Annotated in this window: 106 protein-coding genes and 1 other RNA gene (2 of these 107 running past the window's edge); 66 read left to right on the top strand and 41 right to left on the bottom strand. The window is 68.7% G+C overall.

Annotated features, from left to right (window positions below; all coding sequences use genetic code 11):
- The 10 genes from ACQW02_RS22010 to ffs form a co-directional block, all read right to left on the bottom strand.
- Nucleotides 1-218: the 5' portion of a hypothetical protein gene (locus tag ACQW02_RS22010; protein ID WP_431282051.1), read on the bottom strand. Its footprint begins 430 nt before the window's first position; only the first 218 of its 648 coding nucleotides appear in the window; the start codon lies at nt 216-218; its stop codon lies beyond the left edge, outside the window.
- A gap of 60 nt (nt 219-278) precedes the next feature.
- Nucleotides 279-1,085 carry an aldo/keto reductase gene (locus ACQW02_RS22005; RefSeq protein WP_431282050.1) on the bottom strand — a complete coding sequence of 269 codons (807 nt, stop codon included), beginning with the start codon at nt 1,083-1,085 and terminating at the stop codon, nt 279-281.
- A gap of 3 nt (nt 1,086-1,088) precedes the next feature.
- A complete protein-coding gene (locus ACQW02_RS22000; protein WP_431282049.1) occupies nt 1,089-2,129 on the bottom strand; it encodes a WD40 repeat domain-containing protein in 1,041 nt (346 codons plus the stop codon).
- On the bottom strand, nt 2,129-3,097 hold the full coding sequence (locus ACQW02_RS21995; RefSeq protein ID WP_431282048.1) for a CobW family GTP-binding protein: 969 nt from the start codon (nt 3,095-3,097) through the stop codon (nt 2,129-2,131). Before ACQW02_RS21995 ends, ACQW02_RS22000 begins: the two co-directional genes overlap by 1 nt.
- A 65-nt stretch (nt 3,098-3,162) precedes the next feature.
- Complete coding sequence (locus ACQW02_RS21990) at nt 3,163-3,486, bottom strand: type II toxin-antitoxin system RelE/ParE family toxin (protein ID WP_431282047.1); 324 nt, start codon at nt 3,484-3,486, stop codon at nt 3,163-3,165.
- Nucleotides 3,483-3,767 (bottom strand): type II toxin-antitoxin system ParD family antitoxin, encoded by a 285-nt coding sequence (locus tag ACQW02_RS21985; protein WP_431282046.1) that lies wholly within the window; start codon nt 3,765-3,767, stop codon nt 3,483-3,485. Before ACQW02_RS21985 ends, ACQW02_RS21990 begins: the two co-directional genes overlap by 4 nt.
- Before the next feature lie 50 nt (nt 3,768-3,817).
- Nucleotides 3,818-5,149 carry an aspartate aminotransferase family protein gene (locus tag ACQW02_RS21980; protein WP_431282045.1) on the bottom strand — a complete coding sequence of 444 codons (1,332 nt, stop codon included), beginning with the start codon at nt 5,147-5,149 and terminating at the stop codon, nt 3,818-3,820.
- A gap of 16 nt (nt 5,150-5,165) precedes the next feature.
- A complete protein-coding gene (locus ACQW02_RS21975) occupies nt 5,166-5,483 on the bottom strand; it encodes a YbaB/EbfC family nucleoid-associated protein (protein ID WP_431282044.1) in 318 nt (105 codons plus the stop codon).
- Nucleotides 5,484-5,495: 12 nt separating this feature from the next.
- Entirely contained in the window at nt 5,496-7,397 is a 1,902-nt protein-coding gene (locus ACQW02_RS21970; RefSeq protein ID WP_431282043.1) for a DNA polymerase III subunit gamma/tau, read from the bottom strand.
- A gap of 122 nt (nt 7,398-7,519) precedes the next feature.
- Nucleotides 7,520-7,616: signal recognition particle sRNA small type (gene ffs, locus ACQW02_RS21965), an RNA gene on the bottom strand.
- Between the two features lie 191 nt (nt 7,617-7,807).
- Between ffs and ACQW02_RS21960 the strand changes: the two genes are divergently transcribed.
- The gene (locus ACQW02_RS21960; RefSeq protein WP_431282042.1) at nt 7,808-8,764 is read left to right on the top strand and encodes an acetyl-CoA carboxylase carboxyltransferase subunit alpha; all 957 of its coding nucleotides are present in this window, start codon (nt 7,808-7,810) and stop codon (nt 8,762-8,764) included.
- Nucleotides 8,765-8,772: 8 nt separating this feature from the next.
- Here ACQW02_RS21960 and ACQW02_RS21955 read toward each other — a convergent pair whose 3' ends face one another.
- Nucleotides 8,773-9,576: an N-acetylmuramoyl-L-alanine amidase family protein gene (locus tag ACQW02_RS21955; protein ID WP_431282041.1), complete on the bottom strand. Its 804-nt coding sequence runs from the start codon at nt 9,574-9,576 to the stop codon at nt 8,773-8,775.
- Between the two features lie 690 nt (nt 9,577-10,266).
- Here ACQW02_RS21955 and ACQW02_RS21950 point away from each other — a divergent pair.
- Nucleotides 10,267-13,407, top strand: a complete 3,141-nt coding sequence (locus ACQW02_RS21950; RefSeq protein WP_431282040.1) for an Rne/Rng family ribonuclease — start codon at nt 10,267-10,269, stop codon at nt 13,405-13,407.
- A 100-nt stretch (nt 13,408-13,507) separates the two neighbouring features.
- The gene (locus tag ACQW02_RS21945; protein WP_431282039.1) at nt 13,508-13,852 is read left to right on the top strand and encodes a hypothetical protein; all 345 of its coding nucleotides are present in this window, start codon (nt 13,508-13,510) and stop codon (nt 13,850-13,852) included.
- A gap of 7 nt (nt 13,853-13,859) precedes the next feature.
- Here the strand turns inward: ACQW02_RS21945 and ACQW02_RS21940 are convergent, their stop codons facing one another.
- Entirely contained in the window at nt 13,860-16,238 is a 2,379-nt protein-coding gene (locus ACQW02_RS21940; RefSeq protein ID WP_431282038.1) for a heavy metal translocating P-type ATPase, read from the bottom strand.
- 168 nt (nt 16,239-16,406) lie between these two features.
- Here ACQW02_RS21940 and ACQW02_RS21935 point away from each other — a divergent pair, with 168 nt between their 5' ends.
- On the top strand, nt 16,407-17,162 hold the full coding sequence (locus ACQW02_RS21935; protein ID WP_431282037.1) for an SDR family oxidoreductase: 756 nt from the start codon (nt 16,407-16,409) through the stop codon (nt 17,160-17,162).
- 12 nt (nt 17,163-17,174) lie between these two features.
- Nucleotides 17,175-18,152 carry a Bug family tripartite tricarboxylate transporter substrate binding protein gene (locus ACQW02_RS21930; RefSeq protein WP_431282036.1) on the top strand — a complete coding sequence of 326 codons (978 nt, stop codon included), beginning with the start codon at nt 17,175-17,177 and terminating at the stop codon, nt 18,150-18,152.
- A gap of 16 nt (nt 18,153-18,168) precedes the next feature.
- Here ACQW02_RS21930 and ACQW02_RS21925 read toward each other — a convergent pair whose 3' ends face one another.
- Entirely contained in the window at nt 18,169-18,924 is a 756-nt protein-coding gene (locus ACQW02_RS21925; RefSeq protein ID WP_431282035.1) for a DsbA family protein, read from the bottom strand.
- On the bottom strand, nt 18,921-19,310 hold the full coding sequence (locus ACQW02_RS21920; RefSeq protein WP_431282034.1) for a hypothetical protein: 390 nt from the start codon (nt 19,308-19,310) through the stop codon (nt 18,921-18,923). Before ACQW02_RS21920 ends, ACQW02_RS21925 begins: the two co-directional genes overlap by 4 nt.
- On the opposite strand from ACQW02_RS21920, the gene ACQW02_RS21915 reads away from it, so the two are divergent.
- The 3 genes from ACQW02_RS21915 (at nt 19,309) to ACQW02_RS21905 (ending at nt 23,795) form a co-directional block, all read left to right on the top strand.
- Complete coding sequence (locus tag ACQW02_RS21915; RefSeq protein WP_431282033.1) at nt 19,309-20,781, top strand: gamma-glutamyltransferase; 1,473 nt, start codon at nt 19,309-19,311, stop codon at nt 20,779-20,781. The two genes, ACQW02_RS21920 and ACQW02_RS21915, sit on opposite strands and share 2 nt — an antisense overlap.
- A 12-nt stretch (nt 20,782-20,793) precedes the next feature.
- The gene (locus tag ACQW02_RS21910) at nt 20,794-21,963 is read left to right on the top strand and encodes a pyridoxal phosphate-dependent aminotransferase (RefSeq protein WP_431282032.1); all 1,170 of its coding nucleotides are present in this window, start codon (nt 20,794-20,796) and stop codon (nt 21,961-21,963) included.
- Nucleotides 21,964-22,193: 230 nt separating this feature from the next.
- Nucleotides 22,194-23,795, top strand: a complete 1,602-nt coding sequence (locus ACQW02_RS21905; protein ID WP_431282031.1) for a glycoside hydrolase — start codon at nt 22,194-22,196, stop codon at nt 23,793-23,795.
- Here ACQW02_RS21905 and ACQW02_RS21900 read toward each other — a convergent pair.
- Entirely contained in the window at nt 23,749-24,495 is a 747-nt protein-coding gene (locus tag ACQW02_RS21900) for a maleate cis-trans isomerase family protein (protein WP_431282030.1), read from the bottom strand. The genes ACQW02_RS21905 and ACQW02_RS21900 overlap by 47 nt on opposite strands.
- A 171-nt stretch (nt 24,496-24,666) precedes the next feature.
- On the opposite strand from ACQW02_RS21900, the gene ACQW02_RS21895 reads away from it, so the two are divergent.
- On the top strand, nt 24,667-25,650 hold the full coding sequence (locus tag ACQW02_RS21895) for a Bug family tripartite tricarboxylate transporter substrate binding protein (RefSeq protein ID WP_431282029.1): 984 nt from the start codon (nt 24,667-24,669) through the stop codon (nt 25,648-25,650).
- Here the strand turns inward: ACQW02_RS21895 and ACQW02_RS21890 are convergent, their stop codons facing one another.
- The 3 genes from ACQW02_RS21890 to ACQW02_RS21880 are packed head-to-tail and all read right to left on the bottom strand — an operon-like array spanning nt 25,651 to nt 27,862.
- Complete coding sequence (locus ACQW02_RS21890; RefSeq protein WP_431282028.1) at nt 25,651-26,274, bottom strand: isochorismatase family protein; 624 nt, start codon at nt 26,272-26,274, stop codon at nt 25,651-25,653.
- Nucleotides 26,271-27,467, bottom strand: coding sequence for an FAD-dependent oxidoreductase (locus tag ACQW02_RS21885; RefSeq protein ID WP_431282027.1), 1,197 nt, complete (start codon nt 27,465-27,467; stop codon nt 26,271-26,273). Before ACQW02_RS21885 ends, ACQW02_RS21890 begins: the two co-directional genes overlap by 4 nt.
- 26 nt (nt 27,468-27,493) lie before the next feature.
- Nucleotides 27,494-27,862 (bottom strand): hypothetical protein, encoded by a 369-nt coding sequence (locus ACQW02_RS21880; RefSeq protein ID WP_431282026.1) that lies wholly within the window; start codon nt 27,860-27,862, stop codon nt 27,494-27,496.
- Nucleotides 27,863-27,916: 54 nt separating this feature from the next.
- Between ACQW02_RS21880 and ACQW02_RS21875 the strand changes: the two genes are divergently transcribed.
- The 8 genes from ACQW02_RS21875 (at nt 27,917) to ACQW02_RS21840 (ending at nt 37,129) form a co-directional block, all read left to right on the top strand.
- Nucleotides 27,917-28,744, top strand: a complete 828-nt coding sequence (locus tag ACQW02_RS21875) for a S49 family peptidase (protein WP_431282025.1) — start codon at nt 27,917-27,919, stop codon at nt 28,742-28,744.
- A 70-nt stretch (nt 28,745-28,814) separates the two neighbouring features.
- Nucleotides 28,815-29,678 (top strand): glycine--tRNA ligase subunit alpha, encoded by an 864-nt coding sequence (locus tag ACQW02_RS21870; RefSeq protein WP_431282024.1) that lies wholly within the window; start codon nt 28,815-28,817, stop codon nt 29,676-29,678.
- 39 nt (nt 29,679-29,717) lie between these two features.
- Complete coding sequence (locus ACQW02_RS21865; protein WP_431282023.1) at nt 29,718-29,966, top strand: type II toxin-antitoxin system VapB family antitoxin; 249 nt, start codon at nt 29,718-29,720, stop codon at nt 29,964-29,966.
- Nucleotides 29,963-30,352, top strand: coding sequence for a type II toxin-antitoxin system VapC family toxin (locus ACQW02_RS21860; protein WP_431282022.1), 390 nt, complete (start codon nt 29,963-29,965; stop codon nt 30,350-30,352). The genes ACQW02_RS21865 and ACQW02_RS21860 overlap by 4 nt, the downstream gene beginning before the upstream one ends.
- The gene (gene glyS / locus ACQW02_RS21855; protein ID WP_431282021.1) at nt 30,352-32,577 is read left to right on the top strand and encodes a glycine--tRNA ligase subunit beta; all 2,226 of its coding nucleotides are present in this window, start codon (nt 30,352-30,354) and stop codon (nt 32,575-32,577) included. Before ACQW02_RS21860 ends, glyS begins: the two co-directional genes overlap by 1 nt.
- Nucleotides 32,578-32,582: 5 nt before the next feature.
- On the top strand, nt 32,583-35,258 hold the full coding sequence (gene ppdK, locus ACQW02_RS21850; RefSeq protein WP_431282020.1) for a pyruvate, phosphate dikinase: 2,676 nt from the start codon (nt 32,583-32,585) through the stop codon (nt 35,256-35,258).
- A 271-nt stretch (nt 35,259-35,529) separates the two neighbouring features.
- Complete coding sequence (hemA, locus tag ACQW02_RS21845) at nt 35,530-36,741, top strand: 5-aminolevulinate synthase (RefSeq protein ID WP_431282019.1); 1,212 nt, start codon at nt 35,530-35,532, stop codon at nt 36,739-36,741.
- Nucleotides 36,742-36,871: 130 nt separating this feature from the next.
- Nucleotides 36,872-37,129 carry a high-potential iron-sulfur protein gene (locus tag ACQW02_RS21840; protein ID WP_431282018.1) on the top strand — a complete coding sequence of 86 codons (258 nt, stop codon included), beginning with the start codon at nt 36,872-36,874 and terminating at the stop codon, nt 37,127-37,129.
- 88 nt (nt 37,130-37,217) lie between these two features.
- Here ACQW02_RS21840 and ACQW02_RS21835 read toward each other — a convergent pair whose 3' ends face one another.
- Nucleotides 37,218-37,655, bottom strand: coding sequence for a MarR family winged helix-turn-helix transcriptional regulator (locus tag ACQW02_RS21835; protein WP_431282017.1), 438 nt, complete (start codon nt 37,653-37,655; stop codon nt 37,218-37,220).
- A 48-nt stretch (nt 37,656-37,703) separates the two neighbouring features.
- Here ACQW02_RS21835 and ACQW02_RS21830 point away from each other — a divergent pair, with 48 nt between their 5' ends.
- The 8 genes from ACQW02_RS21830 to gyrB all read left to right on the top strand — a co-directional run bounded on the left by ACQW02_RS21830 (nt 37,704) and on the right by gyrB (nt 48,227).
- A complete protein-coding gene (locus ACQW02_RS21830; protein WP_431282016.1) occupies nt 37,704-38,768 on the top strand; it encodes a 2,5-dihydroxypyridine 5,6-dioxygenase in 1,065 nt (354 codons plus the stop codon).
- On the top strand, nt 38,765-39,523 hold the full coding sequence (locus tag ACQW02_RS21825) for an alpha/beta fold hydrolase (RefSeq protein WP_431282015.1): 759 nt from the start codon (nt 38,765-38,767) through the stop codon (nt 39,521-39,523). Before ACQW02_RS21830 ends, ACQW02_RS21825 begins: the two co-directional genes overlap by 4 nt.
- Nucleotides 39,520-40,761 carry an acyl-CoA dehydrogenase family protein gene (locus ACQW02_RS21820; protein ID WP_431282014.1) on the top strand — a complete coding sequence of 414 codons (1,242 nt, stop codon included), beginning with the start codon at nt 39,520-39,522 and terminating at the stop codon, nt 40,759-40,761. Before ACQW02_RS21825 ends, ACQW02_RS21820 begins: the two co-directional genes overlap by 4 nt.
- On the top strand, nt 40,758-42,194 hold the full coding sequence (locus tag ACQW02_RS21815; RefSeq protein WP_431282013.1) for a class I adenylate-forming enzyme family protein: 1,437 nt from the start codon (nt 40,758-40,760) through the stop codon (nt 42,192-42,194). Before ACQW02_RS21820 ends, ACQW02_RS21815 begins: the two co-directional genes overlap by 4 nt.
- A gap of 32 nt (nt 42,195-42,226) precedes the next feature.
- A complete protein-coding gene (locus ACQW02_RS21810; protein ID WP_431282012.1) occupies nt 42,227-43,234 on the top strand; it encodes an SAM-dependent methyltransferase in 1,008 nt (335 codons plus the stop codon).
- 151 nt (nt 43,235-43,385) lie between these two features.
- Nucleotides 43,386-44,513, top strand: coding sequence for a DNA polymerase III subunit beta (gene dnaN / locus ACQW02_RS21805; protein WP_431282011.1), 1,128 nt, complete (start codon nt 43,386-43,388; stop codon nt 44,511-44,513).
- 53 nt (nt 44,514-44,566) lie between these two features.
- Nucleotides 44,567-45,715, top strand: coding sequence for a DNA replication/repair protein RecF (recF, locus tag ACQW02_RS21800; protein WP_431282010.1), 1,149 nt, complete (start codon nt 44,567-44,569; stop codon nt 45,713-45,715).
- Nucleotides 45,716-45,800: 85 nt separating this feature from the next.
- The gene (gene gyrB, locus ACQW02_RS21795) at nt 45,801-48,227 is read left to right on the top strand and encodes a DNA topoisomerase (ATP-hydrolyzing) subunit B (protein WP_431282009.1); all 2,427 of its coding nucleotides are present in this window, start codon (nt 45,801-45,803) and stop codon (nt 48,225-48,227) included.
- Nucleotides 48,228-48,266: 39 nt separating this feature from the next.
- Here the strand turns inward: gyrB and ACQW02_RS21790 are convergent, their stop codons facing one another.
- Together ACQW02_RS21790 and ACQW02_RS21785 are read right to left on the bottom strand one after the other, a co-directional pair.
- Nucleotides 48,267-48,755, bottom strand: a complete 489-nt coding sequence (locus tag ACQW02_RS21790; protein WP_431282008.1) for a TspO/MBR family protein — start codon at nt 48,753-48,755, stop codon at nt 48,267-48,269.
- A gap of 35 nt (nt 48,756-48,790) precedes the next feature.
- Nucleotides 48,791-49,186 (bottom strand): c-type cytochrome, encoded by a 396-nt coding sequence (locus ACQW02_RS21785; protein ID WP_431282007.1) that lies wholly within the window; start codon nt 49,184-49,186, stop codon nt 48,791-48,793.
- Between the two features lie 54 nt (nt 49,187-49,240).
- Between ACQW02_RS21785 and ACQW02_RS21780 the strand changes: the two genes are divergently transcribed.
- Complete coding sequence (locus ACQW02_RS21780) at nt 49,241-49,543, top strand: hypothetical protein (protein ID WP_431282006.1); 303 nt, start codon at nt 49,241-49,243, stop codon at nt 49,541-49,543.
- Nucleotides 49,544-49,696: 153 nt separating this feature from the next.
- Entirely contained in the window at nt 49,697-50,092 is a 396-nt protein-coding gene (locus ACQW02_RS21775) for a hypothetical protein (protein WP_431282005.1), read from the top strand.
- A gap of 41 nt (nt 50,093-50,133) precedes the next feature.
- Here ACQW02_RS21775 and hemC read toward each other — a convergent pair whose 3' ends face one another.
- The 6 genes from hemC to ACQW02_RS21745 form a co-directional block, all read right to left on the bottom strand.
- Complete coding sequence (hemC, locus tag ACQW02_RS21770) at nt 50,134-51,180, bottom strand: hydroxymethylbilane synthase (RefSeq protein WP_431282004.1); 1,047 nt, start codon at nt 51,178-51,180, stop codon at nt 50,134-50,136.
- Nucleotides 51,181-51,212: 32 nt separating this feature from the next.
- The gene (locus tag ACQW02_RS21765; protein ID WP_431282003.1) at nt 51,213-52,418 is read right to left on the bottom strand and encodes a geranylgeranyl diphosphate reductase; all 1,206 of its coding nucleotides are present in this window, start codon (nt 52,416-52,418) and stop codon (nt 51,213-51,215) included.
- A gap of 11 nt (nt 52,419-52,429) precedes the next feature.
- Nucleotides 52,430-53,761 carry a BCD family MFS transporter gene (locus ACQW02_RS21760; RefSeq protein ID WP_431282002.1) on the bottom strand — a complete coding sequence of 444 codons (1,332 nt, stop codon included), beginning with the start codon at nt 53,759-53,761 and terminating at the stop codon, nt 52,430-52,432.
- Complete coding sequence (gene chlG / locus ACQW02_RS21755; protein WP_431282001.1) at nt 53,758-54,675, bottom strand: chlorophyll synthase ChlG; 918 nt, start codon at nt 54,673-54,675, stop codon at nt 53,758-53,760. Before chlG ends, ACQW02_RS21760 begins: the two co-directional genes overlap by 4 nt.
- Nucleotides 54,676-54,682: 7 nt before the next feature.
- Entirely contained in the window at nt 54,683-56,113 is a 1,431-nt protein-coding gene (gene ppsR, locus ACQW02_RS21750; protein WP_431282000.1) for a transcriptional regulator PpsR, read from the bottom strand.
- A gap of 95 nt (nt 56,114-56,208) precedes the next feature.
- Nucleotides 56,209-57,144 (bottom strand): cobalamin B12-binding domain-containing protein, encoded by a 936-nt coding sequence (locus ACQW02_RS21745; protein ID WP_431281999.1) that lies wholly within the window; start codon nt 57,142-57,144, stop codon nt 56,209-56,211.
- Nucleotides 57,145-57,564: 420 nt separating this feature from the next.
- Here ACQW02_RS21745 and bchF point away from each other — a divergent pair, with 420 nt between their 5' ends.
- The 20 genes from bchF to ACQW02_RS21645 are packed head-to-tail and all read left to right on the top strand — an operon-like array spanning nt 57,565 to nt 79,183.
- Complete coding sequence (bchF, locus tag ACQW02_RS21740; RefSeq protein ID WP_431281998.1) at nt 57,565-57,984, top strand: 2-vinyl bacteriochlorophyllide hydratase; 420 nt, start codon at nt 57,565-57,567, stop codon at nt 57,982-57,984.
- The gene (locus ACQW02_RS21735; protein ID WP_431281997.1) at nt 57,981-59,270 is read left to right on the top strand and encodes a ferredoxin:protochlorophyllide reductase (ATP-dependent) subunit N; all 1,290 of its coding nucleotides are present in this window, start codon (nt 57,981-57,983) and stop codon (nt 59,268-59,270) included. The genes bchF and ACQW02_RS21735 overlap by 4 nt, the downstream gene beginning before the upstream one ends.
- Nucleotides 59,271-59,322: 52 nt before the next feature.
- Nucleotides 59,323-60,777 carry a ferredoxin:protochlorophyllide reductase (ATP-dependent) subunit B gene (bchB, locus tag ACQW02_RS21730; RefSeq protein ID WP_431285954.1) on the top strand — a complete coding sequence of 485 codons (1,455 nt, stop codon included), beginning with the start codon at nt 59,323-59,325 and terminating at the stop codon, nt 60,775-60,777.
- Nucleotides 60,752-64,348 (top strand): magnesium chelatase subunit H, encoded by a 3,597-nt coding sequence (locus tag ACQW02_RS21725; protein ID WP_431281996.1) that lies wholly within the window; start codon nt 60,752-60,754, stop codon nt 64,346-64,348. Before bchB ends, ACQW02_RS21725 begins: the two co-directional genes overlap by 26 nt.
- Nucleotides 64,345-65,244 carry a ferredoxin:protochlorophyllide reductase (ATP-dependent) iron-sulfur ATP-binding protein gene (gene bchL, locus ACQW02_RS21720; RefSeq protein WP_431281995.1) on the top strand — a complete coding sequence of 300 codons (900 nt, stop codon included), beginning with the start codon at nt 64,345-64,347 and terminating at the stop codon, nt 65,242-65,244. Before ACQW02_RS21725 ends, bchL begins: the two co-directional genes overlap by 4 nt.
- Entirely contained in the window at nt 65,244-65,936 is a 693-nt protein-coding gene (gene bchM / locus ACQW02_RS21715; RefSeq protein WP_431281994.1) for a magnesium protoporphyrin IX methyltransferase, read from the top strand. The genes bchL and bchM overlap by 1 nt, the downstream gene beginning before the upstream one ends.
- Nucleotides 65,933-67,372, top strand: a complete 1,440-nt coding sequence (locus tag ACQW02_RS21710) for an MFS transporter (RefSeq protein WP_431281993.1) — start codon at nt 65,933-65,935, stop codon at nt 67,370-67,372. Before bchM ends, ACQW02_RS21710 begins: the two co-directional genes overlap by 4 nt.
- A 16-nt stretch (nt 67,373-67,388) precedes the next feature.
- Nucleotides 67,389-68,159, top strand: a complete 771-nt coding sequence (gene puhA / locus ACQW02_RS21705; RefSeq protein WP_431281992.1) for a photosynthetic reaction center subunit H — start codon at nt 67,389-67,391, stop codon at nt 68,157-68,159.
- The gene (gene puhB, locus ACQW02_RS21700) at nt 68,156-68,806 is read left to right on the top strand and encodes a photosynthetic complex putative assembly protein PuhB (RefSeq protein ID WP_431281991.1); all 651 of its coding nucleotides are present in this window, start codon (nt 68,156-68,158) and stop codon (nt 68,804-68,806) included. The genes puhA and puhB overlap by 4 nt, the downstream gene beginning before the upstream one ends.
- Nucleotides 68,807-68,819: 13 nt before the next feature.
- Entirely contained in the window at nt 68,820-69,263 is a 444-nt protein-coding gene (puhC, locus tag ACQW02_RS21695) for a photosynthetic complex assembly protein PuhC (RefSeq protein ID WP_431281990.1), read from the top strand.
- Entirely contained in the window at nt 69,260-69,580 is a 321-nt protein-coding gene (locus ACQW02_RS21690; RefSeq protein ID WP_431281989.1) for a hypothetical protein, read from the top strand. The genes puhC and ACQW02_RS21690 overlap by 4 nt, the downstream gene beginning before the upstream one ends.
- A complete protein-coding gene (gene acsF / locus ACQW02_RS21685; RefSeq protein ID WP_431281988.1) occupies nt 69,577-70,650 on the top strand; it encodes a magnesium-protoporphyrin IX monomethyl ester (oxidative) cyclase in 1,074 nt (357 codons plus the stop codon). The genes ACQW02_RS21690 and acsF overlap by 4 nt, the downstream gene beginning before the upstream one ends.
- Before the next feature lie 6 nt (nt 70,651-70,656).
- A complete protein-coding gene (gene puhE, locus ACQW02_RS21680) occupies nt 70,657-71,508 on the top strand; it encodes a putative photosynthetic complex assembly protein PuhE (RefSeq protein WP_431281987.1) in 852 nt (283 codons plus the stop codon).
- On the top strand, nt 71,505-72,716 hold the full coding sequence (hemA, locus tag ACQW02_RS21675; RefSeq protein ID WP_431281986.1) for a 5-aminolevulinate synthase: 1,212 nt from the start codon (nt 71,505-71,507) through the stop codon (nt 72,714-72,716). The genes puhE and hemA (ACQW02_RS21675) overlap by 4 nt, the downstream gene beginning before the upstream one ends.
- A gap of 2 nt (nt 72,717-72,718) precedes the next feature.
- Nucleotides 72,719-73,840 (top strand): magnesium chelatase ATPase subunit I, encoded by a 1,122-nt coding sequence (gene bchI / locus ACQW02_RS21670; RefSeq protein WP_431281985.1) that lies wholly within the window; start codon nt 72,719-72,721, stop codon nt 73,838-73,840.
- Complete coding sequence (locus ACQW02_RS21665; protein ID WP_431281984.1) at nt 73,837-75,558, top strand: magnesium chelatase subunit D; 1,722 nt, start codon at nt 73,837-73,839, stop codon at nt 75,556-75,558. Before bchI ends, ACQW02_RS21665 begins: the two co-directional genes overlap by 4 nt.
- A gap of 1 nt (nt 75,559) precedes the next feature.
- Nucleotides 75,560-76,504: an alpha/beta fold hydrolase BchO gene (gene bchO / locus ACQW02_RS21660; protein ID WP_431281983.1), complete on the top strand. Its 945-nt coding sequence runs from the start codon at nt 75,560-75,562 to the stop codon at nt 76,502-76,504.
- Nucleotides 76,501-78,006 (top strand): phytoene desaturase, encoded by a 1,506-nt coding sequence (locus ACQW02_RS21655; RefSeq protein WP_431281982.1) that lies wholly within the window; start codon nt 76,501-76,503, stop codon nt 78,004-78,006. Before bchO ends, ACQW02_RS21655 begins: the two co-directional genes overlap by 4 nt.
- Nucleotides 77,987-79,042 (top strand): phytoene/squalene synthase family protein, encoded by a 1,056-nt coding sequence (locus ACQW02_RS21650; RefSeq protein WP_431281981.1) that lies wholly within the window; start codon nt 77,987-77,989, stop codon nt 79,040-79,042. Before ACQW02_RS21655 ends, ACQW02_RS21650 begins: the two co-directional genes overlap by 20 nt.
- Before the next feature lie 9 nt (nt 79,043-79,051).
- Entirely contained in the window at nt 79,052-79,183 is a 132-nt protein-coding gene (locus ACQW02_RS21645; protein ID WP_431281980.1) for a hypothetical protein, read from the top strand.
- On the opposite strand, the gene ACQW02_RS21640 is transcribed toward ACQW02_RS21645, so the two are convergent.
- Nucleotides 79,172-79,882: a carotenoid 1,2-hydratase gene (locus tag ACQW02_RS21640; protein ID WP_431281979.1), complete on the bottom strand. Its 711-nt coding sequence runs from the start codon at nt 79,880-79,882 to the stop codon at nt 79,172-79,174. The genes ACQW02_RS21645 and ACQW02_RS21640 overlap by 12 nt on opposite strands.
- Before the next feature lie 155 nt (nt 79,883-80,037).
- Nucleotides 80,038-81,567 carry a 1-hydroxycarotenoid 3,4-desaturase CrtD gene (gene crtD, locus ACQW02_RS21635; protein WP_431281978.1) on the bottom strand — a complete coding sequence of 510 codons (1,530 nt, stop codon included), beginning with the start codon at nt 81,565-81,567 and terminating at the stop codon, nt 80,038-80,040.
- An 87-nt stretch (nt 81,568-81,654) separates the two neighbouring features.
- Between crtD and ACQW02_RS21630 the strand changes: the two genes are divergently transcribed.
- The 14 genes from ACQW02_RS21630 (at nt 81,655) to ACQW02_RS21565 (ending at nt 96,520) form a co-directional block, all read left to right on the top strand.
- Nucleotides 81,655-82,524, top strand: coding sequence for a polyprenyl synthetase family protein (locus ACQW02_RS21630; RefSeq protein WP_431281977.1), 870 nt, complete (start codon nt 81,655-81,657; stop codon nt 82,522-82,524).
- Nucleotides 82,524-83,681 (top strand): methyltransferase, encoded by a 1,158-nt coding sequence (locus tag ACQW02_RS21625; protein ID WP_431281976.1) that lies wholly within the window; start codon nt 82,524-82,526, stop codon nt 83,679-83,681. Before ACQW02_RS21630 ends, ACQW02_RS21625 begins: the two co-directional genes overlap by 1 nt.
- 88 nt (nt 83,682-83,769) lie before the next feature.
- Nucleotides 83,770-84,726 carry a chlorophyll synthesis pathway protein BchC gene (bchC, locus tag ACQW02_RS21620; RefSeq protein WP_431281975.1) on the top strand — a complete coding sequence of 319 codons (957 nt, stop codon included), beginning with the start codon at nt 83,770-83,772 and terminating at the stop codon, nt 84,724-84,726.
- The gene (locus ACQW02_RS21615) at nt 84,723-85,742 is read left to right on the top strand and encodes a chlorophyllide a reductase iron protein subunit X (protein ID WP_431281974.1); all 1,020 of its coding nucleotides are present in this window, start codon (nt 84,723-84,725) and stop codon (nt 85,740-85,742) included. The genes bchC and ACQW02_RS21615 overlap by 4 nt, the downstream gene beginning before the upstream one ends.
- An 85-nt stretch (nt 85,743-85,827) precedes the next feature.
- Nucleotides 85,828-87,231 (top strand): chlorophyllide a reductase subunit Y, encoded by a 1,404-nt coding sequence (bchY, locus tag ACQW02_RS21610; protein WP_431281973.1) that lies wholly within the window; start codon nt 85,828-85,830, stop codon nt 87,229-87,231.
- A gap of 5 nt (nt 87,232-87,236) precedes the next feature.
- Nucleotides 87,237-88,691 (top strand): chlorophyllide a reductase subunit Z, encoded by a 1,455-nt coding sequence (gene bchZ, locus ACQW02_RS21605; RefSeq protein ID WP_431281972.1) that lies wholly within the window; start codon nt 87,237-87,239, stop codon nt 88,689-88,691.
- A 196-nt stretch (nt 88,692-88,887) separates the two neighbouring features.
- A complete protein-coding gene (pufB, locus tag ACQW02_RS21600) occupies nt 88,888-89,097 on the top strand; it encodes a light-harvesting antenna LH1, beta subunit (RefSeq protein WP_431281971.1) in 210 nt (69 codons plus the stop codon).
- 14 nt (nt 89,098-89,111) lie between these two features.
- On the top strand, nt 89,112-89,276 hold the full coding sequence (gene pufA / locus ACQW02_RS21595) for a light-harvesting antenna LH1, alpha subunit (protein WP_431281970.1): 165 nt from the start codon (nt 89,112-89,114) through the stop codon (nt 89,274-89,276).
- Between the two features lie 109 nt (nt 89,277-89,385).
- Nucleotides 89,386-90,213 (top strand): photosynthetic reaction center subunit L, encoded by an 828-nt coding sequence (pufL, locus tag ACQW02_RS21590; protein WP_431281969.1) that lies wholly within the window; start codon nt 89,386-89,388, stop codon nt 90,211-90,213.
- A gap of 14 nt (nt 90,214-90,227) precedes the next feature.
- The gene (gene pufM / locus ACQW02_RS21585) at nt 90,228-91,205 is read left to right on the top strand and encodes a photosynthetic reaction center subunit M (protein WP_431281968.1); all 978 of its coding nucleotides are present in this window, start codon (nt 90,228-90,230) and stop codon (nt 91,203-91,205) included.
- Complete coding sequence (pufC, locus tag ACQW02_RS21580; protein WP_431281967.1) at nt 91,202-92,224, top strand: photosynthetic reaction center cytochrome PufC; 1,023 nt, start codon at nt 91,202-91,204, stop codon at nt 92,222-92,224. Before pufM ends, pufC begins: the two co-directional genes overlap by 4 nt.
- A 119-nt stretch (nt 92,225-92,343) precedes the next feature.
- Nucleotides 92,344-93,696 carry a transcriptional regulator PpsR gene (gene ppsR, locus ACQW02_RS21575; protein ID WP_431281966.1) on the top strand — a complete coding sequence of 451 codons (1,353 nt, stop codon included), beginning with the start codon at nt 92,344-92,346 and terminating at the stop codon, nt 93,694-93,696.
- On the top strand, nt 93,693-95,876 hold the full coding sequence (locus ACQW02_RS21570) for a GAF domain-containing protein (protein ID WP_431281965.1): 2,184 nt from the start codon (nt 93,693-93,695) through the stop codon (nt 95,874-95,876). Before ppsR (ACQW02_RS21575) ends, ACQW02_RS21570 begins: the two co-directional genes overlap by 4 nt.
- A 14-nt stretch (nt 95,877-95,890) precedes the next feature.
- On the top strand, nt 95,891-96,520 hold the full coding sequence (locus tag ACQW02_RS21565) for a biliverdin-producing heme oxygenase (RefSeq protein ID WP_431281964.1): 630 nt from the start codon (nt 95,891-95,893) through the stop codon (nt 96,518-96,520).
- Nucleotides 96,521-96,561: 41 nt separating this feature from the next.
- Here the strand turns inward: ACQW02_RS21565 and ACQW02_RS21560 are convergent, their stop codons facing one another.
- The 7 genes from ACQW02_RS21560 to ACQW02_RS21530 all read right to left on the bottom strand — a co-directional run bounded on the left by ACQW02_RS21560 (nt 96,562) and on the right by ACQW02_RS21530 (nt 104,169).
- A complete protein-coding gene (locus ACQW02_RS21560; RefSeq protein ID WP_431281963.1) occupies nt 96,562-98,148 on the bottom strand; it encodes an ABC transporter substrate-binding protein in 1,587 nt (528 codons plus the stop codon).
- 41 nt (nt 98,149-98,189) lie between these two features.
- On the bottom strand, nt 98,190-100,061 hold the full coding sequence (locus tag ACQW02_RS21555) for an alpha/beta hydrolase domain-containing protein (RefSeq protein WP_431281962.1): 1,872 nt from the start codon (nt 100,059-100,061) through the stop codon (nt 98,190-98,192).
- A 43-nt stretch (nt 100,062-100,104) separates the two neighbouring features.
- Nucleotides 100,105-101,265 (bottom strand): 4-hydroxybenzoate 3-monooxygenase, encoded by a 1,161-nt coding sequence (pobA, locus tag ACQW02_RS21550; RefSeq protein WP_431281961.1) that lies wholly within the window; start codon nt 101,263-101,265, stop codon nt 100,105-100,107.
- Between the two features lie 7 nt (nt 101,266-101,272).
- Nucleotides 101,273-101,548 carry a cell division topological specificity factor MinE gene (gene minE / locus ACQW02_RS21545; protein ID WP_431281960.1) on the bottom strand — a complete coding sequence of 92 codons (276 nt, stop codon included), beginning with the start codon at nt 101,546-101,548 and terminating at the stop codon, nt 101,273-101,275.
- The gene (gene minD / locus ACQW02_RS21540; protein ID WP_431281959.1) at nt 101,545-102,363 is read right to left on the bottom strand and encodes a septum site-determining protein MinD; all 819 of its coding nucleotides are present in this window, start codon (nt 102,361-102,363) and stop codon (nt 101,545-101,547) included. The genes minE and minD overlap by 4 nt, the downstream gene beginning before the upstream one ends.
- Before the next feature lie 30 nt (nt 102,364-102,393).
- On the bottom strand, nt 102,394-103,137 hold the full coding sequence (gene minC / locus ACQW02_RS21535) for a septum site-determining protein MinC (protein WP_431281958.1): 744 nt from the start codon (nt 103,135-103,137) through the stop codon (nt 102,394-102,396).
- A 72-nt stretch (nt 103,138-103,209) separates the two neighbouring features.
- A complete protein-coding gene (locus ACQW02_RS21530) occupies nt 103,210-104,169 on the bottom strand; it encodes a Bug family tripartite tricarboxylate transporter substrate binding protein (protein WP_431281957.1) in 960 nt (319 codons plus the stop codon).
- A 73-nt stretch (nt 104,170-104,242) separates the two neighbouring features.
- Between ACQW02_RS21530 and ACQW02_RS21525 the strand changes: the two genes are divergently transcribed.
- From ACQW02_RS21525 to atzF, 4 genes are all read left to right on the top strand, one after another.
- Complete coding sequence (locus tag ACQW02_RS21525) at nt 104,243-105,145, top strand: ABC transporter substrate-binding protein (protein ID WP_431281956.1); 903 nt, start codon at nt 104,243-104,245, stop codon at nt 105,143-105,145.
- 13 nt (nt 105,146-105,158) lie between these two features.
- On the top strand, nt 105,159-105,605 hold the full coding sequence (locus ACQW02_RS21520) for an acyl-CoA thioesterase (RefSeq protein WP_431281955.1): 447 nt from the start codon (nt 105,159-105,161) through the stop codon (nt 105,603-105,605).
- Between the two features lie 70 nt (nt 105,606-105,675).
- Nucleotides 105,676-106,620: a D-2-hydroxyacid dehydrogenase family protein gene (locus tag ACQW02_RS21515; protein WP_431281954.1), complete on the top strand. Its 945-nt coding sequence runs from the start codon at nt 105,676-105,678 to the stop codon at nt 106,618-106,620.
- Between the two features lie 31 nt (nt 106,621-106,651).
- Nucleotides 106,652-108,385, top strand: a complete 1,734-nt coding sequence (gene atzF / locus ACQW02_RS21510; RefSeq protein WP_431281953.1) for an allophanate hydrolase — start codon at nt 106,652-106,654, stop codon at nt 108,383-108,385.
- A gap of 7 nt (nt 108,386-108,392) precedes the next feature.
- Here the strand turns inward: atzF and ACQW02_RS21505 are convergent, their stop codons facing one another.
- From ACQW02_RS21505 to ACQW02_RS21495, 3 genes are all read right to left on the bottom strand, one after another.
- Nucleotides 108,393-108,812, bottom strand: coding sequence for a VOC family protein (locus ACQW02_RS21505; RefSeq protein ID WP_431281952.1), 420 nt, complete (start codon nt 108,810-108,812; stop codon nt 108,393-108,395).
- Between the two features lie 22 nt (nt 108,813-108,834).
- Nucleotides 108,835-109,224, bottom strand: coding sequence for a DoxX family protein (locus tag ACQW02_RS21500; RefSeq protein ID WP_431281951.1), 390 nt, complete (start codon nt 109,222-109,224; stop codon nt 108,835-108,837).
- Nucleotides 109,225-109,297: 73 nt separating this feature from the next.
- Nucleotides 109,298-110,500, bottom strand: coding sequence for a Zn-dependent hydrolase (locus ACQW02_RS21495; protein ID WP_431281950.1), 1,203 nt, complete (start codon nt 110,498-110,500; stop codon nt 109,298-109,300).
- 130 nt (nt 110,501-110,630) lie between these two features.
- Here ACQW02_RS21495 and ACQW02_RS21490 point away from each other — a divergent pair, with 130 nt between their 5' ends.
- Nucleotides 110,631-111,035, top strand: coding sequence for a RidA family protein (locus tag ACQW02_RS21490; protein WP_431281949.1), 405 nt, complete (start codon nt 110,631-110,633; stop codon nt 111,033-111,035).
- A gap of 100 nt (nt 111,036-111,135) precedes the next feature.
- Here ACQW02_RS21490 and ACQW02_RS21485 read toward each other — a convergent pair whose 3' ends face one another.
- Complete coding sequence (locus tag ACQW02_RS21485; protein WP_431281948.1) at nt 111,136-111,894, bottom strand: SDR family NAD(P)-dependent oxidoreductase; 759 nt, start codon at nt 111,892-111,894, stop codon at nt 111,136-111,138.
- Nucleotides 111,891-112,156 carry the end of a 3-hydroxyacyl-CoA dehydrogenase family protein gene (locus ACQW02_RS21480; protein WP_431281947.1) on the bottom strand. It continues 685 nt past the right edge of the window, so 266 of the gene's 951 nt are visible here — the last part of the coding sequence; the start codon falls outside the window, past its right edge — the gene reads right to left on this strand; the stop codon is at nt 111,891-111,893. Before ACQW02_RS21480 ends, ACQW02_RS21485 begins: the two co-directional genes overlap by 4 nt.

The following is a 112,156-nucleotide window of genomic DNA, read 5'->3' as shown; positions in this document are numbered from 1 at the left end:
TTGGCGAGTTGGGGTTTCCCTTGGCCAAGGTCTGGCCACTGGTCGCGCCGGATCATGACCCAGCGGGCGAAATGGATGATCGACAGGCCCAACAGCCCGCCCAACTGCTGTGGCTGGGTGCGGGCCACCATGAAGATGAAGCGATTGATCCACGTCTTCCACGGCCGCATGGGCGTGACGACGTTCATCCCATAGGCCTTGCCGGCGACGTTCGACATGCGGGCCCCTCCCCGAAGGGAGCCTAGACCGCCCGCATGCCGAAATGGAACAGATGAAAGTCAGGCGTTCCAGTCGGGTGCGAAAACCGGGTTCACGGCGCGCTTGTCCTTGGGCAGGGCGGCGATGGCGGCCAGATCCGCCTCGGTCAGCAAGGGGGCGATATCCAGGGCGGCCAGGTTCGCCGCCAGGTTTTCCCGCCGTGACGCCTTGGGGATGGGCACCACCCCGTCCTGCCGCATCAGCCAGGCCAGGGCGACCTGGCCGGGGGTGACGCCCAGCCGGGTCGCGATGGCGCCCAGGGTCGGGTCCGCGGCCAGCCGCCCCTGCGCCAGCGGCGAATAGGCGGTCAGCACCATGTCATGCGCGCGGGTGATGGCCAGCAGCCGGTCCTGGCCGAGCATGGCGTGATACTCAACCTGCAACGCCGCCAAGGGCGCGCCGGTCGCCAAGGCGGCCTCCAGCAGCGCGGGCGGGAAGTTGGCGACGCCGATGGCCTTGGTCAGCCCCTCGGCCTGCAGCGTCTGCAGGGTGTCCAGCGCCTGGTTCAGATCCATGCCCTTCGCCGGCCAATGGATCAGGTACAGGTCCAGTTGCGCCAGCCCCAGGCGCCGCAGCGACATCCCCATGCAGGTGCGCATCGCGTCCGGCGACAGGTTGGTCCACCAGACCTTGCTGGTGACAAAGACATCGTCGCGCGGCACGCCGGAGGCCGCCAGCGCCATGCCGACCATCTCCTCATTGCCATACATCTCGGCGGTGTCGAGATGGCGGTAGCCGAGTTCGAGCGCGGTTTCGACCGATGCCTGGCCGGAAGCGCCAAGCAGGCGCCAGGTGCCGAGACCAATGCGGGGAATGTTCAGGGTCATTGCCTACTGCTTCGCGAGGTTCACCAAGCCACAAAAGCCTGTTTCGGTACCAAAAGCGAGATGCGCGCCGCTGCGGCTCCAGGCCAGGGCGGAGACGGCGCCGCGGCCGGGGGCCGCGACCGGCACGATCTTGCCGCTGCTGACCTCGACCATCAGCACCAGCCCATCGCCGAACCCGGCGGCCACGACCTCATGCTGCGGATGGCAGGCGATGCGGGTGCAGAGCACGTCGTCGCCACCGGCCAATTCGGTCGGCGCCTTGCCCATCGGCCCGCCGCCGAAGAAGGGCCAGAGCACGACGCTCTCGGCCCCGGCCGTCGCCAGCCAGCGGCCGGATTTGGTGAAGCCCATGGACTTGGTCTTGCCCGGGTAGCCGGACATCCGCATGTGCTGCCCATCCTCAAGCCGCCAGCCGTGCAGCGAGGCTTCCTGCATCGCCGTCACGACATGCGTGCCATCGGGGTGCATGACGACGCCGGTGTGGCTGCCCTTCCATTCCAGGAAGCGCGGGCTGTCCACCTTGGCCGCGACATACCAAAGGCTGGCGCCATTGTAGTGCGATGCGACGATGCGCTTGCCCTTGCCGTCCAGCGCGATGCCGGTAACGGACGAAGGATGCGCCAGGGTCTTCAGCAACTTGCCCTTGGCATCGAAGACCTGGACCTGCTTGCCGACGGCGGCGGCGCGTACGCCGGCCGGGTGGGCGGCGACATGCTCGACCCATTTCATCGCGCCAAGGGACGCGACCTGGGTGACGCTGCCATCGGGTGCCACGCGGCACAGGCGGCCGTCATCGCCGCCGGTCAGGAAGCCATCGGCGCAATCGGGGACGACGGTGCGGGTGGCGCCGTCATGGGCCGCGATCTCGCGCCATGGGGCCGCGAAATCATCCGGATCGGCCAGGCGCAGGCTGCCATCGCCCAGGGCAAAACCGACGGTCTTGCCCTCCTGCCCAAAGGCCACGCCCATGACCCAGGCGTCCAGGCTGTGGGAGATGCCGCGCCTGGCGAGCAGCGCGTCGGCATCGTCGATGGTGGTGCTCATCAGGCGACGCAGGCCTCGAACCCACGGCGCAACTGCGGGCGGTTCAGGTCGCGGCCGATGAAGACGATCTTGCTTCGGCGTTCGGCCCCGTCCTTCCACGGCCCGATGAAATCGCCATCGGCGATCATATGGACGGCCTGGAAGGCGAAGCGCCGATCCTCGCCGGCATAGGCCAGGATGCCCTTGGTCCGCAGCAGGTCCTGGCCCTTGGTCGCCAGCAGGTCCTGGATCCAGACGTTGAATTTTTCCGGGTCGATCGGCTTCTGGGTTTCGAAGGACAGCGACATAATGTCGCCATCATGCGTGTGGTGGTCCTCGCCCGAGAGGAAGTCCGGCTCGCGTTCCAGGATACGGGCCAGGTTGAAGGCGTCGCGGCCGACGACCTGATCCAGCGGCACATTGGATTTTTCCGAGCGGACCAACTGCGCCCAGGGGTTGATGGCGCGGATGCGCGCCTCGACCGCATCGGCCTCGGCCGGGGTTACGAGGTCCATCTTGTTCAGCACGATGAGGTCGGCAAAAGCGATCTGCTCCTCGGCCTCCTTGCTGTCCGCCAGGCGGGCGAGCAGGTGCTTGGCATCCACCACGGTCACGATGGCGTCGAGCTTGGTCGCGCGCTTCACATCCTCGTCGACGAAGAAGGTTTGTGCGACGGGGGCGGGATCGGCAAGGCCGGTGGTCTCGACGATAATGCCGTCAAACCTTTCGCGGCGCTGCATCAGGCCCGACAGAATGCGGATCAGGTCGCCGCGCACGGTGCAGCAGATGCAGCCGTTGTTCATCTCGAACACTTCCTCGTCGGCATCCACCACGAGGTCGTTGTCCACGCCAAGCTCACCGAACTCGTTGATGACCACGGCGAATTTCTTGCCGTGGTTCTCGGTCAGGATGCGGTTCAGCAGCGTGGTCTTGCCGGCGCCGAGATAGCCGGTGAGCACGGTGACGGGGACGGGGGGACGGTCGCTCATGAGGGGTCTTCTTGCAAGGTTGGCCGCAATATGGTGCGGCGGGTGGGCTTCGACAAACGGGGCGGTCAGGGGTCGGCCTGATGGCGTTGCGGGTCCATCGCGTCGTGCAGGACGCGCAGCACGACGACCTCACCAGGTGCCCTCTCGCGGAACATCACCACGTGGCGACTGCGCCCGCGCAGGGCAAGCACGCGGAACTCGGGGCGATCCCCATGGGCGGGGCGGCTTCCCGGCACGCCTGGCCCTTGCTGCAGCAGGACCAGGGCCTGTTCGATGGCACGGCGATACAGATCTCGCTGGGCCGGGCCGAAATGTCGCGCTGTCCAGGCAAGGATGCCGCCTATGTTGGAGATCGCTTTCTGGGTCAGCGTGACCCGCCACAAGCTCACCCGGCCGCCGCATCCTGTTCACGGACCAACCCATCGAGGAAGGCTGAGATATCCTCGGGGCTTCCCAGCGTGACGGCCCGGCCGGCCGCGAGGTCGGCCTCACCCTCCGCCATCAGTCCCAGCAAGTGCTGCAGCCGTGCGGCATGGTCGGCCTCCTGCACCTCCACCAGCCGCAACCCGCTGCGCAGCACCTCGCTGGCATTCTGGTAGCGGCCGGAGGCGACCAGCCGGTCGATCAGCACAGCCTGGTGTTCGGTGACGACGACGTTGCGGGTGGGCATGGGGTGGCTCCTGACGATTGGCAGATTATGCCAATCTGCCTGCCCTGTCGCTACGAAATCGCCCCCACAGCCTCGCGCACCGTCTCGACGATACGGTCGACGTGGCTGTTTTCGATGATCAGCGGCGGCGACAGCGCGATGATGTCGCCGGTGACCCGCACCAGCACGCCCTTGTCGAAGCAGCGATGGAAGACCTCCATCGCCCGCTTGCCCGGCGCGCCGGGGCGCGGCGCCAGTTCGACTGCACCGACCAGACCGAAGTCGCGGATATCGACCACGCCCGGCGCATCGGCCAGGGCGTGCATCCCGGACTGCCAATAGGGTTCCATGGCGGCAGCGCGGCCGGGTAGGTCCTCGGACCGGTGCAGGTCGAGCGTCGCGATCGCCGCGGCCGAGGCCAGCGGATGCCCCGAATATGTATAGCCGTGGAACAACTCGATCCCGGCCGGCGAACCATCCACGATCGCATCATAGACGGCGTTGGAGGTCGCCACGGCGCCCATCGGCACCGCCGCGTTGGTCAGGCCCTTGGCCATGGTCATGATGTCCGGCACGACGCCCAGCCGGTCGGCGGCGAAGGCGGTGCCCAGCCGCCCAAAACCGGTGATCACTTCATCATAGATCAGCAGGATGCCGTATTTGTCGCAGATCGCGCGCAGCCGCTCCAGGTAACCCTTGGGCGGCACCAGGACGCCGGTCGAACCCGACATCGGCTCCACCATCACCGCCGCGATGGTGTCGGCGCCATGCAGCGCCACCAGGTCTTCCAGCTTGTCGGCCAGGGCCGCGCCATGCTCCGGCTGCCCGCGCACAAAGCGGTTCTGGTGCGGCAAATGCGTATGGGGCAGATGGTCGGTGTAGGGCAGCATCGCACCGAACTGCTTGCGGTTGCCGCCGATGCCGCCGACCGACATGCCGCCAAAACCAACGCCGTGATAGCCGCGTTCCCGCCCGATCAGCCGCACCCGCTGCGCCTGGCCGCGCGCGCGGTGGTAGGCCAGCGCGATCTTCAGCGCGGTATCGGCGCTCTCGCTGCCGGAATTGGTGAAGAAGACGCGGTCCATGCCCGCCGGCGTCATCTCCGCCACCCGCGCCGCGGCCTCGAAGGCCAGGGGATGGCCCATGTTGAAGGTTGGCGCGAAGTCAAGGATTCCGGCCTGACGCTGGATCGCCTCGGTGATCTCCCGCCGCCCATGGCCCGCGTTGCAGCACCACAGCCCGGCCGTGGCATCCAGCACTTCGCGGCCTTCGGGCGTGAAATACGACATGCCCTCCGCCCGCGCGAGCAGGCGCGGGTTCGCCTTGAAGTACCGGTTGTCCGAATAGGGCATCCAGAAGGCTTCAAGGTTGTTCGGTCGCGAGACGCGGATGTCATCGGGCATGGCGGCGATCCTTGGTTCAGAACGGCAGTTTGAGCCCGGCGGGCAGGTTCATGCCAGCGGTGGCGTTTTGCATTTCGCTCGCCATCGCCGCTTCGACCTTCTGCTTGGCGTCGGCGTGGGCGGCGATGATCAGGTCTTCCAGGACCTCGCGGTCATCCATCAGGCTGGGGTCGATCGCGACGCGCTTGAGGTCGGATTTGCCCGATAGCGTGACCTTCACCATGCCGCCGCCAGCCTGGCCTTCGACCACCATGGCGTCGAGCTTGGCCTGCATTTCCTGCATCTTGCCCTGCATCTGCTGGGCCTGCTTCATCATGTTGGCGAGGTTCTTCATGGAGAGTCTCCGTTAATCCTCATCGGGGAATTCACCATCCCAGGCGCCGGAGGCGTCGGGCGGGGCGAAATCGGGGAAATCGGGTTCCGGCGTTTCTTCGGCGATCAGGCCATAGGCGTCCAGCCGCTCGTCGCGCACCGGGCCGATGGTGGCCGTCGGGAAGACGGCCAGGATCGCCTGCACCAGCGGATGCGCCCGGGCCGCTTCGTGGCGGTCGGAGGCGAGGGCCGCGCTCTGTTCCGCCAAGGTCGCCTCGCCCGCGTCGTTGGACAGGGTGATGGTCCAGCGCCGACCGGTCGTCTCCAGCAGCATCGCCGCCAGTTGGGAGGCGAAATCGCGCGGGGCCTCCGGCCGCGGGCGCAATTCGATGCGGCCTTCGGCAAAACCGACCAGATGCACCGACTGCACCAGCATCGCATGCAGCAGCGGCGCCCGGCCGGATGCCAGGGCGACCACGTCGCGGAAGGCACGGGGGGCGGCCATCGCCGGCACATCCAGTGGCACCGCCACGGCCAGGGCCGCGCCGCCACCACCTTGCATGGCCCGCAGCGGCGGCGGGCCGCCGCCGCCGCCGGACGGTGCCGGCGCGCCACGGCCCGAGGCGGCGCCGTTCGGATCCAGCCGGCGCAAGACCTCACCCGGCGGCGGCAGGGCGGCGGCATAGGCGAGGCGGATCACCACCATTTCGGCCGTGGCGCGGCGGTCCACCGCATCGGCGAATTCGCCCAGGCCCTTCAGCAGCATCTGCCACAGCCGGGTCAGCGACGGGATGTCCAGTTGTGCGGCCAGCGCCGCGCCCCGCGTGCGCTCGGCTTCCGGCAGCGAGGCATCGTCCCGTAGGGCCGGCACCGCCACCATGCGGGTCAGCGTGTGGGTCAGGTCGGCCAGATCGGCCAGCACGACGGCCGGATCGGCGCCGCGTTCATGCGCTGCCCCCAGCACCGTCAGCGCGGTCGCGACGTCGCCGGCGACCAGTGCTTCCATCAGGTCGAACACGAGGTCGCGGCCCGCCAGGCCCAACATGTCGCGCACCGTTTCGGTAGCGACCGCCTGGCCGGGGCCGGCCAGCGCGATGGCCTGGTCCAGAAGCGACAACCCGTCGCGCACGCTGCCATCGGCCGCGCGGGCGATCATCGCCAGGGCCTCTGGCTCCAGGCTGGCGCCCTCCAGCCCCGCGATGCGGGTGAAATGCGTCGCCAACGACGTTTGCGGCACGCGCTTGAGGTGGAAGGTCTGGCAGCGCGACAGGATGGTCGCCGGAACCTTGCGCAACTCGGTCGTCGCGAAGAGGAATTTTACCGCTGGCGGCGGTTCCTCAAGCGTCTTGAGCAGGGCGTTGAACGCCGGCCCCGACAGCATGTGGACTTCGTCGAGGATGTAGATCTTGAAGCGCGCGCGGCTTGGGCGGAAGCGCACCTGTTCGCGGATTTCGCGGACATTCTCCACGCCGTTGTTGCTAGCGGCGTCCAGTTCGATCACGTCGGGGTGGCGGTCGGCCAGGATGTCGCGGCATTCGGCGCAGACCCCGCAGGGTTCGACCGTCGGGCCACCCGTGCCATCGGCGCCGATGCAGTTCAGCGCGCGGGCCACGATTCGGGCCGTGGTGGTTTTGCCCACCCCGCGCACCCCGGTCAGCATGAAGGCATGCGCCACGCGGTCTTGCGCAAAGGCATTGCGCAGGGTGCGGACCATGGCTTCCTGGCCAATCAGGTCGGCAAAGGTCTGCGGGCGGTATTTGCGGGCCAGCACGCGGTAGGGGGTATTGGCGGGGGCGGCGATGACCGGGGCAGGTGGTGGGGCTGCGGCCGGTGGCGGCGGCGTCGGCTCGCCGAACAGCCCCATGCCCTCGGGCGCAGGCGGTTCGGGCAGCGATTCGACCGCTGCCTCATCCGATCCAAAGAAATCCGACGGCATGGGCGGCGGGGCATCCTGCGTCAGGCGCCAGGCGATCCGCCGGGCGACGTTGGCGGCCGAACCCCGCCCGATAAAGACCCTTCCAGGCTGGGGCCCAGATTGGGGCCCAGATTGGGGAAAGGGTGGAAGACCGACAAGCGACCCAGGCGAGAACCCGTTGCGGCTGCTTCCTTCCGGACCTGACCGGGTTGGCGAGGGGCCCGTCCGCCGCCGGCCTTCCGTTGCGGTATATCGCGCGCCGGGGCCGCCGCGGCAAGTCCGCGCCTGAAGGATTGCCTTTTCGGGCTGTCTCTGGCCCTCGCGGCAAGGGGGCGCTATGGGGGGCACCCTGGCTTGAACCGCCTGGCGCCCGCGCGCCACGGCCCCGCCCGCGGCACACCCCCCGTGCCGTCGGCCCTGATGGACCCCCGATGCGCCACTTCCTCGACTTCGAAAAGCCGATCGCCGAGTTGGAAGGCAAGATCGACGAACTGCGCCGCGCGACCGACGCCGACGGGCTGGACCTGGCGGATGAGGTCGGGCGCCTGCAGGACAAGGCCGAGAAACTGCTGGCCGCGACCTATTCCAAACTGACGCCCTGGCAGAAGGCCCAGGTCGCCCGCCATCCCGACCGCCCCAAGGCGTTGCAGACGATCCAGGCGCTGATCCAGGACTTCACCCCGCTGGCCGGGGACCGCGCCTTTGCCGATGATCCGGCGATCATCGGCGGCATGGGCCGGTTTCGCGGCCGCGCCGTGGTGGTGCTGGGCACCGAGAAGGGCACCGATACCGACAGTCGCGTGCACCGCAACTTCGGCATGGCGCGGCCCGAGGGCTATCGCAAGGCACGGCGCCTGATGGAACTCGCCGGGCGCTTCAACCTGCCGATCCTGTCCTTCGTCGATACCGCTGGCGCCTTCCCGGGCATTGAGGCCGAGGCGCGTGGCCAGGCCGAGGCCATCGCCCGCGCGATCGAAGCCGGGCTCGACGCCCCCGTCCCCTTCGTCGCGACCATCATTGGAGAGGGCGGGTCAGGCGGCGCCATCGCCCTTGCCGCGGCCGACCGCGTGCTGATGCTGGAACACGCGATCTATTCGGTGATCTCGCCGGAAGGCTGTGCCTCCATCCTGTGGCGCGACGCCGCCATGGCGCCGACGGCGGCCGAGGCGCTGCGCCTGACGGCCGAGGATCTGAAGCGGCTGGAACTGGTCGATGCGGTGATCGGCGAACCGCTGGGCGGTGCGCATCGGGACCCGGCGGCGGCGCTGACGGCGGTCGGGGATGCGGTCTGGGCGGCGCTGACGCCGCTGCTGGGCCAGGATGGCGCGACCTTGAAGGCCCGGCGGCGGGAGAAATTCCTGGAGATGGGCCGCAACGCGGTCGTCTGACGGGCGCCTTAGCCCGTCGCGGTCGGGGTCGCCGCCAGATAGGCCTGGACCCCGCGCGACAACGCCGCCGCCACCCGCGCCCGATGGTCCGGCCGTCGCAGCGCCGCCTCGTCCCGCGGGTCCGACAAGAACCCCATCTCGACCAGGACCGAGGGGATGTCCGGCGCCTTCAGCACGGCGAACCCCGCCTGGCGATGCGTGTTGGGCAGCAGCGGCACGGTCTCGCCCAGCGATGTCACGGCCATGCGCGCCAGGCGGTCGGAGCCTTCCCGCGTTTCGGCCTGCACCAGGCTGATCAGGATGCGCGCGACCTCCGGGCTGACGGGCGGCAGGTTGAGGCCGCCGGCACGATCGGCGTTGTTTTCGCGGCGGGCGAGCGCGGCCGACATCGCGTCCGTCGCATTGCCGTTCAAGGTATAGACGCTGGCGCCGCGCGCGCCGGGCGCACTGTCGGCATGGAGCGAAATGAACAGCGCGGCCTGACGCCGCCGGGCGATGGCGACGCGTTCGTCCAAGGGGATGAAGATGTCGCGGTTGCGCGTCAGCAGCACGCGGCAGCGCCCGCTGCCTTCCAACTGGCGGCGCAGTTCCTGTGCGGCGGCCAGGGTGATGACCTTCTCATGCACGCCGGTTCTGGCGCCGATCGTGCCGGGGTCGCGCCCGCCGTGCCCGGGGTCGAGCACGACCAGCGGCAAGGGGGGGCGGCGGGCCGGCCGCGTCGGCCTCGACTGCGCCAAGGCAGGCGACGCCAGGCCGCCCGCCGTCCCGAGGCTGGCGAAAAGGGCGTAGAGGCGTCGGCGGGAAAACGGCAAATTCGGCAACCTGCGGTGGCAGGGCGCAGCATATAGCCTGGATCGCCTCCGGGTTTAATCGAGAAAAACGCCGCAAGCGCCTGTGTTACTTCGGGTCGTTCGGTCCGATCCGCGATGCCCATTTTGTCGGCAACCAGACGGTTGCGGTTGTAGCCTCCCGCTCCTATGGTGCGGTGCCCCGGCGGCACGCGCCGCTGGCGGCGCATTCGGGGCTGGCTGCCCCGTCGGTGTCGGCACGCCGCCCGTTCCCCTTAACAGGGCCGGTGCGGCATTCGCCAGCGCCGCGCCCGTTCGATCGGGCAGGGCGGCCAATTCTTGCAGGCATGGAGCGGCCGCTTTGCCGCCGCCCGTTCGCCGGCATCCCCTTAAGCGTCGCCGCACGCGACCGGGTGCGCGCGGGCTTGGCTCACCTCGATGTCTTCGGGGCCGCCTGGCCCATCGCGCGCCTGCCGCTGGCCCGACCGTGCCCGTGGCCCCTCCGGCCGCGGGGCCATTCCGGGGCATGACCCAGCACGTCGCATCGCCACCGGGCCGCCGCATCCTGCGCGGCCCGCCGAGGGAAAGGATGAGACACCCCACCATGCGCCGCATGCAGCGCCAGGTCGTGTCTCAGCGTCCCGCACTCGGGCCCGCCACCCCATGCCGCCCCGCAGCACCCCAAGCGTGCCGGGGCAGGGAGTATTCCGCGCCATGACCAAGCGCATGTTGATCGACGCATCCCACCCCGAAGAAACACGGGTGGTCGTCCTGGACGGCAACCGCCTGGATGATTTCGACATCGAGGCCGCCGACCGCCTGCCCCTGAAGGGCAATATCTATCTGGCCAAGGTGGTCCGGGTGGAACCCAGCCTGCAGGCCGCCTTTGTCGAATACGGCGGCAACCGCCACGGCTTCCTCGCCTTTGGCGAAATCCACCCCGATTACTACCAGATCCCGGTCGCCGACCGGCAGCGCCTGCTGGCGGCCCAGGCCGCCGAAGCCGCTGAGGACGCGGCCCAGGACGAAATCGACGCGGCGCATGAGGCAGCCCTGGCCGCCGCCCTGACCGAAGCCGCGGCCAATGGCGACACCCTGGCCGCCGAAGTGCTGGCCGAGGCGGGTGTGACCGCCGCGTTCGAGCCGGATGCCGTGGCCGAACCGATCGAGGCCGGTCTTCCTGGCGCCGAGGCCCCCGAAGCCGCGGCCCCCGAAGTCGGGACCGCCGAAGCCGTGGTTGCAGAGGCCGCTGTCGTGGACGCCGTCGTCGAGGAGGCGCCGGTCGCCGAGGCGACCGCGCCGGAAGACGCCGCCCCCCCCGAGGCTGTCGCCGTCGCCCCTGACGCCGAACCGACCCCCGATGCGCCGCCCCGCGCCCAGCCGATGTCGATGAACGAGGAGGTCCGCCACGGCGAGGCCGCCCCGCCCGCCGAGGCCGATGTGGCCGAGGTCGAGCCCGAAGCCGACCTCACCGCCGCCGCCGCGCCCCTGGCCGACCTGCCCGAGCCCAACGCCAATGACGGCCCCGGCCCGATCGAGGTCGAGACCGGCGCCGAGGACACCCCCCCGCCGGAGACCCTCGGCGGCGAGGACGAGGAAGAAGAAACCCAGGACGAACAGGCCCGCGAACGCCGCGTGCCGAACCGCTACCTGCGTCACTACAAGATCCAGGAAGTCATCCGCCGCCGGCAGATCATGCTGGTGCAGGTCGTCAAGGAAGAGCGCGGCGGCAAGGGCGCGGCCCTGACCACCTATATCTCCCTCGCCGGCCGTTATTCGGTGCTGATGCCGAACTCGCCCCGTGGCGGCGGTGTCTCCCGGAAGATCACCTCGGCGACCGATCGCCGCCGCCTGCGTGAGATTGTCGAGGAAGTGAACCTGCCCGAGGGCATGTCGCTGATCGTCCGCACGGCCGGCGCCGCCCGTCCCAAGCCGGAGATCAAGCGCGACTGCGAATACCTGGTCCAGCTCTGGGACCACATCCGCGAACGTACCCTGGCTTCTGCCGCGCCGGCGCTGATCTATGAAGAAGCCGACCTGCTGAAGCGCTCGGTCCGCGACGTCTACAACCGCGACTTCGAGGAGATTGTCGTCGCCGGCGAGGATGCCTGGAAGGAAGCCCGCGACTTCATGCGGATGCTGATGCCGGGTCAGGAACGCAAGATCCGCCTGTATCAGGATCCCTTGGTTCCCCTCTTCGCCAAGAACGGTGTCGAACAGATCCTCGACGCGATGATGTCGCCCACCGTCCAGCTCAAGTCGGGCGGCTACATCGTCATCAACCAGACCGAGGCGCTGGTCGCCATCGACGTGAACTCCGGCCGCGCCACCCGCGACCGGCACATCGAGGACACGGCCCTTCGCACCAACCTGGAAGCGGCCGAGGAAGTCGCGCGCCAGGTTCGCCTGCGCGACCTCGCCGGCCTGATCGTGATCGATTTCATCGACATGGAATCGGCCCGCAACGATGGCATGGTCGAGCGCAAGCTGAAGGAATCGCTGCGCCACGACCGCGCGCGCATCCAGGTCGGCCGCATCAGCCACTTCGGCCTGCTGGAAATGTCGCGCCAGCGGCTGCGCCCGTCGCTGACGGAACATGCCTTCGTCACCTGCGCGCATTGCCAGGGCCTCGGCATCGTCCGCAGCCCGGACAGCGCCGCCCTGCAGGTGCTGCGCGGGATCGAGGAAGAGGGCGCCCGTCGCCGCGCTTCCGAAATCCGCGTCTTCCTGGCGGCGCCGCTCGCGATCCACATGCTGAACCGCAAGCGCGATCGCCTGATGTCGATCGAAGCACGGACCGGCATGTGCGTGCTGTTCGAAGCCGATCCCACGGCGCTGGGTGCGGCCTTCCGCATCGAACGCACCAAGGCGGCCAACCCGAACGCACCGCTGCCCACGGCGGCGACCTCGGCGTTGAAGATGGACTACACCGCCGCGACCGAGGCGGTTGAGGCGACCGAGGCCGAGGAACTGACCTTCGCCGACGACGCCCTGGCCGAGGATCTGGCCGATGAGACCAGCCCGCGGAGCCGCGACGACGCCAACGCGCGCAGCCGCGACGATGCCGGCGCGCGCAGCCGCGACGATGCCGGTGCGCGCAGCCGCGACGATGCCGGTGCGCGCAGCCGCGACGACGCAGCCCGCCGCCGTGGCGGCCGCCGCCGCCGTGGCGGTCGCCGCGAGGAAGGCGAGCGCGCGCCCGAACTGCCCGGCGCCGAAGCCGAGCCCGTGGCCGACCTGCCCGAGGTCGAGGTCCCGGAGGCAGTGCTGAACGACCTGGTGGGTGACAGCGAAGCCGAGGCCGATGCCGCCAACCCCGACAGCGAGGAGGCGCAGCGCCGCCGCCGCCGCCGCCGTGGTGGGCGTCGCCGGCGTGAGGAAGTGGCCGGCCGCGAAGGCGCCGAACCGGCAGCGACGGAGGAAGCCGAGCCTGAAGCCGCCCCGGCCCCCTTCACGCCGCCCGCCGCCGCTGCCCCGCGCTATGTCGGCCCGACCCCGGCCGATCCCTTCGCCGGCACGATGGACGACATCTTTGACGTGATGGCCGCGGCCGAAGCTGCGGCCGAGGCAGAGGCGACCCGTCGCGTCGCCACGCCGGCGGAGGCCGCCACCGTGGACTCCGCGCCGCTGGAAGCCGCGCCGATCGAAGCGGTGCCGGCTGAGGCTGCCCCGGTTGAGACTGCCCCGGTCGAAGCGGTCGCGCCGGTCCCGGCCGAACCTGCCGTGGTCGCTGCCCGGGCCGCGCCGGAGCCCGCCCCCGAACCGGCGCAGGGCCCGGCGATCAAGCCGATCGTGATCGGCGCCGAACCCGACGCCGCCGCCGCCCCGCGCAAGCAAGGGTGGTGGAAGCGCTGACAGCATAACCACCCATCCGGGGCATGACCCCGGATGGGTGATGCAACCCTCGGCATGGCTCGCGCGCTTCCTGACGGAGACAACCGTCCGGAGACGCAACATGACCAAGATCCTGATCGCCCGTCACAGCAGCCTCGGTGCCGCCTTCGTGGCACTGGTGGCTCTGTCCGCCTGCGCGCCCCAGCCCATGGACCGCGCAACCCTGTCCGAGGTCCGCGTGACGACCCCGGCCCCCGCGACCTGCGTCGTCACGCGCAACGGCGCGGTCACCTATCGCCTGACCTCGACCCCCGCGACGATCCCGGCCGGCTCGTTGAGCGAAGCCTCCGTCATCGCCTGTTCCTGGACCAATACGGCCGGGGCGGTGATGAACGGCACCTCGGTCATCGGCAACCACGGCTTCCACGTGGGCGGGCCTGGCGAGATCGTCTTCCCGCCGAGCTGAAGGGCGATCAGCGCCGCGGCGTCCATCGCCGCAACGCCAGCGCATTCAGCACCACGCTGACCGAACTGGCCGCCATCGCCGCCCCTGCGACCACCGGGCTCAACAGCCCGAAGGCCGCCAGCGGCAGGCCAAGCACGTTGTAGGCAAAGGCCCAGAACAGGCCCTGCCTGATCTTGCCGGCGGTGCGGCGGGCGATGTCCAGCGCCGCCGAGACCATCATCGGATCGCTGCGCATCAGCGTGATGCCGGCGGTATGCAGCGCCACGTCCGTGCCGGACCCCATGGCGATGCCGATATCTGCCGCCGCCAGGGCGGGGGCGTCGTTGATCCCGTCGCCGACCATGGCGACCACCGCGCCCGCGTCGCGCATCGCCGCGATCCGCGCGGATTTCTGGCCGGGCAGCAACCCGCCCTCGGCCTCGTCCAGCCCCAGCGACGCGGCCATGGCGGCCGCACTCGCGGGCGTGTCGCCCGACAGCAGCACGGTCCGCACGCCATCACGGCGCAAGGCCGCGACGGCGACCGCCGCCCCGGCGCGGGCGGCATCGCCGAAGGCCAGCAGCCCAAGCACGCGCGGCTCGGGCGAGGTCTCGGCCAGGAAGGCCAGGCTGCGCCCCTCCGCGCCAAGCCGCGCCGCGGCCGCGTCCAGGACCCCGGGCGCGAGCCCATGCGCGGCCAGAAACCCGGTATTGCCCAGGACCAGGCGCCGTCCCTCGACCACCGCCTCGACCCCCTGGCCCGGCAGAGCGCGGGATTCGGTGGCGGCAGCGATGGCCAGGTCGCGGCGCCCCGCCTCGATCGTCACGGCGCGGGCCAGCGGGTGCAAGCTGCCGGCCTGGACCGCGGCGGCCAGGCGCAGCAGGTCGTCGGCGTCGATGCCGGCCGGTTCGATGGCGACCACGGCTGGGTGGCCTTCGGTCAAGGTTCCGGTCTTGTCGAAGACGACGGTGGTGACCGCCTTGGCCCGTTCCAGGGTCGCCGCGTCGCGGATCAGGATGCCATGTCGTGCCGCGACCCCGGTGCCGGCCATCATCGCGGCCGGCGTCGCCAGGCCCAGCGCGCAGGGGCAGGCGATGACCAGCACCGCCACGGCATGTAGCACGGCGGCATCCGCCCCGCCGCCGGCGATCAGCCAGGCGATCGCGGTGATCGCCGCCAGCCCCACGACCACCGGCACAAAGATGGCGCTGACCTGGTCCACCAGGCGCTGCACCGGGGCGCGGCCGGCCTGGGCGTCCTCCACCAGGCGGATGATCTGGGCCAGCATGGTGCCGGCGCCGACGGCGGTGGTGCGGATCAGCAGCAGCCCGTCGCCGTTCACGCCGCCGGCGGCGACGCTGGCACCGGGCGCCTTGGCGACGGGCAGGCCCTCGCCGGTCAGCAGGGCTTCATCGACCTGGCTCTGGCCTTCTTCCACGACGCCGTCGACGGCGATGGATTCGCCGGGGCGCACCACGACCAGGTCGCCGATGGTCACCAGCGCCAGCGGGGTGTCGGCCTCCACCCCATCGCGGCGCACGCGGGCGGTATCGGGGCGCAGGGCGGCCAGGGCGCGGATCGCATCGCCGGTGCGGCGGCGGGCGATCGCCTCCATGTGCTTGCCCAGCAGAACCAGGGCGATGACGACGGCCGAAGCCTCGAAATACAATGCGCCACCCTGGCCTTGGGTCATGTTCCACAGGCTGAGCCCGAACGCCGCCGAGGTGCCGAGCGCCACCAGCAGATCCATGTTGCCGGTCCCGGCCCGCAGCGCCGCATACCCGGCCCGGTAGAACCGCGCGCCCAGCCAAAGTTGCACGGGCGCCGCCAGTGCCAGTTGCAACCAGGCGGGCGGCATGAGGTGAACGCCAAAGGGCATCAGCAGCATCGGCAGCACCAACGGGGCCGCCAGCACCAGGGCCGCGACCACGCGCAGCCGTTCGGCATGGTCGCGGGCCATGTCGTCCGGCCGCGTGCTGGTCTCGACCGGCGCCGCGTCATACCCGGCCCGCCGCACCGCCGCGATCAGCGTGGCCACATCGGCCGGGGCGGTCGCGGTCACCCGCGCCGTCTCGGCGGCCAGGTTCACCGTCGCGTCCAGCACGCCCGCCACGCCGCGCAACGCTTTTTCGACGCGCGCGGTGCAGGATGCGCAGGTCATGCCGATGATGCGCAGCGACAGGGTTTCGGTGACGGCGTCATAGCCCGCCGCCCGGATAGCCTCCGCCACGTCGCCCGCCGCGACTGCCCCGGTCACGCGTAGCCGCTCTGACGCCAGGTTGACCGAAGCCCCGGTCACGCCAGGCAACGCCCGCACGCGGCGCTCCACCCGCCCGGCGCAGGCCGTGCAGGTCATGCCGGCGATGCCGATGTCGAGCGAGGGCAGCGAAGTCGCGCTGTCGGGCATGGCGTCATCCTGTGCTTCACGTCACGGCGTCAGATGGGGTCGCACCGCGTCAAAACCCCTGTCCCGGACGCAGGGCAGGGCAGCACGGCGACGCCACCGGTCAAGGGCGCACCTTGCCCGCCGGCCGCCGCGCCCCGAGGATGCCCGAAGACGGGAGAAACACATCCAATGGATCTGAACATCGGTGCACGCTGCGCCCTGGTCACCGGCGGCAGCCAGGGCATCGGCCGTGCGGTCGCACGCGCCCTGGCCATGGAAGGTGTCCGCGTCGCCGCCGCCGCACGCCGGACCGAGCTGGTGCAGGCGCTGGCCGCCGAGGTCGCGGCGGCGGGCGGGGCCGAGATCATCCCCCTGGCGATCGACCTGACCGAGGCGGATTCGGCCCAGCGCCTGGCGGATGCCGCAGCGCGGGCGCTGGGGGCGGTCGATATCCTGGTCAATGCCGCCGGCGGCAGCCGCCCGCTGCAATTCGATGCCTCGCGCGCCGAATGGGACGAAGGCATGGAGGTGAATTTTCATCGCCTGCGCGAACTGACCCATGCCGTGGTGCCGGGCATGCGCGCGCGCGGCTGGGGCCGGATCGTGAATTTCACCGGCACCTCCGAACCCCGCATCATCAACGCCGCCTTCGCCGCCAAGGCCGCCGTCCACATCTGGGCCAAGGGCCTGTCGCGCGACATCGCGGCCGATGGCGTCACGATCAACTGCCTGCAGCCCGGCCGCATCCGCAGCGAGCAGATCAGCAAGCGCTACCCGACGCCCGAGGCCGAACAGGAATTCGCCGACGCGGAAATCCCCGCCCGCCGCTTCGGCGATGCCGCGGAGATCGCCGATGTCTGCGTCTTCCTCGCCTCGGACCGCGCGGCTTATGTGACCGGCACGGTCATCCCCGTCGATGGCGGCATGAGCCGGTTCGCGTTTTAGCAGGAGGACAAGATGGAAAAACCACGCCTCACACGCCGACCATTCCTGGCCGCGGCCCTTGCCGCCCCTTTTGCGGCGCATGCGCAGGCCGCCTGGCCCGATCGCCCGATCCGGCTGATCGTGCCCTTCGCCCCGGGCGGCACGACCGACATCGTGGCGCGGGTCCTGGCACCCAGGTTGACGACCTCGCTTGGCGTTTCGGTCGTGGTGGAGAACCGTGGCGGTGCCGGTGGCACGGTGGGCATGGAAATCGTCGCCCGCGCCCCGCCCGACGGATATACGCTGATGCTGGGCCATATCGGCACGCTCGGCGTGAACCCGACGCTCTATCCGCGCCTGTCCTTCGATCCGGTGGGTGGCTTCGCGCCGATTTCGATGCTGGCGCTGGTGCCCAATGTCCTGGCGGTGCACCCGGCTGTGCCGGCGCAGAACCTGCAGGAATTGCTGGCGCTGGCGAAACGCCGGCCCGGTGAACTGACCTATGGCTCCGCCGGCAATGGCAGTGCGGCGCATATCGCTGGCGCGGCCCTGGCGCATGCGGCCGGGGTGGAGTTCACCCATGTGCCCTATCGCGGCACCGGCCCGATGGCCAACGACCTGGTCGCGGGCACCATCAGCTTCACCATGAGCGGGGGCACCGCGGTGATGCCGCTGGTGCGTGACGGGCGGCTACGGGCGCTCGGCGTCTCCTCGGCGCAGAGGATGCAGGCCTATCCCGAAATCCCGACCATCGCCGAACAGGGCGTGCCGGGATTCGAGACGACGCAATGGTATTGCCTGGTCACCACGGCCGGCGTCCCCGCGCCGATCATCGCCCGGCTGAACGCGGAGGTGCATCGCGCGATGAACGATCCGGACGTCCAGGCCCGCCTGGCCGCCGAGGGCGCCGAATCCGCCCCCGGCACGCCGGAGGCGCTCGGCACCTTCATCCGCGCCGAGGTTGCCCGCTGGGCGGAGGTGATCCGCCTGACCGGGATGCGCGCCGATTGAATCAGCGCCCCCTGATTTAGCGGATGGCGCGGACCTGGGCGACCATCCGCTCCAGCGCCGGCGCGTCCACCGCCCCCGGCACCAGCATATGGGCGCCGGAGAAGACCAGCGCCGGCGTGCCCTCGATCCCGAGTTGCCGCGCCAGCGCCAGGTTCACGTCCAGGCGCCGCTGGATGGCCGGGTCGTCCATGTCCCGCCGCAGGCGGGCCCAGTCCAGGCCGACCCGCTCCGCCTGGCCGCGCATCACCGCCTCGGTCGGTTCGCCATTGACGCGCATCAGCGCATCGTAGAACGCCGGGTAGCGCCCCTGGCGATGGGCGGCCAGCAGCGCCCGGCTGGCCTGCACGCTGCCCGGGCCGAGGATCGGCAGGTCCTTCATCACGACGCGGACGTTCCGGTCGCGCGCCAAAAGCGCCTCCATGGCCGGGTGCAGTTGCTTGCAGTAGCCGCAGCGGGCGTCGAAGAACTCGACGATGGTGACATCGCCGGTGGCATTGCCCTTGATCGGGTCGGCGCTGTCGCGGAACAGCGCCTCGGCGCTGGCGATGATGGCGTCGCGCTGGCGGGTTTCGGCCTGGGCCGCCTCGGCCGCCTGGATCGCCGCCATGGCGTCGCGCAGGATCGAGGGGTCTTCGCGCAGCGCCCGGCGCAGGATGTCGACCACTTCGGCCCGTTGGGCGTCGGTCAGCGCCTGGGCCCAGGCGGGCAAGGTCACCGGCAGGGCCAATGCGGCGCCGAGCAGGCCGCGGCGGGCGAGGACGGTACTGGTCATCGGCGGGGCAATCCTTGTTGGCGCCGGGTGGCGTGGTGGAGGACCATGTTAGCGCGGCTGACGGGGTTGCGCAGGTCTGCCTGCGCCGCCGCGCGAAGGGGGTCCATGGCCCCCTCCGCCGGCTGGATCGGCCCGGTGGGGATGAACATGCGGTTGCCGGTTACGACGAAGGCGTTTATCGCGCTGTCCTGAATCAGCGTGATCCGCGCCGCGCAGGGCGAAACGCCCGCGGCACGGAACAGCGGATCGGCGTAGGCGCGGGGCAGGTTCTCCGTTTCCGCGTCCCGGATCATGACGATGCGCGGCGTGCTCTGGCCCGCTGCCGCATGGGGGAACATCGCCAGCATGACGACCAGGGCGGACACACAGGCAGCCAGCCGTTTCATGGCGGCGACACCCCCCCGCGAGGCGCGGCGGCCAGGGTTGCGGCTAATGGCCGGCGTGACGGCCGTGGGGCTGCTGGCGGGGTGCAGCAGCGTGTCCTCCGGCGTCAATTCGGTGCTGGGCCTCGGCGGTTCCACCGGCCCGACGCAGGGCCAGGCGGGCTTCGTGCGCGGCTTCCTGGGCCAGGTCGTGACGGATGAGCCACGGGCGGCCGTGGTCGCGCGCGAAATCCTGTCGGCCGGCGGCAGCGCGCAGGATGCGGCGGTGGCCGCGTCCTTCACCCTGGCCGTCACCTTGCCATCCCGCGCCGGGCTTGGCGGCGGCGGTGCCTGCCTGGTCTATGACCAGCGCCGGCGAGAGGCGGAGGCCGTGATCTTCCCCGCCGGCGCCCGCACCGACGTGGCCCCCGGCGCCGACCGGCCCGCGGCCATCCCGATGTATGCGCGCGGGCTGTTCGCCGTGCATGTGCGCGGCGGGCGGCTGCCTTTCGAACAATTGATCGCGCCGGCCGAGCAATCCGCCCGCTTCGGGACGGAGGTGTCGCGCGCCCTGGCCGCCGACCTGGCCGTCGCCGGCACCCCGCTGGTCGCCGACCCCTGGTCGCGCCAGTCCTTTGGCACGCCGGACGGGCGGCCCCTGGCCGAGGGCGCCAGGATGCAGCAGCCCGATCTCGCCTCCACCCTGGCCGCGCTGCGGACCGCCGGGGTTGGCGACATGTACCAGGGCGGGCTGGCGCGACGGATCGAGGATGTCTCCCCCGTCGCCGGCGCCGGGCTGACCGCGGCCGAGATGCGGGCGGGGCTGCCCCGTATCGTGCCGTCGCTGGACACGCCGGGCATTGCCTCGGGCGACCGCATCCACTGGCTGCCGACCGATGGCGGGCTGGCGGCCGCGGCGACCTTCCGCGCGCTGCAAGGCGGCGCCACGCCGCAGGCGGCGGCCGAGACCGGCCTGCGCGCCGCCCGCGCCCTGCGCATCGGCGGCGGCGATCCGGCCGCGATCCTGGCCAGCACCCCGGCCGGGGATGGCGCGTTTCCGTCACTGCCGGCCTCGACCTCACTGGTCGTGATGGACCGTGAGGGGGGCGCCGTCGCCTGTGCCTTCAGCCTGAACAACCTGTTCGGCACCGGGCGGGTGGCGCAGGGGCTGGGCTTCCTGTTCGGCGCCGCGCCGGGCATCGGCAGCATCGAGCCGCCGCTCTTGCCGGCCGCCATCGTCACCAGCAGCACCTTGCGGGCGTTCCGCGCGGCGGCGGCGGGTTCGGGGCAGTTCGCCGCACCGCTGGCGGTGGCCGGCCCGCTGCGGGAGGCGCTGCGTGGCGTCAGCGTGCCCGATGCCGTGGCGAATGGCGTGTCCGATCCGGGCCGTGCCAGCCTGGCCGGCTGCAGCAGGTATCTGCCGGGCGCGCCGGAAACCTGCCGGGCGGCGAGCGATCCGCGCGGCTTTGGCGTGGCGCTCGGCACGCTTGAATAGGGCGGGCGCGTCGTGGCGCTGAAAATCGGCCGGGGCGCGATGGCCCCGCCGTTCCTGGTCATGGATGTCATCGCGGCGGCGAATGCCCGGGCGGCCGCCTTGCCCCCCGGAGCGCCCGGTGTGATCCGCATGGAGGTCGGCCAGCCCGGCACCGGCGCCCCGCGCGGCGCGGCCGAGGCCGCGATCCGCGCGCTGCAGGCCGGCGCGCCGATGGGCTACACCGAAGCCTTCGGGAACCATTCGCTGCGCGCCCGCATTGCCGGGCATTATACGGCAAAATACGGCCATCCCGCCGATCCGGGCCGGATCGCGGTGACGGTCGGGGCCTCGGGCGCCTTTCCGCTGGCCTTCCTGGCCGGTTTCGACCGGGGCGACCGGGTGGCCATGGCGGCCCCCTTCTACCCGCCCTATGCCAATATCCTGGTGGCCCTGGGCATGGAGCCGCAATTGCTGCCGGCCGATGCCGCGACGAATTTCCAGCCGACGCTGGCGATGCTGGAGGCGCTGGACCCGCGCCCGGCAGGGCTGATCGTCGCCAGCCCCTGCAACCCGGCCGGCACCATGCTGCCGCCCGACGAATTGGCCGCCATCGCCCGCTGGTGCCACGCCAATGGCGTGCGGCTGGTGTCGGATGAAATCTACCACGGGCTGGCCTGGGGCCGGACGCCGGAGGCGACGGCGGCGGCGTATTCGCCCTCGGCCATCGTGGTGAATTCCTTCAGCAAGTATTTTTCCATGACCGGCTGGCGCATCGGCTGGCTGGTCTTGCCGGAAGACCTCGTCCGCCCGGTCGAATGCCTGGCCCAGAACATGTTCATCAGCGCCCCGCATATCGCCCAGGTCGCCGCCGAAGCCGCCTTCGACTGCATCGAGGAATGCGAGGCGAACCGCGCCCGCTATGCCCGCAGCCGTGCCGCCCTGCTGGAGGCGATGCCGCGCGCCGGGTTCGAGCGGCTGGCGCCCGCCGATGGGGCTTTCTACCTCTGGGCCGATGTCGGGCACCTGACCAATGACAGCGTCGCCTTCTGTGCGCGCATGCTGGATGAGGCTGGGATCGCGGCGACGCCGGGGGTCGATTTCGACCGCGAACGCGGGTCACGCTTCGTGCGGTTTTCCTACTGCGGGCCGGAGGCTGACATGGCGGAAGCCCCCACGCGCCTGGCGCGCTGGCTGCACCGCTGAGAACAAGAAAGCCCCACCGCCCCTTTCGGGACGATGGGGGAGGTGCCGGGTCGGCCTTGGGGAGAGGAGTGCCCCGTGGTTGCTGCCGACCGCGGTTTGGGGGGAGAGGGCCACCACGGGGTATGCGATGATGATGAAACGCGGAGATTGACGGGCGGTTTCCGGCGCATCGAAAAATTCTTCGCGTCGCCGCGCTTCGGCCGCAAACCACCCTGCCTATAGGCTTCGTGATGAAGCCCCCCCGCGCCGCGATCCTTGCCTGCCTGCTGCTGACGCTTGGCCTGTGGTGGTGGCCGAACCGGCCGCAGGGCGCCGATGTGCCGATGCCGACGGAACGCTTCAACAGCGTCTCCTTCGCGCCCTTCCGCGATGGCCAGTCGCCGCTGCGTGAACGCTTCCCGACCGCGGCCGAGGTCGATGCGGATATGCGCCTGGTCGCCCCCCGCGTCCGCGCCATCCGCACCTATGCCAATGCCGAGGCCCCTTACGACACCGCCGAGATCGCCGCCCGCCACGGCTTGCGCGTCTGGCAGGGCGCCTGGCTCGGCCGCGACCCGGCGCGCAACGAGATCGAGGTCGCGGGGCTGATCGCCAGCGCCAACCGCCACCCGGAGACCATCGAGCGCGTCGTCGTCGGCAACGAGGTTTTGTTGCGCCGGGACCTTCCGGTAACGGCCCTGGCGCAGGCGCTGGACCGGGTGCGCGCCGCAGTGCGCCAGCCCGTGACCTATGCCGATGTGTGGGAATTCTGGGAACGGAACCCCAGCCTCGCCGCACATGTCGACATCGTGACCATCCACATCCTGCCCTATTGGGAAGACGACCCGACCAATATCGACACCGCCATCGCCCATGTCGCCCAGGTGGTCCGCGACATGCGCCGGCTGTTCCCCGACAAGCCGATCGCGATCGGTGAGGTCGGCTGGCCATCGCGCGGCCGCTGGCGGGAGGATGCGGCGCCATCCCGGGTCAACCAGGCGCTGTTCCTGCGCCGTTTCGCCGCCTTGGCCGCGGCGGAAAACCTTGATTACAACATCATCGAGGCCTTCGATCAGGGCTGGAAATACAAGCTGGAAGGCACCGTCGGCGCCGCCTGGGGGCTATGGACGGCCGACCGCGCGCCGAAATTTCCGCTGACCGGTGGCGTGTCGGAAAATCCCGCCTGGGGGTTCTACGCCGGGGCGGCGATGTTGCTGTCGCTGGCTTTCTGGCGCGGCGCGCGCGATGCGCGGATGGTGGCGTTGAGTTTCGCCCTGGGCAACGCGCTGGCCTTCGCCTGGTGCGGCGGGGTGCCCTACGCCTTCGATGAACACCTGCAACTGGCCGTGGCGGTGAACCTCGCGGCCCAGGGCGGGCTTGCCTGGCTGATGCTGCGGCGGGCGGGGTTAGTCCTGGCGGGGGCCGTGGTGCCGCCGCCGCGCAATGCCGCCGATACCTTGACCTTGTTCCGCGGCCGCTGGCGCGACCTGGGGTTGGATGACGTGGCCTTCTTGTTTCTCGGCACCGCGCTGGTGTTGCAGGTGCTGCTGCTGATCGACCCGCGCTACCGCGACCCGCCGCTCGCGACCTTTGCCGTGCCGGTGGTGGTCGTGCTGGCGCGTTGGCTGATCGGGGATTTGCCGCGCGACGGCGGCGGGCGGGCCGAGTTGCTGGCCGGGGGCGGCTTGCTACTGACGGCCCTGGCCTGGGCGCTGACCGAGCATCCGGTGAATCGCGAGGCGATGCTCTGGACGCTCTGCGCCGTGGTGCTGGCCGCACCCGCACTGGCGCGGATGCGGCAGGGGGTCAAAACTCCGCCAGAAGCCGGCCAAAACCTTCCATCTGGTCGGTGATGCCATTGGCGCGCAGCGCGTGCCACCAGGTCGCGGTGTTGATCGCGATCACCGGCTTGCCCAGCCACATTTCCGCGGCGGCCGCGAAGCGGACCATGGACAGGTTGGTGCCGACCTGGACGATGGCATCGATATCATCGCCATCCAGGTCGTGCAGGACTTCACGCATCGTGGCCGGGGTGACTTCGGCGATGGCGGTCCAGGACAGGCATTGCAGGGCGCGGTCGCGCACGACCTCATAGCCCATGTCACCGAAATAGCGCGCGACCTCGGTGTTCATGCTGGGCCAGTAGGGCGAGACGACCGCCAGGCGCTTCACCCCGCCATAGGCCTTCAGCGCCGCGGCGCAGGCGTGGGAGCCGACGCTGATCTTCACGCCGCTTTCATCCTCGACGCTCTTGATGAAGCGATCCGCGCCGACGGCGCCATCGAAGAAGGTGACCGCGCTCATGCCCATCACCAGGTAGTCGGGCTTGCAGGTCATGACGCTGCGCACGGCATCCAGCGTATTGCCGGCAATGACTTCGGCGCCGGCGCGGAAGGTTTCGTTGCTGATCGCACTCGCATTCGGCGTGTAGATGCGGCTGTAGTGGGCCGTGACGCCGATCGGCCGCATCATGTCGAAATCCGGCTGAACGACGGTATTGGTGGAGGGGCCGAGGACGCCGAACTTGCGCCGCCAACCAAGGACATCAGACATCGTATTCGCCTCTCTGCGCGTTGCCGGGGCGCAGGTTGCCACAGACCGCGGCAGGAGGAACCACCGCCCAGCCCATTTTTGCCCCGGTGGTGCTTGTGGCCGGGCGCGATGCGGCGATAACAACCAGGCAATGTCGCGGTGCCCTTGCCCGCCGATGGAGAGCCAGCCCCGATGTTCAACATCCCGACGAACCGCCGCAGCCTGTTCGGGGCAGCCCTGCTGCCGCTGGCCCCCGGCGTCGCCTCGGCCCAGGAGGCCTGGCCCGCGCGGTCGCCGCGCTTCATCGTGCCGGGACCGGCGGGCGGCGCCGGCGACGTGATCGCGCGCATCGTGATGGAGCGGGTTGGCGCCCGCATCGGCCAACCGATCGTGATCGAGAACCGGGCCGGTGCCGGAACCAACATCGGCATGACGGTGCTCGCCCGCTCCCCCGCCGATGGCTACACCATTGGCCTCGCGAGCATCGCGAGCCATGCGGTGAACATCACCCTCTACAAGAACATGCCCTTCGATCCGGTGCGCGATTTCGCCCCCGTGACGCTGATGGCGCTGGTGCCGAACCTGATGGTCGTGCCGGCGTCCCTGCCGATACAGACGGTGGCGGATTTCATCGCCTATGCCCGCACCCGGCCGGGGCAGATCAATTTCGGCTCGGTCGGCGCGGGGTCGTCGCAGCACCTGGCGGGGGCCCAGTTCTCCCAGGCGACAGGGATCGAGATGCAGCACATCCCCTATACGAACGGGGGGCAGATGAACACGGACCTGATCGAGAACCGCGTGCAGGTGCTGTTCCAGTCGGTCAGCGCAGTGACGGAACTGGCCAAGGCCGGTCGCATGCGCCCGTTGGCGGTCACCGGCATGGAACGCGCGCCGGCTTTCCCGGAGGTCCCGACCCTGCGTGAGGCCGGGGTGGATATCGTGTCCACCGGCTGGTTCGGCGTGCTCGCCCCGGCCGGGACGCCGGAGCCGATCCTGGAGCGGCTGTTCCAGGAAACCACTGCCGTGTTGCGGGAGCCCGAGATCGCGGCGCGGATCATCGCCGGTGGCAGCGTGCCGCAGCCTTCGGCCAGCCGCGCCGCCTTCGCCGCCTTCATGGCGGCGGAAACCGCCCGCTGGCGCCCGGTGGTGGTCGCGACCGGGGCCAGCGTGGACTGATCAGGCGGCGGCGGCTTCGACCTCCGCCCTGGTCATCAGGTCGGCGTATTTCTGGCCCATGTCGAACAGGTTCGCGTCATGCGGTCCGATCGCGCGGTCGCCGACGCAATCCGTCGCGACGATGCAGCGGAAGTCATGCTGCATCGCGTCCACCACCGTCGCCCGCACGCAGCCGGAGGTCGTGCAGCCCGCGACGACGACGGTATCGACGTGGCGGAAGGTCAGCCAACCGGCCAGGGGCGTGTTGAAGAAGCCCGAGGCGCCGCGCTTGCGGACGATCAACTCACCCGGCACGGGCGTCAGTTCCGGCACGATCTGCGACAGCGCCGCCGTTTCGGTCAGCTTCAGCAGCGACGGCGCCTTCAGCGTGAAGACGCCCGCATCGCTGCCGTCATCGGCATAGACCACGCGGGTATGCGCGATGGGCCAGCCATGGCTGCGGGCAAAGGCCAGCAGCCGCACGGTTTCCGCGATGGCCGGCCCGATGTTGCCGCCGCCGAAATGCGCGGGGTCGGCAAAGCCCTCGACATAATCCACGATGACCAGCGCCGGCGTCTTGCCGATGCCGGACCGGTTTCCCATGCCCTGGCGGGCATAGATCTCGGCGTCGCTCTCGTTGCTCATGCCACCGCCTCCAGGTCCCGCAGGCTTTGGATCATGCTGGTGCGCAGCAGGTAGGCGCGGTGGCGAACCGGGTCGGCCACCGTGGCGCGCAGATCGTCCAAAAAGGCTTTGCGCGCCTCCGGGTCCTTCTGGTTCAGGATGCTGCGGTTGCGCAACGCCTGCTGCTGCACGACTTCCTTCGCCACCTTCTGGCGCTGGCGTTCGTAGCGCCCCATGCTTTCGATCGGCGCACCCTTCCAGACCGCGGCCAGTTTCTCGGTCAGGTTCAGCGCATCATGGATGCCGCCGTTCATGCCCATGCCGCCGAGCGGATTGTTCACATGCGCCGCATCGCCCGCCAGGAAGGCGCGGCCGGCGATGTAGCTGTCGGCCACACGTTCGTGCACGCGATAGGCCGTCTTGTGGCGGATCGTGTAGGGCGCCGCGTTCGGCAGGACCTGCTGCATCCGCGCCTCGATCCGGGCTTCGGACAGCATGACGTCTTCCGGTTCATTCGCATCGGTCGGCAGCAGCAGGCGCCACAGGCTCGCGGTCCGCAGCAGAACGAACCATTCGTCGGGGTCGCTGATATAGGCGATGTTGGTCAGGTCCGGGATCGCGTCGTGATAGGCGAAGGGCGTGGACAGGGTCAGGTAGAGTTCCGGGATCGTCTGGCCCTCGAAGCCGATGTCGAGGCTCTTGCGCACGGCACTGCGTGCCCCATCGGCGCCGATCAGGTAGCGGCCGCGAAGGCTGTCCAGGCTGCCATCGGGGCGTTCGATCGTCAGGGTCACGCCCGTCGCGTCCTGCGCGACCTCCGCCCCACGGGCGTCATAGATGAATTCGACGGCCGGGTTCGTCGCCAGCACGTCGCGCAGCATGCGCGTCAGGCGCCATTGTTCGCATTGCAGGCGGAAGGGGTGGCGGGTGTCGCCGGCGATCATCGCGTGGTCGAAGGTGGCGATGGGGCCATCCTTGCGGTCGCGGAACTGCCAGGTGGGGCAGATCAGCCCCTGTTCCACCATGGCCGGGACCACGCCGAAACGTTCCAGCATGTCGAGCGTCGGCGGGTGGAAGGTGCTGGCGCGCAAGCCATCCGGCAGGTCGCGTTCGGCTTCGGCGATCGCGACGGGAATGCCCTCGGCGGCGAGGGATGCCGCCGCGACCAGCCCGACCGGGCCGGCGCCGACGATGATGACGCGATCTTCCTGCATGCGAACTCCTGACTGCCAAACGGGGCCTACATGGCACGAATCGGCGCGGGGGAAGACCCCTCAGACAGCCAAACCCATGCGCCCAATGCAGCGCCGGCCACGCCCCAGGTCATGTTGAAGTTGACCACCGCGACGGCCCCCATGGCGACGGCGGCAACACGTACGGGAAAGGGCGCACCGCGCAGCGCCCAAAGCCCGAGCACCAGCGCCGCGCCGCCAAAGACCTGCCAGTGCTGCAACCACAGCAACACCGCGCGCGGTTCGCAGGCCAGCATCCGTGGCTGCTGCGCGCAGGCGGAAAACGCCGCGGGTTCGACACCCAGCGCGCGATAGAGCGCCATCAGCCCATAGGCCGCCACCACAACCAAAACGCCGGCCGCATCGTATCGTTTCATGTCGCAACCCATGCCGTGGGTTGATGGCGGCTTGATGGCGCGCATCTATGACGCATGGATATCCCCTTTCTGCGCCGCCGTCCCAATGTCGCCGTCATCCGGCTGGACGGCGTCATCGCGCCGCAGCCGGGGGGTTTCGGTGCGCCGACCTTGTCGGCACAACGGCTGAACCCGGTCATCGAGCGCGCCTTCAAGCTGCCGCGTCTGGCGGGGGTGATGCTGGCGGTGAATTCGCCCGGCGGGTCGGCCGCGCAATCCAGCCTGATCGCCGCCCGCATCCGCGCCATGGCGGAGGAGAAGGCGGTGCCAGTCGTCGCGGTGGTGGAGGATGCGGCGGCCTCCGGCGGCTATTGGCTGGCCTGTGCGGCGGATGAGATCATCGTGGACCCGACCAGCATCCTCGGTTCCATCGGCGTGATCTCGGCCGGCTTCGGGTTTGCCGATGCCATCGCCCGGATCGGGGTGGAACGGCGCGTGACCACGGCGGGCACGGAAAAATCCCTGATGGATCCCTTTCGGGCCGCGACCCCGGCGCAGCAGGCACGGCTGGAGGAATTGCTCGCCACCCTGCACGAAGAATTCAAGACCTGGGTCCGCGGCCGCCGCGCCGGCAAGCTCAAGGCCGAGGAAGACGCCCTATTCACCGGCCGCTTCTGGACCGGGCGGGAGGCGGTGGCGCTGGGCCTGGCCGATGGCTTCGGCACCCTGCATGGCGAGGCAAAACGCCGCTTTGGCGACAAGGCCAGGCTGGTCCCGATCGGCCAGCCCCGGCGCAGCCTGCCCTGGCGCTTGCTGGGCGGGACGGGCATGGCGACGGAGGCGGTGGAGGCCGCTTTCACCGCCGCGGAACACCGCGCGGCCTGGTCCAGGATCGGGTTGTAACACCCCTTCCTTGCCGGCACTTCGGGGCCGCGCCTATGTTGCGGCCGACCAGAGACCCGAATTGCGCGAGATGACCGGAAAACCTCCATCTTTTCAAGAGATCATCCTGCGCCTGTCCGCCTTCTGGGCGGCCCAGGGCTGCGTGATCCTGCAGCCCTACGACATGGAAATGGGGGCGGGCACCTTCCACCCGGCGACGACCCTGCGCGCGTTGGGGCCAAAACCCTGGCGCGCCGCCTATGTGCAGCCAAGCCGCCGCCCAGCCGATGGCCGCTATGGCGAGAACCCCAACCGGCTGCAGCATTATTACCAATACCAGGTCATCCTGAAGCCGAGCCCGGCCGATCCGCAGGCGCTGCTGCTGGACAGCTACCGCGCGCTCGGCATCGACCCGCTGCTGCACGACATCCGCTTTGTCGAGGATGACTGGGAAAGCCCGACCCTGGGCGCCTGGGGCCTGGGCTGGGAGGTCTGGTGCGATGGGATGGAGGTGACGCAATTCACCTACTTCCAGCAGGTCGGCGGCCTGGCCGTGGACCTGCCGAGCGCCGAACTGACCTATGGGCTCGAACGGCTGGCGATGTATGTGCAGGGGGTCGAGAACGTCTACGACCTCGACTACAACGGCCAGGGCGTGACCTACGGCGACGTGTTCCTGCGGGCGGAGCAGGAGTTCTCCGCGCATAATTTCGAGGCCGCGGACGTGGCGATGTTGTTCCGCCATTTTGCCGATGCCGAGGCGGAATGCACGGCGTTGCTGGACCAAAAACTGGCGCTGCCGGCCTATGACCAGTGCATCAAGGCGTCGCATCGCTTCAACCTGCTGGATGCGCGCGGCGCGATCAGCGTCACCGAACGCGCCGCCTACATCGGCCGCGTGCGCACGCTGGCGAAGGCGTGTTGCGATGCCTGGGTGGCGGGTACGCCGGCGTGATGGTAGAATAAGATAGGTTGGTTCTACCGCGAGGACGCCATGGGGCAACTCAATATCAAGGACGAGGCGTTGATCGCCGATGCGCGCCGGCTGGCCGAGCGCCGCGGCACCAGCATCACCGCCGCCTTGCGGGAGGCGGTGGCCGCTGCCCTGGCACAGGATGCCGCGGCGCGGGAGGCACGGGTGCAGGCGATCCTGGAGATCGGGCGCGCCGCCGGGAAGCTGGTGCCGCCGGGTGTGACCAGCGATCATTCGGACATGTATGACGAAAACGGCCTGCCGAAATGATCCTCGACAGCTCCGTACTAATCGCCATCCTTTTCGATGAGCCGGAGGCCGATGGATTGGCCGCGACCATCGCTGGCGCGGATCGCCTGGCGATGGCGGCGCCAACGCTTGTCGAGGCCACCATGGTGACGGAAGGCCGTGCAAGCCCGGGGATGCGCGAGAAGCTCGAAGCCCTGATGGCGACCATCGACCCCGAGGTGGTACCCTTCACCGCCGAACACGCCGGGTTGGCGATCGACGGCTGGCGCCGCTTCGGCAAAGGGCGCCACCCGGCCGGGCTTAACCTCGGCGACTGCTTCGCCTATGCGCTGGCCAAGGCGCGGGGCGAGCCCTTGCTGTTCAAGGGCGATGATTTTGCCCGGACCGATGTGAAGGTGGCGATCTAGTGCCTGAACTGCTGCTCGAATTGTTTTCGGAGGAGATCCCGGCGCGGATGCAGGCGCGGGCGGCCGACGACCTGCTTCGGTTCTTGGCCGATGCCTTGGCGCCGGCCGGGCTGGTGCCGAGCGCGCCGCGCGTGTTCCACGGCCCGCGCCGTATCGCGCTGTCTTGCGTGCTGCCTTCCGCCACCGCCGCTGAAACGCGAGAGGAACGCGGCCCCCGGCAGGGCGCCCCGATCGCCGCCATCGAGGCGTTTTGTCGCGGCAAGGCACGCCTTGCGCCGGAGGCCGCGGCCGAAGCCGCGGCTTTGCTGGCGACGGGTGGGACCTTTGCGGCCGAGGGCGTTTCCATCGCGCTGAGCGACACCGGCAAAGGCGTTTTCGTCCTGGCGCGGCTGGACCGCCCGGGCCGCGCCACCGCCGATGTGCTGGCCGAGGTGATCCCGGCCATCCTGCGCCGCTTTCCCTGGCCGAAATCCATGCGCTGGGGCGGCACATCCGCCTTCACCTGGGTGCGGCCGCTGAAGCGCATCCTGTGCCTGTTCGATGGCGCGGTGGTGCCCTTCGGCCTGCGGCATGGCGATGATGACGGGCACGGGCTGGCGTCGGGCGACCTGACCGAGGGGCATCGTCTGATGTCCCCCGGCGCCTTCGCCGTGACGAATGCCGCCGAGTGGGAAGCCGGGCTGCGGGCGCGGCACGTGGTCGCGGATGGCGGCGAACGACTGCGCTTCCTGCGCGACGGCATCACGGCCCTGGCCGAGGCCGAAGGGCTTGAGGTGGTGCCCGACGAAGCCCTGATGGCGGAAATCGCCGGGCTGGTGGAATGGCCCGTGCCGCTGCTGGCGCGCATCGACGACGCCTTCATGGACCTGCCGCCCGAGGCGATGCGCACGACCATGCGCGCTAATCAGAAATACGTGTCGCTGCGCCATCCCGATGGCCGGGCGGCTCCGCGTTTCGCGCTGGTTGCGAATATCGCGGCATCGGATGGCGGGGCGGCGATCATCGCGGGCAATGAGCGCGTGCTGCGCGCGCGCCTGTCGGATGCACGTTTTTTCTGGGACCAGGACCGCAAGCAGAGGCTCGAAGCCTGGCTGCCGAAGCTCGACAGCGTGGTGTTCCACCAGAAACTCGGCACGCAGGGCCAGCGTGTGGCGCGGCTGGAGAAATTGGCGACCTGGCTGGCCCCGCGCCTCGGCGCCGATCCCGTGCAGGCGGGTCGGGCTGCCCGCCTGGCCAAGGCCGATCTCGCGACCGGCATGGTCGGCGAATTCCCGGAATTGCAGGGCATCATGGGGCGCTACTACGCCCAGCATGATGGCGAGGCGCCCGAGGTCGCCGCGGCCATTGGCGAACACTATCGCCCCGCCGGCCCCGGTGACCTGGTGCCCGCCGCCCCGGTCAGCGTCGCGGTGGCCCTGGCCGACAAGCTGGACCAACTGGCCGGGTTCTTCGCCCTGGACGAACGCCCGACCGGCAGCGGCGATCCCTATGCGTTGCGCCGCGCGGCCCTCGGCGTCATCCGCATCATCCGCGAGAATGCGCTGCGGCTTGGCCTGTCCGACGCGATCGGCGAAGCCTTCTTCGGCTTCCCCCAGGCGGTCGGCGCGACGGCCTCGCCCGAATTCGGCATGGCGGTGGCGACCGAGGTCATGGCGACCGGCTGGTCGGCCCCCGCCAATGCCGCGCATCCGCCGATGGTGGCGGCCTTTGCCCAGGGATTGTTGCAGTTCATCGGCGAACGCCTGCGCGTGCAATTGCGGGTCGAGGGCGAACGCCACGACATCGTCGCCGCGGCTTTTGGTGCCGGCGGCGAGGATGACCTGGTGCGCCTGCTCGCCCGCGCCGATGCGGTGCGCGAAATGCTGGAACACGCCGATGGCGCCGACCTGCTGGCCGCCTATCGCCGCGCCGCGAATATCCTGCGCATCGAATCCAAGAAAGACGGTGCCGGTTTCGCCGACCCGGTCGATCAAGCGTTGCTGGGCCTGCCGGCCGAAAGCGAATTGGCATCGGGGCTGGCCACCGGGGGCGCCGATCTGGCGCAGGAGGATTTCCACGCCGCCTGCACCTGGCTGATGCGACTCAGCCCAAAGATCAACGAATTCTTCGCTGCCGCCATGATCAACGACCCCGATCGCGCCATCCGCGCGAACCGGCTCCGCTTGCTGCAAAAATTCGTCGATGCCGTGAACCGCGTCGCCGACCTGTCAAAGATCGAAGGATAACCGCCATGAGCCACCAATGGGTCTATTCCTTCGGCGCCAGCCTGAACGAGGGCGGCACCGGGATGCGCAACCTGCTCGGCGGCAAGGGTGCGAACCTGGCCGAAATGGCGGGCATCGGCCTGCCCGTGCCCCCCGGCTTCACCATCACGACCGAGGTCTGCACGGCCTATTACGAAAACGGCCGGACATACCCGGCCGAGTTGGAAGCCCAGGTCGAAGCCGGGCTGAAGCGCATCGAAGACGCCACCGGCATGGTGTTTGGCGACAATCACAAGCCGCTGCTCGTCTCCGTCCGCTCCGGCGCCCGCGTGTCGATGCCGGGCATGATGGACACGGTGCTGAACCTTGGCCTGAACGATGCGACGGTGGAAGGCCTGGCGGCCGCCTCGGGCGATGCGCGCTTTGCCTGGGACAGCTATCGCCGCTTCATCCAGATGTATGGCTCGGTCGTGCTGAACGTGGACCACCATCGGTTCGAGGAGATCATCGAATCGGTGAAGCTGGACACCGGCGCTATCGAGGACACGCAGCTTTCCGCGCAGGACTGGCACCGCGTGGTCCATGGCTACAAGGAAATGGTCGCCGAGGAGACGGGGCGTCCGTTCCCGCAGGCACCGCATGAACAGCTTTGGGGCGCGATCGGCGCCGTCTTCGGGTCATGGATGAACCCGCGCGCCAATACCTACCGCCGCCTGAACGATATCCCCGCGACCTGGGGCACGGCCGTCAACGTGCAGGCCATGGTCTTTGGCAACATGGGCGAGGATTGCGCGACGGGCGTCTGCTTCACCCGCGACCCCAGCACCGGCGAGAACATCTTCTACGGCGAATACCTGATCAATGCGCAGGGCGAGGATGTCGTCGCCGGCATCCGCACGCCGCAGCCGATGGCCCAGCTCAAGGCCAAGCCCAACGAGGTCAGCATGGAAATCGCCATGCCGAAGGCCTACGCCGAGCTCGTCGCGGTGCGCGAAAAGCTTGAGAAGCACTACACCGACATGCAGGACATCGAATTCACCGTCCAGCAGAACAAGCTCTACATGCTGCAGACCCGCAACGGAAAGCGCACCGCCGCGGCCAGCCTGAAGATCGCGGTCGACATGGCCGAGGAAGGCCTGATCGACCGCACCGAGGCCGTGCGCCGCGTGAACCCGGGCGCGCTGGACCAGTTGCTGCACCCGACCTTGGACCCCAAGGCCCCGCGCAAGCTGCTCTCCAAGGGCCTGCCCGCCAGCCCCGGCGCTGCCTCCGGCGTCGTCGTGTTCAATTCGGATGAGGCGGAGACCCGTGCCGCCAAGGGCGAGGCGGTCATCCTGGTCCGCATCGAAACCAGCCCCGAGGATATCCACGGGATGCACGCCGCACGCGGCATCCTGACCACGCGCGGCGGCATGACCAGCCACGCGGCCGTGGTCGCACGCGGCATGGGCCGGCCCTGCGTCGCCGGCGCCGGCGGCGTGCAGGTCGACTACCATGCCCAGGCCCTGGCGGCCGGCGGCCACATCATCCGCGGTGGTGAGACCATCACCCTGGATGGCGCCACCGGCGAGATCTTCATCGGGCATGTCGCGATGATCGAACCGCAACTCTCGGGCGACTTCGCGACCCTGATGAGCTGGGCCGACGGCGTGCGCCGCCTGAAGGTGCGCGCCAACGCGGAAACCCCTCTCGACGCCGATACCGCCCGCCGCTTCGGCGCCGAGGGCATCGGCTTGTGCCGCACCGAACACATGTTCTTCGACCCCGCCCGCATCGGCGCGGTGCGCCAGATGATCATGAGCGAGACCGAGGGCGGGCGCCGCGATGCGCTGTCCAAGCTGCTGCCGTTCCAGCGCGAGGATTTCGCCGAACTCTTCCGCATCATGGCGGGGCTGCCCGTCACCATCCGCCTGCTCGACCCGCCGCTGCATGAATTCCTGCCGCATAAGGACGAGGAGATGGCGGAGGTCGCCGTCAGCCTGGGGGCCGACCTCGCCACCATGCAGCGCCGCGCCGCCGACCTGGCGGAAGCCAACCCGATGCTCGGCCACCGCGGCTGCCGCCTCGGCATCACCTACCCCGAGATCTACGCGATGCAGTCGCGCGCGATCTTTGAGGCCGCGATCATCGTCGCCAAGGAAACCGGCAAGCCGGTGGTGCCCGAGATCATGATCCCGCTGGTCGGCATCAAGCGCGAACTCGACATCACCCGCGCCCAGGTCATCCAGATCGCCGAAGAGGTCTTTGCCGAGGCGGGGTCGCGGGTCGACTACATGGTCGGCACCATGATCGAACTGCCGCGCGCGGCGCTGACGGCGGATAAGATCGCCGATGCCGCTGACTTCTTCTCCTTCGGCACGAACGACCTGACCCAGACGGTGTTCGGCCTGTCGCGCGACGATGCCGGCAAGTTCCTGCCCTACTACGTCGACCACGACATCCTGCCGAAGGACCCATTCGTGTCCATCGACGTCGAGGGCGTTGGCGCGCTGATCGCCATCGCGGCGGAGAAGGGGCGGTCCGTGAAACCCGACCTGAAGCTGGGGATCTGCGGCGAGCATGGCGGCGATCCGGCCAGCATCCAGTTCTGTGAGTCGATCGGGCTGGATTACGTGTCCTGCTCGCCCTACCGCGTGCCGGTCGCGCGGCTGGCGGCGGCGCAGGCGGCCCTGGCCGTGTTTGGGATCGACCGCACGGCGTAGCGGGAAGGGGGCGCGCCTGGCGCCCCCGCGCCCCTGGCGGCGTGGCATGGAAAACATCGACCGGCCACGAAATGGCACTGGTCGCAGCGGCCGTCGCCGTGGTCACGTGATCTGGCGGCCCCGATGACCTTGGCCATGCCGTGGCCGTTTTCGCGCGATGCTGCCCTGTCGGTTGCCGCGCTTGTCCCGGTTGCCTACCTGCCTGTACGCAACCGTTTTGGCGTAGATCAACCTGCGTACCCGGCCCAACTGCACGAAGGGAGGCGTCGTCATGGACTACCAGGGTTTTTTCCGTAAGCAGCTCGACGGCCTTCGGCAGGAAGGCCGCTATCGCGTTTTTGCTGACCTGGAACGTCATGCGGGGGATTTTCCGCGCGCCACGCGCCACCAGGGCGGCAAGACCGATCAGGTCACCGTCTGGTGTGCGAACGACTACCTTGGCATGGGGCAGCATCCGGCGGTGCTGGCCGCGATGCATGAGGGGATCGACCGCTGCGGCGCCGGCGCCGGCGGCACGCGCAACATCGCCGGCACCAACCACTACCATGTGATCCTGGAACAGGAACTGGCCGACCTGCATGGCGCCGAGGCGGCGCTGCTGTTCAACTCCGGCTACATGTCCAACTGGGCGTCGCTGGAAACCCTGGCCTCCCGCCTCCCGGGCTGCATGGTCCTGTCCGATGAATTGAACCACGCCTCGATGATCGAGGGCATTCGCCACAGCCGCGCCGAACGCCGCATCTGGGCGCACAATGACGTCGCGGATTTGCGCCGCAAGCTGGCCGACCTCGACCCCGACCGGCCGAAGCTGATCGCCTTCGAATCCGTCTATTCGATGGATGGCGACATCGCGCCGATCAAGGAGATCTGCGACGTCGCGGATGAGTTCGGGGCGATGACCTACCTCGATGAGGTGCATGCGGTCGGGCTCTATGGCCCGCGCGGCGGCGGCATCGCCGAACGGGAGGGCCTGTCGGCGCGGCTGACGGTCATCGAGGGCACGCTGGCCAAGGGCTTTGGCGTCGTGGGCGGCTATATCGCGGGGTCTGCCGCGATGTGCGACTTCATCCGCAGCTTTGCCTCGGGCTTCATCTTCACGACGTCGATGGCGCCCGCCTGCGCCGCCGCCGCGATCGCCAGTATCAAGCATTTGAAGGTCAGCGCGGTGGAGCGTGACCGGATGCACAACCGCGTCGCCCTGCTGCGGGCCAGGCTGACCGCCATGGGCGTGCCGCACCTGGACAACCCCAGCCACATCGTCCCGGTCATGGTCGGCGACCCGGTGCAGTGCAAGCGCATCAGCGATCGTCTGCTGGATCATTACGGAATCTATGTGCAGCCGATCAACTATCCGACCGTGCCGCGCGGCACGGAACGGCTGCGCATTACGCCGTCGCCTTTGCATACCGATGCCGATATTGATCTTCTGGTCGGCGCGCTGTCGACGATCTGGTCTGAACTCAGCCTGAAACGCGCGGCTTGACCCGGATTTGGCAGTAACCACGAGTAATTCGTAATCGCGCCTTGTCGCGATTATTGTCAAACGCAGTTGCAACCTTTCGGGTCGCTGCCACGTTCACGATGCTGGCAAGCCGGAAGGGGAGATGCTTCGTATGCAATACGATATAGGCCGGCGTTCCGCGTATCGCGCGGTCCTGGGGGCGGGCCTTGGTGCCGTCGCGGGTGTCGTCGCGCCTGCCCGCGCCCAGGAAAAGATGGCGCAATCCATGGTCATGTACCAGGCGACCCCCCAGGGTGCGCAGCGCTGCGACAATTGCCTGCACTGGCAGGCGCCGGCGGCCTGCGCCATCGTCGCCGGCACCATCGCGCCGGCCGGCTGGTGCGGTGTATGGGCCGCCAAGCCGTCTTAACGCGAGATAATCACCAGGATTTGCACGATCGCGGCGACGACCATCAGGACCAGTACGATTCGTCGCAACGTTGCCATGGGCGGCATGTTCATCCTCCGTGTCGTGCCAAAAGTCCGTGTAGCAGCGCTTTCACGGTCGCGGCCTCTCCCGGCCTCATCCGGGCGATGACTGTCGCTTCATGCGCGCGGGCGGCGTCGACCAGGCCCGCCGCGGCGACGGCCCCCTGCTCGGTCAGGCGTACCCGGACGATGCGGCCATCGCCGGCATCGACGCCGCGTTCCACCAGGCCCTCCCGCGCCATGCGGTCCAGCGTCTTGGTCATGGTGGGTTGTTGCATCAGGCAGGCATCGGCCAGGACCCCCACCGATTCCCCGCCGCTGCCATGCAGGGTTGCCAGCACGCGCCATTCGGCGACGCCGACATCCTGGGTGCGCAACACCTTGTGGAACTCGGCCGACACGGTGTGGCTGGCGCGCGCCAGCAGATAGAGCAGATACTCGTCGATGAAGCGGGGTTCGCGGGCCACAGGGGGAAGCTAGCGCAGTATGAAGCCCGCGTCATTTCATGCCTATTCATGGATCTCGCCCCGTGCTGCGATGCGCCCATGCTGACCGACCGGATCGAAGCCCCCTGGCTGGATGCTTTTGCCGCCGTCTTCCGCCTCTGCAAGGTGACGCCGGGTGAGGTTGTCTGCCTGCTGGCCGAAAGCCAGTCGCGGGCGCTGAACATCGACCTGGCCGAATTCGCCCTGCTGCGGCTGGGCTGCCGGCCCTTCCGCTGCGTGGTGCCGACCCCGGCGAGTTCCGCCCCGGTGCCGGTGCGATCGACCGGGGCCAGCCGGGCGCTGGGGCAGCATCCGGCGGTGATGGCAGCGCTGGCCGCTTCCTCCCTGGTGGTGGACCTGACGCTTGAGGGCTTGCTGCATGCCCCCGAATTGCCCGCGATCCTAAAATCCGGCGCACGGGTGTTGATGGTCAGCAACGAACACCCCGAGGCGCTGGCCCGGCTAATCCCCGTCCCCGACGACATGGCGCCGGTCAAGGCCGGCATCGCGCGCGCCCGCGCCGCCCGGCGCATGAACGTGACCAGCGCCGCAGGCACCGACCTGGTCGTGGACATGACGGGGGCCGCCGTCGCCGGCGTCTGGGGCTGGACGGACCGCCCCGGCACGGTCGCGCATTGGCCGGGCGGCGTGGTCGTCGCCTTCCCGCGCGCCGGCACGGTGAATGGCACGCTGGTGCTGGCGCCAGGCGACGTGAACCTGACCTTCAAGCGCTATCTGGCGGATGCGGTGCGGCTGAACATCGTCGACGACCACATCGTGGAGATCGAAGGCAGCGGCACCGATGCCGAACTCATGCGGCGCTATCTTGCGGCCTGGGGCGATCGCGCGGCCTATGCCGTGTCCCACGTCGGCTGGGGCACCAATCCGCGAGCGCGGTATGAGGCGCTGGCCATGTACGACCAGCGCGACACCAATGGCACGGAATTGCGCGCGGTCGCGGGGAACTTCCTGTTCTCGACCGGCGCGAATGAATTCGCGGGGCGGTATACGGAGGGGCATTTCGACATCCCCTGTTTCGGCACCACCATCGCGCTGGATGGAGAGGTCGTGGTGCGCGAAGGTGTCTTGCTGTGATCGAAGCCGGGCAGGGGCGGGCCGTGCTGTTGCTGCACGGGATCGGCGGGCGGGCCTGTCTCTGGCAACCCACATTGGACGCGCTGGCACCGCGGGCGCGGGCCGTGGCCTGGGACATGCCGGGCTATGACGGCGGTGCTGTGCTGGACCCGATGAGTTTCGGCACCTTGGCCGCGGCCGCCGTCACGCTGCTGGACCGCCTGGGCATCGCGCGCGCCGATGTGGTCGGGCATTCCATGGGCGGGATGGTGGCGATCGAGATGGGCATCGCGCATCCGGACCGCGTGCGGTCCTTGTGCCTTGCCGCGACCTCGGCCGCGTTTGGCGGCAAGGATGCCGCCTTCCGCGACGCCTTCCTGGCCGCGCGCCAAAAACCGCTGGAGGAAGGGCGCGGCATGGCCGGGGTCGCGGCCGATCTGGTCCCCGGCATGGCCGGCCCCGCCGCCGACCCCGCCGCGGTGCCCGCCGCGCAGGCGGCGATGGCCACGGTGCCGGAGCCCGCCTATCGCGCCGCCCTGGCCTGCCTCACCGGCTTCGACCGTCGCGCCGACCTGTCGCGCATCACCGCCCCCACCCTGGTGCTGGCGGGCGAGGCCGATGCCACCGCCCCCCCGCGTGGCATGGCCCGCCTGGCCGAAGCCATTTTGGGCGCGCGCTTTGCGGTGATCCCTGGCGCGGGCCATCTGCTGCCGCTTGAGGCGCCCGACGCCTTCCATGCGGCCCTGCTGCGGTTCCTCGACAGCGTGCCGGCATGACCGCGTCGCCGATCTTCGACCCGGCCGCCTGGCGCCTGACGCCGTTTGAAGCGGGCCTCGTCCAGCGCGCCCAGGAATTTTCCGCGCGCGTCCTGGCCCCGCGTGCGGCGCGCTGGGACCGGGACGCCGCCTTTCCCGCCGAAAACTACGCCGATATGCACCGCGAAGGCTGGCTCGGAATCTGCGTCCCCCAAGCCGAGGGCGGCATGGGTGCGGGGTTCCGGGCCTATTGCCTGGCGGCGGCCGAATTCGGCCGGCATTGCGGCGCCACGGCGCTGACCTGGAACATGCATGTGTGCAGCACGCTCTGGACCGGGATGCTGACCGACGACCTGGACATGGAACCCGCCACGCGTGCGACGCATCTCGCGCGGCGCCAGAAACACTACGCGGGCATCCTGAACGATGGGCTGATCTATTCGCAGCCGTTTTCCGAAGGCGGCGCGGCGGCGGCGGGCGGGGTCGCCTTCGGCACCACGGCGCGGCGCGTCGATGGCGGCTTTGTCGTGAACGGCAAGAAGATCTTTGCCAGCCTGTCCGGCCATGCCCATCGCTACGGCATCCTGGCGACCGAGGACCACGGCGAACGCCTGTCGCGCCGCGACACGCTGTATCTGGCCGTGCCGGCCGACGCGCCGGGGGTCAGCGTCACCGGCGATTGGGACCCCTTGGGGATGCGCGGCACGGTCAGCCGCACCCTGCTGTTCAAGGACGTGTTCGTCGCCGGGGATGCGGCGCTGATGCCGGACGGGCTGTATTTCCAGGCGGCATCGCGCTGGCCGCACATGTTCCTGACCTTGTCGCCGACCTACATGGGCCTGGCCCAGGCCGCCTATGATTTCTGCGTGCGCTATCTGCGCGGCGAAATACCCGGCACGCCCCCGGTCAAGCGCCGCATGTACCCGACCAAGCAGATCGCCGTCGCGCAGATGAACATCATGCTGGAACAGACCAAGGCGCTGTGGTTCCAGTCGATCACCGAAGCCGGCCCCGATCCGACGAAGGAACAGGTGCTGCGCGCCTATGCCGCGCAGCACAGCGTGATGGAAAACGCCAATGCCATCGCCACCCTGGCCATCCGCACCTGCGGTGGCCAGGCGATGCTGAAATCGCTGCCGCTGGAACGCATCTACCGCGACAGCCGCTGCGGCGGGTTGATGCTGCCCTGGACCGCCGAACTCTGCGTCGACCGCCTCGGACGCGAGGCTCTGTACGAACGCGGCGAAACCGACGCGTGAGCACGCTGCCCGACTGGTTCCGCCACGCCCGCCCCGTGATCACCGCGGGGGATGCGGTCTGGGATCATGAGGATCTGGTCGGCGCCGCGCTGGAGGTCGCCGACCGCCTGCGCGCCGAGGGTATCGCCCCCGGCGACCGCATCGGCTGGTTTGGCCACAACGACCCCTGGATGCTGGCGACCCTGCTGGCCTGCGCCCGGCACGGCGTGATCCTGACGCCGCTGAACTGGCGCCTGGCCTCCGAGGAACTCCGCTGGATCGCCGAGGATGCGGGGCTGCGCCTGGTGTTTCGCGGCCCCGGCGTCGCGTCGCCTCGCGCCTGGCTGCCGCAGGGCGCGGTGTCGGTGCCGTCCGACTTGTCGGATGTCGCGTTGGATGCGCTGGGCGGACCGCAGATCGGCGCCGGCGAGGAGCAGGCCGATGCGCCGCTGCTGCTGGTCTATACCAGCGGCACCTCCGGCCGCCCGAAGGGCGTGGTGCTGACCCAGGCGGCGATCGAGGCCAATGCCCGCCATGCCGTCGCCCTCTTCGGGCTGACCGCCGAAGATCATGTGCTGACCGTCCTGCCGATGTTCCATGTCGGCGGCTTGTGCATCCAGACCCTGCCGGCCCTGCGTGCGGGGGCGCGGGTCACGCTGCATCCGCGCTTCGACCCCGATGCCTTCTTCGACACCGTGGCGCGGGAGCGCCCGACCGTGACCCTGCTGGTTCCGACGGTGATGCGGGCACTGGTGAGCCATCCGCGCTGGGCCTCGGCCGACCTGACCAGCCTGCGCACGATCGGGGCCGGGTCGTCGGAGGTGCCGCGTGACCTGATCGACGCCTTTCATGCCCGGAATATCCCTGTCCAGCAGGTCTATGGCACGACCGAAACCGGCCCCATCGCCATCGCGCAGACGGAAGAGGAGGCTTGGGCAGCGCCCGGCTCTCTCGGCCGCCCGGTGGCCGAGGCGCGGGTCGGGGCCGACGGGCAGATCCACGTTCGCGGCCCCAACCTGTTTTCCGGCTATTGGCAGGCTGGCGCCCTGGCACCCCGGGGAGATGAGTGGTTCGCCACCGGCGACATCGGCCATGCCGATGCCGAGGGTCGCTGGTGGTTCACCGACCGTCTCGGCAACCTGATCATCTCCGGCGGCGAGAATATCGTGCCGGCCGAGGTCGAGCGCGTCCTCGCCACCGCCCCCGGTGTCGCGGAGGGCGCGGTCTGCGGCCGCCCCGACCCCCGATGGGGTGAGGTGCCGGTCGCGGTGGTCGTGCCCGGACCTGACTTCGACCGGGCCGCAGTGCTTGCGCATTTCGAAGGCAGGCTCGCTCGCTTCAAGCATCCACAGGCAGTGGTGGTAGTGCCGGCATTGCCGCGCACGGCCTTGGGAAAGGTCGCGATGCCGGCGCTCCGGGTGTTGGCGGCCAGGGACGAAAACGGGGCGGGGTAGCCCTGGCGTCGGTCTTTCGCCATAAGCCGGCAGTGTTCAGCCGCCTGTCGCTCCTCCCCCGCTACGCCGCCTCTGCCCTGCACAAGCTGGGGGCGCCCCGGCGTGCCGCGCGTTGGCAGGCCTGGAACACCAAGGTGTTCGGCACGGAACTGGCGCGGCAATACTACATCATGGGCCTTGCCGGCCCTAACGTGGCGCTGCCGACCGTGCCGGTGCTGCAGGGCCTTGGCGGCCAGATCTGCCGCCAGGCCGATATCGAAAGCGAATGGCTGCGGTTCTGGTGCGGCCAGTTGCACTGCATGCCGCTGTATCACCGCAAGCTCTGGGAAGACTGTTTTGCTGTCCAGGCGTTGTGGGAGGCGGAGATGCTGCAGCCGGGGCGGCGCGGCCTTGGCTTTGCCGTCGGTGTCGAACACCTGCCCGCCTACCTGGCCAGCCAGGGCGTGGAGGTGGTGGCGACCGACCTCGACATCGGCGATGTGCGGGCCGCGAAATGGGTCGATACCGACCAGCATGGCAATGCCCCGGACCGGCTGTTCCAGCCCGATCTCGTTGCCCGGGCCGATTTTGACCGCTTGGTGACCTTGCGCGCCGCCGACATGGTCAACATCCCGCCCGACCTGGCGCAGGGCGGTTTCGACTTCGTCTGGTCGGTCTGCGCGCTGGAACACCTGGGCACGATCGAGGCTGGGCTGCGCTTCATCGAAAAGGCGATGGACAGCCTGAAGCCGGGCGGTGTCGCGGTGCACACGACCGAATTCAACATCGACCCGGACGGGCCGACCATCTCACGCGGCACCACCGTGCTGTTCCAGCGCCGGCATATCGAGGAGTTGGGCCGCCGCCTGGCCGCCAAGGGCCATACGTTGCTGCCGGTCGATTTCGACCCCGGCCAGGGGGTGCTGGACGGCTTCATCGACCTGCCCCCCTATCCTTATGAGGGTGGACCGCTGCGCGTGCCGGACGCGCCGCACCTGAAGCTATCGGTGCTGGGCTATGCCGCGACCTCGATCGGGCTGATTGTGCGAAAGGCGGCGTAGCGGTGCTGTTTGCTGGCACGGCACCGACTGTTAGATTGTTTGCCACGATTCGCCGGCCGTCAGGCCGGCACACACATCTCCTGGGCCGTTGCCCGGGCCGCCGCGACCCATCGGGGGATAGCGCGGATCAGGGCATTTTGGGGGTAGGGCGATGAAGATCTCGGTGGACCGGACGGTGCTGCTGAAGGCGCTCGCCCACGTGCAGAGCGTGGTGGAGAAGCGCAACACCATCCCGATCCTGGCCAATGTCATGCTGTCGGCCAAGGACGGCGTGCTGACCTTGACCGCCACGGACATGGAAATCGCGGTAGTCGAGGCTGTGGCCGGCGTCGAGGTGACCCGCCCCGGGCGCACCACCGCCCCCGCCAGCACCCTGTATGAGATCGTCCGGAAACTGGCCGATGGCACCAAGGTCGAGTTGGACCACAAGGGTGGCGACGCCGCGCTGACGCTGCGCGCCGGCCGCGCCAACGCCAATCTGAACGTGCTGCCTGTGGAGGACTTTCCCTCCATGACCGAAGGCAAGCTGGCGCATAAATTCGCGCTGAAGGCTGGCACGCTGCGCGACCTGATCGACCGCACGCGCTTCGCCATCAGCACGGAGGAGACGCGCTACTACCTCAACGGCATCTACCTGCACGCCGCGGAATCCGACGGCACCAAGGTGCTGCGCGCTGTTGCCACGGACGGCCACCGCCTGGCCCGTGTCGAGGAGCCGCTGCCAGATGGCGCCGCCGGGATGCCGGGTGTCATCGTGCCCCGCAAGACGATCGCCGAAGTCCGCAAGCTGGCGGAAGAAACCCAGGACGAGATCACCGTCCATCTGTCCGACACCAAGATCCGCTTCGATGTCGGGACCGTCCAGCTCACCAGCAAGCTGATCGACGGGACCTTCCCGGAATACGAACGCGTCATCCCCAAGGGCAACGACAAGATTCTCCGTGTCGGCAAAAAGGCTTTTGCGGATGCCGTGGGTCGCGTCGCCTCGATCAGCACGGAAAAGTCGCGGCCTGTGAAGCTTTCGGTCAGCCGCGGCAACCTGATGCTGACGGCGAACAGCCCGGAACTGGGCCAGATGCAGGATGAGCTGGACGAGGCGCTGGTGTCCTATGACTCCGGTCCGTTGGAGATCGGCTTCCAGGCCAAGTACCTGACCGATATCACCGACCAGATCAGCGAACAGGTCGAATTCCATTTTGCCGACGGCGCCGCGCCGACCATCGTCAAGGATGCTGGCCGAGGCGATGCGCTGTATGTGCTCATGCCGATGCGGGTCTAGGCCGCATCGGGTGACGCCTTAGCCCGGCTGGTAGGCCAGGGCGGGGATTTGTGATGCCTGCCCTTCGACTGACCGCCCTGCGGCTGACCGCGTTCCGCTCATGGGCGGCGCTGGACGTGCCGCTGTTGGGGCAGATCGTCGTGATCGCCGGCCCCAACGGTGCCGGCAAGACCAATCTGCTTGAGGCGATCAGCCTGCTGACGCCAGGCCGCGGGTTGCGCGGCGCCAAGCCTGGCGACCCCGCCCGGCGCGACGCGCAAGGCCGCGCCCCGGCCTGGGGCGTCGTCGCATCGGTTCTGGGTCCGCGGGGCGCGGTCGAAATCGCCACCGGCACGACGCCCGAGGCCCCCGATCGCCGGGTGTTTCGCATCGACGGCACGCCCGTCCGCACCCAGGCCGAGGTTTCGGCCCATATCGCCGCCGTCTGGCTGACGCCGCAGATGGATGCGCTGTTCCAGGAAACCGCCAGCGGCCGCCGCGCCTTCCTCGACCGCCTGACCTGGGCGCTAGAACCGCATCACGCGCGCGAAATCGGCGCGCATGACAACGCCATGGCCCAGCGCAACCGCCTGCTGGCGGAAGGCCGGCGGGATGATCGTTGGCTGGCGGCGCTGGAGGATGCGATGGCCCGCCATGGGGTCGCCGCCACCGCATCCCGCCGCTCGCTGGTCGCCAGGCTGAACGCGTTGCTGCAGGCGGGCGTGCTGGGCGATTTTCCACGGGCACGGCTTGGGCTGTCCTGCCCCATCGCGGCGGCCCTGGACGAAGCCCCGGCGCTGGCCGTGGAGGACCGCCTGCGGGAGACCCTGGCGGCTGGCCGCACGGTCGATGCAGCCGCCGGTGGCGCCCGTGCCGGCGCCCACAAGGCCGATCTGACCTTGGCCCAGGCCGATACCGGCCTGCCGGCCGACCAGTGCAGCACGGGGGAACGCAAGGCGCTGCTGGTCGCGACCGTGGTCGGCCATGCCGGGCTGATCGCCGCCGCGCGCGGCTTCGCGCCCCTGCTGCTGCTGGATGAGGCGGCGGTGCATCTGGACGAACGCCGGCGGGAGGCATTGTTCGCGGCATTGTCGGCGCTGCCGGCGCAGGTTTTCCTGACCGGGACGGACCTCGATATTTTCGGCACGCTTGCGCCGCGGGCGCAGGGTTTCGTCGCAAGCCCCGGCGATCTGGCGCCCGCCCCGGGATTCGCCGTCGCCTGACCACCGTCGGCTGGCCTTTTCTGCTGATCCGCGCTAGAAGAAACGGTTGAAAATCCCCCGATGACATGCGGAGTTCCAAGCCTTCATGAGTGAGCCTCTGCGCGCCCCGGAGGAGGCTGGTTACCAGGCCTCCGACATTACGATTCTGCGGGGGCTGGACGCCGTGCGGAAGCGGCCGGGCATGTATATCGGTGACACCGATGACGGCTCCGGCCTGCATCACATGGCCTTCGAGATCATGGACAATGCCGTGGACGAGGCCCAGGCCGGCTTCGCCACGCGCGTTTCGCTGGTCCTGAACGGCGATGGCAGCGTTACGGTCACGGATGATGGCCGCGGCATCCCCGTCGACCTGCACCCGGAGGAAGGCGTCAGCGCCGCCGAGATCGTGCTGACGCGGCTGCATGCCGGCGGCAAGTTCAACCAGACCAACTACAAGGTCTCGGGCGGCCTGCATGGCGTGGGCGCCGCCGTGGTCAACGCTTTGTCCGACTGGATGGAAGTGAAGATCTGGCGCGACGGGCACGAGCATTTCATCCGCTTCGAAACCGGCGATGCCGTGGCGCCGCTGTCGATCACCGGCAAATCGGTGCATGTGCGCGGCACCGAGGTGACCTTCAAGCCAAGCCCCGCCACCTTCAGCAAGACCGAGTTCGACTACGCGATCCTGGAACGCCGCCTGCGCGAACTGGCCTTCCTGAACTCCGGCCTGCATGTGCAGTTGCGCGACGAACGCCATGCCGAGGTGAAGGAGACGCTGTTCCACTACGAAGGCGGGCTTGTCGCCTTCTGCGAATGGCTCGACCGCAGCAAGGAGCCGATCTTCAAGCCGCCGATTTCCTTCGCCGTGAACGACGAAAAATCCGGCATCCGCGTCGAACTGGCGATGTGGTGGAACACCAGCCCGCATGAATTGGCGCTGTGCTTCACCAACAACATCCCGCAGCGCGACGGCGGCACGCACCAGGCGGGTTTCCGCCAGGCGCTGACGCGCATCGTGATGAAGATCTCCGAGGACATGGCCAAGAAGGAGAAGGTCGAACTCTCCGGCGAGGACATGCGCGAAGGCCTGACCGCGGTTCTGTCGGTCAAAGTGCCCGATCCGAAATTCTCCAGCCAGACCAAGGACAAGCTGGTTTCGTCCGAAGTCCAGCCGGTCGTCCAGAAAGCCGTCGCCGACGCGCTGGAACATTGGTTCGAAACGCATCCGCGCGAAACCAAGATCGTCATCGACCAGGTCGTACTCGCCGCCGCCGCCCGCAAGGCGGCGCAGATGGCGCGCGAGAAAGTCAGCCGCAAGACCGCGCTGGATGTCGCAACCCTGCCGGGCAAGCTGGCCGATTGCCAGGAAAAGGACCCCGCGAAATGCGAGTTGTTCCTGGTCGAGGGCGATAGCGCCGGCGGGTCCGCCAAGCAGGGCCGTGACCGGCGTTTCCAGGCGATCCTGCCGCTGCGCGGCAAGATCCTGAACGTGGAACGCGCGCGTCTCGACAAGATGCTGGGCTCGGCGGAAATCGGCACGCTGATCACCGCGATGGGCACGGGCATCGGCACCGGCCCGACCGATCGCGGCGGCTTCGACCTGGGCAAGCTGCGCTATCATCGTATCATCATCATGACCGACGCCGACGTGGACGGCAGCCACATCCGCACCCTGCTGCTGACCTTCTTCTTCCGGCAGATGCCGTCGTTGATCGAACGCGGGCATCTGTATATCGCGCAGCCGCCGCTCTACCGTGCCAAGCGCGGGCAGGAGGAGCGTTACATCAAGGACGACCGGGGCCTCGAGGAATTCCAGCTTGAAAAGGCCCTGGCCAATGCGCGGCTGACCCTGGGCGACGGCACCGTGTTCCAGGGCGATGAGTTGCGCGAACGCACCGAAGCCCTGCGCCAGCAGGCCAGTCGCATCCGCCGCCTGGCCGCGCGCGTGCCGGTCGAGATCGTCGAACAGGCCGCCATCGCCGGTGCCCTGGATGTCCATCGCGACGGCATCGCCGCCCAGGCCCTGGCGCAGCGCCTGGACGCCCAGGCCCGGCCCGAGGAACGCGGCTGGAAGGTCACGCTGGACGAGGATGGGCTGGTCATGGCCCGCACCGTCCGCGGCGTCGGCGAACGTCACCACCTGGACCCGGCCGCCCTGCGCAGTGCGGAAGCCCGCTGGCTGGCCGAACGTGGCCAGGCCTTCGCCGCCGACTGGGCGGCGCCGGCCCGCATCGGCTTCGGCGCCGCGGAACCGCTGGTCGCCACCGGGCCGCTCGCCGCCCTCGACCGCATCCTGGGCGAGGGCCGGCGCGGTCTGACGATCCAGCGCTTCAAGGGCCTGGGCGAGATGAACCCGGACCAGCTTTGGCACACCACCCTCGACCCCGCGATCCGCAGCCTGCTGCGGGTGCGGGTGGAGGATATCGAGGATGCCGAACAGGTCTTCAGCACCCTGATGGGCGATGTGGTGGAACCGCGGCGCGAGTTCATCGTGGGGAATGCGCTGAAAGTGGCGAACCTGGACGTGTAGGCGAACCATCCGAGTGCCGGCGGCGCCGGCGCTCGGACGTCAGATGGGCCGCGGACTGGTGCGCACGTCGCGAGGATTCAGCCGAACCATCGCGTAGTTCAACACGCCCGCAAACGTCACCCAGGCCAGATAGGGGGCGAGCATCCAGGCGGCACCCGCGTGATGGGCCGAAAACGCGACGATCGTCGCGGCGATGGACATCCACAGCAGCACTAGTTCGAACAGGGCGATGTCCATCCGCCGCAGACCGAAGAAGATTCCTGACCAGCCGGCATTCAGCGCGAACTGCACGCCATAGAGGACGAAGGCCGGCGCGGCCGCGGCGAAGCCGACCTTACGCCAGACCAGCCAGCCGGAGATCGCGATCAGGATATAGAGAAGGCTCCAGGCCGGCGCGAACAACCAGTTGGGTGGACACCATTCGGGTTTGCGTAGGGCTTCATACCACGGGCCCGGCCGGAACACCGCGCCCGAACTGGCCACGATGAAGGCCGTGGCGAAGAAGCCAAGCAGGGCAAGGATGTCCATTGTGTTCTCTGCCACCCGTGCGACCGGTCGCTACCTCATGGTGCCCGCTGTGTCTGAAGGTAGGCAAGCAGATCATTCACCTGCGTCGGATTGCGCAATCCGACGAATGACATGATGCCGCGCGGCACGACCGCCTTCGGATCGGTGACGTAGGGCCGAATATTCTCGATCGTCCATACGTGGCCGGCCTCGCCGAGTTCGCGCATGTTGGCCGAGTAGCGGAAGGATTCGATCGAGGCTGCCCGCCTGCCGATGATGCCGTAAAGGTTTGGACCGACGCCGTTGCGACCGCCCTGTTCGATGGTGTGGCAGGCGCGGCATTGGTTGAAGATCCGCCGGCCAGCCTCCACATCGCCGGCCTCCTGTGCATGGGCCGTGGCGAACAGACTGGGGGCGATGCCGATTACGGCAGCCAAGATGACATTTCGCATGAGATGCGGTCTCCGCTTGGGTATGGAGGAAAGCTGGGCAAGGAGGTGATCGCCATGGCGGATTTCATTCAGTCCGGAAGGGTCGCCGATCTGGTGATCCTGTGCCTGGTGGTCGAAGCGGTCTTGCTTGGTGGGTATCGGCGGCGCACGGGGCGCGGGCTCCCCGCGATGGCGATCGCCATGCTGATACTGCCCGGTATGATGCTGGCACTGGCTTTGCGCGCCGCGCTGACCGGCGCGTCGTGGCTCTGGGTCGCGCTCGCGCTCGGCGCTGCGTTGCTGGCTCATATCGCGGACCTCCATTGGCGCATCCGCAGCAGTCATCGTGCTAACGTGCGTGCCTCCCTCGACGCTTAGGAGTCTTGGCACCATTCCTCGAATGTCAACTAACACATTCGCAAAGTGTCATATCAAATTGACATTCGGTGCTGTTTGCGGCTCGATGTGGGCGGAAGGGACATGCCCCGGACGCAGGGTGCCGCCGGGGTGCACGCCAGGAGGACGGCCGGTATGAGCAAAAGCGGCTATTGCACCGCCTATGAATCCCTCAAGGCCGCGCTGGATGAGGCGACGACCGCACGACAGGCCGAAGCGCTCGACCGGGCGCATGCCGAACTCGACGCCTTCGTTGCAACGATCGCCACCGATGAGCGCAAGCTGAGGTCCATCGGCGCGGAAAGTCCGCGCTGTGCTGCGGAGATACGCGCCCATGCCAACGCGATCGGGCTTCCGCGACATGTGCTCGACCCGGTTCACGACGCCAGCTTCACGCGCCTGTGGCTGGCAAGCCTGCCCGACAACCAGATCGCTATGCTCCGTCGGGTGCTGGCCGATGAAGTGCAGCGCCGCGACGTTTCCGGACCTGCCAGTTTTGCCAATGGCCGATCCTTCGCCTTGTCGCTGTAGTGTTCACTTGACATGACGAATGCTGACGCGGCGCTGAGCCGTCAGCCGAAGATATCGGCCGGCGCGTCGCGTCGCAGGCTGTCGCCGAGCGCATAGCCCAGCGCCGACGCGTCGACCTGGTCGCCTTCGATATCACGACGCAGCAGGAAGCTGCCATCCGCGCGCGCCACCAGCCCCACCAGCGCGAGCCGCCCGCCTGGCAGCGCCTGTGCGCGACCGCCGATCGGCGTGCGGCAGGAACCGTCCAGCGCCGCAAGCAGCGCGCGCTCCGCCTGCGACACCGCTCGCGCCTCTGGGTCCTCGATGGCGGCGAGCAATTCGCGCAGCGCCAGGTCATCCTCGCGCACGGTGACGCCGACGATGCCCTGGCAGGCGGCAGGCAACATCGCCTGCTCGTCCAGCACGATATCCGCTTCCTGCGCCAGGCCGAGGCGCTTCAACCCGGCAAACGCGAGCAAGGTCGCCGCGGCGCCGCCATCATGGATCTTCGCTAGCCGCGTCTGCACGTTGCCCCGCATCAGCGTCATCCGCAGATCGGGTCGAGCATGTAGAAGCTGCGACTGTCGCCGCACCGATGATGTTGCGACGCTTGATCCATAGGGCAGGCATGCGAAGGGATGCGCCGGATCGCACGGCGTCTCGATCCCGGGGCCAAGGATTAGGGCATCGCGCGGATCTTCCCGCTTCAGCGTGCAGGCCAGCGCGATGCCGGAGGGCAGGTCGGTCTCTAGATCCTTCAGGGAATGCACGGCGAAGTCGATCCGGCGATCGAGCAGGGCTTCGTGAATCTCCTTGGCGAAAAGCCCCTTGCCGCCGATCTCCGCCAGCGGCCGGTCCTGGATGCGGTCGCCGGAGGTCAGGATGGTGTGTTCCACAAAGGCCCTGGCATCGCGCAGCACGGGGCAGAAACGCGTGATCATGCCGAGAAAGTCGCGCGTCTGCCAAAGCGCGAGCGGCGAGCCGCGCGTGCCGATACGCAGCGGCAGGTTTGGGTGGTGGGGGCGGACCATGGCGCCACCGATCGGGGCGCGCAGCGGCCGCGCGGGTGCTGCCAGGCCGTGCTGCATTCCGGCAGGAAAGGCGATCATCCGGTTTCTCCCGCATGCATGGTTGCGCTGCCTCAGGCCCGAGCGAGACCGACGAGATGCGCGAGGTCTTTGAAGAAGATGCGCAGATGCGCGAGCGGATCGCGCCGCTCGAGTTCCTTGTTCATGTAGGACTGCCAGGTGAGGCGCTGGACATCCGCGTCCTGGCAGATCGACACGAAGCGTTCCCGCCGGCGATCCGAAGCGTACCAGACATATTGCATAATCCCGAGAATCCAGAACACGCGCCCATGCAACCGCATGAAGCGGCTGCGCGCCGTCCGCAGCAGCCGCGCATCGCCGGTCCGGCAGAAGGCGTCGGCAGCCTCGGCCACCAGCCGGCCGCAGAGCATGGCGTAGTAGATGCCCTCGCCCGAGGCCGGGGCGACGACGCCCGCGGCATCGCCGGCCAGGATGACGTCGCGCCCATTGTCCCAACGGCGCAGTGGCTTGAGCGGAATGGGCGCACCTTCGCGACGGAGTGTTTCCATCTGGTCGAGGCCGGTCGCGTGGCGCAGGACGGCAACGGAGCCGCGCAGCGAGAAGCCCTTTCGCGCGCTGCCGGTACCGACGCTGACCGTATCGCCATGGGGAAAGATCCAGGCGTAGAAATCGGGGGAAAGCCGACCCTGGTAATAGACATCGCATCGCTGGCCGTCGTAGCGCGGTGCCTCGCCCTGCGGGGCGCGCAGGATTTCGTGATAGGCGAAGACGCAGCGCACGCGCTCGGCGCCCTTCACCTCCTGGCGGCCCACGGCGCTGCGGGCACCATCCGCGCCGATCACGCAGCGGGCGCGGACGTGCACAGGTGGTGCGTCATCCGGCGCGCCCTTCGGCCGATAGGCGACGGTGGCCGTTCCATCGGTGTCGCGCAGGATGCCCTCAAAGCTACCCGTGCGCCGCGCCGCGCCATGCGACTCCGCGCGTGTGCGCAGCCATTCATCGAAGACGTCGCGATCCACCATGCCGACGAAGCCACCCTCGTCGATCGGCATGTCCACCGCGCGGGCGGATGGCGCGACCATGCGGGCCGAGGTGATGCGCGCGACAATAAGCTCGGCGGGGATACCGAAATCACGGACTAGCCGTGGCGGGATGGCGCCGCCGCAAGGCTTGATGCGCCCTGCCTTGTCGAGCAGCAACACGGAGCGCCCCTGGCGCGCCAGGTCGTCGGCGGCGGTGGCGCCGGCAGGGCCGCCACCGACCACCACCACGTCGAAGGACTCGATGGAACGGTTCATGCCGTGTCCCCTCATCCACCGTGGGTCGCGGGTGCGACGGCGCGCAGGCGATCCATCCCATCATCGCCAACCAAGCCGATGCGCTGCGCCATGACGCCGGCGGCGAGGAAAAGCACGGCATCGACCACGAACACGGTCGCGTAGCCGCCCAGCGTGCCGCCCGCGACCAGCCTGCCGACATCGAGCAGGATGGTCCCTGCCAAGCCGCCGAGCCCGAAGGCCACGGCCTGGGCGGCCCCGAACATTCCCATACGGACGCCGTCACGCCCGGCATTGCCGCGCGCGGCAAGCTGCATCATCGCGGAAATGGCCGCCGCCGCGAAGATCCCGTTCGCCAGGCCGAGCGCCGCATAAAGCGGCGGCAGCAGCACAACCGTCGCGACCATGCCCACAATACCGAGCAGCAGGAGCACTCCCGCTGCCGCGACGCAGCCCAGTTGGATCCAGAGCCGCAGCGCCGAAAGGCGCCCCTGCGTGAGACGTCCGATCACGGCGAAGAGCACCATGCCCACCAGCACGCCGCCATGCTGGATGGAAGCGAGTTGCGTGGTCTGCCCCAGCGTCATGCCGAAGACGCTGCCAGCGAAGGGTTCAAGCACCAGGTCCTGCGCGCTGTAGGCCAGCATTGCGACAAAGACGAAGAGGGTGAAGTGGCGCGCTTCCGGCTCCGTCCAGACCTGGGCGACGGCATCGCGAAAGGCGCGGTCCTGCTGCTGCCGGGGCGCAATCGCTGAAAGCGCGCGTCCCTCCAGCCTGAAGACGGCGATCAGCGTCAGGGCAAAGGCCAGCGCCGCGACGCAGGCCGTCACCGCCAGAAGGCGACCCGGCGAGTAGGGGTCGAGTACGCGACCCGAGATCGCAGTCGTCAGCACGAAGCCCGCGATCATCATGATCCAGACGATGGAAGCCGCGGCCGCCTTTCGCGCCGGGACGACTCGCGCCGCAAGCAGTACCAGCAGTGCCGTGCCCGACGCGCTGACACCCGCGCCCACCAGCAGAAAGGCCGGGATCCCAAGCGCCAGCGCCGGAACCAGCGGCCCATCCATCATGCCGGTGGCGATGGCGGCAAGAATGGCGCCAAGGCACAGCGTGGCCATGCCACCGACGATCCAGGGCGTACGCCGACCACAGACGTCGGACCCATGCCCCATCCGCGGACGCAGCATCTGCATCGCGTAGTACAGCCCCACGAGAAGCCCCGAGAGCGTCGCCGGCAGCGCGAATTCCACCACCATCAGCCGGTTCAGCACGCTGGTCGTCAGCACCACCACTGCGCCGAGCGCGGTCTGCACCAGCCCAAGCCTGACGATGCTGAACCAACCGAATTCCGCGCCCTGCATCATGGCAGGCCCCGCAGCGCGGCCGCGCTGACCATCATGCCCAGCACATAAAGGCTGACACCGGTGCCATTGTACCAAGGTGCCAGCCCACGCGGGTCGCCCAGCAGCCGCCGCATGCATACCAACTGCACCAGCAGCGACACCCCGATGACCATGCCGTGCCATGGCGCATCCCAGACGAGCAGCAGTACCGCCACGCCCATCTGCGGCAGCGCCATCACGACGCAGGCCAGCAGCGCGGCGCGGTCCGCACCCAGGCGAACGGGCAGGGACAAGATGCCGAAACGGCGGTCGCCCTCGATCGACTTGAAGTCGTTCAGCGTCATGATGCCATGCGCGCCGACCCCATAGAGCAGGGCGACCAGCGCCAGCCGGGCATCCGGTGCGCCGCCAGACAGCACAGCCGCAGCCGTGATCCAGGGCAGGGTTTCATAGGACAGGGCGCAGGCCGCATTCCCGGTCCAGCCATCGCGCTTCAACCGCAGCGGCGGCGCGCTATAGGCCCAGGCCAGGGCGACGCCCAGCAGCGTCCCGGCAAAGCCCCAAGGACCAAGCAGCCATCCGCCGCCGATCGACAGCGCGGTCCAGCCGATCGCGACCCACAGGCCCGCGCGTCCAGGCAGCCGGCCCGAGGGGATCGGGCGCTGCGGCTCGTTCACGGCATCGACATGACGGTCGAACCAGTCATTCACCGCCTGGCTCATGCCGCAGACCACGGGGCCCGCCAGCACGATGCCCAAAAGCGCCGTCGGCCAAGCCTGTGTCAGCGAGGCACCCGAGGCGACGACGCCGCAGGCGAAAGCCCACATCGGCGGGAACCAGGTGATCGGCTTCAGAAGCTCCAGCACCGCCATGGCCATCGGCCAGGACGAGGGGGCGGAGGCAGGCGCGGCCGGAGAGGGTGTCGGGCGCGCCATGCGGTTGCTACCTCGGGGCCTTCGGGTCGGCGTCGAGATCGCCGAGGCCGAAACGATGCAGCTTCACGTACAGGCTCTGGCGGCTGAGGCCGAGCATCTCGGCGGCCGAGGCGCGATTGTCGCCGGTGATCTCGAGTGCCGCCTCGATGCACAGTCGCTCGATGGCGTCCGCGGCCTCGCGCACCAGGTCCTTGAGGGGGACGCGGCCGACCAGCTCGGTCAGTTCCTGCACTGACCGGCCGTGCACGGCGGCGCCGTTCGGCGGACGCTTTAGCCGCGCGCTGACATCACGGATGGCAAATCCGTAGCGCCGATTGCTGCCTTCCATGACCGAGACGGCGGAGATCTCGACATCCAGCGTTGTGCCGAGCCGGCCGCGCAGCGTCGTCGCATAGAGCCTGACCGCGCCGCGATTGCGAAGGTTGCTCAGCAGCACATCCGCCTCAAGCCCCTGCCGGCCGAGCCAGCGATCCAGCGACTCGCCGCGGAGCTGCTCCTCCGACGTTAGCTGCGCCATGTCGAGGAAGGCAGCGTTTGCCGTCAGAATCGCGCCGTCGGAATCGGTGACGACCAGGGCGTCGGGCGCATTCTCGGCCAGGCGCAGCAGGTTGCGATGTCCTTCCGGTATGCCGGCCGGTTGGCGCTGCGCCGATACCGGTGATAGGCGCACGAGGAACACGAGGCCATTGTCGTGGCGCAGCGTCGTACCGGTGACGCGGAACGGCGCGTCGCCATCGGCCAGCCGGACCTCGACCTCCCCGGCCCGTCCTACGCCGCGGAGCGAGGCCAGCATGGCCAGCACGCCCTCTCGACTGTCAATGGCGAAGGATTCGGCAACAGGCCGGCCCACCAGGCGGCGAGCGGCGGTGCCGAACAGGCGCTGCGCTGCCGGGTTGGCTTCCAACACCTTGCCGTTGTCGCCCTCGACGATCAGCACCGCATCCTCGGACGTCTGGAACAGCAGGCGGTAGCGAGTTTCCGCCTGGCGTAGCTGGGAATAGCCACGTTCAACGGACTGCTGCACCTCGACCAGGCGCTGCTGGAGCTGCGAGATGGACCGCAGGTTCCGCCCGAACACAACGAGACCGCCGGATTTGTCCAGCGCAGAGCAGGTACAGAGGATCGGGACGGAGGCGCCGCCGGCACCAAGCTGGTTGACGTGCCGCCAACGCGGCCGGGACGGATCCTGCGGCGCACGCAGCATGTCCTGCACCTTCGGCCGGCTATCCCGCGCGACCGTGTCGATCCAGGGGCGGCCGATCCAACTCTCGCTCTGGCCGAATTCGGCCAGCAGGTCATCGCTGCTGAAGGCGACATCCCGGATGATGCCGGCAGCGTCAAGCACGAGCGAAATATCCGCGGCGGCAGCGACGAGCGTCGCGACCGCCTCCGCGTCGAGTTGTCCGAGAGCGATCTTCGGAGCCTGGAACGACTTCACGCTGCGACCCGTCCTTCATGCCTGAGGATGCCATAGACAAGCCGACCCTCCCCAAGGTCAATTCTGCACGCGCGACGGGATCGCGGCAGGTCGATTCACGCCCGCAAGTCACTGATGGCTATCAGCGTTTCGGCCTGCAACGTTGCTTCATCACCATCCGCCGCCGTCGCATCCGCACCGATATCCGAGACGAGGCGGGGGCGCTCGGCGAAGATGGCCCCCCCCACGAGAATGCCGATTCGCCGGTTGACCGACGCGCGCCGGACCCGTTGGATCAGGTCGGCCAGGGCCGCGGTGTGATCCTCGCGGGCCATGCTGAAGGCCGCGATCGCGAAGTGTTCACCACGAACCTTGGCGACGATCTCGGGCTGGGACGCGCCGGTCCCGCTCCAGACTTCCCAGCCCGCACGGCGGAAGAACTCGGCGACGATCACAAGGCCGAAGGTGTGCGTTTCCCCGGGAGTGGGGGCGAGCAAGGCGCGCCGGCCCACGCGCGGCCGCTGCGGGGCTTGCGTGAAGCGTCGCCCGCTGTTCAGCACGACCTGTTGCAGGGCAGCCAGGCCCATGGTCACCGTCGCGAAGTCACATTCGTCGGCTTCCCACATCTCACCCAACCGGCGCGCCACTGGCGCCAGTAGGTCGAGATAGACGCGGTCGAGCGGAATTCCGGCGGCCTGGACGCCATCGACGAAGGCTTCGACATCCTTCAGGTCGGCGCGGATCGCGAGCGCGGTCAGCGTCGCCACATCCTGCGGCGTCGGCGTGAGGCCCGGTGGCCGATCGACATAGGCGGCCCGCGTGGTCCGATGCGCGAGGACCAGGCGCGGGATGACGTCACGCTCGATCGTCCGGGCAAGCAGAAGGAGGCGGCGTGCGGATGAGGTGTCGGCGCGGCAATCGCCGTCCGCTCCGTCGGCTTCCGATGTACGGAAAGACCGGGTGCGCATTTCGGATGGCCAACAGGCGCCCTGCTCGGGCGTTCCATCCGGCTGAACCATGGACTGCGAAGCGGACATCGCTTTGTCGACCATCCCAATCTCCCGCGGCGAACTTTCAAACCGACAAGCGGTAAGTGTCAAGCATTTCGGACGTCCATATTGCTTGACACTCAATCCGGCGCCGCTCTAGCGTTCTGCAACGAGCTTCGCCTGGGGAGGACATTATGGGTGGAAATGGAAGCCGAAGGCTCCTGGATCATCGCTTCCCCCTGTCAACAGCTCGTTTGGGCGGCTGTTCGTTCTGTTGATGCAAGCGGACCGCGTTTGACGGAGCGTTGTCAAGACATGCTTACAACCCGGCTCCTGGATCCCCTCATCAACGCGCTGGATTGCAGCCCCTGGGGCAGTGCAACCGGCCGAGTTACTGCCCGACGTAGTGCATGGCGCGTGGCACCGTGCCCGCTCTACACGCCAGAACAACGGTTGCGCCGCGACCAATCGCCATGGACACGCGTGCAGGGTGTCCTCGCCATCGCGCAGTTCGTGGTCTTCCTCGCGAGTCTTGCCCTGGTACTGCGCTTCCTCGCCACCGGCGAAGGTTTTGCCGTGGCAACGGCGTCGGTCTGCATCAAGACGCTGGTGCTCTACGCGATCATGGTGACCGGGGCGATCTGGGAGAAGGAGGTCTTTGGGCGCTACCTTTTTGCCCATGCCTTCTTCTGGGAGGATGTGTTCAGCCTTCTCGTTATCGCGCTGCACACCGGCTATGTTGTCGCCGTGCTGGTGGGCTTCGGCGATGCGCGGACGCAGATGCTGCTCGCGCTCGCTGCCTATGTCGCCTACGTCATCAACGCGGCGCAGTTCCTGCTGAAGCTGCGCGCCGCGCGGCGCGCTGAACCGCGCCAGTTTGCACCCGGCGGGCTGACGTCATGACCCTCGTCGCCGCATCGCCCGCGACTGACAAAGCCGCGGGTTGCGGCGAACCAGCAATCCTGCGGGAGCGCGGCCAGCGCGAAGTGTTCTGCGGCCTGACCGGAATCATCTGGCTGCATCGCAAGATCCAGGACGCCTTTTTCCTCGTGGTCGGCAGCCGCACCTGTGCGCATCTGCTGCAATCCGCCGCTGGCGTGATGATCTTCGCCGAGCCGCGCTTCGCCACGGCGATCATCGAGGAACGCGACCTCGCCGGCCTTGGCGATGCCAATGAAGGGTTGGAAGGGATCGTCGACTCGTTGCTCGCGCGGCGGCCGGACATCAAGCTGCTGTTCCTGGTGGGGTCATGCCCGTCTGAGGTCATTAAGCTCGACCTCGGCCAAGCCGCACGACGCCTGTCGCGTCGCTTCCTGCCGGAAGTGCGTGTGCTGCACTATTCGGGCAGCGGGATCGAGACGACCTTCACCCAGGGCGAGGATGCCTGTCTCGCGGCGCTGGTGCCGGAGATGCCGGCGGCGCCCGACGCGGCTCGCTCGCTTCTCGTCGTGGGCGCATTGGCCGAGGTGGTCGAGGACCAGTTCCGGCGCATCTTCGCGAGCATGGGCGTCGGCCCGGTCCATTTCCTGCCGCCGCGCCGCGCCGCCGATCTTCCGGCGGTCGGTGCCGGCACGCGATACATCTTGGGCCAGCCTTTCATTGCCGAAACGGCCCGCGCGCTGAACGACAGAGGCGCGCATCGCATCGCGGCGCCGTTTCCGCTTGGCGCCGAGGGTACCACACGCTGGCTTCGTGCGGTGGCCGAAGCATGGGGCGTCACTCCCCGCGCGTTCCATGAGGCTACCGCCTTCGGTGAGCAGCGCGCCCGGCGCGCCGTGTCTCACCGGCGCGAGCGGTTGTCGGGCCTAAGGGTCGGCTTCCTCCCCGACTCGCAGCTTGAGATACCGCTCGCGCGCTTTCTTTCGCGTGAACTCGGCATGCTGCTGGTCGAGATCGGCACACCCTATCTGCATCGCGAGCACATGGCGCCGGAGTTGGCGCTGCTGCCGCCCGGCGTACTGATCAGCGAAGGGCAGGATGTCGACAGGCAACTCGACCGCTTCCGTGCGGCACGGCCGGACCTGACCGTGTGCGGTCTTGGCCTCGCCAATCCGCTGGAGGCTGAGGGGCTGGCGACCAAATGGTCGATCGAACTCGTCTTCTCGCCCATTCAGGGATACGAGCAGGCGGGCGATCTCGCCGAACTCTTCGTTCGCCCGCTCGCGCGTCGCGCGCGGCTTGAGGTGTAGCGCCATGCAGCTCGCGGTCTGGACCTATGAGGGGCCGCCGCATGTGGGGGCGATGCGCGTCGCCACTGCGATGGAAGGGCTGCACTACGTCCTGCATGCGCCGCAAGGCGATACCTATGCCGATCTGCTCTTCACCATGATCGAGCGGCGAGCCAAGCGGCCGCCTATCACCTACACCACCTTCCAGGCCCGCGACCTGGGCGGTGACACGGCAGAGCTGTTGAAGGCTGCTGTGCGCGAGGCCTTCGAGCGCTTCCGCCCGCAGGCGATGCTGGTCGGCGCATCCTGCACCGCCGAACTGATCCAGGACGATCCCGGCGGGCTCGCACGCACGCTCGGCCTACCGGTGCCGGTGGTGCCGATCGACCTTCCTTCCTACCAGCGCAAGGAGAACTGGGGCGCGGCGGAGACGCTGTATCGCCTGGTGCGCGCCTTCGCCACCACGCCTCGCAAGGCGGCAGAGCGCCCGCGCTGCAACATCCTCGGCCCAACCGCGCTCGGCTTCCGCCATCGTGATGACCTGGTCGAGATCCGCGCCCTGCTGGAGCGGATCGGCGTCGTGGTGCATGTCGTTGCCCCGCTCGGCGCCACGCCGGCCGATCTGGCGCGGCTTGGTGAAGCCGACTTCAATGTCGTGCTTTATCCCGAGATCGCCGACCAGGCGGCCGCGTGGCTGGAACGCAGTTTCGGTCAGCCGCGCACCAGGGTCGTGCCGATCGGCGTCGGTGCCACGCAGGACTTCATCGCCGAGGTCGGCGCCCTGGCCGGCATCGACACGACGGCGATCTTGGCGGAGGAGACGTCGCGCCTGCCCTGGTATTCGCGCTCGGTGGATTCGAACTACCTGACCGGTAAGCGCGTTTTCATCTTCGGTGACGCGACGCATGCCATCGCCGCGGCGCGGGTCGCGGCACGGGAACTGGCCTTCGAGGTGGTGGGCCTTGGCACCTACAGTCGCGAACAGGCGCGCGAGGTGCGCGAGGCGGCGCGCGGCTACGGGCTGGAAGCTCTGGTTAGCGACGACTACCTCGCGGTCGAAGCCGCGATCGCCGCCGCGCAGCCGGAACTGGTTCTGGGCACGCAGATGGAGCGGCATATCGCCAAGAAGCTCGGCATTCCCTGCGCGGTGATCTCCGCACCGGTGCATGTGCAGGATTTCCCGGCGCGCCATTCGCCGCAGATGGGCTTCGAGGGTGCGAATGTTCTGTTCGACACTTGGGTGCACCCGCTGATGATGGGGCTCGAGGAACATCTACTACATATGTTCCGCGACGATTTCGAGTTCCACGACGATGCCGGCGCGTCGCATCTCGGTGCTGCAGCCGCCGTTGTGGCGAAGGTCGAACAGCTTGGCTGGGCACCCGATGCCGAAAAGGAACTGCGCAAAATCCCGTTCTTCGTGCGCGGCAAGGCTCGCCGCAACACGGAGAGTTTCGCGGCCGAAGCCGGCCTGACCACCATCACCGTCGAGACCCTGTACGATGCCAAAGCGCATTTCTCTCGCTGAGCGCCCGCCCTTGCGCATCGTGCTGGTGACGATGGACAGCCACCTCGCCGGTGTCGTTCAGGATGCCGAGTCCATGCTGCAGGCCGAGACGCCCGGCGCCGTGCTGACCATGCACGCCGCCGACCGCTGGGCCACGGATGCGGATGCGCTGGCGGATTGCTGTGCCGACATCGCCCGTGCCGACATCGTCGTCGCGACGATGCTGTTCCTGGACGACCACATCCGCGCGGTGCTGCCGGCGTTGACTGCGCGCCGCGAGCGGTGCGACGCCATGTTGTGCTGCCTGTCGGCCGGAGAGGTGGTGCGCCTCACCAGGCTCGGGCGTTTCGACATGTCGGCCGAGGCGCGCGGCATCGCGGGGTTGCTCAAGCGGTTACGTGGCAAGCCCAAGCCCGGCGCGCATGCCTCCGGCCGCGACCAGATGCGGATGCTGCGAGAGATCCCGCGCCTGCTGCGCTTCATCCCCGGCACGGCACAGGATGTGCGCGCCTATTTCCTGGCGCTGCAATACTGGCTGGCAGGCACCGGCGCGAACATCGCCAATCTGATGCGCATGCTGGTGAACCGCTATGCGACCGGTCCGCGCGCGGCGTTGGCCGGGCGGCTGAAGGTGGCGCCGCCGGTGGAATATCCGGATGTCGGCCTGTACCACCCGGGCTTGCCGGGCCGCATCGCCGAGCGCGTGGAACAACTGCCGCGGGGCGGCGGCGCCGGAACGGTCGGAGTGCTGGTGATGCGCTCCTATGTGTTGGCGGAGAACTCGGCGCATTACGACGGCGTGGTCGCGGCGTTGGAGGCCAAGGGTCTGCGCGTGCTGCCGGCTTTTGCCAGCGGGCTGGATTCGCGCCCGGCCATCGAGCGCTTCTTCCTGCGTGGGGAGGTACCCTGTGTTGATGCGGTCGTGTCGCTGACCGGCTTCTCGCTCGTAGGCGGGCCTGCCTACAATGATTCCCGCGCGGCCGAGGAACTGCTGGCGCGGCTGGATGTGCCCTATCTCGCAGCCCATGCGTTGGAATTCCAGACACTGCGCCAGTGGGAGGCCGACACACGCGGCCTGACTCCGGTCGAGGCCACCATGATGGTCGCGATCCCGGAACTGGATGGTGCAATCTCGCCCATCACCTTCGGCGGGCGCGGCGGTGAGACGGGCAAGACGAGCCACATGGTCGTGCATCCCGAACGCGCGGAACGGCTGGCGTCGCGCGTCGCACGGATGGTCGCGCTGCGGCGCGTCGCGCGGCGCGAGCGGCGCGTCGGCATCGTGCTTTTCAACTTCCCTCCCAACGCCGGGGCGACCGGCACGGCCGCCTATCTCTCGGTCTTCGAATCGCTCTTCCGCACGCTGCAGGGCATGGCCGCTGCCGGGTATGGGGTCACGGTGCCGGAGACGGTCGATGCGCTGCGCGAGGCGGTGCTGCAAGGCAATGCCGCACGCTACGGCACGCCGGCCAATGTCGCTGCGCGGATCGGTGCCGATGACCATGTCCGGCGCGAACCGCATCTTGGCGAGATCGAACGCCAATGGGGACCAGCACCCGGCCGCCACAACAGCGATGGCAGCGGCATCCTGGTGCTGGGTGCCACCTTCGGGAATGTCGTCGTGGGCATCCAGCCATCCTTTGGTTGGGAGGGAGACCCCATGCGCCTGCTGTTCGAGCACGGCTTCGCCCCGACGCATGCCTTCTCCGCCTTCTATCGCTGGCTGCGCGAGGATTTCGGTACCCACGCGCTGCTGCATTTCGGCACCCATGGCGCCCTGGAGTTCATGCCGGGCAAGCAGTCCGGGCTGTCGGGGGATTGCTGGCCGGATCGGTTGATCGGGGATGTGCCGAATTTCTACCTCTATGCTTCGAACAACCCGTCGGAAGGCACACTCGCCAAGCGGCGCGCCGGTGCCACGCTGATCAGCTACCTGACACCACCGGTCACGCAGGCGGGGCTGTATCGTGGTCTTCTCGAACTCAAGGCGTCGCGCGACCGATGGCGGGCGCTGGAGCCCGGCACCGATCCGATGGCGCGCGTAGCACTGTCGGGATTGATCCAGGCGCAGGCGACGGCGGTTGATCTCGCCACCGACGAGCCGCCCTGGGGCGATGGGGCGGAGGTGGAGATCGAGAAGCTCGGCGCCGCGCTGCTGGAACTTGAGTACGCACTGATCCCGCACGGGCTGCATGTCGTGGGCGAAGTACCCGACGCGGCGCAGCGTGCCGAGATGCTCGATGCCGCCGGCATCAACGATCCGGCGCGGCGACGTGAGATCGATCTGCTGCTGGGCGTGGATCACGAGATCCCGGCACTGATCCATGCGTTGGACGGTGGCTACATCCGTCCCGCACCAGGTGGCGACCTGCTGCGCTCGATGGACGTCCTTCCGACCGGTCGCAACCTGCATGGCTTCGATCCCTTCCGCATTCCATCGACCTTTGCGGTGCAGGATGGGGCGCGCCAGGCCGAACGCCTGCTGACGAGGCACATGGCCGATAGCGGCGCCCTGCCAGAGACGGTTGCCGTTGTCCTGTGGGGCACCGACAACATGAAGACCGAGGGCGGCCCGATCGCTCAGGCGCTGTGGCTGATGGGCGCGGAGCCGCGGCATGACAGCTATGGTCGGTTGGCGGGGGCGATACTGGTGCCTCTGGCGACGCTGGGCAGACCGCGCGTCGATGTCATGGTGACGCTGTCGGGCATCTTCCGCGACCTGCTGCCGCTGCAGACCAGGCTTCTGGCGGAAGCCGCCTTCCTCGCCGCTTCGGCCGAGGAGCCGATCGCACAGAACTTCATCCGCAAGCATGCGCTTGCCTTTCAGGCCGCGCATGGCGGCTCGCTGGAGGATGCCAGCCTGCGCGTCTTCGGCAATGCCGAGGGCGCCTATGGCTCCAACGTCAACATGATTCTTGAGAACGGCGCCTGGACCGATGAGGCCGAACTCGGCGATGCCTGGCGCCGCCGTAAGGGCTTCGCCTATGGGCTTTCGGGCCGGCCGGCGCGGCATGACCCGGTGCTGACGCATATGCTCGGCACGGTGGATGCGACCTATCAGAACCTCGATTCCGTCGAACTGGGGATCACCACGGTCGACCACTACTTTGACACGCTCGGCGGCATCAGCCGGGCGGTCAGTTCGGTGCGCGGTCGGGCCGCCAGCACTTACGTCGGCGACCAGACGCGCGGCGAGGGAAAGATACGCACCATCTCCGAACAGGTGGCGCTCGAGACCCGCACGCGCGCGCTCAATCCCAAATGGTTCGAGGCGCTGCTCGTCCATGGCCATGAAGGCGTGCGCTGCATCGAGGCGCAGGTGACCAATACGATGGGCTGGTCGGCGACGACCGGCGCCGTCGCCCCTTGGGTCTATCAGCACCTGGCGCAGACCTACATGCTCGACGAGACGATGCGACGGCGTCTGGCGGGGCTGAATCCGACGGCCTCCGCGCGCATCGCAAACCGGCTGATCGAGGCGCATGAGCGCCGCTACTGGCAGCCGAACCCGAGCATGATGGCGGCACTGCGCAACGCCTGTGACGAAATCGAAGACCGACTTGAAGGTATTGCCGAAGGAGTCGCCACATGACTGTCGTGATGCGGCCCCGACCGGGCATGACCGAAGGCGACGGCGAAGGCAGCCTGCAAGTGCATCTCGACCCCGCGTCACGCATCGATACCGCGCGTGTCTTCGCCGTCTATGGCAAGGGTGGGATCGGCAAGAGTACCACCTCCTCCAACCTGTCCGTCGCCTTCAGCCGTATCGGCAAGCGCGTGCTGCAGATCGGTTGCGATCCCAAGCATGATTCTACCTTCACGCTCACGAAGCGCCTGGCCCCCACGGTGATCGACGCGCTGGAGGCGGTGGACTTCCACTCGGATGAACTGCGGCGCGAGGATTTCGTCTTCGAAGGCTATGGCGGTGTGCTCTGCGTCGAGGCCGGCGGCCCGCCCGCGGGCACCGGATGCGGCGGCTACGTGGTCGGCCAGACGGTCAAGCTGCTGAAAGAGCATCACCTGCTCGACGAGACCGATATCGTCATCTTCGATGTGCTCGGCGACGTGGTCTGTGGCGGCTTCGCCTCGCCCCTGCTGCATGCCGACCGCGGGCTGATCGTGGCGGCGAATGACTTCGACTCGATCTTCGCGATGAATCGCATCGTCGCGGCGATCAAGACGAAGGAGAAGAACTACCCCGTGCGACTTGGCGGCGTGATCGTCAATCGTAGCGCCGGTACCGACCAGATCGATCGTTTCAACCGGGCGACCGGCATGAAGACCCTGGCGCATTTCCCCGATCTCGACGCCATCCGCCGTTCGCGGTTGAAGAAATCAACGCTGTTCGAGATGGAGGAATCGCCGGAAGTCCTCATGGCGCAACAGGAGTACCTCCGCCTGGCGACCTCTCTCTGGGAAGGGACTGACGCGCTGGAGGCGGCGCCGCTGAAGGATCGCGAGATCTTCGACCTGCTGGGGTTCGACTAATGACCTCCGCCAGCTACAGGGCCCGCCGTGGCGAGCTTGAAACCTATTTCGACCGCACGGCCGCCGAGGCGTGGAAACGCCTGACCTCCGACGCGCCGGTCAGCGGTATCCGCGCGACGGTGCGGGCGGGCCGCGACGACATGCGCAAGACACTACTGTCCTGGCTGCCGGATGACATGCATGGGATGCGGCTGCTCGATGCCGGTTGCGGCACCGGCGCGCTGGCGATTGAGGCCGCACGGCGCGGTGCCTCCGTCACGGCGGTCGATATCTGTCCCACGCTGATCGGCCTGGCGCGCGAACGCGCGGAGAGCCGGCAGGGCGCGGGCGAGATCCGTTTCTCCGTCGGCGACATGCTGGATCCCACGCTTGGTCGCTTCGATCATGTTGTGGCGATGGATAGCCTGATCCACTACTGCGCGACGGATATGGTGACGGCCGTGGAGCAACTCGCGGCGCGTTCGCGGGGCGCCGTGCTGTTTACCTTCGCGCCGCGCACGGCGCTGCTGGCGGTGATGCATGCGGCCGGCCGGTTCTTCCCACGCGGCGACCGCGCGCCGACGATTGAGCCAGTCAGCAATGACCGGCTCTCCGCGATGTTGACCGCTGGTGGGCGCATACTGCTCGGCCGCGGGCGGCGGGTCGCGCGGGGTTTCTACGTCTCCCAGGCGATGGAGGTGCTGCCGACATGACGCGTGGCAACGCCATCTTCGCGCAGGCCTGGACGCGGCTCGGCCCGCGCTTCCTACCCTTTGCCGATGCGGCGACGCCGGAGCTGCCGGTCGGGCGCTTGCTGCGGCTGTCGCTGTTCCAGGTCTCGGTGGGCCTGGCGGCCGCCCTGTTGATCGGTACGCTGAACCGGGTGCTGATCGTGGAACTTGGTGTCTCGGCCGGGCTTGTGGCGGTGATGGTCTCGCTGCCGCTGCTCTTCGCGCCATTCCGCGCCTTGATCGGCTTCCGATCGGACATGCATCGTTCCGTGCTGGGCTGGCGGCGGGTGCCCTATATCTGGTTCGGTTCGCTGATGCAGTTTGGCGGCCTGGCGATCATGCCCTTCGCGCTGATCCTGCTGTCGGGCGACAGCAACGGGCCGGTATGGGCCGCGCATGTGGCGGCGGCGCTGGCCTTCCTGCTGGTCGGCGCGGGAATGCACATGGTGCAGACGGTTGGCCTCGCGCTGGCGGCGGACCTGGCGCCGACGCGCAGCTTGCCGCGGGTCGTCGCCCTGCTGTCGGTGATGCTGTTGCTCGGCATGCTGATCGCCGGCCTCGTCTTCGGCGCGCTGCTCGTGAACTTCAGCCAGCTCCGTCTGATCCAGGTCATCCAGGGCGCGGCTGTTGCGACCATGCTGCTGAACATCATCGCCTTGTGGAAGCAGGAGGCACGTGACCCGTCACGCACGCGTGGCCAAGGCGATGGACCGGGCTTCCTTGAAAGCTGGCGGGCGCTGCGCGGCACCGGGCCCTGGGGTCGCCGCCTTGTGGCGGTGGCGCTCGGCACGGCGGGATTCTCGATGCAAGACGTGCTGCTCGAACCCTATGGTGGGCAGGTGCTCGGCCTTGGCGTTGCGGCGACGACGACGCTGACGGCGCTGTTTGCCCTGGGGGGCATCATCGGCTTCGTTGGTGGCGCGCGCTTGATCGGGCGAGACGTCGATGCCTATCGCGTCGCCGGCACCGGTGCGTTGATCGGCGCCTTGGCTTTCGCGCTGGTGATCTTTGCGGCGCCGATGGAAAGCGCCAGCACCTTCGGCTTTGGCACGCTGGCGATCGGCCTCGGCGCTGGCTGCTTTGCCCATGCGACCTTGACCGCCTTCATGACGGCCGCACCGCAGGGGCAGATCGGACTCGCGCTCGGCGCCTGGGGTGCTGCACAGGCAACGGCCGCTGGCGTCGCCATCGCCATGGGCGGGCTGCTGCGCGATGGCATCGCCGCGCTGGCTGGTGCCGAAGGAATGGGTGCGGCGCTCATCACGCCGGCCACCGCCTACTGCACGGTCTATCTGATCGAGATCGTGTTGCTTTTCGCCACCCTGGTCGCGCTTGGACCTCTCGTGCAGTGGGCACAAGAGGATCAGGCGGGGCTTCCGTCGCGGTTCGGCATTGCCGGATCGCATACCGCACCGTGACATAGCGGAGCACGCCATGCGCAACGTCGTCGGCTCAATCGACCTGGCCCTGATCGCACTCTATGCGTTCTGGATCTTCTTCGCCGGGCTGATCTTCTACCTGCGTCGGGAGGATAAGCGGGAGGGCTACCCGCTGGTCTCCGATCGTGGGTCCCGCGTCACGGTCCAGGGCTTTCCGGCCATGCCGTCGCCCAAGACCTTCCACCTCGCGGACGGCAGCACCGTTCAGGTGCCGCGGCGTGAGGAGGAAGCGCCCATCGCAGCCCGGCCAGCGGCGCGGTTTCCCGGTGCACCGCTGCAGCCGACTGGTGATCCGATGCAGGATGGAGTGGGGCCGGCGGCCTATGCGATGCGGCACGACGTGCCGGACATGATGTTCGATGCGCCCGTTCCGAAGATCGTGCCCCTGCGCACAGCACCCGAGTATTCGATCGAGCCGGAGGATCCCGACCCGCGCGGCATGCCGGTCTATGGCTTCGACCGCAACGTCGGCGGCAAAGTCGTGGATGGCTGGATCGACCGGTCGGACATGGCCCTGCGCTACCTGGAGGTCGAGGTCATGGCCGCCGAGGGCGCGCGCCGTGTGCTGGTGCCAATGCCGCTGGTGCGGATCGATCATCGCCGCCGCCGCGTGAACCTTGCCTCGGTGACCGCAGCGCAGCTCGTGGCCGCCCCCGCCACGCGCGAACCCATGCAGATCACCCTGCGGGAGGAGGATCGGATCTCAGCCTACTTCGCCTCGGGCCACCTTTATGCGACGCCCGGTCGACTGGGGCCCGTGCTGTGAGGGAACACGATTCCGAGCCGGTCCTCGGCCTGCCCGAACGCTTGCCCGAAGGCGAGACGATCCTTTGGCAGGGCGCGCCAAGCTGGCGGCCCTTCGCGCTGCGCGCCTTCCATCTGCGGGGCCTGGCGGCTTACTTCGCCCTGCTGGCCCTGTGGTATGTTACCGATGGCTGGCGCGCCAATCCGCAGGACGCGCTGCTCGGCGGGCTGCGCCTGGTCGCGCTCGGCGCGGTGCCGATCGTGCTGCTGCTTGGCCTAGGCAAGTTGGCGGCGCGCACGACGCTCTACACGATCACGGGGCGACGCATCGTGATGCGTGTCGGCGTGGCTCTGCCGATGACGGTGAACATCCCCTTCGCTGCGATCCGTAGCGCGGATTTGCGCCAGAACCGGGATGGCACGGGCGATATCATGCTTCGCCTGATGAGCGGACATCGTGCGTCCTACTTCGCATTGTGGCCGCATCTGCGAATGCTGCGCGTGTCGAACCCCGAACCGGTGTTGCGGGCGCTGCCCCATACGGAGGTGGCGGCACGCGCCCTCGCGCAGGCGCTTGCGGCCTCGGCCGCCATGCCGGTGCGTGCGCTGCACGGCGCGCAGACCGATGAGGACCACGCGACACGCCCGGAAGCGGCTGCGGCGGCCTGAGGGAGCAAGCACCATGGCAAGGCAGGCAACCAACCGCAGCTTCCCCCAGGCGCCCCTGTTCGGTGTCGTGGTATTGCTGGCCGTGACCATTGGCATCGCCCTCCTCGGCGGCGCGCGCGCGCCGGACAACGCTACCGCACTGCGGCAGCGCCAGCTGGTCTTCGAAGATCGCACCGATGGTGCCGTGACGGTGCGCGAGCCCGCGGCCGTGGACGCCTTTGCGGTGCTTGATCCAGGCACCAATGGCTTTATCCGCGCCGCCCTTCGTGGCATGGCGCGCGAAAGAATGCGTGAGGCGCAGGGCCAAGAGATCCCATTCCGGCTGGTCGCATGGGATGACGGTCGGCTGACGCTGGATGACCCCGCGACAGGGCGCCGCATCGACATCAAGGCCTTCGGCCATAGCCAGGCCGAAGCCTTCGCACGATTGCTGACCGACGAAAGGCCAGGGCGATGAAGGACGACGGCCTGGCATCCTGGCTACCCTTCGGCAGCCAGCGACGCATCGAGATCACTTGCAGCGTCGATATCGAGCAAAGCTTCGACAGCCTGCACGCCCATGCGATCCCGGAAGGGATCGATCTGCGCCCCGGCGACCGCGTCATTGTGCACGGCGCACCGACCATGGTGCCCTTTGGCGAGAGCGTGACCCTGACCTGCCGCGCGACCGTCATCCGTGCAACCGGAATCGAGCGTTTCTGGACCGAGTTCCGCGCGCTGTTCGAACTCACCGAACTCTACCACTGCGGCTTCGAGCCCAAGGAGGCAGCATGAACGCCGTCACTCCCGCGCGTCGCACGAACGTCAACGACGCAACGCGCAGCGCCTTGACCGAGACCGTTCTCAGCCCACGCTTCTATACCACCGACTTCAAGGCCATGGACGCCATCGACGTCACCTCGGTGCGGGCGCAATGGGATGCGCTGATCGCGGAATTCCGCGCCGATCCGAACAAGGGACACTTCATCCGCACTGATGCCTTCGATGCTTTCGACATCACGGCGCTGCCTGCGCCGCTCCAGAAGGAGTTGATGGATTTCCTGGTCAGTTCCGTGACGGCGGAATTCTCCGGTTGCGTGCTCTACGCCGAAATACGCAAGCGGGTGACCAACCAGGACATGAAGGATCTGTTTGGCTTCATGAGCCGCGACGAGGCCCGCCATGCTGGCTTCATCAATGATAGCCTGAAGGATGTGGGCATCGGCGTCGATCTCGGCTTCCTGACGCGTGCGAAGAAATACCACTACTTTCGCCCAAAATTCATCTTCTACGCGACCTACCTGTCGGAGAAGATCGGCTATGCGCGCTACATCACCATATTTCGCCAGTTCGAGCGGCATCCGGAGCGGCGCTTCCACCCGATCTTCAACTGGTTCGACCAGTGGTGCAACGACGAGTTCCGCCATGGCGAAGCCTTCGCCCTGCTCATGCGCGCCAATCCATCGTTGCTTGAGGGGACGAACAAGCTGTGGGTAAAATTCTTCCAGCTTGCCGTCTTCGCCACGATGTATGTGCGCGACCATCAGCGCCCGGCCTTCCATGAAGCGCTTGGCATGCATCCGACCGATTACGATCACGAGGTGTTCCGCATCACATCGGCGATCTGCGAACAGGTTTTTCCAGTGACGCTGGACGTGGACCATCCGGCATTCCACGTAAGGATGGAGCGGCTGCGGATCACCAGCGAACGGATGCTCGCGGCGAAATCAGCTACTGGCCTTGGCGGGAAGCTGCGTCGGGCGGGGCTGTCGGCGCGTGCGGCGGCGCAGTTCCTGCACCTGTACCTGCTCCCTGGTCGCCGCAAGGCGCTGCCGGCGGAGATCCGCCTGGCGCCGAGCTGGTAGCCGCGGATGGTCGAGCATCTGCTGCCCGCCCTCTTCGCGATGCTCCTGTGGTGGGGCGGCACGGGTGTGATCCTCGTGCTGGACGGGCTGCGGCGAGAGACTTTTCGTTGGACCTTGCTTGGCGCGACGCTGCTGCTGGCTGTCGGTCTTGTGGGGTTATCCGCGAGTGCTACGAGCCTCACACCCACCGGCGTCTACGCGGCCTTCACCTGCGCCATCCTCGTCTGGGCATGGATCGAGGTCACATTCCTGACCGGCGTGCTGACTGGCCCACGGCGCACGCCGTGCCCGCCTGGTGCGCGCGGCTGGCCACGCTTCCGCGCCGCGGTGGCGGCGATCCTGTGGCATGAACTCGCCATCCTGGCCGGTGCCGCGATCGTGGCCGTGCTGACGGCGGGCGGGCCGAACCGGATCGGGTTGTGGACCTTCCTTATGCTGGCCGCGATGCGGCTGAGCGCCAAGCTCAACATCTTCCTCGGCGTGCGCAATCTTGGCGAGGCGCTGTTGCCCGATCACCTCCGCTACATCGAAAGCTATTTTGCGCGACGGCCGATGAATGCGCTGTTTCCTGTGTCGATCATGGCCGGCGTCGCACTTTGCATCGGGCTGGTCGCGGTCGCGGCCGCACCTGGCGCCGATGCCGGAACCGCCGCGGGCTTCACCTTGCTCGCCAGCCTCGCGGTCTTCGGCGTGCTGGAACATGCCCTGATGATTCTGCCCTTCCCGCCCGAGGCGATGTGGCGCTGGCTTCTGCCAGGCGCGCGCCAAGGTGCTGCTATTCCCCTCGGTGATCATCGCGACAGGTGCGGCGCGGTGACGAAGACCGATGCCCCGCCGCCCCACGGGAGCCGGACATGAACTACGAGGCGTTTTTCCGGAATCAGATCAACGGCCTCCATCGCGAAGGCCGCTACCGCGTCTTTGCCGACATCGAGCGCCAGGCCGGGCAGTATCCGCGCGCCATTCGCCACGTGAACGGGCGTGAGCGTGAGGTCACCGTCTGGTGCTCCAATGATTACCTCGGCATGGGGCAGCATCCGGATGTGCTGGCGGCGATGCATGCCGCCCTCGACCGCTACGGCGCCGGCGCCGGCGGCACGCGCAACATCTCCGGCACCAATCACGAGCATGTCCTGCTGGAAGCAGAACTGGCGGAGCTGCACGGCACCGAAGCAGCACTGCTGTTCAACTCCGGCTACATGTCGAACTGGGCATCGCTGTCCACGCTGGCCTCCCACATGCCGGGCTGCGTCATCGTTTCCGACGAGATGAATCATGCGTCGATGATCGAGGGGATGCGGCACAGCCGCGCCACGCGGCGCGTCTTCGCGCACAATGATGTCGCCGATCTCCGGCGTGTGCTCGCGTCGCTGGATCCCGCCGCCCCAAAACTGGTTGCCTTCGAGAGCGTCTATTCGATGGATGGCGACATCGCGCCGATCGCCGCCATCTGCGACGCCGCGGCCGAATTCGGCGCCATGACCTATTGCGACGAGGTGCACGCGGTGGGCCTCTACGGCCGGCGCGGTGGTGGCATTACCGAGCGCGACGGCGTCGCGCATCGCCTGACCGTCATCGAGGGCACGCTGGCAAAGGCGTTTGGCGTGATCGGAGGCTACATTGCCGGGTCGGTGGCGATGGTCGATTTCGTGCGCTCCTATGCCTCGGGATTCATCTTCTCGACCGCCCTGCCGCCGGCGATCGCGGCCGGGGTGCGCGCCAGCCTTCGCCATCTCAAATCCAGCAATGTGGAGCGTGAGCGTCTGCATGAACGTGCCGCGACACTGCGCCGCCGGCTCGATGCCGTCGGTGTGCCGCATCTCGACAATCAGAGCCACATTGTCCCGGTGATGGTCGGCGATCCGGTGGTCTGCAAGGAGATCAGCGACCGCCTCCTCGACGAACACGGCGTCTATGTGCAGCCGATCAACTACCCGACCGTGCCGCGCGGCACCGAGCGCCTGCGCATCACGCCATCGCCCGTGCATAGCGACGCCGACATGGACCACTTGGTGGCCGCGTTGGAAGCGGTCTGGGCACGGTTCAGCCTCCGCCGCGCCGCCTGAAGATGGACGCAACCGGCATCCGGCGAGAGGAGGCGACGGCCGATACCGTCGCCGAGACGACGCGTCCCAGCAAGCCGTCGCGTCGCCATGTCGTGCAGATGGATGCGCGTCCGCTGTTTCCCTTCGCCGCCCTGGTGGGGCAGGAGGAAATGCTCCGCGCGCTGCTGCTGGTCACCGTCGATCCCGGTATCGGCGGGGTGCTGGTGCAGGGTGATCGTGGAACCGGCAAGTCGACCGCGGTGCGCGCGCTCGCCGCACTCCTGCCGCCCATGCGTGTCGTCGTCGGATGTCGCTTCGGCTGCGATCCCGCCTCACCTGGCGCTTTCTGTGAAGATTGCCGCATGCGCCGCGTGCGGACCGCCGCGACGGCGCCGATCCCGGTGGTGGACCTGCCGCTTGGGGCCACGGAAGACCGCGTCGCCGGTGCGCTCGATATCGAACGTGCGTTGGTCGACGGCGTCCGCGCCTTCGAACCCGGGCTGCTCGCCCGCGCTCATCGCGGCTTTCTCTACATCGACGAAGTGAACCTGCTTGAGGACCATCTCGTCGATCTGTTGCTCGACGTTGCGGCCTCGGGCGAGAATGTGGTGGAGCGGGAAGGGATCAGTCTGCGCCATCCGGCCCGCTTCGTGCTCATCGGCAGCGGCAATCCGGAAGAGGGTGAGTTGCGTCCCCAGCTTCTCGATCGGTTTGGCCTGTCGGTCGAGGTGCGCACGCCGATGGACCTTCCTACTCGGGTCGAGGTGGTGCGCCGGCGCGACAGTTTTGAGCGCGAGCCAGCGGTCTTTGCGGCACGGTGGCGCAAACCACAGGCGCGCCTGCGCGCGCGGATCGCGGCAGCGCGGATACGGCTGCCTCGCGTCCGGACGCCGGACTCGGCCCTGGAGACCGCTGCCCGCCTGTGCATAGCGCTCGGCACCGACGGGCTGCGTGGGGAACTGACCCTGATCCGTGCCGCACGGGCGCTCACGGCATTCGAAGGGGGGGACGAGATTTCAGACAACGAACTCCGCGCCGTCGCCATTCCAGCGCTATGTCATCGCCTTCGCCGCAATCCACTCGACGAATCCGGCAGCACTGCACGCGTGCAACGCGCCGTTGCGGAGGTCCTCGGCACGCCATGACGGGTGATGATGCCATCCACGCCATCGCGTTGTTGGCGGTCGATCCTGTCGGGCTGGGCGGTGTTGCGTTGCGGGCTGCGCCGGGACCCCTGCGCGACCGATGGCTGGCGCTCCTGCGGGATGCCATGCCGACCGGAACCGCCTGGCGCCGGCTGCCGCCGGATACGCCGGATAGCCGTGTTCTCGGTGGCCTGGACCTGGGTGCGACATTGGCCGCCGGGCGCCCGTTGGCCGAGCGCGGCATTCTGGCGGAAGCCGATGGCGGCGTCGTGGTGGTGCCGATGGCCGAACGCCTGGCCGGGACGATGGCGGCGCGTCTGGCGGCGGTGCTCGATGCGCGGGAAGTCGTGGTCGAACGCGATGGACTCACGCGGCGATGGCCGGCCCGGATCAGCATCGTTGCTTTGGATGAGGGCATTGATGCGGAGGAAGTGCCGCCCGCGCCACTGCTCGACAGGCTGGCCTTCGCGATAGGCCTCGACGATCTGCCGCGCGGGGCCTTGATGGCGTCGCCGTCGCCCGAAGCCATCGCGGCGGCCCGCCTCGCACTGCCGCAGGTCACGGTGCAGCCGGAACTGCTGCAAGCGCTCTGTGCCACCGGCCTGGCGCTTGGTATCGCCTCGCCACGCGCGACCCTGCTGGCGTTGCGCGCGATGTGCGCCGCTGCCGCGTTCGCCGGGCGGGTCACGGCGCTGGAAGAGGACGCGGTTCTTGCGGCGCGACTGGTCCTGGCGCCGCGCGCCACGCGCGTACCGGACGACGCTGCGCCGGAGCCCGAACCCGCCGAGGGCCAAGCGCCGGAGAGTCAGCCCGAGGCCGGTCCCGCGCGTGAGGAAGATTTGGCGGACATGATGATCGACGCCGTGCGCGCAGCCATGGCGCCGACCCTGCTGGCCCGGCTCGCCGCCGCCCAGCAGGCCGCGACGCGGACTGGTGCCGTGGGCCGCGCCGGCGCCGCGCGGCGTGATGGCAAGCGCGGCCGCGCACTGGGCGCAAGGGCCGGCCGATTGCATGGTGGCGCCAGGCTCGCGCTGATCGAGACACTTCGTGCCGCCGCCCCGTGGCAAGCCATGCGTCGGCGACAGAATCCCCGCAGCGATCGACCCGTGCTGATCCGTGCCGAGGATATCCGGTTGCGCCGATACGAGGAACGTAGCGGGACGACGGCGATCTTCGCCGTGGATGCCTCGGGTTCCACAGCACTGCACCGTATGGCGGAAGCCAAGGGAGCGGTGGAGATGTTGCTCGCCGAATGCTACGCGCGGCGCGACCGCGTCGCGCTGATCGCCTTCCGCCGGGATGCCGCCGCCGTGCTGCTGCCGCCGACGCAGGCATTGGGGCGGGCGCGGCGCTGCCTGGCCGCTTTGCCGGGCGGTGGTGCGACACCATTGGCCGCGGCATTGGAAGCAGCACGCGCCCTTGCGGATATCGAGCGTCGCCAGGGCCGCCTGCCGCTCCTGATCCTGATGACCGACGGCCGGGCGAATGTCGCGCGCGATGGGCAGACCGGGCGTGCGGCCGGGGAGGCGGATGCGCTCGCCATGGCGCGGCTGCTGCGCGCGACCGCATTGCCGATCCTGCTGGTGGATACGGCGCCACGGCCGCAGCCCTTCGCGCGCTTGCTGGCGGATGCGATGGGGGGGCGCTACGTGCCGCTGCCGCAGGCGGATGCGGCGGCCCTTTCCGCCGTGGTCGGCGCCGCGGCGCGTGCTGCGTGACATGATCGGTCCTGCCCCCGCCGCCATGGCCGCCGGCGCTGCCGAAGGCAGTCACCGGGCAAGTGATGCGCCGGATTGGGCACGCGATGGGCGCGACTGGCCGAACCGCGAAGCGAGCCGCTTCGTCACCGCCGGTGGGCTGCGCTGGCACGTTCAGGTCATGGGCGGTGGGCCGGTTGTGCTGCTGCTGCACGGGACTGCCGCGGCGACGCATTCCTGGCGAGACCTCATGCCGCTTCTGGCGCGGCACGTCACGGTGCTCGCGCCCGACCTGCCCGGTCATGGTTTTACGACGGTACCGGCACCACACCGGCTCACGCTGTCTGGCATGGCGCAGGCTGTCACGGCCTTGACCCAGGCGCTGGACATCAAGCCGGTGCTGGTGGCGGGGCATTCGGCGGGTGCGGCGATCCTGCTGCGCATGGTGCTCGACGGCGCGATCGCGCCGCGCGCCGTGATCGGCCTGAATGCTGCGCTGATGCCGTTGGGCGAGGCCCATGCCGCTTTCTTCACTCACGCGGCCCGGCTGCTGGTGGGACTACCTTTCGTGCCACGCCTCTTCGCCTGGCAGGCATCGCGCCAGTCGGTGGCGGAGCGGCTACTGCGGGATACGGGATCGACCATCGATGCGCGCGGCGTGGCGCTTTATGCGCGGCTGTTTCGCCATGCGTCACATGTCGGCGCGGCCTTGCGCATGATGGCCAATTGGGACCTGGCGCCGCTTCTGCGCGACCTGCCGGGCCTTGCCGTGCCGCTGCTGCTGCTGACCGGCGCCAATGACCGCGCCATCCCCCCAAGCCAGGCGCGGCGCCTGCAGCGCCTGATGCCGGCGGCGCGCATCGTCAGCCTGCCTGGCCTGGGTCACCTGGCGCATGAAGAGAACCCGGCACTCATCGCCGATCTGATCCTGCGAGAAGCGGCCGGTGGCGAGCCGGACCGGCCATGAACATGCTGCCGCGTGTATCAAAGCCGCATGCCGTCGTCATCGGCAGCGGCTTCGGTGGCTTGGCCGCGGCCATCAGACTTGGCGCCCGCGGGTATCGCGTCACGGTGCTTGAACGCCTCGACCAGGCCGGTGGGCGGGCGCGCGTGTTCCGCCAGGACGGCTTCACCTTCGATGCCGGACCGACCATCGTGACGGCGCCCCAATTGTTCGAAGAACTATGGACGTTGTGCGGCCGTCGCATGGCGGATGACGTGGTCCTTCGACCACTTTGCCCCTTCTACCGTCTGCGCTTCGACGATGGCAGCCACTTCGACTGTTCCGCTGATCCGAAGGCGATGCGGGCCGAGGTCGCGCGCCTCTCCCCCGGCGATGTCGAAGGCTACGAACGCTTCATGGCGTTGTCGGCGACACTGTGCCGGCTCGGTTTCGAGGAACTTGGCGATGCCTCCTTCGCATCATTCGCCGACATGGCGCGTGTCGTGCCGGCCTTGGCGCGATACGGCGCCTGGCGCAGTGTCTATGCCACCGTCGCGCGGCACATGCGGGATGAGCGGCTGCGCACCGCCTTCAGCTTCCACCCGCTGTTGATCGGCGGCGATCCGTTCCGTGCCAGCGCGATCTACGCGCTGATCCCGCATCTGGAACGGGCCTGGGGCGTGCATTGGGCGATGGGCGGAACCGGGCGGCTCGTCGCGGGACTCGTGGGTCTGCTGCGCGGGCAGGGGAGTGAACTGCGGCTGGGTGCCGAGGTCGCCGCGATCCTGGTCGAAGGCGGCCGTGCCGCTGGTGTGCGGCTCGCGAGCGGCGAGGAGATTCGCGCAGCCATCACCGTTTCCAACGCTGATTCAGCTTGGACCTACCGGCATCTGCTCGGCCACGCACCACGGCAACGTTGGACCGATCGCCGGCTCGACCGCGCCAGTTCCTCGATGGGACTTTTCGTCTGGTACTTCGGCACGCGGTGCCGATATGCGTCGGTCGGCCACCACACCATCCTGCTCGGCCCGCGCTACCGCGAATTGCTGCGCGACATCTTCCGCCGAAAGGTTCTGGCCGCGGATTTCAGCCTCTACCTGCATCGCCCGACGGCCAGCGACCCGACACTCTCGCCACCGGGCCATGATGCCTTCTACGTGCTTTCCCCCGTGCCTAATCTGCAGGCGGGCATCGATTGGCGGCGCGAGGCCGAGCCCTACAGGCGGGCCATCCAGCGCCGCCTGTCGGAGACGGTGTTGCCGGGCCTGGAGGAGGCCATCGTTACCTCCAAGCTCGTCACGCCGCTGGACTTCCGTGACGACCTGCTTGCATGGCGTGGTTCGGGTTTCGGCCTGGAGCCGGTGCTGACGCAGAGCGCCTGGTTCCGCCCCCACAATCGCAGCGAGGAACTGGAGGGTCTCTACCTGGTCGGCGCCGGCACTCATCCGGGTGCGGGCCTGCCGGGCGTGCTGTCCTCCGCCCGCGTGCTGGACAAGGTGGTGCCGCATGCCGACGCCTTCGTCTGAGATCGCGCCCGCCGATCTCGCTGCCTGCCGAGCGATGCTCGCCAGTGGGTCGCGCAGCTTCCGCGCTGCCTCGTTGCTGCTGCCGGCGCGCGTCGCGCGGCCTGCGGCCGCGCTCTATGCCTTCTGTCGTGTCGCCGACGATCTGATCGACCGGGACGGCGGGGGGATGCGGGCGGTGCGCGTGCTGGAGCGCCGGCTCGATGCCATCTGCGCCGGGCGTCCTGGGCCCTGGCCGGCCGACCGCGCGCTCGCGGCGGTGGTCGCGCGCCACGGCATCCCGCGCGCGCTGCCAGCCGCCTTGCTCGAAGGCCTGGCCTGGGATGCGCAGGGTCGTAACTACGTCACGCTCGCTGATCTGGAGGATTATGCCGCGCGCGTGGCCGGCAGTATCGGCGCGATGATGGCGCTGCTGATGGGGGCAGCATCTCCAGTGGCAGTTGCCCGCGCGGCCGATCTGGGTGTCGCCATGCAATTGACGAACATAGCGCGCGATGTGGGTGAGGATGCGCGCGCCGGCCGACTCTACCTGCCCAGCGACTGGCTGCTGGACGCCGGGATCGCGCCGGAGGCCTGGCTTGCCGCGCCACGCTTCACGCCGGCGCTGGCCGTGGTCGTTGCGCGCCTGCTCCGCGCTGCGGATGCCCATTACCGGCGGGCCGAGGCCGGTATTCCGCTCTTGCCGGCGGATTGCCGCCCGGGCATCGCGGCCGCCCGGCTGATCTATGCGGAGATCGGCCGTGTGCTGGAACGCCAGGGTCATGATTCGGTTTCGGCACGCGCGGTGGTCGGCGGTAGGCGGAAGGTCGCGTTGCTGGCCGGCGCGCCGCTGCTGGCCTGGCGCGCGACCAGCGCGCCGCAGCCGGCCGCGCCGCTGGCGGCCAACCGCTTCCTCGTCGATGCCGCCGCGGCGGCGCAGCGTCCGCGGCCCGCTGTCCCGTGGTGGGCCTTTGGTGATCGCGTCGTCTGGGCGGCCGAACTCTTCTCGCGTCTCGATGAGCGCGAGCGTCGGCGTGTGCCGGCCAGCGACCGCGCATGAAGCGGCGGCATGTCCGATTCCGTCTTCGGCCTGCTTGATCTGCTCCTGGCCTTCGGGCTCGCCCTCGGCTGGGGGGCGCGCGAACTGATCGTGTTGCGACGAGAGGCACGGAAGGCGAAGCGTGACGCCTCACTGGAATGAGCGTGGCACCCGGAAGGGCAGCATGAGCTGGACCGGCAGTGCGGCGAAGCGGTCAAGATCGAGGCTTTCATGCACCGCGACCACCCTTCGCCCCAGCAGGCCCGTCGCGATGACGGAGCGCGCATAGAACGGCGCATCCTGCAGCGTCTCCGTCACGCGTGGCGCCGCGCAGGCGTCGGCGCGCGTTGGCCGGGCGAGGCGCCACAGCGTGCGGGGCAGGTGCGCAGGCGGTGGCACGGCGATGTCCTCCACCTGGCCATGGCGATCGACCCGCAGCGCGAGGGATCGCTCCGTGCCGTCGCGGCGGCGCGCATTGTACAGGATGGCCGCTGCATCCCCCGCCGATGCACGGCACCAATCCCAGTTGCGGAAATCGCTTTCGAGCGGTGCGTCGCCGGCATTGGTGTCAAAGTAGCCTGTCCCTGACCAGTGCAGAGAGGGTGAGTCCAGCGCGACCTCGATGCGCGCACGGGGTGCGATTGGGCGCCAGCGGTGCCGTCCCGCTACATCCAGGATGAAGCCGCGATCGCCGAGCGCCAGGGGATGGACACGAACGATGCCGCGCACCCGGCGCGGCAGGGGCGCCCCGATCTCCGCCAGATGCAACGTCAGCGAGTTGCCATCCCACCGTGCGGCACTGGGGCCGATGGAAAGGGTCCGCGCGTCGCGCAGGACGGTGCTGGCGCCACGCTCGGTCATCGCCCATCGCCGCTTGCCCGGGCCATAGAGTGCCACGTTGAAAGCGCAGTGCTGCAGCGGATCTGCCGGCCCGCGCCGACGCGCCCAGGCGTACCAGGGCGAAAACACGCTGCCGAGGAAGGCGATGACGGTCAGCCCATGCCGGCCATCGTCGCTCAGCCCATCAACATACCACCAGGCATAGCCATTCGATGGAACCGGCGCGTCGAAGCGAGGTCCGCCATCAGGCGCTCCACCGCCATCCGTCCGGACATCGCCGCCATCGGCACGCCCGCCCCCGGATGGATGCCGCCCCCCGCCAGGTAGAGGCCCGGCAGGCGCGTCCCGGCGCCCTGGCGTTGGAAGCTCGCCTGCCAGCCATGCACCGTCCGGCCGTAAAGGGCGCCGCCCGTCGCGGGGAACAGTTGCTCGAACCCCGATGGTGTCGTCACCACCGTGTTCTCCGGTGATGTCGTCAGGCGCAGCCCGGCCCGCGCCAGCAGCGCCAAGGCGTTCGTCTCGCATCGGGCGATCTCCGTCGCATTGGGTTTGAAGTGGTCGCCGCACGGTGGCGCATTGACCAGGCAGAGCAAACGCTCGGGCCGCCCCACCGGGTATTCACCGCCGCCACGGTCCTGCGCGCAGACATAGACGGTGGGGGAGTCCGGCAGCCGGGCATGGTCGAACAGATCGGCGAACTCCGTGGCGGACTCGTCGCCGAAGAAGACGTTGTGCCGATCGAGCGGGAAGCCCTCGACCTCGGCCAGCATGGCCCAGGTGACGGCCGAGAGGGATCGCGGTGCGACGCCGGCCCGCGGCACGGCGCGCTGCGCCGCGGCGCCGAAGTGGCCCGCCGCCAAGGCCGCGACGTCAGCATTCGCAATGACGGCGTTGCAGGCGATGACCTCGCCATCGGCCAGACGCACGCCCGTGGCTCGGCCGCCGCCGACCAGAATCTCCGTCACCTCCACCCCTGTCCGGATGGTGGCGCCGCGCGCTTCCGCCAACAGGCGCAACATGCGCGCGATGCGGTGCATCCCGCCCTCGACAAGCCAGACGCCGGATTGCTCGACATGGGCGATCAGCATCAGCGTGGCCGGCGCGTGAAACGGCGAGCAGCCGCAATAGGTGGCGTAGCGTCCGAAAAGTTGTCGAAGGCGCGGATCGCCAAAATGCTCCCCCAGCGCCTGCCAGAGCGTGGCGAAGGGCGATACATCACGAAAGGCGCCGATCCCGCCGGCGAAGGCGACGGACAGCGGTGTCGGCCGCGCGGCACGGATGAAGGCCGGTTCCATCACCGCATAGATGCGGCGCGCGCGGTCGCAGAAGGCACGATAGCCGCGCGAAGCATCAAGACCCGCAAAGGCGCCGATCGCATCGGCCGAGGCATCGATATCGGCATGCAGGTCGAGCCGCGCCGCAGCACCCCAGGCGTGCCGCGCCAGGATGTCGGCGGGGCGCAGCGTCAGGTGGTCCTCCAGCGCCGCGCCAGCCTGGGCGAGAATCTCGTCGAAGACCCAGCGCATGGTGAAGACGGTGGGGCCGGCATCGATGGCCCGCCCGCCAATCACGGTTTCCCGCATCTTGCCGCCGACCGTCGCGGCGCGCTCAAGCAGGATCACATCCAGGCCGCGTGCGGCGAGCAGCAGCGCGGCCGTTAGGCCGCCGACGCCGCCGCCGATGATCGCCACCCGCTCGCTGCGCATCCGACCTCCGAAAGAGATTGACATGATCGTCAACTAAGACTGACAGTTTTGCCTGACAGTTCCAATAGACAGTTCAGGAGGCCGGCCATGGATGCTGTATCCCGGATCGAAAGCGCCCTTGCCGATTCCGTCCTGCTGGCCGAAGCGGCCGGCGCGCCGCCGCGCCTGGCCGCTGCATTGCGCCATGCGGTGTTTCCCCGCGGCGCGCGGGTCCGGCCGCGCCTTGTCCTCGCTGTCGCGGGCGCCTGCGGCGACGACCGTCCGGCCTTGTCGGCTGCCGTGGCGACCGCGGTCGAACTGCTGCATTGCGCCTCGCTCGTGCATGATGACATGCCGTGCTTCGACGATGCCGATACGCGGCGCGGCAGGCCGAGCGTGCACCGCGCTTTTGGCGCGCCGCTTGCGCTGCTCGCCGGCGATGCGCTGATTGTGCTGGCCTTCCAGACCTTGGCCCGCGCCGCCGCGACGGCGCCGGAACGGCTGCCCGCTGTCATGCTACTGATCGGCGATGGGGTGGGCGTCCCCTTCGGCATCGTTGCCGGCCAGGCCTGGGAATGCGAGCCGCGCACCGACCTGTCCGAATACCAGCGCCAGAAAACTGGCGCGCTTTTCGCCGCCGCCGCCATGGCCGGTGCCGCCGCGGCCGGCGCGGAAGCAGAATCGTGGCGGCTGCTGGGCGAACGCCTGGGCGAGGCCTATCAGGTGGCCGACGATCTGCGCGACGCGGTGGGTGAGGCTGCGGAGCTGGGCAAGCCGGTCGGCCGCGATGCCGCCCTGGGCCGCCCGAACGCGGCGCTGGCCTGCGGTGTCGACGGCGCGCTTGCGCGGCTGCGCGGCCTGGCCGATGCAGCGGTCGCGGCGATTCCGCCGAGCGCCGGCGCCCCCGCGCTCGGCGCGCTGATCCAGGCCGAGATGCATCGGCTCCTGCCAGCAAAGCTGACCCAGAAGGCGGCGTGATGGTGTTGCGTGCCGGCACCGTGCTGCCCGGTGCCGCCGCCTTCATGGCGCTGCGCGATCGGCTCGCCACTTGGCAGGTGCGGCTGGCGGGGGATGCGCGGTTCCGCGCCTGGGCCGCGCGATTCCCACTCACGCGGCCGATCGCGCGGCGACGGGCCGCAGAACTCTTCGATCTCTGCGCGGGCTTTGTCTATTCGCAGGCCCTGTCTGCCTGCCTGACGCTGAACCTGTTCGAGATGTTGCGTGGCGGCGCGCTGCCAGCGGCGACCATCGCGCGGCGCACCGGCCTGGCGCCTGATGTCGCTGCGCGATTGCTGGACGCAGCGGCGGCGCTGCGGCTCGTGGCGCCGACCGCCGATGGGCGCTATGGGCTCGGGCCGCTCGGGGCGGCGCTGCTCGACAATCCGGGCGTCGCGGCGATGGTCGCGCATCATGCACTACTCTACGATGATCTGCGCGATCCGGTGGCGATGCTGCGCGATGGCCGCGGGGCTGGGCTGAGCGCCTTCTGGAGCTACGCACGCAGCGTGCCTGGCGTGCCCTGCGATGCGGCGCCCGCCGGCGCCTATAGCGCGTTGATGACCTCATCCCAGCCCATGGTCGCCGAGGAAGTCGCTGCCGCCTATCGCTTCGACGGCCATCGCCGAATCCTCGATATCGGTGGCGGCGACGGTTGCTTTCTTGCCGCGATCGCGCCGCATGCCCCTGGCGCCTCACTCATTCTCCTCGACGTGCCGCCGGTCGCCGCGCGTGCGCGCGCGCGCTTTGCCTCGGTGGGGCTTGCCAGTCGTGCCGAGGCGATCGGATGCGACTTCCGCACCGATCCGCTGCCTGCGGGAGCCGATCTGGTGACGCTCGTGCGCGTGCTTCATGACCATGACGATGCGGTCGTCGCGGCGCTGTTGCATCGCGTCCGCGGGGCGCTGGTGCCGGGCGGGCGCATTCTCATCGCCGAACCCATGGCCGCGACGCGCGGCGCGGAACGCATGGGTGCCGCGTATTTCGGCGTCTACCTGCTGGCGATGGGCCAGGGCCGGCCACGCCGGTCGGGCGAACTCATGGCGATGCTGCGCGACGCGGGATTTGTGCGTCCGCGCATGCTGCGCATGCGCATCCCGCTGATCGTGAGCGTGCTGGTGGCTGAACGGACAGCCTGACAAACGGTTTGCATTGATCGTCAATTTGTATTGACACTCTAATTTGTCTTCCTAGACTGACACTCACGGGAAGGGTGGAACTCCAACAATGGACACCGTCGCTATCGTCATGACGGCACCGCAGGCGATGGCGGTTCGGCGACTCGACCTGACGCCCCCCGGCGAATCCGACGTCGTCGTCGATGTGGATTGGAGCGGCATCAGCACGGGTACGGAACGCCTGCTCTGGTCGGGGCGCATGCCGTCCTTTCCGGGAATGGGGTATCCCCTGGTGCCGGGCTATGAGGCTGTGGGCCGCGTCACCGCCGCCGGCAAGGCATCCGGCCGGCGCGATGGCGATACCGTCTTCGTCCCCGGGGCACGCTGCTTCGGCATGCTGGATGGCATGGAGGTGCGCGGGCTGTTCGGTGGCGCCGCGAAGCGGCTTGTCGTGCCGGGCGCGCGCACCACGCGCATCAAACCGTCCTTGGGCGAACACGGCATCCTGATGGCCTTGGCGGCGACCGCCTGGCACGCGATCTCGGCCGCTGCCGCGCTGCCGCCGGATCTCATCGTCGGGCATGGCGTGCTCGGGTGCCTGCTGGCGCGGCTGACGTTGCTGACGGGCGCGGCGCCGCCCACCGTCTGGGAGACCCAGGCCGCGCGCCTGACCGGTGCCGCCGAATACCCCGTGCTGCGGCCGGAGGATGACGAACGCCGCGACTATCGCGCGATATACGATGCGAGCGGCGACGCAGCGGCACTCGATGGGCTGATTGCGCGCCTCGCGCCGGGCGGCGAGATCGTCCTGGCGGGCTTCTATGCCGACCGTGTCTCCTTTGCCTTCCCGCCGGCCTTCATGCGGGAGGCGCGGCTGCGCGTCGCCGCCGAATGGCGCCATGCCGACATGCTGGCGGTGGCGGAGATGATTGCCGAGGGTCGCCTCTGCCTCGACGGTCTGATCACCCACCGTGCCCCCGCGGAGCAGGCCGAACACGCCTATCGCACCGCCTTCGACGACGTCGCCTGCCTCAAGCTCGTCCTTGATTGGAGAAGCGCTGCATGAATGCTCCCGTCGTCAATGCGCAGGGTGCGCCCTCGGCAGTGTCCATGGTCGATCGGCTGCGCGCCGAAGCCGCCATCGCGCCTGAGCCGGTGGCGACAGCGCCGCCCAGCAAGAAGACTCAGGTCATCGCAATCTACGGTAAGGGCGGCATCGGCAAGTCGTTCACGCTGGCAAACCTCAGCTACATGATGGCGCAGCAGGGCAAGCGCGTGCTGCTGATCGGCTGCGATCCCAAAAGCGACACGACCAGCCTTCTTTTCGGCGGAAAATCCTGCCCGACCATCATCGAGACCTCCTCGCGCAAGAAGGCCGCGGGTGAGCCGGTTGCGATCGGCGATGTCTGCTTCAAGCGCGACGGCGTCTTCGCGATGGAACTTGGTGGTCCAGAAGTCGGTCGCGGTTGCGGTGGGCGTGGCATCATCCACGGTTTCGAATTATTGGAGAAACTGGGCTTCCACCAGTGGGATTTCGACTACGTGCTGCTCGACTTCCTGGGCGACGTGGTCTGCGGCGGCTTCGGCCTGCCGATCGCACGCGACATGTGCCAGAAGGTGATCGTCGTCGGATCGAACGACCTCCAGTCGCTCTATGTCGCCAACAATGTCTGTTCGGCGGTGGACTACTTCCGCAAGCTTGGCGGCAATGTCGGCGTCGCGGGCATGGTGGTGAACAAGGATGATGGCACGGGCGAGGCCGCGGCCTTCGCCGCCGCGGCTGGCATCCCCGTCCTTGCAGCCATCCCGGCGGATGATGACATCCGGCGTAAATCCGCGAATTACGAAATCATCGGCCGGCCCGGCAGCCAATGGGCAAGTCTGTTCGAATTTCTGGGCGAACAGGTGGCTGCGGCGCCGCCGTTGCGTCCGACGCCACTCACCCAGGATGCGCTGCTCGGTCTGTTCAAGGGTGAGACGGTTGGCCGGCACGTCGTGTTGAACCCCGCCACGATGGAGGACATGTGCGCAGCGGAAGTGTTGCACAAGCCGTCCCTCGAAGTGGTCTATGAGGGGAGCTGAGCCGGTGGACACGCTCGCGACAGGCTGCCATGGCGGGCGCGAGACCATGCTTGATGCCGCGCGCGCCGCGGGGAAAAGCGATGTCATGGATCGCTTGGCCGCGGATTACCCGCGCGGCCCGCATGACCAGCCGCAATCCATGTGCCCGGCCTTCGGTTCGTTGCGCGTCGGGCTGCGCATGCGGCGGGTGGCGACGATCCTGTCGGGGTCGGCCTGCTGCGTCTATGGGCTGACCTTCACCAGCCATTTCTACGGTGCCCGGCGCAGCGTGGGGTATGTGCCCTTCAATTCCGAAACGCTCGTCACCGGCAAGTTGTTCGAGGATATCCGCGACGCCGTCCATCAACTGGCCGACCCTGCGCAGCAGGATGCCGTGGTCATCATCAACCTCTGCGTGCCGACGGCGTCGGGCGTGCCCCTTGATCTGTTGCCGAAGGTTCTCAATGGCGTCCGCATCATCGGCATCGACGTGCCGGGTTTTGGTGTGCCGACGCATGCCGAAGCGAAGGATGTCCTGGCTGGCGCCATGCTGCGCCACGCCCGCCTGGAAGCCGAGTCCGGCCCCGTCGCCCGCCCGCAGGCAATGCAGGACGGCACGCGCAGTGTCGCGCTGATCGGGGAGTTGTTCCCCGCCGACCCGCCGGGTATCGCTGCCCTGCTCGCGCCGCTCGGACTCGGGATCGCACCGCAACTGCCGGCACGTGAATGGCGTGACCTGTATGGCGCGCTGGATTGTGCCGTGGCGGCGGCTATCCATCCCTTCTACGTCGCTTCCATCCGTGAATTTCGCAATGCCGGCCGCCCCGTCGTCGGCTCCGGCCCTGTCGGCGTCGATGGCACCGCAGACTGGCTCGATAGCATCGCGACGGCCGCCGGTGTCACCCAGGTGCAACGCGAGGATGCCAAGGCGCGCGCGCTGCCGGCGATCCGTGCCGCCCTCGCGGCCAATCCGATCAGCGCCCGTGTCACAGTCTCGGGCTATGAAGGTTCTGAACTCCTCGTCGCGCGGCTCCTGATCGAGGCCGGCGCCGAAGTCCCCTATGTCGGCACCGCTTGTCCGCGCACGGAATGGAGCGAGGCGGATCGCGCCTGGCTCGCGGCCCGTGGCACGCATGTGCAGTACCGGGCGAGCCTGGAGCAGGACATGGCCGCGATGCGGGATGTCAGGCCTGACCTGGCGCTTGGCACCACGCCGCTGGTGCAGAAGGCGAAGGAACTGGGAATCCCCGCGCTGTACTTCACCAACATGGTCTCGGCGCGGCCGCTGTGCGGACCCGCCGGCGCTGCCTCGCTCGCCGGCATTGTCGCAGCACAGACCCGCGGGCGCGAACGCTTCGGCCGCATGGTCTCCTTCTTCGCCGGCGTCGGCACGCCCGACGGCGCGGGCTATGGCTTCCGCGAACGTCCGGTCGATCCGCCCGGCTTCCGCGAGCGCCAGCGCAAGCTGCGTGCGGCGCGGGCCAAAGCCGAAGAAGCGGTGGGGACCTGACGCCGATGCTTGTCATCGATCACGACAGGGCCGGCGGATACTGGGGCGCGGTCTATGCCTTCAGCGCCGTGCGCGGATTGCGCGTGGTGATCGACGGTCCGGTGGGCTGCGAGAACCTGCCGGTCACCGCCGTGCTTCACTACACCGATGGATTGCCGCCGCATGAATTGCCCATCGTCGTCACGGGCATCGATGAGGATGCGCTGACGCAGAACGGCACCGAAGCGCTGCTGTCGCGCGCCGCCGCCACCCAGGATGCCGACCTGCCCGCGGTGGTCGTCACCGGTTCGATCGCCGAGATGATCGGCGGCGGCGTGACGCCGGAGGGATCGAACCTGCGCCGCTTCATCCCGCGCACCATCGACGAAGACCAGTGGCAGGCCGGCGACCGCGCCATCAACTGGCTGTGGACCGAATTCGGCGCGAAGCGCATCCGCCCACCACGCCCCCGTAAGGAGGGTGAGCGCCCGCGCGTCAACCTGATCGGTCCTATCTACGGCACTTTCAACATGCCATCGGACCTCGCCGAGATCCGCCGTCTGGTCGAGGGTATCGGCTGCGAGGTCAATCTGGTCTTCCCGCTGGGCAGCCACATCGAGGATGTGCCGAAGCTCGCCGATGCCGAGGTCAATATCTGCCTCTACCGCGAATTCGGCGCGCGGCTGTGCGAAACGCTGGAACGCCCCTGGCTGCGTGCGCCGATCGGCATGCATGCCACCACCAACTTCCTGCGCAAGCTGGGCGAACTGACAGGGGCCGATCCTGAACCATTCATTGAACGCGAGAAACACACAACGCTGAAGCCACTGTGGGATTTATGGCGCAGCGTAACACAGGATTTTTTCGCCAGCGCCGCCTTCGCCATCGTCGCGACCGAGACCTATGCACTCGGCATCCGGCGCTTCCTGTCGGAGGAGCTCGGCATCCCCTGCGCCTTCAGCTTCGGCCGCAAGCCGGGCGAGAAGACCGACAATGCGGCGGTGCGCGAGGCGATTGCGCGCACCCCGCCGCTGGTGCTGTTCGGCTCGTTCAATGAACGCATGTATGCCGCCGAAAGTGGCTGTCGGGCCCAATATATTCCCGCCAGTTTTCCCGGCGCGATCATCCGCCGCGCCACCGGCACGCCCTTCATGGGATATGCCGGCGCGACCTACCTCGTGCAGGAGTACTGCAACGCGCTGTTCGACGCGCTGTTCCACATCCTGCCGCTCGGCACGCAGCTCGACCGCGCGGCGGTCGCGACGCCGGTCCGCGCTGCGGTCGCCGAAAGCTGGGAGGATGCGGCGCGTGACCTGCTGGACGCGCATATCGAGGACGCGCCATTCCTGGTCCGCATCTCCACCGCCAAGCAGTTGCGCGAACAGGTCGAGGAAGCGGCGCGCGCGGCCGGCGAGGTGCGCGTGACGCGCGCGCGTGTCGAAGCCTCACTGGGCCTTATGCGAGAGGCAGCGCCCGCATGAGCGCGCGTCGCAACATCCTTTTCGAGCGGCCTCAGTGCCGTCCGACCTCCCTGGATGCACGCATCCAGGGAGTTCAAGCGCCGACCTGGTTCTGCCGGGTCGAACGCCGCATCCGGCCCAGTGGGCCGTATGTGTCCCTGCCGCGCGGGAGATGTGCGGTAACCGGCCCTCGGGCCGCCATCCGAAAGGCCCCATAATGGCCAGCACGGAAGGATCTATCAGCGGCCTCACGGAGACCGAGGCGAAGGAATTCCACGGAATCTTCGTCTCGAGCTTCATCGCCTTCACTGTCATCGCGATCATTGCGCACATCCTGGTGTGGATGTGGCGTCCCTGGCTTCCAGGGCCGCGCGGCTACACCGAACTTCTGGATGGCGTCACGACCGCGGCGACCTTCCTCGTCTGAAAGGAGCGCAGGACATGTGGCGACTTTGGCTGTTGTTCGATCCGCGTCGCGTACTCGTCGCACTCTCGGTCTTCCTGATGACCCTGGCGTTGCTGATCCACTTCATTCTGCTCAGCACCGACCGGTTCAACTGGATCGAGGGTCCGCGACCCGCCCCGGTCGTTTCGGCGCCCCGGTAGCGGAGACCGCCCGGCGACGGGACGGCAGGGTGGTCCCCACCGTGCCCCCCGCCGCCGGGCTCCCTTCAGGCGACCTTGCGTCGCCGCAGGTTGGCGGGAGGACACGCCCATGGCGATGCTGTCATTCGAGAGGAAGTACCGCGTCCGCGGCGGAACTCTGGTCGGCGGTGACCTGTTCGATTTCTGGGTCGGGCCATTCTACGTCGGCTTCTTCGGCGTCACGACGATCTTCTTCGCCACGCTCGGCACGGCGCTGATCCTGTATTCCACGGCGCTCGACGGCGTGTGGAATCCTTGGAAGATCTCGGTCGCACCGCCTGATCTCGACTACGGCCTCGCACTCGCGCCACTGCGCCAGGGCGGATTCTGGCAGGCGATCACGGTCTGTGCCCTGGGCGCCTTCATCTCCTGGGCGCTGCGCCAGGCGGAGATCGCGCGCAAGCTCGGCATGGGCCTGCACATTCCCTTCGCCTATGGCATGGCGATCTTCGCCTATTTCACGCTGGTGGTGATCCGGCCGGTGCTGATGGGCGCCTGGGGGCACGGTTTCCCCTACGGCATTTGGACCCACCTCGATTGGGTGTCCAACGTCGGCTACCAGTACCTGCACTTCCACTACAACCCGGCGCACATGCTGGCGGTCAGCTTCTTCTTCGCCACGACGCTTGCGTTGTCGATGCATGCTTCTGTGGTTCTCGCCGCCATCAATCCGGCGCGGGGCGAACCAGTGAAGACCTCCGAGCACGAGAACACCTTCTTCCGTGACGCCATCGGCTATTCGATCGGCACGCTCGGCATTCATCGCCTCGGGTTGTTCATCGCGCTTTCGGCTGGGTTCTGGAGTGCGGTCTGCATTGTGATCAGCGGTCCGTTCTGGACCCGCGGCTGGCCCGAATGGTGGGGCTGGTGGCTCAACCTGCCCATCTGGGCGCGGTGAGGGAGGACCGGTCTATGGCTGAATACCTTAACCTCTTTACCCGCGTTCAGGTGCGCGGGCCGCTCTATGCCGGCGTGGCGATCGGGCGCGACGAACGATACCGGGGCCGCGGTAGAGGCTTCAGCTACCTGATGGGCAAGATCGGCGATGCGCAGATCGGCCCGCTCTACCTCGGCCATCTTGGCGTGTTGTCGCTGGTCTTCGGCTTCGTCGCTTTCGAGATCATCGGCTTGAACATGCTGGCCTCGGTGAACTGGAGCCCGGTCGAGTTCGTCCGGCGCCTGCCCTGGCTGGCGCTGGAACCACCCTCGCCGGCCTATGGGTTGCGCTTCCCGCCGCTTCGTGACGGCGGATGGTGGTTGATGGCGGGCTTCTTCCTGACGCTGTCGGTACTGCTGTGGTGGGCCAGGCTGTATCGCCGCGCGCGACAGCTCGGCCTTGGGACGCATCTGTCCTGGGCCTTCGCCGCGGCGATCTGGCTGTACCTGGTGCTCGGCTTCATCCGCCCGCTGCTGATGGGCAGCTGGTCAGAGGCGGTGCCCTTCGGCATCTTCCCGCATCTCGACTGGACGGCAGCCTTCTCGATCCAGTACGGCAATCTCTTCTACAACCCGTTCCACGCACTCTCGATCGTATTCCTTTATGGATCGACGCTGCTCTTCGCGATGCATGGCGCGACCATCCTCGCCGTCAGCCGTTTTGGTGGTGAGCGTGAGGTGGAGCAGGCCGTGGATCGCGGCACCGCGGCCGAGCGCGCCGCGATCTTCTGGCGCTGGACCATGGGCTTCAACGCCACCTTCGAATCCCTGCATCGCTGGGCCTGGTGGTTCGCAGCCTTGTGCCCGATCGCTGGCGGAATCGGTATCCTGCTGACCGGGACGGTGGTGGACAATTGGTACGCCTGGGCCATGCAACGCGGCTATGCGCCGACCTATCCGTCGGTTGCGCCAATCCTGCTCGACCCGGCACTCGGCGTGGGAGGCAGCCGATGAAATACCGCTTCCCCCTGGCCCTGGCATTCCTGTTCACGGCCTTCCTGGGCGTGGTCTTCGCGCTGCAGGCCTTCGAACACCCGCCCGTGCTCAGCGCGCAAAGCGGCTTCCGCGGGACCGGCATGGTCCAGGTCGCCAATCCGCGGATCGAAGCCGCCCTTTGGGCGCGAAACCAGCTACCGGAAGCCCCGGATGCCGCCAGCGCCGAGGGTGACCGGGCCTCCGAGATCTACGAGAACGTGCCCCTGCTGGGGCATCTCAGCATCGAGCAATTTGGGCGCATCATGCAGGTGATGACCGAATGGGTCTCGCCGGAGGCCGGTTGCAACGGCTGTCATGTCGAAGGAAATTTCGCCTCCGACGACAACTACCGCAAGCAGGTGGCGCGGCGGATGATTGAGATGGTGCGCCACGTCAACAATGGCTGGACCAGCCATGTGCAGCAGACTGGCGTGACCTGCTACACTTGCCATCGTGGCCGGCCGGTGCCCGAGCAGGTCTGGGCGGCTGTCCCGGAACAGGGCGCGCGTGGTATGGCGGCATCCCCACGCATGCAAAACCGGGGGGAACCGAGCGTGGGGCTGACATCGCTGCCGCATGATCCGTTCTCGCATTACCTTCAAGGGTCGCAGAACATCCGGCTGCAGGGGCCGACACCGTTGGCGTCCGGCACCCCGCATTCGGTGCAGAATGCCGAATCTGTCTACGGGCTGATGATAAACCTGTCCTCGGCGCTTGGGGTGAATTGTACCTTCTGTCACAATACCCGCGCCTTCTCCCCCTGGGATGAAAGCCGCGGCCCGCGCCTGACGGCTTGGCACGGCATCCGCATGGTGCGGGATTTGAACAACAACTATGTGGGGCCGTTGCGGGATATCCTGCCGGCTGACCGGAGGGGGCCGCTGGGCGATGCCCTGCAGGTCAATTGCGCCACCTGCCACCAGGGTGTCAGCCGACCACTCCTGGGCGCCCCGATGCTGCGCGATTACCCGGAACTCGCCATGCCGCCGGCACGGTGAAGTCAGCCACCATCACGGTTTGCAGGCCTGGCGACGACTAGGCCTGCAAAGCCCATTGATTTGGTCTAGAAAGATACTGGGTCGGGGCCAAAATCACCTTGGCACCGCTGGAACGTACCATGAACAGAGTCAATTTCGCGCAGCCTGACATCACCCTTACGCTCGATTGGGAGGGCGTGATCCGCACGGCTGCGCATTCCAGCGCCATTCCAACGGAACAAGTTGCCGACTGGGTCGGCCGCCCGTGGATCGATACTGTTGGCGATTCGGGCGGCGACTGGATTCGCCGGATGCTCGATGACGCGCGCAACCGCGGTGTTTCCGCCTTCCGCCAGGTGCGCCAGCGCTTTCCGAGCGGCCTCGAACTGCCGATCGAATACACCACCGTCAGGCTGGGCGGTGAGGCCGGGCTGATGGCCATCGGCAAAAACCTGCAGGCGGTGGCCGAGCTTCAGTCGCGCCTGATCGCTACGCAGCAGGCCCGGGAACAAGACTACTGGAAACTGCGCGAAATCGAGACGCGCTCGCGCCTGCTCTTCGATGCCTCGAATGAAGCGGTGCTCGTGGTCGAGGCTGAATCGCTGCGCGTCATCGAAGCCAATCCGGCAGCGATCCGCGCCATCGGCCTGGCCCCGGGCTGGGAGTTCCTGCGCGAGGTCGCGCCGCGCGACGAGGAGGCGTTCCGGGGCATGCTGCGGCGCGCGCGCGAGCAGGGCCGCGCCCCTGGCATTCTGGTACACCTCGGCGCCGAGCGCGCCTCATGGCTTGTTCGTGCGACGCTCATGACGCGGGATCCCGGCCCCGTCTTCCTCCTGCAGCTTGCCAGCGCCGCGACGGACGCGCACTCGGCCGCGCGCGGTACCCTGCTGCGGGTCGAGGAGATGGTGGAGCGCCTGCCCGACGCCTTCGTCGTGACTGACCAGGACGGCACGGTGCGGCGCGCCAACAAGGCCTTCCTGGAACTGGTGCAGGTCGCGACAGAGGCCGGCGTGCTTGGCCAGTCGGCCGGCCGCTGGCTTGCCCGGCCGGGATCAGGTCTCGGCGTGCTGCTTGCCAGCCTGCACGATCATGGCGAGGTCCGCCTGTTCCCCACCGTCATAACCGGCGAGGTCGGGCTTGAGGCAGAGGTGGAGATCTCCGCCGCCAGCAGCGGGATCGGGGGTACCCGAGCCATCGGCATGGTGATCCGCGACGTCGGCCGGCGCATCCGCGATCGCTACGGCAGTTCACCCCTGCGCGACGCCATGGGCGCCATCGAGAAGGATATCGGAACGACTCCCCTGCCTGCCCTGGTGCGACGCGTGGCCGCGGCGCTGGAGCGGCACTGCATCGAACGTGCCCTGGCGCTCGCCGATGGCAACCGTACCGCGACGGCCGAGCTGCTGGGCCTCAGTCGCCAGAGCCTCTACGCTAAGCTTGGCCGCTACGGCTTCCACGCCGGGCTCGATGAGGATGCGGAGGAAGCCGGGTGACCGACGCGTCCAGGCTGGCACAGACCTTCCTGCCGCCCTTTGGACAGGCTGACCTGTCGAATTGCGAGCGCGAGCAGATTCACCTGGCGGGTTCGATACAGCCACATGGCGCGCTGCTCGTGCTTCGCGAACCCGACTTGGCGGTGATGCAGGCAAGCGCCAATAGCGCGGCGTTCCTCGGCTGCGCCGGGGCGGAGGTGACGCTCGAGGATCTTGGCGCCGACCTGGTGGCGCGCATCGCCCCCATTCTGACCGAGCGGATGGACGCGGTGCCGATCGCCCTGCGTTGCCGCGCCGGGCCTGCCGCCATCATGTGCGACGTTCTGGTGCACCGGCCGACCGGCGGTGGCCTGGTGGTTGAGCTTGAGCCTGCCGGCGAGACGGTGGACTTTGCACATCAGGTCGAGAAGGCCCTCCAGCGGCTGCTGGCGACCTATACGCTGCAGGCGCTGTGCGACGAGGCGGCACGGATCTTCCGCGATGTCACCGGATATGATCGCGTGATGATCTATCGCTTCGACGAGGAGGGCCATGGCGAGGTCTTCTCGGAGCAGCGGCGTCAGGACCTGGAGCCGTTTCTCGGCAACCGCTATCCCGCCTCGGACATCCCGCAGATCGCGCGGCGCCTGTATGAGCGTAACCGCGTCAGGGTCCTGATCGACATCAACTACACGCCGGTACCGTTGGTGCCGAGGTTCTCCACCCTGACCGGGGCGGAGCTCGACATGTCGCTGTGCGTGCTGCGCAGCTCGTCGCCGATTCATGTGCAGTATCTCAGGAACATGAGCGTCGCGGCGACGCTGGTCGCCTCCATCATGGTCGGTGGCCGGCTCTGGGGGCTGGTGTCGTGCCACCACTATATTCCGCGCTTCGCGTCCTTTGAGATTCGGGCCGTCTGCGAATTGCTGGCCGAAGCCCTCGGGACGCGGATTTCCGCCCTCGAAAGCTTCTCCCAGGGCCAGGCCGAGATGGGCGTGCGCCGGCTGGAACAGCGCATGGTCGAGGCGATTTCGCGCAAGGGCGACTGGCGCGTGGCGCTGTTCGAGGCAGCCGACGCCTTGTTGGCCCCGGTGGGCGCCGTCGGCGCCGCGCTGTTGTTCGAAGGCCAGGTGCAGACCGCGGGCGAAGTGCCGGGCACCGCCGAGTTGCGGGAGATCGGTCGTTGGCTGGATGAACAGCCCCGCGCGCCGATGACTGCGATCAATGCGCTCGGCCAGCGGGTGCCGACCTTGGCGCGCCTCGCGCCGGTTGCGAGCGGGTTGATCGCTGTCTCGATCTCCACCGCGCCGGGTGAGTACCTTCTGTGGTTCCGCCCGGAACGCAAGCGCATGGTGACCTGGGGTGGCGACCCGACCAAGCCGGTTGTTGTCGGCAACAATCCGGCGGATCTCTCGCCACGCCGATCCTTCGCGCAGTGGCGCCAGCTTGTCGAAGGCACCGGCGATCCCTGGACGCCGCGCGACCTGGCGGCCGCCCGCATCATCGGTGAGACGGTCACCGATGTGGTGCTGCAGTTCCGTTCTGTCCGGGTGCTGATTGCGCAGGACCAGCTCAATCTGGTGCGGGGGCAGGTGCTGGCCTCCGACCTGCCGGTCGTGATCTGCGATCCGTCCGGATCCGTCCAGCTCATCAACGACGCCTTCGAACGATTGCTCCCCGATGCCGTCCGCCCCTTGCCACGGGAGATGAGTGAGCTGCTGTGCTGCTTCACCGATGATGAACTTATTCGGCGTCGTCTGCGTGACCTGCTCGGCAACCTCCGAAGCTGGCGTGGTGAGGTACGGTTGAAAGCGCGTCATGGCGAAAGCCAGGCGCTTCTCGTGCGCGCCGATCCGGTCTTCTCCGCACCGGATCGCGTGCTGGGCTTCGTGTTCCTGTTCAACGACCTGACCCGACGCAAGGAGGCCGATGCGGCGCGCCGGCACTTCCAGGAGGACATTGTCCACGGCCAACGTCCGCGCGCCGGCCGCCTCGGCTCGCAGGAAGACCTCGTGTTCCGTACCCTGCTCGCCTCGGTGGTGGAGAATGCGCAGCTTGCGGCGCTGGAGATCACCGACGGAGTCGAAGCCGAGCGGATGCCCGAGTTGCTGGAAAGCGTGCGGGCTTCCGTCGCGCGGACGGCGGATGTGCTTGAGGTCCTGATCTGGCACGCGCGCCACCTGTCTGCGAAGCGTCCCTAGGCCTGGACAGGATTATGCCGCCGCAGCCTGTTTCCGCCGGATCCTACGAGCATGGTTCGGTCCGCGACGCATTGCGGCAGGCGACGGGCACGATCCATGAGCGGCTGCACCAGCTTCCTGCCTTGCGCCGCCTTGCCGGGGGCAGCATGTCGCGCGGCGACTACATCGCATTGCTGCGGCAGTTCCTCGCATTTCACTTCGTCATCGAGGATCGGCTGGCGCAAGGGCCAACCTTGAGCGTGCACGGCATCGATATTGCCGAGCGTCGGCGATCCGGCGCGCTGTTGGCGGATCTCGAAGCGCTCGATGCGCCGGCCACGCTTCCACAGCCGCCGGCATTCTGCGACCTGCCGATACCGCCTTCAGCCGCTGCCGCGATGGGCTACCTCTATGTCAGTGAGGGTTCGAGGCTGGGCGGGCTCGCCCTGGCGCGGTCCCTGGACGGGCTGCTGCCGCCAGGCGACGTGGCCGGACGACGCTTCCTCCTGGGCTATGGACCGCAGCATGGGCGCATGTGGCGCGCCCTATGCGATGCGATCGAAACCCTGGGCGCGGCCGACGACGCCCGAAGCGCGATGATCGCGGCGGCGGTCGAAGCCTTCATCGTGTTTGAAAGGCATGTCGGGACCGCGAGTCCGACGTAAGGCTCGCCCGTGGCTGCCGACCCTCGGCCCTTTCCAGCGCGTCAGCGCCGGCTGCGCACCCCCACCGCCCAGCTCTGTTCATCCGCGCGCGCGTCATAGGCCAACCCGCGCCGCGCGACCCAGACATTGACCAGGTGGAACAGCGGGATCACCGCCGCATCATCCATCGCCAGCCGCACCGCATCGGCCAGCAGGGTCGCGCGCTGCGCGTCATCCAGCGTGGACAGGGCCCGCGCGGTCAGCGCATCCATCGCCTGGTTCGCATACCCGGTCACGTTGGACACACCGCGCCCGGCGGCCCGGTCGGTGGTGCCGAGGATATTGACCAGCCCGCCGCCGGCTTCGGCGGTGTTGTTGCTCCAGCCCCAAAGCCCCATCGCGAATTCATGGCGCAACCCGCGCGGGGAGTAGATCGAACCCGGCAATGCCTCCACCGTCGTCGCGACGCCGATGCGCGTCCACATCTGCGCGATCGCCTGCGACAGGGCCGCGTCATTGGGGTAGCGGTCGTTCGGCGTGTGCAGCACCAGGCGGAACCCCTGGGGGAAGCCGGCCTCGGCCAAGAGGCGTCGCGCGCGGTCCATGTCCAAGGTCGGGGTAGGCAGATCGGCGATGCTGCCTGGCGTGCCCGGCGGCATCCATTGCCCGGTGGGGGTCGCCGCGCCGTTCATCAACCGCTCCGCCAGCGCCGCGCGGTTCAGCCCGAGCGACAGCGCCTGCCGCACTCGCCGGTCGCGCATCGGGTTCACCGCCAGCGGCTGGCCCGCGAGGTCCATGGCGAACGGCGTCGAAGGCTTGTCCACGTCGGGGCCGAGGAAGATGATGCGCATCCCCTGCGTCGTGATGACCGACACCCGGTTGTCGGCGCGCAACTGTTCCACATTGGACAGCGGCGGCTGGTCGATCATGTCGACATCGCCGGCGAGCAAGGCCGCGACCCGCGCCCCGGCATTGGGGATGGCGCGTAGCGAGACGGTCTCCCATTCCGGCGCTTGCCCCCACCAGGCCGGGTTGCGCACCAGGTCCACGCGGTCGCCGCGGACGAAGCGCACCAGCCGATAGGGACCGGTGCCGATGGCGGCCTTGCCGGAATTGTAGTCCTCGGTCGTCGCATTCTCGCCCGCGTGGCGCGAGACGATGGCGACGTTGGCGAGGTCACCTGGCAGGTTCGGCGCCGGGGTATGGGTGTGCAGGTGGACGGTCAGCGGGTCCACCACCTCCACCCGCGCGATGGCGCGCAGAAAACCGGCAAAGCTGCTCGGGCTGTTCGGCACATTGGGCGCGCGCGCCAGGCTGAAGGCGACGTCATCGGCGGTGAAGGGCTGGCCATCCTGCCAGGTCACGCCCGGGCGCAGGGCAAACGCCCAGACGGTGTCGGAGACCGGAGTCCAGGACTGCGCCAGCCCCGGCTGCAGCGACGCATCCGCCCCGCGCTGCACCAGGCGATCGAAGACATGCAGCGCCAGCGTCAGGTTTGCGGCCAGATTGTAGAAATGCGGATCGACCGAGCCCGACAGCGCGGCCAGGCCGATGCGCAGATCCTGGGCCTGCGCCGGTCGTGGCGCGACAGGCAGCAGCATCAGGCCCGCAAGGGCCGCGGCGAGCAATTTTGGACGGTTCACGAGCATTTTCCTGAAGCAGCGCGATATCGCATGCAAGAAACCGACCGCTACGGCCGCCAGACGGCGCCCAGGGCCTCGGCCCCGCGGACATAGGCCGCGGCGTCCTCCTCCAGCAGCAGCCTGTCCCGCACCAGATCGGCGCCGGCGGCGCGGGTCGCTGCGATGAAGGCCGCCTGCGTCGGCCAGCGGGCCGCGACGCTGGGCCGTGGGTCGCCGGGGGCGCGGGCGGCATCGGTGCGGGCGAAGGGCATGAAGCTGCCCTCGCGGTCGCAGGGTTCGCGCGCGATGTTTTCGGCGCGGTAAAGGTTCCAGCCGGTATAGGTGCCCAAGGGCACGGCGATATCGGGCAGCAGCACGCCCGCGCGTTCATTGCCATCCGCATCCACCGCCGGCACCAGCGGCCGCCAGCCGACATCGGGCCGCGTGCCCGCGACCCAGTCGATGACCGGCGCGATCGGCGTGACCCCGGGCGGCAGGTGCGCGATGGGCGGGAAGCCGCCCAGGACCGTCTCGGCCGGAACCAGCGTGCCATCGGCCAGGCGCGGCACGCGGGAGGGTGGGGGCGCGCGCCCCTCGGTCACCCAGGCATCCAGCGCCACCAGAAGCGCGCGCAGCAGCGGCCCCGCGCTATGCGGATTGTTCGGGTTGGCGCAATTGCCGGGCGCCACGCCCTGGCCCGCGCGGCCGCCGTGCTTCGTGCCGGCCACCAGGTAATGCCGCGCGCCGGCGACCTCCGGCAGGTCGGCGGTCGCATCGGGCGTGGTGTGGGTCAGGCCCGCGCCCTTCTGCCAGTATTCGGTGGAGGTATTCACCTCCAGCACCAGCGGATCGGTCGCGGGATCGCGGCCTGCGCCCCGCGCCAGCGGAAACCAGTGTTCCGGAAAAGCAAAATCCTCGTGCCAGGTCGCGGTCCGGTTCGGCTGGGCAAAGCGTTCGTTGATGAACACGCGCCCGGCGCCGCTGATATGCGCCAGCACGCCGTCAAATACCCGGCGCCCTGCCTCATCGGCATTCATGCCCAGGTCGATGTGGTGCCGCAGATAGCGCCCCGCCTGCGAAATCCCGACACCCAGCACCCCGCGCACCGGTAGATCCGCCATCGGCGCGCCGCCATGGCGCAGCCAGGATGCGATGTCCCGGGTCGCGGCGAAGCCGATGCCCAGCGGCCTTGGGTCGCGCGCGGCATAGGTCGCCTCGTAGATCGCACCGGCTTCGAAACGCCCGCCACCAGGCAGGCGGATCGCCTGCGGCCCCGCGACCTCGAACGCCACATCGACCGGCGCCTGCGCCCGGGTCCAGCGCATCGTCAGCCGCAATGCTGCCGGCGGCGCCAGCGGATAGGAGAGTGGCGCTGTCGTCGCGGTCGCCGGCAGGCGCGTGCCAAAGACGAATTCATCGCGGATCGTCGCGGTCAGCCCGGCCAGGACCGGCACCTGCAGGCGCAGGTTGCCGCCGCCCTGCGGCACGTCGGGGTCCCAGCCGTTCCACACCATCGCCGCCCCTTCCGCCAGGGGGCGCCCGAGGCCGACGCTCTCCTCCGTCGCCAGCGCGTTCAGCGCCGCCTGGTTCGGCAGCGATGCGTCATAGAGGTAGGCGAAGAGGAATTTGCGCCCGCGATTGGTGACCTCATGCACCAACCTGCCGTTGAAGCGGGCGGGATCGGCCGGGCGCAGCAGCGTGACCTCGCTGCGGTATTCTACCCGGCCGGCGGCGTTGCGCGGGGCGATGGCCAGATCGGCGATGACGGCGTTGCGCGGATCGGCGGGGTCCAGTTCGCCATGCGCGACACCCTGGATCACCACATACGCGCCGGCGCCGAAATTGGCGGGGAAAGCGGTGCGCGAGGTTTCCTCGAAGCGCACCACATGCGCCATCGCCGGTGTCGACAACAGAAGCACGACGGCCGCGACTCGTAGCATGCCCAGCCCCCCGTATGCCGCGGAAGGATGAGGCAGGCGGCCGTTACACGTCCAGCGGCAGCCCCACGTAGTTCTCGGCCAATGTGGTCATGGCGGCACGGCTGCTGCAGACGTAGTCGAGTTCGGCGACCTGCACCCGATGCTCGAAGGCATCATCATCGTCGAAGCGATGCAGCATCGACGTCATCCACCAGGAAAACCGCTGGGCTTTCCAGATGCGCTTCAGGCAGGTGGCGGAATAGCCCTCCATCAGCCGCTGGTCGCCGTTGCGGAAAAACGCCTCCAGCGCGCGGAACAGCACGCGGATGTCGGCCACCGCCAGGTTCATGCCCTTGGCCCCGGTCGGCGGCACGATATGCGCGGCATCCCCGGCCAGGAACAGGCGGCCATGGCGCATCGGTTCCGTCACGAAGGAGCGCATGGCCGTGACCCCCTTCTGCAGCACCGGCCCGGGTGTCAGGTCGGTGCCGAGCCGCAGGTGCAATTCCTCCCAGATCCGCGCATCGGACCATGCGCCAAGGTCCTCATCCGGCCGGCATTGCAGATAGAGCCGGGACAGGGTCGGGCTGCGCATCGACGACAAGGCGAAACCGCGTTCATGCCGCGCGTAGATCAATTCCTCGGTCGGCGGCGGCGCCTCGGCCAGGATGCCGAGCCAGGCGAATGGGTAGCTGCGGTCGAAGAAACGCGCGTCCGGCACGGCGGCGCGGCAAATCCCATGGAAGCCGTCGCAACCGGCGATGATCTCCGCATCCAGCCGATGCGCGACGCCGTCCTGCGTATAGGTGACATAGGGGTGTTCGGTCGCGATGTCGTGGACGGCGGTGTCGGCCACCTCGAACACCAGCGGCGCGACACGGGCCGCGATCAGGTCGCGCACCACCTCATGCTGGCCATAGACCGTGACGTGCTTGCCCCCGGTCAGCCCGGACAGGTCGATCCGATGGCCCACACCCTCGAAGCGCAATTCGATGCCGTGATGGACCAGGCCCTGCCGATCCATCCGCTCGCCCACGCCCCATTCGCGCAGCGTATCGGCGGTGCCCTGTTCCAGCACGCCGGCCCGGATGCGTTCCTCGACATGCGCGCGAGACCGGGATTCGATGACGGTGGCATCGATCCCCGAGCGTTGCAGCATCTGGCCCAGCAGCAGCCCCGCCGGGCCGGCCCCGATGATGGCGACCTGCGTGCGCGTCGTGGCCATGGTGGGGCTACCCGGCGCGGCGCATCTGCTCCGCCGGCGGCAGTTCGACCTCGATCGCCAGGGTGGACAGGTCGCTGCCACGCTCGGTCGTGATCTTCACCTTGGACGGATCGACGTTCACGTAGCGCAGCACGACCTCCATCAGGTCCTTCTGCATGCGCGGCAGGAAGTCATCGCCGTTGCGGCGGTTGCCGCCGGTGGCGACGATCATCGTCAGCCGTTCCTTGGCGATATTCGCCGATGACGGCTCCGGCCGCCCGCGGAAGAAGTTGAGCCAGCTCATGCCGCCCTCCCGCCGAACAGCCGGCTGAAGATACCCTTCTTCTCGGTATCGATGAAGCGCATCGGCTTTTCCTCACCGAGGAAACGCGACACCGCATCGGCATAGGCCTGCGCCGCCGAGGTTTCCGAATCCAGGATGACTGGGTTGCCGGCGTTGGAGGCCTTGAGCACCGCCTCGCTCTCCGGGATCACGCCGAGCAGGGGGACGGCCAGGATTTCCTGCACGTCCTCCAGCTTCAGCATCTCGCCCTTGGCGACGCGGATCGGGTCGTAGCGGGTGACCAACAGGTGTTCCCGCACCGGATCCCGGTTCTCCTCCGCCCGCTTGGACTTGGACTGGATGACGCCGAGGATGCGGTCGCTGTCGCGCACGGAGGAGACTTCGGGGTTCGTCACCACGATGGCCGCATCGGCGAAATACAGGGCCAGCAACGCGCCCTTCTCGATCCCGGCCGGGCTGTCGCAGATGATGTAGTCGAAATCCTTGGACAGTTCCTCGATGATCTTCGCCACGCCGTCGCGGTTCAGCGCGTCCTTGTCCCGCGTCTGGCTGGCCGGCAGGATCGACAGCGTATCCACCCGCTTGTCGCGGATCAGCGCCTGGTTCAGCCGCGCCTCGCCCTGGATGACGTTGACGATATCGAACACCACACGCCGCTCGACCCCCATGATGAGGTCGAGGTTGCGTAGCCCCACGTCAAAGTCGATGACCACGACCTTCTTGCCACGCTGCGCGAGGCCGGTGGAAAACGCAGCCGAGGACGTCGTCTTGCCGACGCCGCCCTTGCCCGAAGTAACCGTCACGACCTGCGCCATGCGCCAAGCCTCCCTGAAAATGTGCTGGAACTAACCGATCTTGTCGAAGCGCATGGTTTCACCGACCAGGCGCACCTGGCAGGCACGGCCCATGGGCGCGTCGCCGTAGCCGTCGCGCACCGCATAAAAGCCGGCGATCGAGACGAGCTCGGGGTCGAATTGCAGCGCGAAGACGCGCGCCTGCGTATTATCCGTGCCGCCGGCGATGGCCCGGCCGCGCAATGCGCCATAGACGTGGATATGCCCGTCGGCGATGACCTCGGCCCCCGGGTTCACCGTGCCGGTCACGATCAGGTCGCAGCCCTGGGCCCAGATGCGCTGCCCGGCCCGCACCGACTGGTCCACCACCATGGCGGATCGTTGCGCTTCGGCGGGCGGGGCCACCGCTGGGGGCGGTGCGACGGCGGCGACGGGTTCGGGGGCCACCGGCGGGGGGGTATCGTGCCCGGCATTGCGCAGTGCTGCCAACCCGGCGCCCTGTGCGGCGGCGCGCATTTCGGCCGTGCCGCCCGTGGTGCCGATCGGCAGGATGGCGAATTCGCGCAGACCCGCGACCAGGGCGGAAAAATTGACCTCATCCGGGCGCGCGGTCAGGTCATCCAGCCCGATCACGACCGGGGCGTGACGCAGCATGCCCGGCGCGCGGCGGAACTGGTCGCCGATGGCGGGGACCACGATGTCGGCACGCGGGTCCAGCAGCCGCAGCACCAGCAAATTGAAATTCGCCCCCCGCAGGCGGAAGGGTTCGAGGTGTGATTGCGGGGCGGCGGACATGTTTGAAGCGGCGACTCCGGGGAAACCTACATCAAACAGGGTAGCAGCCGCTTGCCCGGTGGCGAAGCCCCATTAACCTCCGCGAATCCCCGCGGCGCGTACCAGTGCCGCCCATTTCACGACCTCGGCCTCCAGATAGGCCTGCGCGGCCGCCGCCGAACCATCGGCGAAGGGGTCGACCCCGATGTCCCCCATGCGTCGCTGGATGGCCGGATCGGCCAGGGCGCGCAGGGCCGTGGCCTCCAGCGCCTGGCGGATCGGCGCCGGCGTGCCGGCCGGCACATAGATCGCCTGCCAGGCCGAGGCGTCGTAACCGGTGACACCTGCCTCGGCCAAGGTCGGCAGTGCAGGTAACAGGCGGGACCGGACGGGGGTGGTCACGGCCAGGCCCCGCACCCGCCCATCGGCGATCAGCGGCGCCAGCAAGGTCTGGCTATCCACCATGAAATCGACCCGGCCGGCCGTCAGGTCGGTCACCGCCTGGGGCGTGCCGCGATAGGGCACGACGGTGAAATCCACGCCCGCGAGGGATTTCAGCAACTCGGCAGACAGATGGCTGGTCGATCCGATGCCGGCGGTGCCGAAATTCGCTTCCGCCCCCTTGGTGCGAAGCCAGGCCAGGAATTCGGCGATATTGGTCGCCGGCACCGAGGGATGCACCGCCACCACAAAAGGCTGCCGCCCCAGCAGCGCCACGGGGACAAAATCCTGCGCCGGCTTGAACGGGAAGTTGGGATAGAGCACGTCCATCACCGTATGCCCGACGCTGCCGACCATCAGCGTATAGCCATCCGGCGCCGCGCGCCCGACCACCGCGGCCCCGATCGTGCTGCCCGCCCCACCCTGGTTGTCGATCACCAGGGGGCGGCCGAGGCTGATGGACATCGGTTCCGCCATCACCCGCGCCACGACATCGGTGATACCGCCGACCGCGAAGGGCACCATCACGCGTATCGGGCGGGAGGGATAAGCCTCCTGCGCCAGGGCCGGGATGGGCAGCAGGGCGGCGGCGAACAGGGTGCGGCGGTGCATGGGGGCTCCAGACGGGTCTTGGCGGCGCGGCGGTACCGGACGATGCTGGCACACCCCATCGAGGATGCCAGCCTTGGCCGACCTGGTCTTGCAAGAGCCGTTCCGCGCGATCTTCTACACACCCTTCTATGCCGCCCTGGCCCGCGGCGCCTTTGCCGCCGAGGGCGTGGAAGTCCGCCTGATCACCGTGGGCGAACCCGACCGCGCCGTTGCCAACCTGCTGTCGGGCGCCGCCGACCTTGCCTGGTCCGGCCCGATGCGGGTGATCCGCGACCACGCGGCCGACTCGGACTCACCGCTGGTGTCCTTCGGCGCCGTGGTCATGGGCGACCCCTTCTTCCTGGTGGGCGCCGAACCCAACCCGGATTTCACGCTGCCCGACCTGCTGGACCTGCGCCTGGGAACGGTCAGCGAGGTGCCGACCCCCTGGTGGTGCCTCGGCCTGGATTTGCGTGAGGCGGGGGTGGACCCCGCCGCGATCGCACGCACCACCGACGCCGGGATGGCGGCCAACCTGGCGGCGGTGCTGGGCGGCACGCTGGATGTGGCGCAGGTCTTCGAACCCTTCGCCACGCTGGCCGAACAGGCCGGCGGTTCGGTCTGGCACGCCGCCGCCACGCGCGGGCCCACCGCCTACACCGCCTTCTATTCCACGCGCGAAAAACTCGCGGCACGCGCCGCGGACATGGCGGGCATGGTGCGCGGCATGGCCCGCACGCTGGAATGGCTCGGCGTCGCATCGGCCGATGCCGTCGCGGGCGCGGTCGGCCCCTTCTTCCCCGATATCGCGCCGGAGGTGCTGTCCGCGTCCATCCTGCGCTACCAGGCGCTCGGCATCTGGGCGACCACGCCGGTGTTCTCGCGCATCGCCTTCAACCGCCTGCAGGAGTCGATGCTGGCCGCCGGCGCCATCGCCACGGCACCTGGCTTCGATGCCTGCGTCGACCCCGCCATCACCGCCGACGCGCTCGGCTGACGGAGAGACTCGCTTGACCCGTGCCCCGACTTCCCGCGCCGACTACCGCTGGTTCCTCGAAATCCCGACCCGCTGGGCCGACAACGACATGTACGCGCATGTGAACAACGTCGTGTATTACTCATACTTCGACACGGTGGTCGCGCGCTTCCTGCTGGGATCGGGGGCGATCGACCTCGCGACCTCGCCGATCATCGGCGTGGTGGTGGAAACCCAGTGCCGCTTCAAGGGGCCGATCTCCTTCCCCGACCTGGTGACGGCGGGGCTGCGGGTGGAGCGCATCGGCAGCACCTCCGTCCGCTACGGCATCGGCATTTTCCGCAATGGCGATGATGTGGCGAGCGCCGAGGGGCATTTCGTCCATGTCTACGTGGACCGCGATACCCAGAAGCAGCCGACGCCGCTGCCGGCGTTCTTCCGGGACATGCTGGCGCCCCTGGTGGTCACGCCCGCGCCCTGAACCCCAGCCCCCTGCCGCACCTCCCCAGGCTGGTGTAAGCGCGACGTTCAGACCCTGAAGGACCCAGCCAATGCGCCTCGCCATCCTTGACGATTACCAGGGCGTGGCCCTGTCGTTCGGCCCCTGGGAGCGCCTGGCGGGGCGCGTCGAAACCACGGTGTTCCGCGACCACCTGGCCGATGAAGATGCGCTGGCCGCGCGCCTGACCCCCTTCGACGCGATCCTGGGCATGCGCGAACGCACCGCCTTCCCCGCGAGCCTGCTGGCGCGACTGCCCAAGCTGAAACTGCTGATGACGACCGGTGGCCGCAACAATTCCTTCGACCTGGCGGCGGCGCAGGCCGCCGGCATCACCGTCTGCGGCACCCCCACCAAGGGCGCGCCGACGGTCGATATCGCGATCGGGGTGATCCTGGGCCTGCTGCGCGGCATTCCCACCGAACAGGCCAGCCTGCGCGCCGGCGGCTGGCAGGTCGGCGTCGGCCGCGCGGCGGAGGGTGCGACGCTTGGCGTCATCGGCCTCGGCAAACTCGGCCAGCGCGTCGCCAAGGTCGGCCAGGCACTGGGCATGCGCGTCATCGCCTGGAGCCAGAACCTGACGGCGGAAGCCGCCGCCGCGGTCGGCGTGGAGCGGGTCGAAAAGCGCGACCTGCTGGCGCAATCCGATGTGGTGACCCTGCATGTGGTGCTGTCGGCGCGTTCACGCGGGATCATCGGCGCCGACGACCTCGCGGCCATGAAGCCCACCGCCTATATCGTGAACACCAGCCGTGGTCCGCTGATCGACCAGGATGCGCTGATCGCCGCGCTGAAGGCCGGCACGATCGCCGGCGCCGGGCTGGATGTCTTCGATATCGAGCCGCTGCCCGCCGACCACCCGATCCGGTCGGCGCCCAACACGCTGCTGACGCCGCACCTGGGCTATGTGACGCAGGAAAACTACCGCGCCTATTTCGTCGGCGCGGTCGAGGCGATCGAGGCCTACCTGGCCGGCGCGCCGATCCGCCTGCTGTAGCCCAGGCACGCCCCTTGCTGGCCATGAAGGCATGACCCTGACCTTCACGCTGGCCGGGCTGGCCGAATTCCTCGATGGCGGCGGTTCGCCGGTGGCGGTGGCCGAGGCTGCCCTGGCCCGGCTGGCCGCCTGGAACGACCCGGCCCTGCTGATTTCCGCCACGCCGCCGGCCGATCTGCTGGCGCGGGCGGCGGCGCTGGCGGCCGAGGGCCGGCAGGGTCGCCCGCTCTGGGGCGTGCCCTTCGTCGTGAAGGACAATATCGCGGCGGCCGGGCTGCCGATGACCGCCGCCTGCCCGGATTTTGCGCATGTCCCGGGTGAAGACGCACCGGCCGTCGCCCGTCTGCTCGCCGCGGGGGCGCTGCTTTTGGGCAAGGCCAACCTCGATCAATTCGCGACGGGGCTGAACGGCACGCGCAGCCCCTATGGCACGCCGCGCAACGCGGTGCGGGCGGATCTGGTGCCGGGCGGTTCCTCCTCCGGCTCGGCCAGTGCGGTCGCGGCGGGGATCGTGGCGTTTTCGCTGGGCACGGACACGGCCGGCTCGGGCCGCGTCCCGGCCATGGCCCAGAACATCGTGGGGCTGAAGCCGACCCTGGGTCTGGTCCCCAGCCGCGGCGTGGTGCCGGCCTGCCGGTCGCTCGATTGCATTTCGGTCTTTGCCCAGTCCGTGGCCGATGCCGCGGCCGTGCTGGCCGTCATCGCCGGGCCCGATGCGATCGATCCCTATTCCCGCAGCGCCCCCGCCGCCTGGTCCGCCGCCCCGGCGCCGCAGCCATCCTGGCGCATCGCCGTGCCGCTCGACGCCGAACTGATCTTTGACACCGACGATGACGCCGCCCTGTTCCATGCATCGGTGGATCGCGCCGTGGCGCACGGCGCGACCGTCGCGCGCGTGTCGATCGCGCCGCTGATCGCCGTGGCGCGGCGGCTCTACGACGGGGCCTGGGTGGCCGAACGCACGGCCGCCTTGCGCGACCGCGTGCAGAGGCGGCCGGACACCTTGCACCCCGTCACGCGCAGCATCCTGGAGGGCGGGCTGGGCCGAAGCGCCGTCGATGCCTTCGATGATTTCCACGCGGTGGCCGAGGCGCGGCTGATCTCCCGCGCCATTTTCGCCCGCGCCGATGCGCTGCTGCTGCCGACGGCGCCGGGCACGCCCACGCTCGCCGCGCTGCAAGCCGAACCCATCGCGGCCAACAGCCGCCTGGGCACCTACACCAATTTCGTGAACCTGCTGGATTTGTGCGGGCTGGCGGTGCCGGCCGGGTTTCGGCCGGATGGTGTGCCCTTTGGCGTGACCCTTCTGGCACCTGCCTTCCGTGACGGGGCGCTGGCCGGGCTGGGGGTCGCGCTGAACGGCGAAAGCCCGGTGCCCCCGGCCGTGGGCGCGGAGGAAACGGCGCTGTTCTGCATCGGCGCGCATATGTCGGGGCTACCGCTGAACCACCAGGTCACGGCGCTCGGCGGCCGGTTTTTGCGCGCCACGAGCACCGCGCCTGGCTACCGGCTGTTCGACCTGGGCAACCGCCCCGGCCTGCTGCGTGACCCGGCCGGTGCCGCCATCGCCGGCGAGGTCTGGGTGCTGCCCACCGCCGCCATCGGCGCGCTGCTGGCCCAGGTGCCGACGCCACTGGGCTTTGGCCGCGTGACGCTGGCCGATGGCAGCGCGGTCCTGGGCTTCCTGGCCGAGGCCGAGGGCGTCGCCGGCGCGCCGGAGGTCACCGCATTGGGCGGCTGGCGCGCGGTGCTGGCGGCGCGGTGAAGGCCAGCTACTGGCCACCCGCCGCGGCGAACCCCGCCATGTCCATCCACATCGGCTCGAACGTGTTGCCGTCGGGGTCCTCGAAGGCGCGGCTGAACATGAAGCCCATGTCCTGCGGTGCACGGACATCCGCCTTGCCGCCCGCCGCCGCCGCGGCCAGGACGATGGCATCGACCTCGGCACGGCTATCGCGCGACAGGGCGATCAGCGCGGCGCTGGTGGCATGGGCATCGGCGATCGGCTTCGACGTGAAGGTCGAATAGAAAGCGTGCGTCAGCAGCATGAAGGTGATCGTTTCCGACCACACCATCGCGGAGGCGTTGCCGTCGCTGAACTGCGGGTTCTTCTCGCAGCCGATGGCCTCATAAAAGCGGGTGGAGGCGCCGAGATCCTTCACCGGGAGATTCACGAAAATCATCTTGGGCATGGCTTGTCTCCATCGATCGACGTTATGGGCGCATCAGGGGAAACACGGTCCTGAGACGCGGGTTGCGCAGCCACAGCCCGCCCCACATCACCAGCCCCAGATAGAGGCTGAACAGGATGTGGCTGAACAGGGGATTGCCCACCCGGACCTGGGTCGCCATCGCACCGCCGAGCAACCCCATCATCAGCACCGCGCCGAGCACGCTGGTGCGCGGGATCAGGTAAAGCACCAGGCAGGTCAATTCGATGACGCCGATCATGAGCCCGTAGCCGGAGGGCCAGCCCAATTGGGCCATGGTCTCCTCCACCACGGGCAGATGCAGCAATTTCGGCGCGATCGACGCCCCCAGCATGAACAAGGCGAATAGTGCTGTAAGGCCGCGACCGGTCCAAAGCATCGCACGCGCGCTCATGGCGTCCTCCGGGCAAAGACGTTTCGACGTTCCGTGGGTCTGCGTTCTGGGCAACGGGAATGGCGCCCCTCTGCTAACCCGCCAGGATCCGCGCCGCCGCGCCCGCCAGCACCCGCACGCCCAGCGCCAGGTCCGCGTCCTTCGTATCCTCCGCCCAATGATGGCTGATGCCGCCGATCGAGGGCACGAAGAGCATCGCCACCGGCATCACCCGCGCCACCCATTGCGCGTCATGCCCGGCCCCGGATGGCATGCGCTGCCAGCACCCGGGCGACAGCGCCTCGGCCTCGGCGGCCAGCGCTTCCTGAAAACCCGCGTCGCAGGGCGCGGGGGTGGACAGGCTGATCGGTTCCAGCCGCGCCGGGCAGCGGTCGCGACGATTGTGTTCCTGGATCAGCGCGGCCAGGGCCGCTTCCATTCGCGCGATGATCGTGGGGTCCACGTCGCGCAATTGGAACAGCACCTCGGCACGGCCGGGGATGATGCTGGGGGCGCCTGGTTCCAGGGTGATGCGCCCGGTGGTCCAGGTGCTGCGCGGGCCGCAGACGCGGGGGAATTCCGCGTCGATCGCCGCCAGCAGCCGCACCGCCGCCAGCCCCGCGTCGCGGCGTTCGGCCATGGTGGTGCCGCCGGCATGGTCCTGCATGCCGTCGATGATGATGCGGTATTGCCGGATGGCGACGATGCCGGTGACCACGCCGATGCCAAGCCCGGCCGCTTCCAACTGCGTGCCCTGTTCGATGTGCATCTCAAGGAAGCCGCGATAGCGCGACGGATCGCCCTTGAACCGTGGCTTTCCCGCAAGCCCGGCCTCGGTCAGCGCCTGGCGCAGCGGCTTGCCATGGGTGCGGTTGGCCAGGGTGTCGATCTCGGCTTCGTCCAGCGCGCCGATGAAGGACCGGCTGCCGATGAAGCCGCCGTAGTGCCCCTCCTCATCGGCGAAGGCCACGACATCGACCGGCAGCCCCGCGCGGGCCAGCGCCACGCCGGCGACCACGCCCAGCGCGCCATCCAACCACCCGGCCTCGTTCTGCGACTCGATATGGCTGCCGACCAGCAGGTGCGGCCCCGCGCCCGGATGGCGGCCGATCACATTGCCGATACCATCCAAGGTCGGCGTCAGCCCGCATTCCGCCAGGCGATCGCACAGCCAGCGCCGGCTTTCCATGTCCTCGGGCGTATAGGTCGGACGATGGACGCCGGTCTTGAACCGCCCGATCTCACGCAGCGCATGCAGGTCGGCGAGAAAGCGGTCGGTGTCCACGCGCGACATCATCGGCAGTCCTGGGCTATGTGACCCGCAGCCTCGCCGCTGCGGGCCGATGCGGCAAGCGGGATGGGTTGGTTGAACTGGGGCGGGGCGCTACAACCGGCGCACGGTGCCAGCGATGGAGCGGCAAGACCATATGACAGACCCAGAGTCCCCGTTGGTCCGCATCCTTGCCGACGGCGTCACTCGACCTTTCGCCCCGCTGTCACATGCGGTCCGCGTCGGCCAGATGGTGCTGATTTCCGGGATCATCCCGTTCCGCGGCGAACGCGAGATCGCGGTCGACGACTTCCCGGCGCAGATGCGGCAGGTGATGGAGAACCTCGGCGCCGTGCTGCGCGCCGCGGGGTCGGACTACGCCCATGTCGCGAAGCTGGAGGTACAACTCATCCGCCCTGGCGATTTTGGCGACATGAACCGGATCTACGGCGAGTATTTCGCCCCTGGTGCCTTTCCGGCGCGTGCGACCAGCATGGTCAAGGCGCTGCCGGTGCCGGAATTCCTGGTCCAGGTGCATGGCATGGCGGTTGTCGCGGGTTAAAGCGTGATGGCCGTAGGCGCGAATGCGCCGCAGGGCTGAATCACGCGACAAAACAACAAGCTAGACCGCGATGCGTGAGCGAATGCGAACGCATCGCGGTCTAGCGGCTTTCAAGAGTCAGCCCGCCATCCACGATCACCGTCTGCCCGGTCACCATCGCCGCCCCCGCCAGCAGGAAGACGATCACCTCGGCAATATCCTCCGGCGTGCAGCGCCGCTTCAGCAGCGCCTTTTCGGCCGAAACCGCGCGCCGCGCCTCGGTCCATTCCACCATCCAGGTGCTGTCCACGGCACCTGGCGCCACGGCATTGACCCGCACATCGGGCCCCAGCGCGCGGGCGAAATTCTGTGTCAGCGACACGACCCCCGCCTTGGTCGCGCCATAGGCCAGCGATGACCCCGCACTGCCCAGCCCCGCGATCGAGGCGACATTCACCATCGCCCCGCCCGCCGCGACCAGCGCCGGTGCGGCCGCCTTGGCGCAGCGGAACACGCCCAGCAGGTTCACGCCGATGACGGTCTCCCACATCGCCTCGGTGATCAGGTGCAGATCCTTGGGCGGGATGGCCTGCCGCGTGCCGGGCGTGCCGGCATTGTTCACCAGGTAGTCCAGCCGCCCCAGGTCATGGACCGCCTGGCCGACCATGCGCGCGGCGTCATCGGGGTCGGACACATCGCCCGGGGCCGCGATCGCGCCGGGCAGGGCCGCCACCGCCTCGGCCCCGCGCGCATCGCCCGCCAGATGGTTGATCGCGACCCGGCAACCCGCCGCCGCCAGCATGGTCGCGGTGGCCAGCCCGATGCCCGAGGCACCGCCCGTCACCAGCGCCGTCTTGCCCGACAGGTCGTAGCGGATCATGGATTCTCTCCCGTCAGGCTACCGATCTCACGCAAGGCGCGTTTCAGCGCGAGCAAGCGCCGGTCGCGGTCCTGGAACCATTCTTCCGGGCTGCGCGACGACCAGTCGTACCAGCCGGCCCCCGCGCGCACGCCCGTGCGCCCCGCCGCCAGCAGCGTGTCCAGAGCGGGGCTGTGATCCTTGCGCGGTGGCGCCGGCACCATCTGGTTGCGCAGCGCGTCGCGCGCGATGCCCAGCCCGGTGAAATCCGCCTTGGCCAGAT

This window comes from Humitalea sp. 24SJ18S-53 (assembly GCF_050632385.1).
GTDB lineage: Bacteria > Pseudomonadota > Alphaproteobacteria > Acetobacterales > Acetobacteraceae > Humitalea.
This window is presented reverse-complemented; position numbering and strand designations above follow the sequence as displayed.

Bases quoted from the DNA above. Each gene is read 5' to 3' on its own strand.
- ACQW02_RS21490 (WP_431281949.1), top strand. From the start codon at position 110,631: ATGACAGACCCAGAGTCCCCGTTGGTCCGCATCCTTGCCGACGGCGTC.
- ppdK (WP_431282020.1), top strand. From the start codon at position 32,583: ATGAGCCACCAATGGGTCTATTCCTTCGGCGCCAGCCTGAACGAGGGC.
- ACQW02_RS21560 (WP_431281963.1), bottom strand. From the start codon at position 98,148: ATGCTCGTGAACCGTCCAAAATTGCTCGCCGCGGCCCTTGCGGGCCTG.
- ACQW02_RS21915 (WP_431282033.1), top strand. From the start codon at position 19,309: ATGGCGGCGACACCCCCCCGCGAGGCGCGGCGGCCAGGGTTGCGGCTA.
- ACQW02_RS21640 (WP_431281979.1), bottom strand. From the start codon at position 79,882: ATGACCGAGCGTGGCGCCAGCACCGTCCTGCGCGACGCGCGGACCCTT.
- ACQW02_RS21960 (WP_431282042.1), top strand. From the start codon at position 7,808: ATGCGCCACTTCCTCGACTTCGAAAAGCCGATCGCCGAGTTGGAAGGC.
- recF (WP_431282010.1), top strand. From the start codon at position 44,567: ATGCCTGCCCTTCGACTGACCGCCCTGCGGCTGACCGCGTTCCGCTCA.
- ACQW02_RS21995 (WP_431282048.1), bottom strand. From the start codon at position 3,097: ATGAGCGACCGTCCCCCCGTCCCCGTCACCGTGCTCACCGGCTATCTC.
- ACQW02_RS21555 (WP_431281962.1), bottom strand. From the start codon at position 100,061: ATGCTACGAGTCGCGGCCGTCGTGCTTCTGTTGTCGACACCGGCGATG.
- atzF (WP_431281953.1), top strand. From the start codon at position 106,652: ATGACCCTGACCTTCACGCTGGCCGGGCTGGCCGAATTCCTCGATGGC.
- puhA (WP_431281992.1), top strand. From the start codon at position 67,389: ATGCGCAACGTCGTCGGCTCAATCGACCTGGCCCTGATCGCACTCTAT.
- ACQW02_RS21905 (WP_431282031.1), top strand. From the start codon at position 22,194: ATGAAGCCCCCCCGCGCCGCGATCCTTGCCTGCCTGCTGCTGACGCTT.
- bchC (WP_431281975.1), top strand. From the start codon at position 83,770: ATGGACACCGTCGCTATCGTCATGACGGCACCGCAGGCGATGGCGGTT.
- ACQW02_RS21840 (WP_431282018.1), top strand. From the start codon at position 36,872: ATGCAATACGATATAGGCCGGCGTTCCGCGTATCGCGCGGTCCTGGGG.
- ACQW02_RS21980 (WP_431282045.1), bottom strand. From the start codon at position 5,149: ATGCCCGATGACATCCGCGTCTCGCGACCGAACAACCTTGAAGCCTTC.
- ACQW02_RS21975 (WP_431282044.1), bottom strand. From the start codon at position 5,483: ATGAAGAACCTCGCCAACATGATGAAGCAGGCCCAGCAGATGCAGGGC.
- ACQW02_RS21630 (WP_431281977.1), top strand. From the start codon at position 81,655: ATGGATGCTGTATCCCGGATCGAAAGCGCCCTTGCCGATTCCGTCCTG.
- ACQW02_RS21830 (WP_431282016.1), top strand. From the start codon at position 37,704: ATGGATCTCGCCCCGTGCTGCGATGCGCCCATGCTGACCGACCGGATC.
- ACQW02_RS21880 (WP_431282026.1), bottom strand. From the start codon at position 27,862: ATGAAACGATACGATGCGGCCGGCGTTTTGGTTGTGGTGGCGGCCTAT.
- bchI (WP_431281985.1), top strand. From the start codon at position 72,719: ATGGACGCAACCGGCATCCGGCGAGAGGAGGCGACGGCCGATACCGTC.
- pufA (WP_431281970.1), top strand. From the start codon at position 89,112: ATGTGGCGACTTTGGCTGTTGTTCGATCCGCGTCGCGTACTCGTCGCA.
- ACQW02_RS21925 (WP_431282035.1), bottom strand. From the start codon at position 18,924: ATGACCAGTACCGTCCTCGCCCGCCGCGGCCTGCTCGGCGCCGCATTG.
- pufL (WP_431281969.1), top strand. From the start codon at position 89,386: ATGGCGATGCTGTCATTCGAGAGGAAGTACCGCGTCCGCGGCGGAACT.
- ACQW02_RS21650 (WP_431281981.1), top strand. From the start codon at position 77,987: ATGCCGACGCCTTCGTCTGAGATCGCGCCCGCCGATCTCGCTGCCTGC.
- bchZ (WP_431281972.1), top strand. From the start codon at position 87,237: ATGCTTGTCATCGATCACGACAGGGCCGGCGGATACTGGGGCGCGGTC.
- ACQW02_RS21865 (WP_431282023.1), top strand. From the start codon at position 29,718: ATGGGGCAACTCAATATCAAGGACGAGGCGTTGATCGCCGATGCGCGC.
- ACQW02_RS21710 (WP_431281993.1), top strand. From the start codon at position 65,933: ATGACGCGTGGCAACGCCATCTTCGCGCAGGCCTGGACGCGGCTCGGC.
- ACQW02_RS21970 (WP_431282043.1), bottom strand. From the start codon at position 7,397: ATGCCGTCGGATTTCTTTGGATCGGATGAGGCAGCGGTCGAATCGCTG.
- ACQW02_RS21625 (WP_431281976.1), top strand. From the start codon at position 82,524: ATGGTGTTGCGTGCCGGCACCGTGCTGCCCGGTGCCGCCGCCTTCATG.
- chlG (WP_431282001.1), bottom strand. From the start codon at position 54,675: ATGGCGCGCCCGACACCCTCTCCGGCCGCGCCTGCCTCCGCCCCCTCG.
- ACQW02_RS21900 (WP_431282030.1), bottom strand. From the start codon at position 24,495: ATGTCTGATGTCCTTGGTTGGCGGCGCAAGTTCGGCGTCCTCGGCCCC.
- ACQW02_RS21870 (WP_431282024.1), top strand. From the start codon at position 28,815: ATGACCGGAAAACCTCCATCTTTTCAAGAGATCATCCTGCGCCTGTCC.
- ACQW02_RS21820 (WP_431282014.1), top strand. From the start codon at position 39,520: ATGACCGCGTCGCCGATCTTCGACCCGGCCGCCTGGCGCCTGACGCCG.
- ACQW02_RS21690 (WP_431281989.1), top strand. From the start codon at position 69,260: ATGAAGGACGACGGCCTGGCATCCTGGCTACCCTTCGGCAGCCAGCGA.
- pufB (WP_431281971.1), top strand. From the start codon at position 88,888: ATGGCCAGCACGGAAGGATCTATCAGCGGCCTCACGGAGACCGAGGCG.
- ACQW02_RS22005 (WP_431282050.1), bottom strand. From the start codon at position 1,085: ATGACCCTGAACATTCCCCGCATTGGTCTCGGCACCTGGCGCCTGCTT.
- hemA (WP_431282019.1), top strand. From the start codon at position 35,530: ATGGACTACCAGGGTTTTTTCCGTAAGCAGCTCGACGGCCTTCGGCAG.
- puhC (WP_431281990.1), top strand. From the start codon at position 68,820: ATGGCAAGGCAGGCAACCAACCGCAGCTTCCCCCAGGCGCCCCTGTTC.
- bchO (WP_431281983.1), top strand. From the start codon at position 75,560: ATGATCGGTCCTGCCCCCGCCGCCATGGCCGCCGGCGCTGCCGAAGGC.
- ACQW02_RS21615 (WP_431281974.1), top strand. From the start codon at position 84,723: ATGAATGCTCCCGTCGTCAATGCGCAGGGTGCGCCCTCGGCAGTGTCC.
- ACQW02_RS21930 (WP_431282036.1), top strand. From the start codon at position 17,175: ATGGAAAAACCACGCCTCACACGCCGACCATTCCTGGCCGCGGCCCTT.
- ppsR (WP_431281966.1), top strand. From the start codon at position 92,344: ATGAACAGAGTCAATTTCGCGCAGCCTGACATCACCCTTACGCTCGAT.
- ACQW02_RS21950 (WP_431282040.1), top strand. From the start codon at position 10,267: ATGACCAAGCGCATGTTGATCGACGCATCCCACCCCGAAGAAACACGG.
- ACQW02_RS21775 (WP_431282005.1), top strand. From the start codon at position 49,697: ATGAGCAAAAGCGGCTATTGCACCGCCTATGAATCCCTCAAGGCCGCG.
- ACQW02_RS21885 (WP_431282027.1), bottom strand. From the start codon at position 27,467: ATGCAGGAAGATCGCGTCATCATCGTCGGCGCCGGCCCGGTCGGGCTG.
- ACQW02_RS21645 (WP_431281980.1), top strand. From the start codon at position 79,052: ATGTCCGATTCCGTCTTCGGCCTGCTTGATCTGCTCCTGGCCTTCGGG.
- bchL (WP_431281995.1), top strand. From the start codon at position 64,345: ATGACTGTCGTGATGCGGCCCCGACCGGGCATGACCGAAGGCGACGGC.
- ACQW02_RS21945 (WP_431282039.1), top strand. From the start codon at position 13,508: ATGACCAAGATCCTGATCGCCCGTCACAGCAGCCTCGGTGCCGCCTTC.
- ACQW02_RS21500 (WP_431281951.1), bottom strand. From the start codon at position 109,224: ATGAGCGCGCGTGCGATGCTTTGGACCGGTCGCGGCCTTACAGCACTA.
- ACQW02_RS21515 (WP_431281954.1), top strand. From the start codon at position 105,676: ATGCGCCTCGCCATCCTTGACGATTACCAGGGCGTGGCCCTGTCGTTC.
- pobA (WP_431281961.1), bottom strand. From the start codon at position 101,265: ATGGCCACGACGCGCACGCAGGTCGCCATCATCGGGGCCGGCCCGGCG.
- dnaN (WP_431282011.1), top strand. From the start codon at position 43,386: ATGAAGATCTCGGTGGACCGGACGGTGCTGCTGAAGGCGCTCGCCCAC.
- acsF (WP_431281988.1), top strand. From the start codon at position 69,577: ATGAACGCCGTCACTCCCGCGCGTCGCACGAACGTCAACGACGCAACG.
- crtD (WP_431281978.1), bottom strand. From the start codon at position 81,567: ATGCGCAGCGAGCGGGTGGCGATCATCGGCGGCGGCGTCGGCGGCCTA.
- ACQW02_RS21860 (WP_431282022.1), top strand. From the start codon at position 29,963: ATGATCCTCGACAGCTCCGTACTAATCGCCATCCTTTTCGATGAGCCG.
- hemC (WP_431282004.1), bottom strand. From the start codon at position 51,180: ATGATCGCCTTTCCTGCCGGAATGCAGCACGGCCTGGCAGCACCCGCG.
- ACQW02_RS21665 (WP_431281984.1), top strand. From the start codon at position 73,837: ATGACGGGTGATGATGCCATCCACGCCATCGCGTTGTTGGCGGTCGAT.
- minD (WP_431281959.1), bottom strand. From the start codon at position 102,363: ATGGCGCAGGTCGTGACGGTTACTTCGGGCAAGGGCGGCGTCGGCAAG.
- bchB (WP_431285954.1), top strand. From the start codon at position 59,323: ATGCGCGTCGCCACTGCGATGGAAGGGCTGCACTACGTCCTGCATGCG.
- gyrB (WP_431282009.1), top strand. From the start codon at position 45,801: ATGAGTGAGCCTCTGCGCGCCCCGGAGGAGGCTGGTTACCAGGCCTCC.
- ACQW02_RS22000 (WP_431282049.1), bottom strand. From the start codon at position 2,129: ATGAGCACCACCATCGACGATGCCGACGCGCTGCTCGCCAGGCGCGGC.
- bchY (WP_431281973.1), top strand. From the start codon at position 85,828: ATGGATCGCTTGGCCGCGGATTACCCGCGCGGCCCGCATGACCAGCCG.
- ACQW02_RS21505 (WP_431281952.1), bottom strand. From the start codon at position 108,812: ATGCCCAAGATGATTTTCGTGAATCTCCCGGTGAAGGATCTCGGCGCC.
- ACQW02_RS21785 (WP_431282007.1), bottom strand. From the start codon at position 49,186: ATGCGAAATGTCATCTTGGCTGCCGTAATCGGCATCGCCCCCAGTCTG.
- ACQW02_RS21495 (WP_431281950.1), bottom strand. From the start codon at position 110,500: ATGATGTCGCGCGTGGACACCGACCGCTTTCTCGCCGACCTGCATGCG.
- pufM (WP_431281968.1), top strand. From the start codon at position 90,228: ATGGCTGAATACCTTAACCTCTTTACCCGCGTTCAGGTGCGCGGGCCG.
- ACQW02_RS21530 (WP_431281957.1), bottom strand. From the start codon at position 104,169: ATGCACCGCCGCACCCTGTTCGCCGCCGCCCTGCTGCCCATCCCGGCC.
- ACQW02_RS21745 (WP_431281999.1), bottom strand. From the start codon at position 57,144: ATGGTCGACAAAGCGATGTCCGCTTCGCAGTCCATGGTTCAGCCGGAT.
- bchM (WP_431281994.1), top strand. From the start codon at position 65,244: ATGACCTCCGCCAGCTACAGGGCCCGCCGTGGCGAGCTTGAAACCTAT.
- ACQW02_RS21725 (WP_431281996.1), top strand. From the start codon at position 60,752: ATGCCAAAGCGCATTTCTCTCGCTGAGCGCCCGCCCTTGCGCATCGTG.
- ACQW02_RS21655 (WP_431281982.1), top strand. From the start codon at position 76,501: ATGAACATGCTGCCGCGTGTATCAAAGCCGCATGCCGTCGTCATCGGC.
- ACQW02_RS21485 (WP_431281948.1), bottom strand. From the start codon at position 111,894: ATGATCCGCTACGACCTGTCGGGCAAGACGGCGCTGGTGACGGGCGGT.
- ACQW02_RS21875 (WP_431282025.1), top strand. From the start codon at position 27,917: ATGGATATCCCCTTTCTGCGCCGCCGTCCCAATGTCGCCGTCATCCGG.
- ACQW02_RS21985 (WP_431282046.1), bottom strand. From the start codon at position 3,767: ATGCCCACCCGCAACGTCGTCGTCACCGAACACCAGGCTGTGCTGATC.
- ACQW02_RS21780 (WP_431282006.1), top strand. From the start codon at position 49,241: ATGGCGGATTTCATTCAGTCCGGAAGGGTCGCCGATCTGGTGATCCTG.
- ACQW02_RS21940 (WP_431282038.1), bottom strand. From the start codon at position 16,238: ATGCCCGACAGCGCGACTTCGCTGCCCTCGCTCGACATCGGCATCGCC.
- puhE (WP_431281987.1), top strand. From the start codon at position 70,657: ATGGTCGAGCATCTGCTGCCCGCCCTCTTCGCGATGCTCCTGTGGTGG.
- ACQW02_RS21735 (WP_431281997.1), top strand. From the start codon at position 57,981: ATGACCCTCGTCGCCGCATCGCCCGCGACTGACAAAGCCGCGGGTTGC.
- ACQW02_RS21890 (WP_431282028.1), bottom strand. From the start codon at position 26,274: ATGAGCAACGAGAGCGACGCCGAGATCTATGCCCGCCAGGGCATGGGA.
- ACQW02_RS21760 (WP_431282002.1), bottom strand. From the start codon at position 53,761: ATGATGCAGGGCGCGGAATTCGGTTGGTTCAGCATCGTCAGGCTTGGG.
- hemA (WP_431281986.1), top strand. From the start codon at position 71,505: ATGAACTACGAGGCGTTTTTCCGGAATCAGATCAACGGCCTCCATCGC.
- minE (WP_431281960.1), bottom strand. From the start codon at position 101,548: ATGAGCTGGCTCAACTTCTTCCGCGGGCGGCCGGAGCCGTCATCGGCG.
- ACQW02_RS21935 (WP_431282037.1), top strand. From the start codon at position 16,407: ATGGATCTGAACATCGGTGCACGCTGCGCCCTGGTCACCGGCGGCAGC.
- ACQW02_RS21895 (WP_431282029.1), top strand. From the start codon at position 24,667: ATGTTCAACATCCCGACGAACCGCCGCAGCCTGTTCGGGGCAGCCCTG.
- minC (WP_431281958.1), bottom strand. From the start codon at position 103,137: ATGTCCGCCGCCCCGCAATCACACCTCGAACCCTTCCGCCTGCGGGGG.
- ACQW02_RS21765 (WP_431282003.1), bottom strand. From the start codon at position 52,418: ATGAACCGTTCCATCGAGTCCTTCGACGTGGTGGTGGTCGGTGGCGGC.
- ACQW02_RS21790 (WP_431282008.1), bottom strand. From the start codon at position 48,755: ATGGACATCCTTGCCCTGCTTGGCTTCTTCGCCACGGCCTTCATCGTG.
- ACQW02_RS21920 (WP_431282034.1), bottom strand. From the start codon at position 19,310: ATGAAACGGCTGGCTGCCTGTGTGTCCGCCCTGGTCGTCATGCTGGCG.
- ACQW02_RS21565 (WP_431281964.1), top strand. From the start codon at position 95,891: ATGCCGCCGCAGCCTGTTTCCGCCGGATCCTACGAGCATGGTTCGGTC.
- pufC (WP_431281967.1), top strand. From the start codon at position 91,202: ATGAAATACCGCTTCCCCCTGGCCCTGGCATTCCTGTTCACGGCCTTC.